This is a genomic window from Flavobacterium sp. PL02 (genome assembly GCF_035013205.1).
In the GTDB taxonomy this organism is placed as follows: domain Bacteria; phylum Bacteroidota; class Bacteroidia; order Flavobacteriales; family Flavobacteriaceae; genus Flavobacterium.
Window position 1 is genome coordinate 403,699 of record NZ_JAYGJP010000001.1, and the last position, 115,343, is coordinate 519,041.

The 115,343-nt window shown below is 32.9% G+C and carries 93 protein-coding genes and 4 tRNA genes (2 of these 97 only partly in view); 60 read left to right on the forward strand and 37 right to left on the reverse strand.

Annotated features, from left to right (window positions below; genetic code table 11):
- The 4 genes from SHI72_RS01670 to SHI72_RS01685 all read left to right on the forward strand — a co-directional run.
- A protein-coding gene (locus SHI72_RS01670; RefSeq protein WP_416348464.1) for a translocation/assembly module TamB domain-containing protein crosses the window boundary here: on the forward strand, window positions 1–3,409 show its 3' portion. Its footprint begins 1,676 nt before the window's first position; only the last 3,409 of its 5,085 coding nucleotides appear in the window; its start codon lies off the left edge, out of view; its stop codon occupies window positions 3,407–3,409.
- A gap of 4 nt (window positions 3,410–3,413) precedes the next feature.
- Complete coding sequence (locus tag SHI72_RS01675; protein WP_323488854.1) at window positions 3,414–5,708, forward strand: BamA/TamA family outer membrane protein; 2,295 nt, start codon at window positions 3,414–3,416, stop codon at window positions 5,706–5,708.
- A 449-nt stretch (window positions 5,709–6,157) separates the two neighbouring features.
- A complete protein-coding gene (locus SHI72_RS01680; protein WP_039111431.1) occupies window positions 6,158–7,165 on the forward strand; it encodes an LLM class flavin-dependent oxidoreductase in 1,008 nt (335 codons plus the stop codon).
- Window positions 7,166–7,225: 60 nt separating this feature from the next.
- A complete protein-coding gene (locus SHI72_RS01685) occupies window positions 7,226–7,846 on the forward strand; it encodes a DUF4230 domain-containing protein (protein ID WP_039111430.1) in 621 nt (206 codons plus the stop codon).
- A 185-nt stretch (window positions 7,847–8,031) separates the two neighbouring features.
- Here the strand turns inward: SHI72_RS01685 and SHI72_RS01690 are convergent, their stop codons facing one another.
- From SHI72_RS01690 to SHI72_RS01715, 6 genes are all read right to left on the reverse strand, one after another.
- Window positions 8,032–9,789, reverse strand: coding sequence for an aromatic amino acid hydroxylase (locus SHI72_RS01690; RefSeq protein WP_323488855.1), 1,758 nt, complete (start codon window positions 9,787–9,789; stop codon window positions 8,032–8,034).
- A gap of 223 nt (window positions 9,790–10,012) precedes the next feature.
- A complete protein-coding gene (locus tag SHI72_RS01695; protein ID WP_086894156.1) occupies window positions 10,013–10,399 on the reverse strand; it encodes a group III truncated hemoglobin in 387 nt (128 codons plus the stop codon).
- A gap of 175 nt (window positions 10,400–10,574) precedes the next feature.
- Window positions 10,575–11,819, reverse strand: a complete 1,245-nt coding sequence (gene ilvA, locus SHI72_RS01700; protein ID WP_323488856.1) for a threonine ammonia-lyase IlvA — start codon at window positions 11,817–11,819, stop codon at window positions 10,575–10,577.
- 211 nt (window positions 11,820–12,030) lie between these two features.
- Entirely contained in the window at window positions 12,031–12,576 is a 546-nt protein-coding gene (locus SHI72_RS01705) for a DUF4136 domain-containing protein (protein WP_039111423.1), read from the reverse strand.
- 36 nt (window positions 12,577–12,612) lie between these two features.
- The gene (locus SHI72_RS01710) at window positions 12,613–14,589 is read right to left on the reverse strand and encodes a urocanate hydratase (protein WP_323488857.1); all 1,977 of its coding nucleotides are present in this window, start codon (window positions 14,587–14,589) and stop codon (window positions 12,613–12,615) included.
- Window positions 14,590–15,206: 617 nt separating this feature from the next.
- Window positions 15,207–15,383: a DUF5522 domain-containing protein gene (locus SHI72_RS01715; protein ID WP_165571403.1), complete on the reverse strand. Its 177-nt coding sequence runs from the start codon at window positions 15,381–15,383 to the stop codon at window positions 15,207–15,209.
- A 116-nt stretch (window positions 15,384–15,499) separates the two neighbouring features.
- Here SHI72_RS01715 and SHI72_RS01720 point away from each other — a divergent pair, with 116 nt between their 5' ends.
- The 4 genes from SHI72_RS01720 (at window position 15,500) to hemL (ending at window position 19,035) form a co-directional block, all read left to right on the forward strand.
- Window positions 15,500–15,835: a hypothetical protein gene (locus SHI72_RS01720; protein WP_323488858.1), complete on the forward strand. Its 336-nt coding sequence runs from the start codon at window positions 15,500–15,502 to the stop codon at window positions 15,833–15,835.
- Between the two features lie 9 nt (window positions 15,836–15,844).
- Window positions 15,845–16,741 (forward strand): 1-aminocyclopropane-1-carboxylate deaminase/D-cysteine desulfhydrase, encoded by an 897-nt coding sequence (locus SHI72_RS01725; RefSeq protein ID WP_323488859.1) that lies wholly within the window; start codon window positions 15,845–15,847, stop codon window positions 16,739–16,741.
- Window positions 16,734–17,630 carry a glucosaminidase domain-containing protein gene (locus tag SHI72_RS01730; protein WP_323488860.1) on the forward strand — a complete coding sequence of 299 codons (897 nt, stop codon included), beginning with the start codon at window positions 16,734–16,736 and terminating at the stop codon, window positions 17,628–17,630. Before SHI72_RS01725 ends, SHI72_RS01730 begins: the two co-directional genes overlap by 8 nt.
- Window positions 17,631–17,748: 118 nt before the next feature.
- A complete protein-coding gene (hemL, locus tag SHI72_RS01735; RefSeq protein ID WP_039111417.1) occupies window positions 17,749–19,035 on the forward strand; it encodes a glutamate-1-semialdehyde 2,1-aminomutase in 1,287 nt (428 codons plus the stop codon).
- A gap of 170 nt (window positions 19,036–19,205) precedes the next feature.
- Here hemL and SHI72_RS01740 read toward each other — a convergent pair whose 3' ends face one another.
- Entirely contained in the window at window positions 19,206–19,640 is a 435-nt protein-coding gene (locus SHI72_RS01740; protein WP_323488861.1) for a hypothetical protein, read from the reverse strand.
- A gap of 133 nt (window positions 19,641–19,773) precedes the next feature.
- Between SHI72_RS01740 and SHI72_RS01745 the strand changes: the two genes are divergently transcribed.
- The 9 genes from SHI72_RS01745 to SHI72_RS01785 all read left to right on the forward strand — a co-directional run bounded on the left by SHI72_RS01745 (window position 19,774) and on the right by SHI72_RS01785 (window position 28,411).
- Window positions 19,774–20,139, forward strand: coding sequence for a hypothetical protein (locus tag SHI72_RS01745; RefSeq protein WP_323488862.1), 366 nt, complete (start codon window positions 19,774–19,776; stop codon window positions 20,137–20,139).
- Window positions 20,140–20,249: 110 nt separating this feature from the next.
- Window positions 20,250–21,053 carry an MbnP family protein gene (locus SHI72_RS01750; protein ID WP_323488863.1) on the forward strand — a complete coding sequence of 268 codons (804 nt, stop codon included), beginning with the start codon at window positions 20,250–20,252 and terminating at the stop codon, window positions 21,051–21,053.
- Between the two features lie 153 nt (window positions 21,054–21,206).
- Window positions 21,207–22,244, forward strand: a complete 1,038-nt coding sequence (locus tag SHI72_RS01755; RefSeq protein ID WP_323488864.1) for a cytochrome-c peroxidase — start codon at window positions 21,207–21,209, stop codon at window positions 22,242–22,244.
- 324 nt (window positions 22,245–22,568) lie between these two features.
- Window positions 22,569–23,528, forward strand: a complete 960-nt coding sequence (locus tag SHI72_RS01760) for a transporter (RefSeq protein ID WP_323488865.1) — start codon at window positions 22,569–22,571, stop codon at window positions 23,526–23,528.
- A 303-nt stretch (window positions 23,529–23,831) separates the two neighbouring features.
- The gene (locus tag SHI72_RS01765; RefSeq protein WP_323488866.1) at window positions 23,832–24,224 is read left to right on the forward strand and encodes a hypothetical protein; all 393 of its coding nucleotides are present in this window, start codon (window positions 23,832–23,834) and stop codon (window positions 24,222–24,224) included.
- A gap of 158 nt (window positions 24,225–24,382) precedes the next feature.
- Window positions 24,383–25,300 carry a DUF4274 domain-containing protein gene (locus SHI72_RS01770; RefSeq protein WP_323488867.1) on the forward strand — a complete coding sequence of 306 codons (918 nt, stop codon included), beginning with the start codon at window positions 24,383–24,385 and terminating at the stop codon, window positions 25,298–25,300.
- Between the two features lie 202 nt (window positions 25,301–25,502).
- Window positions 25,503–26,435 (forward strand): glycerophosphodiester phosphodiesterase family protein, encoded by a 933-nt coding sequence (locus SHI72_RS01775; protein ID WP_323488868.1) that lies wholly within the window; start codon window positions 25,503–25,505, stop codon window positions 26,433–26,435.
- A 229-nt stretch (window positions 26,436–26,664) separates the two neighbouring features.
- A complete protein-coding gene (locus SHI72_RS01780; protein WP_242667431.1) occupies window positions 26,665–27,690 on the forward strand; it encodes a 2-hydroxyacid dehydrogenase in 1,026 nt (341 codons plus the stop codon).
- A 103-nt stretch (window positions 27,691–27,793) separates the two neighbouring features.
- Entirely contained in the window at window positions 27,794–28,411 is a 618-nt protein-coding gene (locus SHI72_RS01785) for a hypothetical protein (protein WP_323488869.1), read from the forward strand.
- 61 nt (window positions 28,412–28,472) lie between these two features.
- On the opposite strand, the gene SHI72_RS01790 is transcribed toward SHI72_RS01785, so the two are convergent.
- The 3 genes from SHI72_RS01790 to lysS form a co-directional block, all read right to left on the reverse strand.
- The gene (locus SHI72_RS01790; RefSeq protein ID WP_323488870.1) at window positions 28,473–28,967 is read right to left on the reverse strand and encodes a hypothetical protein; all 495 of its coding nucleotides are present in this window, start codon (window positions 28,965–28,967) and stop codon (window positions 28,473–28,475) included.
- The gene (locus SHI72_RS01795; protein WP_323488871.1) at window positions 28,964–30,217 is read right to left on the reverse strand and encodes an AAA family ATPase; all 1,254 of its coding nucleotides are present in this window, start codon (window positions 30,215–30,217) and stop codon (window positions 28,964–28,966) included. Before SHI72_RS01795 ends, SHI72_RS01790 begins: the two co-directional genes overlap by 4 nt.
- A gap of 85 nt (window positions 30,218–30,302) precedes the next feature.
- Complete coding sequence (lysS, locus tag SHI72_RS01800) at window positions 30,303–32,006, reverse strand: lysine--tRNA ligase (RefSeq protein ID WP_039111405.1); 1,704 nt, start codon at window positions 32,004–32,006, stop codon at window positions 30,303–30,305.
- 418 nt (window positions 32,007–32,424) lie between these two features.
- On the opposite strand from lysS, the gene SHI72_RS01805 reads away from it, so the two are divergent.
- The 3 genes from SHI72_RS01805 to lipB all read left to right on the forward strand — a co-directional run bounded on the left by SHI72_RS01805 (window position 32,425) and on the right by lipB (window position 34,702).
- The gene (locus SHI72_RS01805; protein WP_323488872.1) at window positions 32,425–33,153 is read left to right on the forward strand and encodes a hypothetical protein; all 729 of its coding nucleotides are present in this window, start codon (window positions 32,425–32,427) and stop codon (window positions 33,151–33,153) included.
- A gap of 93 nt (window positions 33,154–33,246) precedes the next feature.
- Window positions 33,247–33,999, forward strand: a complete 753-nt coding sequence (locus tag SHI72_RS01810; protein WP_323488873.1) for a hypothetical protein — start codon at window positions 33,247–33,249, stop codon at window positions 33,997–33,999.
- 4 nt (window positions 34,000–34,003) lie between these two features.
- Complete coding sequence (lipB, locus tag SHI72_RS01815) at window positions 34,004–34,702, forward strand: lipoyl(octanoyl) transferase LipB (protein ID WP_039117561.1); 699 nt, start codon at window positions 34,004–34,006, stop codon at window positions 34,700–34,702.
- 88 nt (window positions 34,703–34,790) lie between these two features.
- Here the strand turns inward: lipB and SHI72_RS01820 are convergent, their stop codons facing one another.
- The 5 genes from SHI72_RS01820 to SHI72_RS01840 form a co-directional block, all read right to left on the reverse strand.
- The gene (locus tag SHI72_RS01820) at window positions 34,791–35,585 is read right to left on the reverse strand and encodes a helix-turn-helix domain-containing protein (RefSeq protein WP_039117562.1); all 795 of its coding nucleotides are present in this window, start codon (window positions 35,583–35,585) and stop codon (window positions 34,791–34,793) included.
- A 22-nt stretch (window positions 35,586–35,607) separates the two neighbouring features.
- Entirely contained in the window at window positions 35,608–36,738 is a 1,131-nt protein-coding gene (locus SHI72_RS01825) for an MBL fold metallo-hydrolase (RefSeq protein WP_039111400.1), read from the reverse strand.
- A gap of 248 nt (window positions 36,739–36,986) precedes the next feature.
- The gene (locus SHI72_RS01830) at window positions 36,987–37,772 is read right to left on the reverse strand and encodes a hypothetical protein (protein WP_323488874.1); all 786 of its coding nucleotides are present in this window, start codon (window positions 37,770–37,772) and stop codon (window positions 36,987–36,989) included.
- 48 nt (window positions 37,773–37,820) lie between these two features.
- Window positions 37,821–38,114: a DUF3861 domain-containing protein gene (locus SHI72_RS01835; RefSeq protein WP_039111398.1), complete on the reverse strand. Its 294-nt coding sequence runs from the start codon at window positions 38,112–38,114 to the stop codon at window positions 37,821–37,823.
- Between the two features lie 149 nt (window positions 38,115–38,263).
- Window positions 38,264–38,929: a ribonuclease HII gene (locus tag SHI72_RS01840; protein ID WP_039111397.1), complete on the reverse strand. Its 666-nt coding sequence runs from the start codon at window positions 38,927–38,929 to the stop codon at window positions 38,264–38,266.
- Between the two features lie 334 nt (window positions 38,930–39,263).
- Between SHI72_RS01840 and SHI72_RS01845 the strand changes: the two genes are divergently transcribed.
- The 9 genes from SHI72_RS01845 to SHI72_RS01885 all read left to right on the forward strand — a co-directional run bounded on the left by SHI72_RS01845 (window position 39,264) and on the right by SHI72_RS01885 (window position 55,022).
- On the forward strand, window positions 39,264–42,431 hold the full coding sequence (locus SHI72_RS01845; RefSeq protein WP_323488875.1) for a TonB-dependent receptor: 3,168 nt from the start codon (window positions 39,264–39,266) through the stop codon (window positions 42,429–42,431).
- A 4-nt stretch (window positions 42,432–42,435) separates the two neighbouring features.
- Window positions 42,436–43,911 (forward strand): RagB/SusD family nutrient uptake outer membrane protein, encoded by a 1,476-nt coding sequence (locus SHI72_RS01850; RefSeq protein ID WP_323488876.1) that lies wholly within the window; start codon window positions 42,436–42,438, stop codon window positions 43,909–43,911.
- A 515-nt stretch (window positions 43,912–44,426) separates the two neighbouring features.
- On the forward strand, window positions 44,427–47,714 hold the full coding sequence (locus tag SHI72_RS01855; RefSeq protein WP_323488877.1) for a SusC/RagA family TonB-linked outer membrane protein: 3,288 nt from the start codon (window positions 44,427–44,429) through the stop codon (window positions 47,712–47,714).
- Window positions 47,715–47,717: 3 nt separating this feature from the next.
- The gene (locus SHI72_RS01860) at window positions 47,718–49,229 is read left to right on the forward strand and encodes a SusD/RagB family nutrient-binding outer membrane lipoprotein (protein WP_323488878.1); all 1,512 of its coding nucleotides are present in this window, start codon (window positions 47,718–47,720) and stop codon (window positions 49,227–49,229) included.
- A gap of 221 nt (window positions 49,230–49,450) precedes the next feature.
- Entirely contained in the window at window positions 49,451–51,400 is a 1,950-nt protein-coding gene (locus SHI72_RS01865) for a putative porin (protein ID WP_039111392.1), read from the forward strand.
- 52 nt (window positions 51,401–51,452) lie between these two features.
- Window positions 51,453–52,814: a pyridoxal-phosphate dependent enzyme gene (locus SHI72_RS01870; protein ID WP_039111390.1), complete on the forward strand. Its 1,362-nt coding sequence runs from the start codon at window positions 51,453–51,455 to the stop codon at window positions 52,812–52,814.
- 88 nt (window positions 52,815–52,902) lie between these two features.
- A complete protein-coding gene (locus SHI72_RS01875; protein ID WP_323488879.1) occupies window positions 52,903–53,385 on the forward strand; it encodes a 3'-5' exonuclease in 483 nt (160 codons plus the stop codon).
- A 60-nt stretch (window positions 53,386–53,445) separates the two neighbouring features.
- Window positions 53,446–54,717 carry a DUF2851 family protein gene (locus SHI72_RS01880; RefSeq protein WP_323488880.1) on the forward strand — a complete coding sequence of 424 codons (1,272 nt, stop codon included), beginning with the start codon at window positions 53,446–53,448 and terminating at the stop codon, window positions 54,715–54,717.
- Between the two features lie 77 nt (window positions 54,718–54,794).
- Window positions 54,795–55,022, forward strand: a complete 228-nt coding sequence (locus tag SHI72_RS01885; protein WP_035619202.1) for a hypothetical protein — start codon at window positions 54,795–54,797, stop codon at window positions 55,020–55,022.
- Window positions 55,023–55,099: 77 nt separating this feature from the next.
- Here SHI72_RS01885 and SHI72_RS01890 read toward each other — a convergent pair whose 3' ends face one another.
- Window positions 55,100–56,551: an amino acid permease gene (locus SHI72_RS01890; protein ID WP_323488881.1), complete on the reverse strand. Its 1,452-nt coding sequence runs from the start codon at window positions 56,549–56,551 to the stop codon at window positions 55,100–55,102.
- 247 nt (window positions 56,552–56,798) lie between these two features.
- Between SHI72_RS01890 and SHI72_RS01895 the strand changes: the two genes are divergently transcribed.
- From SHI72_RS01895 to SHI72_RS01985, 19 genes are all read left to right on the forward strand, one after another.
- Window positions 56,799–57,686 carry a helix-hairpin-helix domain-containing protein gene (locus SHI72_RS01895; protein WP_323488882.1) on the forward strand — a complete coding sequence of 296 codons (888 nt, stop codon included), beginning with the start codon at window positions 56,799–56,801 and terminating at the stop codon, window positions 57,684–57,686.
- A gap of 10 nt (window positions 57,687–57,696) precedes the next feature.
- The gene (locus tag SHI72_RS01900) at window positions 57,697–58,839 is read left to right on the forward strand and encodes an acyl-CoA dehydrogenase family protein (protein ID WP_323488883.1); all 1,143 of its coding nucleotides are present in this window, start codon (window positions 57,697–57,699) and stop codon (window positions 58,837–58,839) included.
- Window positions 58,840–59,299: 460 nt separating this feature from the next.
- Complete coding sequence (rpsU, locus tag SHI72_RS01905) at window positions 59,300–59,494, forward strand: 30S ribosomal protein S21 (protein ID WP_039111382.1); 195 nt, start codon at window positions 59,300–59,302, stop codon at window positions 59,492–59,494.
- Window positions 59,495–59,570: 76 nt separating this feature from the next.
- The gene (locus tag SHI72_RS01910; RefSeq protein ID WP_323488884.1) at window positions 59,571–60,464 is read left to right on the forward strand and encodes a tyrosine-type recombinase/integrase; all 894 of its coding nucleotides are present in this window, start codon (window positions 59,571–59,573) and stop codon (window positions 60,462–60,464) included.
- A 34-nt stretch (window positions 60,465–60,498) separates the two neighbouring features.
- A complete protein-coding gene (hpf, locus tag SHI72_RS01915) occupies window positions 60,499–60,801 on the forward strand; it encodes a ribosome hibernation-promoting factor, HPF/YfiA family (protein ID WP_035619362.1) in 303 nt (100 codons plus the stop codon).
- Between the two features lie 90 nt (window positions 60,802–60,891).
- A tRNA-Thr gene (locus SHI72_RS01920) sits at window positions 60,892–60,965 on the forward strand.
- A 54-nt stretch (window positions 60,966–61,019) separates the two neighbouring features.
- Window positions 61,020–61,100, forward strand: a tRNA-Tyr gene (locus tag SHI72_RS01925).
- Window positions 61,101–61,218: 118 nt separating this feature from the next.
- A tRNA-Thr gene (locus tag SHI72_RS01930) sits at window positions 61,219–61,290 on the forward strand.
- A gap of 55 nt (window positions 61,291–61,345) precedes the next feature.
- Window positions 61,346–62,533, forward strand: coding sequence for an elongation factor Tu (gene tuf / locus SHI72_RS01935; protein ID WP_039111379.1), 1,188 nt, complete (start codon window positions 61,346–61,348; stop codon window positions 62,531–62,533).
- A gap of 59 nt (window positions 62,534–62,592) precedes the next feature.
- A tRNA-Trp gene (locus tag SHI72_RS01940) sits at window positions 62,593–62,663 on the forward strand.
- Between the two features lie 16 nt (window positions 62,664–62,679).
- A complete protein-coding gene (gene secE, locus SHI72_RS01945) occupies window positions 62,680–62,877 on the forward strand; it encodes a preprotein translocase subunit SecE (protein WP_035619188.1) in 198 nt (65 codons plus the stop codon).
- Between the two features lie 10 nt (window positions 62,878–62,887).
- Window positions 62,888–63,439 (forward strand): transcription termination/antitermination protein NusG, encoded by a 552-nt coding sequence (gene nusG, locus SHI72_RS01950; RefSeq protein ID WP_039111377.1) that lies wholly within the window; start codon window positions 62,888–62,890, stop codon window positions 63,437–63,439.
- 67 nt (window positions 63,440–63,506) lie between these two features.
- Complete coding sequence (gene rplK / locus SHI72_RS01955; protein ID WP_035619182.1) at window positions 63,507–63,944, forward strand: 50S ribosomal protein L11; 438 nt, start codon at window positions 63,507–63,509, stop codon at window positions 63,942–63,944.
- A 13-nt stretch (window positions 63,945–63,957) separates the two neighbouring features.
- The gene (gene rplA, locus SHI72_RS01960) at window positions 63,958–64,647 is read left to right on the forward strand and encodes a 50S ribosomal protein L1 (protein ID WP_039111376.1); all 690 of its coding nucleotides are present in this window, start codon (window positions 63,958–63,960) and stop codon (window positions 64,645–64,647) included.
- Window positions 64,648–64,669: 22 nt separating this feature from the next.
- The gene (gene rplJ, locus SHI72_RS01965) at window positions 64,670–65,170 is read left to right on the forward strand and encodes a 50S ribosomal protein L10 (RefSeq protein WP_039111374.1); all 501 of its coding nucleotides are present in this window, start codon (window positions 64,670–64,672) and stop codon (window positions 65,168–65,170) included.
- Window positions 65,171–65,263: 93 nt separating this feature from the next.
- On the forward strand, window positions 65,264–65,632 hold the full coding sequence (rplL, locus tag SHI72_RS01970) for a 50S ribosomal protein L7/L12 (protein ID WP_039111372.1): 369 nt from the start codon (window positions 65,264–65,266) through the stop codon (window positions 65,630–65,632).
- A 263-nt stretch (window positions 65,633–65,895) separates the two neighbouring features.
- Window positions 65,896–69,708 carry a DNA-directed RNA polymerase subunit beta gene (gene rpoB / locus SHI72_RS01975; protein ID WP_039111370.1) on the forward strand — a complete coding sequence of 1,271 codons (3,813 nt, stop codon included), beginning with the start codon at window positions 65,896–65,898 and terminating at the stop codon, window positions 69,706–69,708.
- Between the two features lie 289 nt (window positions 69,709–69,997).
- Entirely contained in the window at window positions 69,998–74,308 is a 4,311-nt protein-coding gene (gene rpoC / locus SHI72_RS01980) for a DNA-directed RNA polymerase subunit beta' (protein WP_039111369.1), read from the forward strand.
- Between the two features lie 11 nt (window positions 74,309–74,319).
- Complete coding sequence (locus SHI72_RS01985; RefSeq protein ID WP_039111368.1) at window positions 74,320–74,631, forward strand: DUF3467 domain-containing protein; 312 nt, start codon at window positions 74,320–74,322, stop codon at window positions 74,629–74,631.
- Window positions 74,632–74,902: 271 nt separating this feature from the next.
- Here SHI72_RS01985 and SHI72_RS01990 read toward each other — a convergent pair whose 3' ends face one another.
- On the reverse strand, window positions 74,903–76,492 hold the full coding sequence (locus SHI72_RS01990; protein ID WP_323488885.1) for a peptide chain release factor 3: 1,590 nt from the start codon (window positions 76,490–76,492) through the stop codon (window positions 74,903–74,905).
- Between the two features lie 174 nt (window positions 76,493–76,666).
- Window positions 76,667–78,100: an alpha-amylase gene (locus SHI72_RS01995; protein WP_323488886.1), complete on the reverse strand. Its 1,434-nt coding sequence runs from the start codon at window positions 78,098–78,100 to the stop codon at window positions 76,667–76,669.
- Between the two features lie 567 nt (window positions 78,101–78,667).
- Here SHI72_RS01995 and SHI72_RS02000 point away from each other — a divergent pair.
- From SHI72_RS02000 to SHI72_RS02015, 4 genes are all read left to right on the forward strand, one after another.
- Window positions 78,668–80,098: a peptidylprolyl isomerase gene (locus SHI72_RS02000; protein WP_323488887.1), complete on the forward strand. Its 1,431-nt coding sequence runs from the start codon at window positions 78,668–78,670 to the stop codon at window positions 80,096–80,098.
- A gap of 78 nt (window positions 80,099–80,176) precedes the next feature.
- Complete coding sequence (locus SHI72_RS02005; protein ID WP_039120387.1) at window positions 80,177–81,130, forward strand: AAA family ATPase; 954 nt, start codon at window positions 80,177–80,179, stop codon at window positions 81,128–81,130.
- 285 nt (window positions 81,131–81,415) lie between these two features.
- Window positions 81,416–84,187: a bifunctional aconitate hydratase 2/2-methylisocitrate dehydratase gene (locus tag SHI72_RS02010; protein WP_323488888.1), complete on the forward strand. Its 2,772-nt coding sequence runs from the start codon at window positions 81,416–81,418 to the stop codon at window positions 84,185–84,187.
- 133 nt (window positions 84,188–84,320) lie between these two features.
- Window positions 84,321–86,585 carry an aconitate hydratase gene (locus SHI72_RS02015; protein WP_323488889.1) on the forward strand — a complete coding sequence of 755 codons (2,265 nt, stop codon included), beginning with the start codon at window positions 84,321–84,323 and terminating at the stop codon, window positions 86,583–86,585.
- A gap of 222 nt (window positions 86,586–86,807) precedes the next feature.
- Here the strand turns inward: SHI72_RS02015 and SHI72_RS02020 are convergent, their stop codons facing one another.
- Window positions 86,808–88,187, reverse strand: coding sequence for a carboxypeptidase-like regulatory domain-containing protein (locus tag SHI72_RS02020; RefSeq protein ID WP_323488890.1), 1,380 nt, complete (start codon window positions 88,185–88,187; stop codon window positions 86,808–86,810).
- Window positions 88,188–88,430: 243 nt separating this feature from the next.
- Here SHI72_RS02020 and SHI72_RS02025 point away from each other — a divergent pair, with 243 nt between their 5' ends.
- On the forward strand, window positions 88,431–89,639 hold the full coding sequence (locus SHI72_RS02025) for an NlpC/P60 family protein (protein ID WP_323488891.1): 1,209 nt from the start codon (window positions 88,431–88,433) through the stop codon (window positions 89,637–89,639).
- 64 nt (window positions 89,640–89,703) lie between these two features.
- Here SHI72_RS02025 and SHI72_RS02030 read toward each other — a convergent pair whose 3' ends face one another.
- The 3 genes from SHI72_RS02030 to SHI72_RS02040 form a co-directional block, all read right to left on the reverse strand.
- Window positions 89,704–90,069 carry an iron chaperone gene (locus SHI72_RS02030; RefSeq protein WP_039111359.1) on the reverse strand — a complete coding sequence of 122 codons (366 nt, stop codon included), beginning with the start codon at window positions 90,067–90,069 and terminating at the stop codon, window positions 89,704–89,706.
- A gap of 74 nt (window positions 90,070–90,143) precedes the next feature.
- Entirely contained in the window at window positions 90,144–91,634 is a 1,491-nt protein-coding gene (locus SHI72_RS02035; RefSeq protein ID WP_323488892.1) for a serine hydrolase, read from the reverse strand.
- Window positions 91,635–91,726: 92 nt separating this feature from the next.
- Window positions 91,727–92,827: a glycosyltransferase family 9 protein gene (locus tag SHI72_RS02040; RefSeq protein ID WP_323488893.1), complete on the reverse strand. Its 1,101-nt coding sequence runs from the start codon at window positions 92,825–92,827 to the stop codon at window positions 91,727–91,729.
- A 433-nt stretch (window positions 92,828–93,260) separates the two neighbouring features.
- Here SHI72_RS02040 and SHI72_RS02045 point away from each other — a divergent pair, with 433 nt between their 5' ends.
- Window positions 93,261–94,670, forward strand: coding sequence for an APC family permease (locus tag SHI72_RS02045; RefSeq protein ID WP_039111357.1), 1,410 nt, complete (start codon window positions 93,261–93,263; stop codon window positions 94,668–94,670).
- 201 nt (window positions 94,671–94,871) lie between these two features.
- Here the strand turns inward: SHI72_RS02045 and ald are convergent, their stop codons facing one another.
- Window positions 94,872–95,987: an alanine dehydrogenase gene (gene ald, locus SHI72_RS02050; RefSeq protein WP_039111355.1), complete on the reverse strand. Its 1,116-nt coding sequence runs from the start codon at window positions 95,985–95,987 to the stop codon at window positions 94,872–94,874.
- 201 nt (window positions 95,988–96,188) lie between these two features.
- Between ald and SHI72_RS02055 the strand changes: the two genes are divergently transcribed.
- Window positions 96,189–96,650: an Lrp/AsnC family transcriptional regulator gene (locus SHI72_RS02055; protein ID WP_039111354.1), complete on the forward strand. Its 462-nt coding sequence runs from the start codon at window positions 96,189–96,191 to the stop codon at window positions 96,648–96,650.
- 68 nt (window positions 96,651–96,718) lie between these two features.
- Here the strand turns inward: SHI72_RS02055 and SHI72_RS02060 are convergent, their stop codons facing one another.
- Both SHI72_RS02060 and SHI72_RS02065 read right to left on the reverse strand, forming a co-directional pair.
- On the reverse strand, window positions 96,719–98,167 hold the full coding sequence (locus SHI72_RS02060) for a glyceraldehyde-3-phosphate dehydrogenase (RefSeq protein ID WP_039120378.1): 1,449 nt from the start codon (window positions 98,165–98,167) through the stop codon (window positions 96,719–96,721).
- A gap of 239 nt (window positions 98,168–98,406) precedes the next feature.
- Window positions 98,407–99,807, reverse strand: coding sequence for a trypsin-like peptidase domain-containing protein (locus SHI72_RS02065; RefSeq protein ID WP_323488894.1), 1,401 nt, complete (start codon window positions 99,805–99,807; stop codon window positions 98,407–98,409).
- Window positions 99,808–99,944: 137 nt separating this feature from the next.
- Here SHI72_RS02065 and dapF point away from each other — a divergent pair, with 137 nt between their 5' ends.
- The 4 genes from dapF (at window position 99,945) to SHI72_RS02085 (ending at window position 103,570) form a co-directional block, all read left to right on the forward strand.
- Window positions 99,945–100,727 (forward strand): diaminopimelate epimerase, encoded by a 783-nt coding sequence (dapF, locus tag SHI72_RS02070; RefSeq protein WP_039111344.1) that lies wholly within the window; start codon window positions 99,945–99,947, stop codon window positions 100,725–100,727.
- Between the two features lie 67 nt (window positions 100,728–100,794).
- Window positions 100,795–101,328 (forward strand): GNAT family N-acetyltransferase, encoded by a 534-nt coding sequence (locus SHI72_RS02075; RefSeq protein ID WP_039111342.1) that lies wholly within the window; start codon window positions 100,795–100,797, stop codon window positions 101,326–101,328.
- A gap of 60 nt (window positions 101,329–101,388) precedes the next feature.
- Window positions 101,389–102,429 carry an endolytic transglycosylase MltG gene (mltG, locus tag SHI72_RS02080; protein WP_039111583.1) on the forward strand — a complete coding sequence of 347 codons (1,041 nt, stop codon included), beginning with the start codon at window positions 101,389–101,391 and terminating at the stop codon, window positions 102,427–102,429.
- Window positions 102,430–102,925: 496 nt separating this feature from the next.
- Window positions 102,926–103,570 carry a peptidoglycan-binding protein LysM gene (locus tag SHI72_RS02085; protein WP_086895416.1) on the forward strand — a complete coding sequence of 215 codons (645 nt, stop codon included), beginning with the start codon at window positions 102,926–102,928 and terminating at the stop codon, window positions 103,568–103,570.
- Between the two features lie 57 nt (window positions 103,571–103,627).
- Here the strand turns inward: SHI72_RS02085 and scpA are convergent, their stop codons facing one another.
- The 10 genes from scpA to dnaA all read right to left on the reverse strand — a co-directional run bounded on the left by scpA (window position 103,628) and on the right by dnaA (window position 113,921).
- A complete protein-coding gene (gene scpA / locus SHI72_RS02090; RefSeq protein ID WP_323488895.1) occupies window positions 103,628–105,769 on the reverse strand; it encodes a methylmalonyl-CoA mutase in 2,142 nt (713 codons plus the stop codon).
- Window positions 105,770–105,811: 42 nt separating this feature from the next.
- Window positions 105,812–107,182, reverse strand: coding sequence for a methylmalonyl-CoA mutase subunit beta (locus tag SHI72_RS02095; RefSeq protein ID WP_323488896.1), 1,371 nt, complete (start codon window positions 107,180–107,182; stop codon window positions 105,812–105,814).
- A 24-nt stretch (window positions 107,183–107,206) separates the two neighbouring features.
- The gene (locus tag SHI72_RS02100; RefSeq protein ID WP_039111330.1) at window positions 107,207–107,530 is read right to left on the reverse strand and encodes an FtsB family cell division protein; all 324 of its coding nucleotides are present in this window, start codon (window positions 107,528–107,530) and stop codon (window positions 107,207–107,209) included.
- Window positions 107,531–107,641: 111 nt separating this feature from the next.
- Window positions 107,642–108,250, reverse strand: coding sequence for a uridine kinase (udk, locus tag SHI72_RS02105; RefSeq protein ID WP_039111328.1), 609 nt, complete (start codon window positions 108,248–108,250; stop codon window positions 107,642–107,644).
- Window positions 108,251–108,590: 340 nt separating this feature from the next.
- Window positions 108,591–109,472, reverse strand: a complete 882-nt coding sequence (locus SHI72_RS02110; RefSeq protein WP_323488897.1) for an SDR family oxidoreductase — start codon at window positions 109,470–109,472, stop codon at window positions 108,591–108,593.
- Window positions 109,473–109,549: 77 nt separating this feature from the next.
- A complete protein-coding gene (locus tag SHI72_RS02115) occupies window positions 109,550–110,677 on the reverse strand; it encodes a methionine aminotransferase (protein WP_323488898.1) in 1,128 nt (375 codons plus the stop codon).
- A gap of 99 nt (window positions 110,678–110,776) precedes the next feature.
- Window positions 110,777–111,235, reverse strand: coding sequence for an energy transducer TonB (locus SHI72_RS02120; RefSeq protein ID WP_082001747.1), 459 nt, complete (start codon window positions 111,233–111,235; stop codon window positions 110,777–110,779).
- A 22-nt stretch (window positions 111,236–111,257) separates the two neighbouring features.
- Window positions 111,258–111,980 (reverse strand): SAM-dependent methyltransferase, encoded by a 723-nt coding sequence (locus SHI72_RS02125; RefSeq protein ID WP_039111320.1) that lies wholly within the window; start codon window positions 111,978–111,980, stop codon window positions 111,258–111,260.
- A 36-nt stretch (window positions 111,981–112,016) separates the two neighbouring features.
- On the reverse strand, window positions 112,017–112,484 hold the full coding sequence (locus SHI72_RS02130) for a low molecular weight protein-tyrosine-phosphatase (RefSeq protein ID WP_323488899.1): 468 nt from the start codon (window positions 112,482–112,484) through the stop codon (window positions 112,017–112,019).
- 9 nt (window positions 112,485–112,493) lie between these two features.
- Window positions 112,494–113,921, reverse strand: a complete 1,428-nt coding sequence (gene dnaA / locus SHI72_RS02135; protein ID WP_039111581.1) for a chromosomal replication initiator protein DnaA — start codon at window positions 113,919–113,921, stop codon at window positions 112,494–112,496.
- Window positions 113,922–114,106: 185 nt separating this feature from the next.
- Between dnaA and SHI72_RS02140 the strand changes: the two genes are divergently transcribed.
- Entirely contained in the window at window positions 114,107–114,511 is a 405-nt protein-coding gene (locus SHI72_RS02140; RefSeq protein ID WP_039111317.1) for an acyl-CoA thioesterase, read from the forward strand.
- Window positions 114,512–114,542: 31 nt separating this feature from the next.
- On the opposite strand, the gene SHI72_RS02145 is transcribed toward SHI72_RS02140, so the two are convergent.
- Together SHI72_RS02145 and SHI72_RS02150 are read right to left on the reverse strand one after the other, a co-directional pair.
- Entirely contained in the window at window positions 114,543–115,175 is a 633-nt protein-coding gene (locus tag SHI72_RS02145) for an IMPACT family protein (RefSeq protein ID WP_039111310.1), read from the reverse strand.
- Window positions 115,176–115,184: 9 nt separating this feature from the next.
- Window positions 115,185–115,343, reverse strand: partial view of an HAD family hydrolase gene (locus tag SHI72_RS02150; RefSeq protein WP_039120445.1) — the final stretch only. Its footprint extends 444 nt past the window's final position; only the last 159 of its 603 coding nucleotides appear in the window; its start codon lies beyond the right edge, outside the window; the stop codon is at window positions 115,185–115,187.

Below are 115,343 nucleotides of genomic sequence, written 5' to 3' on the forward strand. Positions count from 1 at the left end.
AAAATTTAAAGGTTCAGTCAATAATTTTAAAACTAATTTGGCGCTAAATAGTAGTTTCGGAAATGCCAAAGTGGATGCTTTGTTTGATCAACGAATTAAAAAATCTGAGAAATATGATGCTACGATTTCTTTTTCAGAATTTGATTTAGGTAAACTAATAAAAAACGATTCATTAGGAAAAATTACGCTTAAAGCAAAAGTAAAAGGGAAAGGACTAGACCCTAAAACGGCACAAGCGCATTTGGACGGAATTGTACAAAAAGCAGTATTTAATAAATATACCTACCGAGATTTAACTTTAAAAGGAGAGATTGCCAAAGGAGCTTTTGCAATAAATTCAGGAATTAAAGACCCAAATTTAAATTTTGGTTTAGTTGCCAACGGAAGATTTGATGATAAATATCCCGCAGTAAAATTAAAATTAAACCTTGATATTGCCGATTTAGAGAAACTAAATCTTCATGCAGGTCCGATGAAAATTAGAGGAAATGTTGATGCTGATATTGCCAATAGTAATCCTGATTTTTTAAACGGAAAGGTTTTCTTGTCGAATATTCAGGTTTTAAAAGATGCACAACCAATTGTATTAGATTCCATTAAAATTTTGGCTTATGCCGATAAAGAAAAAAATAATATCAAGGTAATATCTCAATTCCTGAAAGCAGAAGTTGATGGAAAATATAAACTGACAACATTATCGGCAGCATTAAAAAAATCGCTATCAAAATACATGGATTTGCAAGTTCCTAAAACCAAAGGAGATTCAGATGAGCAGCGATTAACATTTAATTTATCTGTAGATAGTGATCCATTACTTTTTCAATTAGTTCCAAAGCTTAAAGGTTTAGAACCTATCAAAATCACAGGAAAATATAATAACGTAGTAGATTCTCTAGAGGTTAAAGGAACTATCCCTAAAATTATTTATGATACAAATACAATTTCTGATGGTAAGATAAATATAGAAACAAAAGAGAACGCGCTAGAATATCAGGTTTCTGTAGCTCCAGTAGAAAGCGGAGAATTTAAAATCCCTTTTGTTAGTTTATCAGGTAAAATCGAGAATAACATCTTAGGGTATGCATTACAAATAAAAGACAAAGAAGATAAAGAACAGTATTTTATTAAAGGAGAATTGCTTCATGAAAATGCCAAAAACACTATAAAATTTGATTCAGATAATTTTGTATTGAATTATGATAAATGGAATTTAGATCAGGAAAATTCTATTGAATTTGGAGATAAGAGACTTTACATTAATAAGTTCTTTTTGAGCAATTCGGGTAATGAACTAAAAATTCAATCACAAAACGACGGAAAGAACGCGCCTTTACAAGTCGATTTTGTTAATTTTAAAATTGAGACCATTTTAAATATGGTTAAAAAAGATGAATTATTAATGCAAGGATTAATAGATGGTTCAGTTTTGGTCGAAAATGTGATGACAAAACCAACTTTTACTTCCGATCTAAAAATAGTTGATTTTGCTTTTAAAGGTGAACCAGTTGGTAATATTGGTATAAAAGTAGATAATAAAACCGATAATTTATTAGGAGCAAATGTTACTTTAACAGAGAATGGAAATGACGTAAACCTAACAGGTAATTATAAAATCGATGATAGTACTTTTGATTTTGATATAGCCATCAATCATTTAAATATTAAGAGTATTCAAGGTTTTAGCATGGGTAATGTTACCGATGGTTCTGGTTATTTATCAGGAAAATTTAAAATTACTGGTAATGCCGATTTACCTAAAGTAAATGGAGAATTAGATTTTAATGACGCTGCTTTTAAAGTGACGAAGTTTAATTCTATTTATAAAATAGCCAATGAGAAAATCAGGTTTGAAAACGAAGCGATTGTCTTTGATAATTTCTCTGTTTATGATGAAAACAAGAATGAATTATTTGTAAATGGAAATATCAACTCCAAAGATTTTAGAAATTATGATTTTGCTTTAACCATAAAAGCAGATCAGTTTAGAGCCATTCATTCTACAGAAGCTGATAATGATTTGTTTTATGGGGATTTATCATTAGATGCAAATCTAAATATAAAAGGAACATTAGATAATCCAGTTGTTGGAGGAAATATAAAAATTAATGAGGATACAAAATTCACAGTTGTTATGCCTCAATCAGATCCTTCGATTGCCGATAGAGAAGGAATTGTAGAGTTTGTAAATGAAGATAATTTACTACTGAAACAAACTGCTGCGATGGAAAGCAAACTCAATCAATCGAAACTGATTGGCATGGATGTGAGCGTTGCCATCTCTATAGATAAAAAAGCAGAACTTACATTGGTAATAGATAAAGGTAACGGAGATTACCTGAGATTGCTTGGAGAAGCAGATCTTATTGGCGGGATTGATCCATCTGGAAAAACTACACTAACAGGAAAATATGAGTTTAGTGAAGGTGCTTATGAGATGAGTTTTAATATGATAAGACGAAAATTTGATATCCAGAAAGGAAGTTATATTTTATGGACTGGAGAGCCTACAATGGCAAATTTAAATTTAACAGCTATATATAAAGTAAATACTGCGCCGATAGACTTATTAGGGAATCAGCTAGGAACTGTATCAGCAGCAGAAAAAAACACATACAAACAAAAAATTCCGTTTCAAACTTTATTAAAGATGAACGGAGAATTGATGAAACCTGAAATCTCGTTTGATATTGTTCTTCCAGACGGTAACTACGATGTTTCATCGGATATTGTAACAAAGTCTCAGGCAAGATTGCAACAATTACGTCAAGAACCATCCGAATTAAATAAACAGGTTTTTGCACTTTTACTCTTGAACAGATTTGTTGGTGAAAATCCTTTTGCAAGCGAAAGTGGTGGTACAAGTGCCGAATCTATGGCGAGACAAAGTGTGAGTAAAATACTTTCGGATCAATTAAATAATCTGGCAGGAGATTTAATAAGTGGTGTTCAATTGGAATTTGATTTGGAATCTACAGATGATTATACTTCGGGAACCAAGCAAAACAAGACAGATTTGAATGTAGGAGTTTCTAAAAAACTATTAAATGATAGATTAAAAGTAACCATAGGAAGCAGTTTTGGACTAGAAGGACAAGATAACAATGAGCAGGATACTAATATTGCTGGAGATGTTGCTATAGATTACCAACTTACTAAAGACGGACGATACATGGTTAGAGCATATCGTAAAAACCAATATCAGGTTGCTGTAGAGGGGCAGGTTGTAGAAACTGGAGTTGCATTTATTATTACGATGAATTATAATAAGTTCAGAGAATTATTTCATCGTAGTGAGAAAGAAAAAGAACTGATTAAAAAAGAAAAAATACGCAAAGAAAAGGATAAGCAAAAAGAGAAAGAAGAGAAAAAGAAAGAAGAATTAGATAATGAACAAGAGCAAAAAACGTAGTAATATGGAAACTAAATATCTAAAATATTTTATACTACTTTCTTTGTTTTTTGCTTTAGGATGTAGCAATACCAAATATTTGCCAAAAGGGAAATTGTTATATACAGGAGCTTCGGTAAAAGTAGAAGACACCATTCTTACAAAGAAAGAAAAAAAAGAACTACAGACTGAGCTAGAAGGTTTACTACGTCCTTTACCTAACAAACAGTTTCTGGGATTGCGTCCTAAATTATGGATATACAATGTGGCTGGGGAACCTAAGAAAAAGAAAGGAACAAGATATTGGTTAAGAAATAAAGTTGGAGAAGCACCTGTACTTTACAGCAAAGTCGATTTAGATTATAACTCGGCAGTGTTGCGAAATTTTATTGAGAATAAAGGTTTCTTTAAAGTGAGGGTTAGTGCCGATTCTACAGCAAAAGATAAAAGAGCAACAGCAGAATATACCGTTTTTCCTAAACGACAGTATAAAATTAAAAGTGTTACGTTTCCTAATGATTCTTCGGCTATAGCCAAAGAAATAGGAAAAACTAGTCGCAGATCATTATTAAAAGTTGGTAAGCCATATGATTTAGATGTTATAAAATCTGAGAGAGAACGTATTGATTCCCGATTAAAAGAAAAGGGATATTATTATTTTAATCCAGATTATATCTTGGCACAAGTAGATAGTACCAAAGGAGATTATGAGGTAAATATAAAATTAAAAATAAAAGGCGAAACACCTGCAAAAGCCAAAATTGCTTATAAAATTAATGATATAGTAGTGTATCCTAATTTTTCGATTTTAAAAGATAGTGTAGCTTATAAAAAAGAAGACATCTTAAAATACAAAGATTTCACGATTATAGATTCTACAAATACATTTAGACCAAGAGTATTTGACAGAGCTTTGTATTTTAAAAAAGGAGATTTTTATAATCGATCAGATCATAATCTTTCCCTTAATCGATTTGTAAACTTAGGAACATTTAATTTTGTTAAAAATGAATTTAAAGAATCCGATAGTATAAAAAATGCTCTCGATGCATATTACTATTTAACCTTATTGCCAAAGAAATTCATTCGAGTTGAGGTTTTAGGAAAAACCAATTCGGCTAGCTATACAGGTTCAGAAATTAATGTAAACTGGAATAATAGAAATTTACTAAGAGGAGCCGAATTGTTTACCGTATCCATATTTGGAGGAGCCGATTTTCAGATTTCAGGACAAAATAAAGGAAATAATATCTACAAAGTAGGAGGAGAAGCCAGTTTAACCTGGCCAAGATTAATTACGCCTTTCAATTTCCAAGGCTCTAGCGAGTTTGTTCCTAAAACAAAAGCGACTTTAGGATATGAATATCAAAACCGAATAAATCTTTATGCCTTAAATTCTTTTAGAGGATCATTTGGTTACTTATGGAAAGAAAATATTCGTAAAGAACACCAACTGGATATTATAGAAGTTAATTATGTAAGTCCAAATCATGTAACGCCTTATTATTTACAGCAAGTTGCAGAAGATGAATCATTATCTAAAGTACTCGAAAAACAATTAATCTTTGGACCTACGTATTCGTATACTTATACCAATACCATGCGAAAAAGAAAAAAGAATACATTCTATTTTAATGGAGAAATTGATCTTGCAGGTAATATTACAGGCTTGGTAACAGGGGCTAATGTCAAGAAAAACGATACTATAAAAATATTTGATGTTCCTTTTAGTCAATATGTTAAAGTAAGAGCCGATTTTAGACATTACTTAAAACTAGGAAAAGAGAGCCAATTAGCAAGTAGGATTATTGTAGGAGCTGGTTTGCCTTATGGAAATTCCTCTTCTTTACCATCGATCAAGCAATTTGTAGTAGGAGGAACTAATAGTATTCGCGCCTTTAGAGCACGCTCAATAGGACCAGGTAGTTTTAAAAGTCCAGATACAACAACTACATTTTTGCCAGATCAATCAGGAGATTTAAAACTAGAGTTTAGTACAGAATATAGAGCAAAACTTTTTAGTATAGTAAGAGGAGCCGTTTTTCTAGATGCTGGAAATGTTTGGTTGGTTAATAATGACCCAAATAAACCCGGAGCAAAAATCAGTAAGAACTTTATGAAAGAACTTGCAATTGGTGCTGGAGCAGGATTACGCTTTGACTTATCATTCTTGATATTAAGAACCGATATTGCATTTCCGTTGCGAATACCTTATTTACCCGAAGGACAACGCTGGGTAATAGATGATATTAACTTTGGAAGTGGCTCTTGGAGAAAAGACAATTTAATACTCAACATCGCGATTGGGTATCCTTTTTAAGGATATCCCAACATCAATTTAGTAGTTAAAAATGTAGTTTTGTTAACATAAAGAGTTAAAAAAGCACCGTACTATTAACATCTATACCTTTAAGTAATTGGACGTTTGTTTTTAATAAATTAGATAAAAGCAATTTTTTAGATTTATCCTTATTACCGCTTATATCTCTGATAATTCTGTAAATATATCTTTTGGTGATATATTTAATTTTTCTGCTAGTTTTCATAATTAAGAGGTTTATGATTTGTTATCTAAAGTTACAAAAAATAACTTTTGGATTCATCAAGTTATCCTAAGAAATTTTGTGACTTCGAACTATTATGTAACTATTCAAAATAAGAGATTTTTTTCTATCGACGTTATATTTATTTAACGGTGTTAGAATTTTACAATTCAATTAACAATTAAAAGGTTATTAATGTCTAATTTTGTAAAAAGATTAATTAAACATGAACAATAATATACCTATATCCTTATTAGAATTAGCATTTATTACTGAAGGTAGTAATGCAGCAGAAACTTTTCAGAAAACCAAAGAACTTGCACAACTAGCTGATAGTTTAGATTATAACCGATTCTGGCTGGCCGAACATCATAATATGGCACACGTGGCAAGTACTGCAACAGTAGTTTTAATTGGTTACATAGCAAGCCAGACTAAAAACATTCGTGTAGGTTCGGGCGGAATAATGCTTCCTAATCATTCACCACTTATTATCGCGGAACAATTTGGAACGCTAGAAACACTTTACCCAAACCGAATAGATTTAGGGCTAGGCAGAGCACCAGGAACAGACTCGTTAACAGCACAAGCAATCCGAGAGGATTTTTATGAGCAATCACAGAAATTTCCAAAAAATGTACAAGCAATTCATGATTATTTTTCACCAGATAATGCTTCCGCAAAAGTACGTGCATTTCCTGCAGAAGGGGCAAATGTACCTGTTTGGATATTAGGATCTAGTATGGATAGTGCTGCTCTTGCTGCTGCAAAAGGATTACCGTATGCATTTGCAGGACATTTTGCGCCAAAGATGATGTTGCAGGCATTTGAGTTTTATCGCAAAAACTTTATTCCTTCAAAATATTTGAGCAGTCCTAAAACAATGGCTTGTGTAAATGCGATTGGAGCAGATACAAATGAAGAAGCAGAAATTCTCTCGACTACATTATATCAAATGTTCTTAGGATTGGTTCGTAATAATAGAAAACCAATGCAACCACCACTTGAGTCATTAGATGGATTGATGAGCGAAGAAGAAAAATTTCATGTAGATCAAATGACAGCTTGTACCTTTAAGGGAAGCAAAGAGAAATTAGAAAAAGATCTAAAGCATTTTATAGACTATTCAGGTATAGATGAATTGATGATTACAAGCCCAATTTTTGACCATCAGGATAAAATGAAAAGTATAAAAATTCTTAAAGAGGTTATCGATAACATCAATAAAGCATAGTGATGCTTTCTGAAAAAATCACTAAATTGGCTTCATAATAGCCATCATTAAAACATAATTATGTTGAGAAGAATTTTAGTCGGAATCGTAATCATAGTCGGAATTGTCCTTGCATTCAAGTATTGTGAATTCAAAAAAGATGATTCGACAAGTTTGGATTATAATACCAATTTAATACAACAACAAATTGTAAACGTTGGGAAACTGGTAGTTACCGAAGGGCATTTCTCTGAAGTAGTAACCTATAAAAACTCAAACAAGTATTTATTAGATATGATATCTTTCGAGAAGAAAGCATTGATTATTGTAAATGCAAACGTTACTGTTGCCTACGATTTGCATAAGATGAAATATGAAATCGACGAAAAAAACAAAGTAATAAAGATTGTATCGATTCCAAAAGAAGAAATTACAATCAATCCAGATATTCAGTATTATAATGTAGAGCAAAGTCAGTTAAACGAGTTTACAGGAGATGATTATAATAAAATAAATAAATCTGTAAAAGCGAGTTTAGCTAAGAAAATTGAGAAGTCTTCGCTTAAAGCAAATGCACAAAACCGATTAATCAGTGAGTTGTCTAAAATTTTAATCCTGACAAATACAATGGGTTGGAAACTACAATACGACGGCAAAACAATCCAAAACGAAACTGATCTTAGTAATGACTTGAAGTTGTAGGTTTTGCTAAGGTTCAAAGTTGCAAAGGCTTAAAGATACAAAGGCACAAAGTTTTCTCTCAAACTTGTCTTTCCGAGGAACGAGGAATCTCCACGAGTAGCTCCACAAACGTAAGACACTTTGTGTTAGTTTCTAGCGGAGATTCCTCGTTCCTCGGAAAGACAAGTTTATGGATGAAAATGTTTCTAACACTTCTCTTTATCAAAAATCAGATCTAAACCTCCAGAAATTAAATGAGCGACTTCTGGTCTTCTTGTTTTTAAATTTTCAAGATGAGCCAATACTTCCTGTAATAATTGAGGTTGATTACTATTCTTTAAAAGTTCAGCTATTTCTACAGATAGTAACCAATCATTAGGATGATTTGCTTTGATCTTTTCGAATATAGAAGTTAATAGTGTTTCATGAGAATTAGTTTCTCTTATAGTTCTAACTTGTTGGTATAATTCTTCTAGTTCATCACGCTCTTTAGAATGCTTGGCTTTGATGGTTTTTGTTTTTGGAATAGAATCGACTAAATCAAAACTATTTACATCGGCAGGTCCAGAAAAAGCAGAAACTACTTTTTTACCAATTGCCATATCATAATTACCCCACTCAGGTTTAAATAAAATAGTATCTCCGTGAGTTACGGTACAATTTTTAAAACTGATTAAAATAATCTCACCGTGTAAGTTTCTAGAGCCAGTAATGATATCTCCTTCTACAATAATCCCGCCTTCAAATTCTAGTTTTATAGTTTCATTCTCGACTATTTTATAAGCATTTAAATCCATCGGACTCATATCTTCAATAGCCAGATTAAAGCCTTTTAGTTTTCCGATAGGACTGCCAAAACCTTCAGGATGCGTTAAAATTCCGTGTCCAACTAATTCTTTTTCACGGTAAGATAATGCTGTTTTTCCTGTTGTTTGTACGTAAACGGGTTTCCCTTCTGCTTCAATAACATTAGTAAAAACTCCAGAAATTTGTAAACCTGTACTTAGTTCTATTGTTCCTAAAGCATTCGAGTTTATTAATTTTTGAATGCTGGAAATTCCTCCCGTACGCAAAGCCATTTTATTAGCAAATTCTTCAAGAACAAGATTTAAATGAGCAAAAGTAGGCGTAACATATAGTTGAGGCTGCAATTTTGTAATATCAAAACTTTGGTTTGCTGCCGAGATATCGTAAGGAATTTTAGTTACGTTATCGGTCATACACCAAGCGCTTTCTCCAATTGAAGATAATAAACCAGCGCCGTAAATCTTAGGGTTTTCGACTGTACCAATTAAACCATATTCAACTGTCCACCAGTGTAAGTTTCTTATTTGTGCCATTTCAGACAATTCGCCCATATTGTTTTGCAAATCTTCAACTGCTTTTTCAGCTTGATCGATATCGGCTTGTGGAGTACCTTCGGCTTCTTTTAAAATCGAAAGCAATCGAATCGCTTCATACATTTGGTAATCTTTATGCGAAGAAATGGCTTTGCAACCAATTTCGCCAAAACGACGCAAGTATTCAGCATATTCAGGATTAGCAATAATAGGAGCGTGGCCAGCACCTTCGTGAATAATATCGGGTGCAGGAGTATATTCAATATGTTCTAGCTGACGAATATCCGAAGCAATTACCAAGACATTATATGCCTGGAATTCCATAAAAGCATTTGGCGGAATAAAACCGTCAACGGCTACAGCAGCCCAACCAATTTCGGTTAAGATTCGGTTCATGCCATACATACTCGGAATATTATTGATTTCGATTCCAGTTTTCTTTAATCCGTCTAGATACGAATGGTGAGCAACTTTAGATAAATAGTCAACATTCTTACGCATTACATATCTCCAAACCGCTTGATTAATTGGCGTATAATCGCTGTAATCTTGAGGTTTAATAAATTGCTTTAAGTGTTTAGGCAATCTGTCCAATAACGGATTTGTTTCAATAGTTGGGTTCATTTCGAAATCGTTGTAGTTCTTCTGCGAAATTACGAATTTATGAAGCTATTTTTAGCTTTATTAGTAATTTTTTGTGTTATCATTTAGACAGAAAATTTGGAGCCTATTTTAGGTTCTTAATTTCTTTATCAAAATCAGACATGATTCTTTTGAGTTTTACAAGGTTTTCTATATTTCGGCAGTTAGTTCTATTTTGGAACTAGCTAATTTATATTAGAGCTATTTATGAATTTTTTCCAGCATTCCTAAAATATTCAATTTTGTAATTGAACATATATGCCATATTAGCTGCTCGTACTTTTGCTTCTTCAGCAACAATTCCTATGAAAAGACCATCTACAGTTTTTGTAAAAATTTCCATCCATCTATTAAAATGGGATTGGTCAACAGGTAAATGTTTGTGTGGAGGAAACGGACTTCCAGAATAAGTATGTTCTTCTAGCAAAATTGTTTGCCAGAATCTATACATCTTCTCTAAATGTTCTGGCCATCTTCCTTGAATCTTTTCATTAAAAATCGAACCAATGAGTTCGTCTTTTTGAACTTTAGCATAAAAAGTATTCACTAATAGTTTTATGTCTTCGATTGTTGTAATGTCTAAAATAACCATGGCTTTATGTGGAAAAAAATTAAATGCAAAAATAACACAAAACAGAGGATTTATCTTATATATTTAGTTAAATGAATCTAAAATGGTTCTTAAATAATAGATCATTTATAAATCATAAAATGAAAAATAATGGTATTGAAAAGGATTACTAGGTTTTTAAGTAGTCCTTTATTTTTTATCCAATTAACTGCGTATATAAATCTTGATTTTCATTGAGATATTGAAACTCGAATCCCTTGGCAACCATATTGGTTTTAATATTTACGATGTCTTTTTTGTTTTTAAGTTCCAAGCCAACTACCACCGAACCAACTTCTCGGCTGTTTTTCTTGGCAAACTGAAAATAAGTGATGTCATCATTTGGGCCTAAAATATCATTTACAAATTCCTTAAGCGCGCCAGGACGTTGAGGGAACTGAATCATAAAATAATGCATCAATCCTTCGTAAAGTAACGAACGTTCTTTTATTTCGGCAGTGCGCTCTATATCGTTATTACTTCCGCTTACAACACAAACTACTGTTTTGCCTTTTATTTTGTCTTTATAAAAATCTAATGCTGCAATTGTTAATGCTCCGGCTGGTTCTACAACCATAGCTTCTTCATTGTATAAGCGTAAAATCGTTGTACAAACTTTGCCTTCGGGAACGAGAATAATATCATCTAAGTTTTTGCGACAAATACCAAAAGTCATATCGCCAACTTGCTTTACTGCTGCACCATCTACAAATTTATCAATGGTTTTTAAAGGTGTGTTTTTGCCATCAATAATAGATGTCTTCATCGATGGAGCACCTTTTGGCTCTACCCCAATAATTTTGGTTTCAGGACTTAGATGTTTAAAAACTTCAGAAAGTCCTGATGCAAGTCCGCCGCCACCGATGGGAACAAATACATAATCTATAGGTTCTTTGTATGATTCCAGAATTTCTAATCCTACAGTGCCTTGTCCTGCAATAACTTTTAAATCATCAAATGGATGGATAAAGATTCTATTGCTTTTTTCAGCATCTTCTGTTGCAGAGGCATAAGCATCATCAAAAGTATCGCCAATAAGAACAATTTCAACAAAAGATTTTCCGAATAATTGTACTTGCTTTACTTTTTGTTTTGGAGTTGTTTTCGGCATATAAATCTTGCCTTTTATTTGTAGTAAATTACAAGAATAAGCTACGCCTTGAGCGTGATTTCCTGCACTAGCACAAACAACACCTTTTGCTTTTTCGGTATCATTTAAGGATGAAATTTTATTATAAGCACCTCTAATTTTATACGAACGTACAATTTGTAAATCTTCTCTTTTTAATAAAATAGTCGATTTAAATTCGTCCGAAAGATTAAGGTTTTGAGTTAGTGGGGTAGCGGCAACTACTTTGCTTAGTTGTTCTTTGGCTGTAATTACTTCATTAAATAAATTCATGGTGTTTTTTTGGTTGTTTTTTAAAATAAAAAACCTCCCGATTTGGGAGGTTCTAATAAATTGTATTTTGTTTACTTATTTATATAACACCTCGCCATTATTGCATAATTACAATAATGTTAATAGCGATAATAATGTTATTTAAGTTTTTCATTGTTTATTATTTGAAAAAACAAATGTATTAATTATTTAATAAGAACAACAAAAAAGATTATTTTTTTGCAATTGTAGGTGGATATTGTGCTAATATTTTAGTCACAAAATTGGTTACTATTTTATCTTTTTGCTCTCCACCTTGTTGAGTTAAATAACCTACACCTTCACCTTGCCAGATCATTTCTTTTTTCTTAGCATCGATAAAATCAATGTATAAAGTTCCTTGGGTAGATGTTGTTACAGAAGTTTGATTTCCCATCATTAAGTAAGGATTCCATCCATATCCCCATCCGTAACCCCATCCAGCGCTAAACTGGTTTACATTCACTTCTTCTCTGGCTTTTGTAAAAATGTTTATTAATAAATCTGGATTATCACTTTTAGTAAAACCTTTTGCTGCCATTTGCTCATCGATAGCGCGTAAAATTCTTCTTTTATCTAAATCAGAAATCTCTACTTTATCAATACCGGCTTTAAAATAGGCATATGTTTTATAATTAGTAAAATCCACATTTTTATCATAATCTGAATAGACTGAAACAGAACTACAAGAGCTTAGAATAAAAAGGAATAGAATCGGTAAAATAAATAATTTTTTCATGTTTAAATAATTTAAAAGTTTAATATCGACTTTAATTTAGAATAACTTTTCGTCTACTATATTAGGGATGGTCACTTTTAATAAAGGTTGCGTGTCCATGGCTCTTTTTATTGCAAAAATTGCTTCGTCATTACGAGCCCAGCTTCTTCTTGAAATACCATTGTTAACATCCCAGAAAAGCATTGATGTTAAGCGTTTTGACGCCTCTTTAGACCCATCAAGAACCATACCAAAACCACCATTTATAACCTCTCCCCAGCCTACGCCACCACCATTATGTATAGAAACCCAAGTTGCTCCTCTGAAGCTGTCACCAATGACATTTTGTATTGCCATATCGGCTGTATATCTTGATCCGTCATAAATGTTAGATGTTTCTCTGTAAGGAGAATCTGTTCCCGAAACATCATGATGATCACGACCTAAAACGACTAGTCCGATTTCGCCTTTGGCAATAGCCTGGTTAAAAGCTTCAGCAATTTTTATACGACCTTCGGCATCGGCATATAAAATACGTGCTTGTGATCCTACAACTAGTTTATTTTCCTGAGCACCTTTTATCCATTTAATATTATCCTGCATTTGTTGCTGAATTTCATCGGGTGCAGTTTTTGCCATTTCTTCTAAAACCTGAGAAGCTATAGCGTCTGTTTTTTGTAAATCTTCGGGTTTTCCAGAAGTACAAACCCATCTAAACGGACCAAATCCGTAATCAAAACACATTGGCCCCATAATATCCTGAACGTAACTAGGATATTTAAAATCGATATTATTTTCGGCCATTACCTGAGCACCTGCACGAGAAGCTTCCAATAGAAAAGCATTTCCATAATCAAAGAAATAAGTTCCTTTGGCAGTATGCTTATTTATAGCGTCGGCATGGCGACGAAGTGTTTCTTGTACTTTTTCTTTGAATAACTCAGGGTTATTAGCCATCATTTCATTGGCAGCTTCAAAGGTAATTCCAACAGGATAATACCCACCAGCCCAAGGATTATGTAGCGAAGTTTGATCAGATCCCAAGTCAATCTTAATATTTTCCTGGTCAAATTTCTCCCAAACATCTACTACGTTTCCTAAATAAGCAATAGAAACTACTTCTTTATTAGCTTTTGCTAAAGAAACTCTTTTTACCAATTCGTCAAGGTCTTCTACAATTTCATTAATCCAACCTTGTTCATGACGGATTTTAGTAATCTTAGGGTTTACTTCGGCACAAACGGTGATACAACCAGCAATATTTCCTGCTTTAGGTTGTGCGCCACTCATTCCGCCTAATCCAGAAGTTACGAATAAGTTTCCTTCGGGATTTAGTTTTATTTTTCTGAAACCATTCAAAACCGTAATTGTGGTTCCGTGTACGATTCCTTGTGGCCCAATGTACATATAACTTCCTGCAGTCATTTGTCCGTATTGAGAAACCCCAAGTGCATTCATTTTCTCCCAATCATCCGGTTTAGAATAATTTGGTATAACCATTCCATTAGTAACAACTACACGTGGAGCTTCGGCATGTGAAGGGAATAATCCCATTGGGTGTCCAGAGTACATAGTTAGTGTTTGCTCATTTGTCATTTCCGACAAATATTGCATAGTAAGCAAGTATTGAGCCCAGTTCTGGAAAACAGCACCATTACCACCATAAGTAATTAATTCATGCGGATGTTGTGCCACAGCATAATCCAGATTGTTCTGAATCATTAACATAATAGCTTTTGCTTGTTCTGATTTTCCAGGATATTCGCTAATTGGTCTGGCGTACATTCTGTAATCAGGACGAAAGCGGTACATATAAATACGTCCGTATTTTTCTAATTCTTCAGAGAATTCAGTTATTAATTCCGCATGATGTTGCGGTTCAAAATAACGTAATGCATTTTTTAAGGCAAGTTTTTTTTCTTCTGCTGAAAGGATTGCTTTACGCTTTGGTGCATGATTTATAGCTAAATCGTATACTGCTTTTGGAGGTAATATAGATGGAATTCCTTGTTGTATTTGTTCTTGGAAAGTCATTTTTTTTAAAGTTGCTTAGTTGCTAAGATTCTAAGTTGCTAAGGTATTTTAGCTAGATTAACAACAGATTAATTTTTTGTTTTTTAGATTATTGTTGACCCGCTGGGGTTCAAATACTAATCGATAAATTCTATTTCTATAAAAATAATATAATTCCAACGAATTTATTTTTTCAGCCTTTTAAAGGCGTGATATTTATAGAAAACAATACGATCAGTTGGTAAAAGCTCCATAGGAGTGAAATACCTATCAATGAAAATTCGATTTCAAATAATTATCTAATTTTCAAATTGGCACATTGACATGTTTTCTAATTAACAACTAGGGATACCGAATATCCGACCTATGATAGGATTTGTGGATTGTAATCCTATATTTTTGAGAGCAGATATCCATATTTCGTATTTAAAGATTTAAGTATTTAAAGATTGAAAAATCCATTGAAGTAGAATTTTTTAATCTTCAAATTGATACATTTTCTAATTATCGTTTTTTAAAGATTTGGAAATTTAAAGATTATATAATTTGTTTCAAAGGAATTTAAGATTTCTTAGGGTTTTCAGGTTTTGGAGCAGTCGAATAATCCAAAAAACCAAAAGTCTAAGAAGTCTAATAATCTATTTCCTAATTTCTCCCGTTTTTTTATCATATCCATAAGGACAATGGCGACAACCACTTTTGCAACAATACCCTCTTTTTAAATGGTGTTTTTCGGTAAAACATTTATATCCTTCGGGGGTATAATAAAAATCTTCGCCCTCAATTAATTTATTTTCCTTATTTTGTTCATTCATAATTCTGAATTTGGCAAAATGCTATTTTTATGTTTAATTTTAAGTAAATTCAATTGATTATGATTTTCTTTGTATAGAAGTAATTTACTACTACAAATTTATAAATTTTACAGCGAATGTTTTTGATTATTGCTAAATATTTAATTCCGAAAGGATATCGAGGAATGGCTGTATTTCCGTTTGTATTGGTAAAATACCCTTCGGACAAAAACAATCAGGTTTTTGTTAATCATGAAAAAATACATTTACGCCAACAATTAGAGTTATTGATATTGCCATTTTTTATTTGGTATGTAATAGAATATGTGGTGCGTTTATTTCAATATAAAAATGCAAGTTTAGCATATCAGAATATAAGTTTTGAGAGAGAAGCTTATAGGAATGAGGCTAATATGAACTATTTAAAGAGCAGACCTTTTTTTCGGTTTGTGCAGTATTTAAATCAAAAATAAAATTAGATTTTGAATCAAAAAATCCATACCGTTTTCCCGAACAATATTTCACTTACAATTAAAAGAGAAGATTTGATTCATCCTTTTATTTCTGGAAATAAGTACCGAAAACTCAAATATAATTTACTTCAGGCGAAAGCCGAAAACCAAGAAACGTTGCTCACATTTGGCGGAGCATTCTCTAATCATATTGCTGCTGTTGCTTATGCAGGAAAAGAAAGCGGATTTAAAACCATCGGGATTATTCGTGGGGATGAACTTATTGATAAAATCGAAGGGAATCCAACTTTAAAATTTGCTCAGGAAAACGGAATGCAATTTGAGTTTGTTTCGCGAGAAGACTATCGTCTTAAAAGTGAACAAAGCTTTTTAGATAATCTAAAATCAAAATTTGGTGCCTTTTATCTTGTACCCGAAGGAGGAACAAATGAACTCGCTGTTCGAGGTTGTGAAGAGATTTTAACACCCGAAGATGCCGAGTTTAATTATGTATGTTGTGCAGTAGGAACGGGAGGAACAATCTCGGGAATTAGCAATAGTGCGTTACCAAATCAAAAAGTTTTAGGGTTTCCAGCGTTAAAAGGGGATTTTTTAAAAGATGAAATTCGTATTTTTGCAAAGAATCAAAATTGGGAATTGATTACAGACTACCATTTTGGCGGTTATGGTAAAGTAAATTTAGAGCTTATTGCCTTTATTAATCAGTTTTTTGATGAAAATCAAATCCCTTTGGATCCAATTTATACAGGAAAGATGGTTTTTGGCGTTATAGATTTAATTAGGAAAAATTATTTCCCCGAAAACTCAAAAATCCTACTGATTCATACTGGCGGATTACAAGGAATACAAGGAATGAATATGAAGCTGATGAATAAAAATTTACCAATAATTAAAAGCAATGTTTAAAAAAACACTCGTACTATTAATAACGATAACACTAATAGGTTGTAACGCAAGCAAACCTGCTATTGCAACAACCAAAAAGGCTGCTACTACCCAACAAAAACAAAGAGTAGCGATTCAAACTAAGAAAAAGCCGGTTTATACCAAGACAGATACTAAAAAAACTACATCAAATAATACGACTGAAGTTATCGAGTCGACTTCAAAAACGGTTGTTACCAATACTTCTATAAGTGATTATATTGCTCAATACAAAGATATTGCGATGGGTAATATGAAAAATTACGGAATTCCTGCAAGTATTATTCTGGCACAAGGTATTTTAGAATCGGGTGCAGGAAAAGGAGATTTAGCCCTTTCATCTAATAACCATTTTGGTATAAAATGCCATAAAGACTGGGTTGGAGAAAGTGTTCGTCATGATGATGATTCGGCTCAGGAATGTTTTAGAAAATACAAAGATCCATCAGAATCGTTTCGTGATCATGCTTTATTTCTGACAGGAAAAAGCCGATATGCGACCTTATTTACTTACGAAAAAGGAGATTATAAAGCATGGGCAAAAGGATTAAGAGCAGCAGGTTATGCAACAGATCCTAGATATCCAGAAAAATTAATTAGTTATATTGAGCGTTACGAATTACACCAATACGATAATATAGCTATGGGCAAAGACTATGTAGTAGTAGAGAAAACTACAACTGTTATTGCTACAAAACCTAATACACAAAATAATAATAATTCGGGTAACCTTTCTTTGTATGAAGTACAGAAAGGAGATACATTATATTCTATTTCAAAAAAATTCAACGTACTTGTTGATGATTTAAAGCAAAAAAACAATCTTGTAGATAATACCCTTTCTATCGGACAGAAGTTAATTGTGAAGTAAGATTTAATTCTAAAGAAACCAGATACATAAAAATATTTTTAATGAGCTTATAATTGATTTTTAGATTTAAACTTATCGTGTAAATCTAAAATCAGAACTCTAAAATCTAAAGTTAATAATGATATATCAAAGAAGCAGTCAGCTTTTTGCTGAAGCAGAAAAAGTAATTCCGGGTGGTGTAAATTCGCCTGTAAGAGCATTTAAAGCAGTAGGAGGAACTCCAATTTTTGTAAAAAGCGCCAAAGGAGCTTATTTATATGATGAAGACGGAAACAAATTGATAGATTACATCAATTCATGGGGACCAATGGTTTTAGGTCATGCATATGCTCCAGTTGTTGATGCAGTAATTGAGAAAGCTAAATTAGGAACATCTTTTGGGATGCCAACAGAGTTGGAAACACAAATTGCAGCTTTGGCTGTTTCGATGGTTCCAAATATCGATAAAATTCGTTTTGTAAATTCTGGAACAGAGGCTTGTATGAGTGCAATACGTTTGGCAAGAGGATTTACAAAGAGAGATAAAATTATAAAATTTGCAGGTTGTTACCACGGACATTCAGATTCATTCCTGATTCAGGCTGGTAGTGGAGCTGTTACTTTCGGAAGTCCAAATAGTCCAGGAGTTACAGAGGGAACGGCTAAAGACACTTTGCTGGCAAAATACAATGATTTAGAAAATGTAGCGACATTAATTAACGCTAACAAAAACGAAATCGCAGCCATTATCATAGAACCTGTTGCAGGAAATATGGGTTGTATTCCGCCAAATAAAGGCTTCTTAGAAGGTTTACGTGAATTATGTACTGAAAACGGAATATTATTAATCTTTGATGAGGTTATGACCGGTTTTAGACTTGCTCGTGGAGGTGTTCAGGAATTATTTAATATTAAGGCCGATATCGTAACATTTGGTAAAGTAATAGGTGGTGGTTTGCCAGTAGGAGCATTTGCTGCTCGTGAGGAAATTATGAATTATCTGGCGCCAATAGGACCAGTTTATCAAGCAGGAACATTATCTGGTAATCCGCTGGCAATGGCAGCAGGATTAGCAATGTTACAAGCGTTAGATAATGATCGTGCTATTTTTACTCGTTTAGACGAGAAAACAGCTTATCTAGAAGCTGGAATTGATAGAGTTCTTAAAGCTAATAATGTAGTTTTTACAATAAATAGAGTAGGATCGATGATTTCGGTACATTTTGATGCTGCTCCAGTTACTGATTTTAAAAGTGCTGCCAATGGGGATAACGAAACATTTAAGAAATTCTTCCACGGATTGTTAAATGAAGGAGTTTACATTGCACCTTCGGCATACGAAACTTGGTTTATTACTGATGCATTAACATATGAAGATTTAGACTTTACAATTCAGGCGATTGATAAAGTTTCTAAAACTTTTTAAATATTTTTTTCACCATTAAGAAATTAAGTTTCATTAAGGGAATTCAAAGGTTGCAATCCTGCAAGGTTTTTAAATCCTGGATATACTAAAGCTTAATTTTCTTAATCTCTTAATGGTAAAAACAAAAAAACTTCCAGTTTACGCTGGAAGTTTTTTTTGTGAATTCTGGATTATTGTTTGTTTGCTCTGTCTTTCATTTTTTCTTTCATCTTCTCTTTATTTTCTTCTCTCATTGCAGTCCATTTTTTGTACTGGTCGGCATTTAAGATAGATTTCATTTGAGTTTCTGTTGCTGTTTTCTCATCCATCATTTCTTTTTTAAGAGCAGCTTTTTCTTCGGCAGTTGGTTTTGCATTGCTGTCTTTTCTAGCTTTTCGAGTTTCCATGTATTTTTGTGATTTGGCACTTTTCTCGGCAAGTAATTTTCCAACTTGAGCTTGTTGGTTGGCATCTAGATTTAATTCTGTAGTCAGTTTCTTTAAATGTTTTTCATTTCGTTGTTCAGGAGTCAATCTTTCTTTTTGGGGTTTAGAAGTCGTTGTAGCATCTTGAGCAAAGCTTACCATTCCAACGAACAATAAAGCAGCGATAAATAATTTTTTCATGATTTGTTTGTTTTAAAGGTTATAGTCGTTAGACATTGATGAAATCAATAGGTTTAATTGATTTTTTTTAATTATAATTTATTTAACAGATGATAAAATAAAATTTGTTTCTTAAATTCGCATGGTGAAAAAAATGGTCTTCATATTGATTCTAGCTATTTTTCTAAAACCTGTATTCCCGGTTATAGAATATATTGTCAATTATGATTACATTTCGACCGTACTTTGCGAGAACAAGGCACAACCTGTTATGCAGTGTAACGGAAAGTGTCACTTGATGAAAGAATTAGCAAAAGCAGCCGATGCCGAAAAGCCATCTTCATCTGATAAAAAAAATACCCTTCTGGATAAAGTCGATTTAATGTTTGAATCAACTAAATTGTTTACCCTACAATTTTATCCTCGTAATACCAAATCACAAATTAATGCGGCTTACGCTAATTTGTATTCGCATCTTAATGCGGATTTGTTTTTTCATCCACCAGCACGTATTTCTTAAATTTTAATTAAAACACTTTTGTGTCTTGCTATTTCATTTGATTATTTTCATTTGAAGTAAGCCTATGCACATACTATTTTAAAGACTTATTAAAGATATACAACTCAAAAATGAAAAAAATATTATATAAAGCAATAGCTATTTTGGCTATAACTGCTACTATTTCAGCATGTTCAAGTGATGATAATAATGAATCAGTTTCTGGAACTGGAAAAATCGGATTAAAATTTGACAACTCTTTTGGATCAAACGATTTAATTCTTGAAACTCAGCCAAACACAACTACAAATAAGGAAGTTTTAAAAATTACAACGGTAAAATACATCGTAAGTAATATTGTTTTAACAAAAACTGACGGAACAACATTCACATACCCAAAAGCAAAAAGCTATTTTATTGCTGACGAAGCAAGTGCGGCTGGTTACAAATTTGTCTTATCAGATGTTCCTGCGGGAGATTACATAAAAGTAAAATTCGGAATAGGAGTAGATAAAGAGCAATGGCAATTGGGAGCATCAGGACAAGGAGATTTCCTGGCACAAGCTCAAGCTGCCAAAATGTTATGGAACTGGACTGCAGGATATAAATTCCTTGCTTTCGAAGGTAATTTTACTTCAGAAACCGTTACAACTGCACTTCCTTTTATGATCCATACAGGACAAACAGGAACTGATTATAACTATACCGAAGTAACGCTGGATTTCCCAACCAAAGCCTTGGTAAGAACTAATATTTCGCCAGATGTACATATTATAGCCGATTTGTCTAAAATTCTTGACGGACCTAATAAAATCAAACTTTCAGATTACAACATGGGCGGAACAGGCGCTATGATTATGGGTGGAGCTGCTTTGCCTTTAATTACTGCCAATGTAGCAACAATGTTTAGAGTAGATCACGTACACAACGATTAATTTCATTTCTAGGAGCACAAAAGTTGTTTTTCATTAGGAACTCTTGTCCCGCTTTTTGCTATATCTTTTTTATTTTAAAGAAAAATAAAAAAGGATATCGCGGCAATCGGGGCTAGAATCGAGCTTTTGTGTTTCTTTTTAAATTTAGAAACCATGAGAATAAAATATTTTCTTTGGGTTATGATTCCGTTATTATATAGTTGTAGTGATCAGGATGATGAATATATAAATGTGCCTTTAGACTTTAAGGTGCCATCAAATTTTCCAGCTTTAGTTTATGATATTACCACAAATCCACCAACAGAAAAAGGATTTGAACTGGGTAAAAAACTATTCTATGATGGGCGTTTGGCCTCTGATGGAATTGTTTCCTGTGGGTTTTGTCATATTCAGGAAAACGCTTTTACGCACCACGGTCATACTGTAAGTCATGGTGTTGGAGATGCTTTAGGAACCCGAAATGCACCACCAATCCAGAACTTGGCTTATCAGAGAACTTTTATGTACGATGGCGTAACCAATCATCTGGACTTACAGCCCATAATTCCGCTAACGAGCGATATCGAAATGAATGGCGATTTAAATGCTATTCTCGAAATGATGCGAGGCGATAAAACGTATCGAACTTTGTTTGGGCAAACTTTTACCGATGGCGCAATTACTACGGAGAATATGCTAAAAGCACTTTCGCAATTTATGGTAATGGCAACATCATCTAATTCTCGTTTTGATAAATACCGTCGTAATGAATCTGGAGGAACTCTTACTGCCGATGAATTAGCTGGATATGCTTTGTTTAATTCTAAATGTGCTTCGTGTCACGCAACCGATTTAATGACGGACGATTCATTCCGTAATAATGGTCTTGCGGTAAATCCTAAAGTAAACGATGTGGGACGTTACAAAGTGACTGAGTTAGCAAGCGATTATTATAAGTTTAAAGTACAAAGTTTGCGAAATGTTGAGGTTTCGGCTCCTTATATGCACGACGGACGTTTTGGAACGCTAGAAGCGGTTCTTAATCATTATGCCAGCGGCATTGAAGCTTCGGCAACATTAGACCCAATCCTGAGACAAAATGGGAAACTAGGAATCGAACTTTCGGAAATGGATAAGAAACAAATTATCGCTTTTCTGAAAACCTTGACCGATAATCAATTCTTGACAGATAAACGATTCTCGGAGTTTTAGTTTTCCTGCAAGGTTTTCGAAACCTTGTAGGTATGATAATTAATGTGAAGATATTTAAACAATTTTAATGACTAGAAGGTTTAAATCTTGTAATCCTACAAGGTTGAAAAAAAACCTTGCAGGATTAAATAATATAATGAAAATTGGAGTTTTAGCCCCGATTGTAGTGAAAAGCCTTTTTGAGAAAAACCCTTATTTTTTCTTGGGTTTACAAAGTGACCAGCGGAAACTTTGTAAACATATAGAAAAATGGGATTTTAAGAAAAGCTTGCAACGGAAAGCGGGTCCCGAAGCTATCGGGAGCTCCTAAAAAAATAAAATACAATGAAAAAAATAATAGTTTTAAGTTTGGTTCTAGTTTGTAATCTAACTTTTGCTGCAACGGTAAAAGATAGTATTTCGAGCTTTACATTTCAGCGTTTGGCAATGATGGAAGACTTTGATTGTGATGCTTGTGGTTGTTCGGCAAGTGGTGGAAGTATGGGTTTTAGCTCGATGTTAAACACAAATTTTGTTGGAATACGTTATTTCAATCAGAGTTATACGAGTCGTGATGGTATTTTTGCTAATTCTCCCTGGATTGATGAGAACTTTAATACGGTTCAGGCTTGGGCGCGTATTCCTGTTACAAAGAGAATCCAGATTTCGGCATTGGTTCCGTATCATTTTCATAATCGCGAATTAACGACTGGAACCGAGAGTATTTCGGGATTGGGAGATATTTCGGTAATGGCACTTTATACGGTGTTTGAAACGCAAAAAGACAGCACAGTTTTTACACATAAAATAGAACTTGGTGGTGGAGTAAAAATGCCAACAGGAAAGTTTAATGAAGCTAATAATGTAGGGAGCGTAAACAAGAGTTTCCAACTAGGAACGGGAAGTTGGGATTATTTACTGGTTTCGGAATATGTAATTAAGAGAAAGAATTTAGGTTTAAATACAATGCTTAATTATGTTATAAAAACCGAAAATGAACAAAAATACCAATACGGAAACCAGTTTAATTACTCAGGAACGTTCTTTTATTTGTTCGATTTACCATCAGTACAATTAGTTCCTCAACTAGGTTTTGCTGGCGAAGTTTATGCTACAAACAAACAACACGGTCTAGACTTGCCAAATACGGCTGGAGATATCTTGTTTGGAAAATTTGGTATTGAGGTTGGGAAAGATAAATTTTCTGTTGGTGTAAATGGAATGCTTCCTATAAACCAGAATTTATCGAATGGCGCAATGGAGGCTAATTACCGCTGGAGCGTAAACCTGAATTATAGTTTGTAACAGGTTTTAGAATAATATAGAAAAACTTCTATATTAGTGAGCTAATAGCTTATTGATATAGAAGTTTTTTTTATGTGTGCTGGTTATGGTGAATTTATTTTAACACATAGAAACATAGAATTTGTACTCTTAAATAAAGGCGTTTCACTTATCTAAAAAGCACAGAGCTAGCTATGTGAAAGAAATGTATTTCTTTTTTGTATTCTTTTTTAGACATAGAATCTATGTTTCTATGTGTTAAATGAAATTTTAATAGATTTAAAGTAATAGATGTTTAGTTTTACTAAGGTTTAATTTAGACACATGAAATTAAGAAAAATAACTGTCGAGGATAATGTTTATCTCTATATAATGACTGGTAAGGTCGATTTGCCTGCAAAGGTAGGAACATTGACAATAAAAATATTTTTAAAGGATTATAAGCTAACTCCATTATTAGTTGATTTCCTGACATGGGATGACCCAATAATTGGTCTTCCTTTAAATTTTGGTTTTCCACTTGTTAAGTCATTAATTGACGAAAAAGAAGTTGTGAACCTGAATAGGCCTAAATATGTTAGAGAATGTATCTTATTTGGCTTGCAAAAAGGATGGACAGGTAAAAATAAGTTGGAACCTCTTGATGGATTAGAGGTGTTACGTAATCTAGGTTATGATGTTTCTGTCTTATCGGTTAAGAAGGGCGATAGTAAATAAAAAGACTTTTAATAATTTAAAGACTTCTATAACAATGAGTTTAATGACTTGTTGTTATAGGAGTTTTTTTATGTGTTGTCTTGCTACTTTTGTAAGGATAGGTTTTTAAATTTGTAAAGAGATTAAAATAATTAAAATAGCTATTACTAAGAGGAAAAATGGAGTTTAATAAGAAAAGTAAAAATCGAGTTCTTAAAGCTGTAAATGGTGAGATGTCTTACAAGAAATTAACTGCTGCGGAGTTGCATCAGTTTGTGCAACATTGGAATTATGATGACGGAATTGAGCCTTTTGATTGGATTATTAAACAAAAACATTGTGATAAAGGGACTGCATTGTGTTTGTATTGGTTTCTTCAGCCAGATTATTTTTGCAAGTTTGCAAATGAGGATGAAGCAAAAGAGGATATTAACTATGAGAGTTATAAACTGATAAAAGAAATTGAGCAGCGATATTGTACGGGTTTTTATGAAGATGAAAATTTCTCTTTTGACCCAAAGGATGAATTTCTTGATGAATATTGTGACACGAAATGTATTCCGTCAGAAATGCTTGAAAAATCTAATGGAGCTTTTTTTGAACGACAAGATATTGAGTTTGCTTTTTTAAGAAAGCCAAACGAAAAGGAATTAAAAACGATTGCTGCTAAGATAAAAGATGCTATAAAGATTATTCAGATTTCGAATTCTGGTTTTATTTATGACGGAACAGATTCCGCTATACAAGCTATAATAGAAAGTGTTGAATACTGGAAAGGAAAGGAATTAGGAAAGATAAAAATTAAAAATCTGTCATATTTATGGATGGATTGTGTACATAAACAACATAGCTGGGATTGGATAATTTGGGATTGGGAAACGGGTAATAATATAGGTGTAACCAACTCGACAAAAGAACTGACTTGTCTTGCCGATACTATTATAAACCATACAATAGATGGTTTCCAGCCTAGTACAATAATTGCTAGTTTATATAAAGATTTAGAAGGAGTAACTAATTTTTACGATTTAAAAAAAGATCCTTATAGTGGTATCGGATTGCTGTTTAGTTCTGACCATTTAAAATTTAGGGAATAAAATAATTGAGGTTGCATAGATTTAAGATTGTAATAAAAAAAGGTAACCATATAAGTAATGTAAGTCCATTTAAGTTTTAGGCTGATTAAGTCACGCTTATATTTACTTAAATTACTTATATGGTTAAAATAATTTCACTTTTTATAGGGCTTTACATAGTAGGAATTGCTTAATTTTGCAATCCAATTTTAATAAATATAATATGTTTCAGAATAAAAGTTTGTGGCTTGCAGTTTTAGTTTCTTTCATTTTTAGCTTTGGTTTTGCCCAGGAAAATGAATATTTATTAAAATTTAAAACTTCTAAAGAATTACAGAAGTTTTTAAATTATTCTAAGAAAACAATTCCGTTGGTAAGTGCACATCGAGGTGGTCCAACAGTTGGATTTCCAGAAAACTGTACGCCAACATTTGCCAATGCAATAAAATATAATCCTACGATTGTAGAAACTGATATTGCTTTGAGTAAGGATTCGGTTTTGGTAATGATGCATGATAATACACTAGACAGAACTACAACTGGAACGGGTGTTATCGAAGGATATACGTATAAAGAATTGCAAGAGCTTTTCTTAAAAGATACTGAAGGAAAAGTAACTCCATATAAAATCGAAACTTTGGATCAAATCCTACAATGGGGTAAAGGCAAAGTAATTTATAACCTGGATATTAAGAAAGGCGTTCCGATGCAAATGATTATCGATGCAGTAAGAAGAAATAAAGCCGAGGCTTATTCGGTAATTATTACTTATACAGCGACACAAGCTGCTGAGGCTGCTAAACTTGCACCAGACTTAATGATTTCGGTTTCGGCAAGAGGAAAAGAAGATGTGGAACGTATGGAGAAATTAGGTGTAAAGGCTAATAAAATGATTGCATTTGTAGGTACTTCAGAACCAAAACCAGAAGTATATGAATATTTACACAGCCGAAAAATTTCTTGTATTCTAGGAACTATGGGGAATCTTGATAAAAGTGCTGCTGCAAAAGGAGATGAGTTATATTACAAACTTATTACCAATGGTGCAGATGTTTTATCATCTGATCGTAATGTAGAAGCTGGTAAACAATTACTAAAATATGCAACCGATAAAAAACTAAAATCGAAACATATTGTAATTAAGAAAATAAAATAACAAACACGAATTTCACGAATTTGCACAAATCTTAATGAGTAGTTTAGTTTGTGAAATTAATTTGACAAACGGATTAGTGACAATTCGTGAAATTCGTGTTTAAGATTGATTTATAATTTTGTGTCAGACGAGCTTCAATTGAAGCTCTTTTTTTTTGCCTGGAAATTTACTTTGCGATTATTTGATTAATTTTAATGAATAAACAATTATAATTTTAAAGAAAGCATATATGGATTTAGATAGAGTAGCAGGCATGAATAAAATAACGTTTTTCTCGGCTCAGCCTTATGATAAGACTTTCTTTAATAAACATAATTGCGAGTTTGGTTTTGACTTAGAATTTTTTGAAACACAGCTTAATAAACATACAGTAAGTTTAATTCAGGGTTCGAATATTATTTGTGTTTTTGTAAATGATATTGTCGATGAAGCGGTGATAAAACAATTGGCAGAAAAGGGTGTGAAGATTATTGCTTTACGTTGTGCTGGTTTTAATAATGTAAATCTGGAAGCAGCAAAGAAACACGGAATTCATGTATGTCGCGTTCCTGCTTATTCACCCGAAGCTGTTGCCGAACACGCTATGGCAATGATTCTTACACTTAATCGCAAAACACATAAAGCGTATAATAGAGTTCGTGAACAAAATTTCTCGCTAAATGGGTTATTAGGATTTGATTTGCATGGTAAAACAATTGGTATAATAGGAACAGGGAATATAGGGAAAGCTTTCTCTAAAATAGGAAAAGGCTTTGGTTGCCGAATTCTTGCTTATGATATTGTGAGTAATCCCGAAATGGAAAAAGAGGGAGTTGTATTTACAGATTTAGAGACAGTTTTTAAAGAAAGTGATATTATCTCGTTGCATTGCCCATTAAACGAAAAAACAAAGCATATCATAAATAAAGATTCGCTTACGCAAATGAAAAACAGTGTTATGATAATTAATACTAGCCGTGGCGGACTTATAGAAACAGCTAGTGTTATAGAAGCGCTAAAAGATGGTAAAGTAGGATATTTGGGAATTGATGTATATGAGCAGGAGGAAAAATTGTTTTTTAGAGACCTTTCAGAAGATATTATAAAAGATGATGCAATCCAGCGGTTAATGAGTTTTCCGAATGTGTTGGTAACTGCACATCAGGCTTTTTTTACGAGCGAAGCATTAACTCAAATTGCGCTTGTAACGTATAATAATATCAAAGAATTGCTGATAAGAAAAGATCTCGAAAATAAATCGGCTTTATTGGTTTAAAGTACGTTTATTGTCAATGAATGACTTTAAGAAACCCTCTAAAACAAACATATTTATTTAATTTTTTTGTAAATTTAACGGTAATAAAAAAAATAATAAAATCATGAAAAAGACATTTTTAATAGGCTTAGCAATGCTTAGTTTATATTCTTGCCAGAAAAAAGAAACGGCTACGGATACAGCAAAAGGAGTGGACTCAACAGCCATTGACTTATCAGCAACAACGGAAACCGATAATGACTCAGCGGCAGTAAATAATAAAACAGCTCCAATAGATTCTAAAGTAGTCGATATGATTCGTAAGCAATTAACCACAGTTTTGTTAACCAAGGATTTGCCAGCAATGACAAAAGAAGACCGATTTTTTTACTATGATGCTTTCGATTTAAATAATGATAAAAAAGACGAGTACTTTGTAGGTTTCTCTAATCCCTATTTTTGTGGTACAGGCGGATGTTCTGGTTTTATCTTGAACAATGACGGAAGCTTATTGAATAAATTTACAGTAACCGATTTTCCTATTTTTGTTGGAACAACAGCTTCCGAAAAATTCCAGGATCTTATAGTGAGTAGTAAAGGAATTCTTTATAGTGTAAAAATGAAAAATGGTAAGTATCCTTCTAATCCATCAGTTCAGGAAAAATGGAAAGGCGCAGTTCCTGATCAATCTCAAGCAATCCTAGATATAGATAATAAAAAACTAGAGAAAATTTCTTTTTAAAGAGAAAATATTCTTAGAGAAATAGATAAAAAAAGAGCTTCAATTGAAGCTCTTTTTTGTTTTAGTCAAACGAAATGTAATTTCCTTCTTGGAGATTTATTTTATAAGAATCTTTGAATTCTTTTCTTTTCGTTGAAGCACTTGCTTTTACGATTCTTCTTTTGCTTGGAAAGCAAACAACAGCATTTAAGCTATAAGGTTCAAAATCGATCAAATTTGAATAATGTTTAAATGTGTTTTCTAACTGAGAATAAGCATCTTTTCTATGATTTGCCTGATTTCCTTTCGCAACTTTTATTTCAGTAAAAAAGACCTCTTGATTATTACAGATAACATAATCACATTGACCACCTTTTACTGTTTTCATAACGCAGTCATCATTTTGAATAAAATAGAATTCAGTATTTAATTTGTTTTCAATATGTAAATGCCAAGATTCTTTTGATGAGACAAATAAAACGGTTTCAGCTTCAAAAATAAATGTATGTTTGTCAGCAATCGTTTTTAAGCAATTTGTTTCAATTTGAGGAAATACTTCTCTAAGATGTTGAATCATAAATCAAGTAATTTATCAAATTCATTTGCAAAAGCATCAGAAACACCATCAATCATATTTTCCGAAATCTGGCCTAATTTATCATTCATTATTTTTTTTGCTTTACCATTTTTCAATTCGTAAGCAATGAAGTTTTTAGGATTTAACCAAGATTCTTTCTTTATGATTTTATTTACTTCTTTTGGATGTTTTTGTCCTTTATCATAAGCCAATAATAAATTATTTATAGATGCCAAAATAAAAGGACTATGAGTAGTAAGAATTAAATTCTTTCTATCTAGCAAACAATTTTTAACAAGGTATTTAATTAATTCATGTTGTGCTTTTGGATATAAATTTAATTCAGGCTCTTCAACAACAAAATTGAAATTATATTCTTCTTTTAATGATTTTGAATATTCAACTAAAAGTAAAATAGGAATTACTGATTGTAAACCTGAAGCAGACTCTAATAAATCTACTTTTTCATTTTCATTGTGATATATATAAGATGTTTTTCCTTCTCTTTTATATTTGAATTTTTTATTAATAATAGTTAATGATAATTCTTTTATTGTATGAATTGCTTTCTCGTATTCTTGTCCAATCTCTAAAAGATGTTTTGGAATTTGAATATTATTATTAATCAATCCTAAGGTATTTTCAATAATCAAGTGAAGGAAGTTTCTTTCAGAAGGAATATATAATGAATCAAATTTAATGTTTATTCCATATTCTGTTAATATATTTTCATAATGGAGAAAAAAATCTACTATAGAAATCTCATATGGTTTAGTACCATTATTGAAATAAGCATTTAATTTTTTAAAAATATCGTTAACTATTTGTGGAGTAAATTGATTTTCCCAATTAGATATTAAATCATGTTTCAGAAGATTTTTGAATTCGTCATTTTTCTCTTCATTAGACTTACTATTTTTTAAAAAATCTACAAATTGTTCTTTAATTAACTCTCTAGGATTTGTCTTTGAATATTTGTGATTTTTAAATGTAAAATTATAATCCCCTTTGGAATAAGTGATAATAGTTCCATCATTGGGAAATGATTTCATATTATACTTGTTCAGCTCTTCTTCAAATGTAATTTTACTATTTCTTCTAAAATTTTCATCTTCTAATATAGAAATTAACTTAGCCAAAGTACTTTTGCCAGAAGCCTGCGCTCCAATAAAAGTAACCATTTCTCTAACTTCGATATCAATATCTTTTAGAGGTCCGAAATTTTTAACAATAAGTTTTGCTCTTTCCATATTTTCAAAATTAAGGAAAATTTTTATATAAGGAAAAGGAGCTTCGATAAAAGCTCCTTTTTAATTTAATATGAGTTAAATAAAACTACCCTACCAATTCTACAGTTTTAAACTCACCTTCAACAGCAACTTTAGTTAAACCGTGTTTAGATAAGTTTTTCATAGAAGCATCCCATTTTTTACCGCTTAAATTAGCAGTAATTTTTAATTGCTGAAGATCCATTTTATTTTCATTTCCTTTCAATAAATCTACGATGAATTTTTCTTCATCAGAAAGTTCAATCTGAGCTAATTTTTTCTCAGGACGCATTTGTGGGAACAATAATACTTCTTGTATAGATGCATTATTTGTTAAGTACATAATCAAACGATCCATACCAATACCCATTCCAGATGTTGGAGGCATACCGTATTCAAGCGCTCTTAAGAAATCTTCGTCGATGATACCATTAGCCTCATCATCACCTTTTGCAGCCAAACGCATTTGATCTTCAAAACGCTCACGTTGGTCAATTGGGTCATTTAATTCAGAATAAGCATTTGCTATTTCTTTACCACAAACCATTAACTCAAAACGCTCTGTAAGTTCAGGATTATCGCGGTGCTCTTTACAAAGAGGCGACATTTCTTTAGGATAATCAGTGATGAAAGTTGGCTGAATGTAATTTCCTTCGCACTTAGCTCCAAAAATCTCATCAATTAGTTTTCCTTTCCCCATTGTATTATCCACTTCAATTCCCATTCCTCTTGCAGCTTCAAATAACTCTTCTTCTGTTTTTCCAGAAATATCAAAACCAGTAAAATGTTTGATAGAATCAGTCATTGTAACGCGAGCGTAAGGTGCTTTAAAGTTTATTTTATGCTCACCAAAAGTAACTTCACTAGTTCCGTTTACAGCGATGGCACAATGCTCAAGCAAACCTTCAGCAAATTCCATCATCCAGTTGTAGTCTTTGTAGGCTACATATATTTCCATTGCGGTAAATTCAGGATTATGCGTTCTGTCCATCCCTTCATTTCTAAAGTTTTTAGAGAACTCATAAACACCTTCAAAACCACCAACAATTAATCTTTTTAAATACAATTCGTTTGCAATACGCATATAAAGCGGAATGTCAAGCGAATTATGATGCGTGATAAAAGGTCTTGCCGAAGCTCCACCAGGAATTGATTGTAAAACCGGAGTTTCAACCTCAAGATAACCTGCATCGTTAAAATAGCCACGCATTGCAGTATATAACTTTGTACGTTTAATAAAAGTTTCTTTAACGTGTTGATTCACTGTTAAATCTACATAACGCATTCTGTAACGTAACTCAGCATCATTAAATGCATCGTGTACATTTCCGTCTTCATCAACTTTCGGTAAAGGTAGCGGACGCAATGTTTTACTCAAGAAAGTAAATCCATCTACACGTACACATTGTGCACCAACTTTAGTAGTAAACAATTCTCCTTCGATACCAATGAAATCACCTAAATCGGTTAATTTTTTAAATACCGTATTATATAAAGTTTTATCATCACCTTCACACAAAACATCGCGATTAACGTATAATTGTAAACGTCCTTCGCTATCCTGCAATTCAGCAAAACAAGCTTTTCCTTGGTCACGAACACTCATCAAACGTCCTGCAACAATAACCTTCTTACCTTCTTCAAAAGACTCCTTAATTTGCTTAGAAGTATGATTTACAGGAAAAAGATTAGCTGGATAAGGATTGATTCCTAAGTTGCGTAAGTTTTGAAGTTTTTCTCTTCGGATAATTTCTTGTTCTGATAATGCCATTTTGCGCTTTTTTTATAAGAGTGCAAAGATAAAGAAAAGAATGTAGATTTTAGAATGCAGATTTTAGATTTTTTGTAGCAGCAATTTATTGTATTTCAATTCTCTTGGGAGTAAAGGTGCAAAGGTTCAAAGGTTCAGAGATGCAAAGGTACAGAGGTACAGAGGCGCAAAGATTCCGGTTGTGTGTAAAACACAGATTATTTTTACGAGTAATTGGTTTTATAACGCGCAATCCTTCGACTCCGCTCAAGAGGATAATGTTTGTGTGATAAAATCAGCTAAAATCTCTAAAATCTGCGTGAAATAAAACTTTGCGACTCTCTGTATTTTTTCTTTGTGAAGCTTTGCGAAACTTCGCGAAATAGTTTTTTCTTACAAAACTTGTTTACATTAGCATTTTAAATTCTAAGCTTTTTAAATGAAAAATTATTTCTTCTCTTTTTTGCTCGCAATACTTTTTACAAGTTGTCAAGTTACCGAAACAATAAATCTAAACGAAGATGGAAGTGGAACTATCGAAGCAATACAACTTAGAGATGAACATAGTTATATGCTTTTGATGGGAGAAAAGTATTCTAAAGAAGATAAATTTCAAGATACAACCTATATTTTTCGAGATTATATTACAAAATATAACGAAACATTTTTAAAATATACCCAACGAGAACAGCAGTTGTTCCAAAAATATGCAAATGCAAAAGTGCATGCAAAGAAGAGTTCTTTCGATAAGGAATTTAAAACTTCTATTACATTTCCTTTTACCAAAATAGATGCTGTTCCTAATTTATACAATACTGAAGATTATGCAAATGATCTTGAAAACAATTATGCACTTACAGCAGAAAGTCATTTTTTTGATTTAAAATATAGCTTTGACGGAACAACATTTAAACGTATTGTTAAGGTTATTAATGAGGCTGAAATTGAGAAGAATAAAAAGCAAATAAATAATTTTAAATCTAAATTCAATATCTTAAGTTTTACCCAAACCTATGCACTTAAGTACAATTTTCCTCGTAAAATAAAGTCGGTTTCTAATTCAGCGGCAATTCTTAGTTCAGACAAAAAAATAGTAACACTTACATTCCAGCTTTCCGATTGTTTAGAGAATCCTGAAAGTACAAATCTGGAAGTTGTTTTAGAGTAAAATCTAGAAGTATTAAGGTCTTTATATCTTAGAATCTTTGCCGTTATTTTTTTAAATAGACTTCGTATCTTTGAGAAAAAATATAATCTACTCATGAAATTAATAAAATTCCTCAGTCTTTCCCTTTTATTAGCGACGTTAACAAGTTGTACTTTTACCGAGAACATTGATATTACAGATAATGGGTCAGGTAAATTTTCGCTAGATATGGATGGTTCTGCACTTATGGCAATGGCAGGACAGCAACTAGGAAATGAAGTTGGTGATGCAACAAAAAGTATAGATTCTACTTTTTCATTTAAAGAAATGTTTAAGAACAAGAAAGACAGTATAGCAAAACTTTCTCCCGAAGAACAAAAAGAGCTTAAAAAACTAGAGAATTTCGTCGTTCATATGAAAATGAATACAGAACAGAAACAGTTTATGTTAGATTTAAAAACTGATTTCAAAAATGTAAATGAATTACAGGATATGATGAAAACTATGAGTGCGCTTCAGAATATTGAGAAAAATAAAGCTTCAGATAATAAAATGCCTTTTAGCGGAGATTTCAGTAACAATAGTACCGTAAGTTTTAGCTATGACGGGAAAAAGTTTAATCGTAAAGTCATTTTGAACCCAAAAGAAACTAATAAACCAGTAGAGGATTCATTAGGAATGTATAAAATGATTTTTGCATCTTCGAACTATGTTATAAAATATCGTTTCCCTAAAAAAGTAAAAAAAGTATCTAATGCAAATGCTTTGTTTAGTGAAGACAGAAAAACAATAACTATCCAATATCCGTTTACAGATTATATGGAAAATCCAACTAAACTGGGACTTGAGGTAGAGTTTGAAAAATAATACAATGAACAAAAAAATCCAACTACAAGATTTAGGTCAAAAAGATTATAAATCGACTTGGGAATATCAAGAACAATTATTTAAGGATGTTGTTGACTTAAAAATTAAAAATAGGAGAGAAGAACTTGATTTACCAACTCCTAATTATTTCATTTTTGTAGAACATCCGCATGTATATACTTTGGGTAAAAGTGGCGATTTGAGCAACTTACTTTTATCCGAAAAACAGCTAGAAGCCAAAGGAGCTACTTTTTATAAAATAAATCGTGGTGGTGATATTACGTATCACGGCCCAGGACAAATTGTAGGATATCCTATTCTGGATTTAGAAAATTTCTTTACCGATATTCATAAATACTTGCGTTTCCTCGAGGAATCTATTATTCTTACGCTAAAAGAATACGGATTAGAATGTGGCCGAAGCGAAGGAGAAACGGGTGTTTGGTTAGGAGTAGGAACGCCGTTTGCCCGTAAGATTTGTGCACTTGGTGTACGTGCTTCACGCTGGGTAACAATGCATGGATTTGCCTTAAATGTAAATGCCGACTTAGGTTATTTTGATAATATAATTCCGTGTGGAATACGCGGTAAAGCCGTTACTTCACTTCAGGTAGAACTTGGTGTAGAAAAAGTAGATGAAGCCGAAGTAAAAGCTAAAATCCTAAAGCATCTGACAGAATTATTCGAAGCAGAATTTGTTTAAAATAATATGATTTTCGTAATGCGTTCCAAAATAGACATTGTCTAAGAATGGAACGCGTTTGAATAATTTTACTCTGAAGACTCAAGAATTATGTATGTTCTTTTATAAGACTTGTTGGGTTGTATCCAAATTGTTTTTTGAAAGCAAATGAAAAATGAGAAATGTTTTCGAAGCCTAAATCAAGATAAATATCAGATGGTTTTTTTCTTTCTCTTTGAATTTGAAAATGTGCTTCCTGCAATCTTTTCTGCATCAACCAGCGATTAGGAGTGTCATTAAAAATCTTTTTAAAATCCCTTTTAAAAGAAGACAAACTTCTGCCAGTTAAAAAAGCTAATCTTTCCAGACTTACATTAAACTTATAATTTCGATATACAAATGCTTCTAGATCTAGTTTTTCGGGAATACTTTGGTCAAATAAAACACTCGAAATTTCAGGATTAGTCTGTAATAATATCAATAAAAGTTCTTCCCTTTTTACTTTAGAGAACGTTTCGTCTATAACTCCACCTTCGTTGTAATAAGGCATTAATGAACGTATGAAATTGGGAATTAAAACATCTTTTTTAAGAATGATAAATGCATTTTTAGAGTTTGATTTTACATTCGCAATAGCGTGATTTTTTTTAAATTCTGTCAAAAATGCTTCATCAAAAATGATTACTACTTTTTCAAATTGTCCGTTATCTTTTTGTTTTTTGTATTTAGCCAGATGATTTTTCCTTACAATACAATAATCTCCCGATTTAATAGTATGCATTTCATGTCCGTCATAACCTTCAATTTCTCCCGCTGCCAGATATAAAAAGATATGCTCTGGAACAAATTGTTCAGGTGAAATTTCAGGGCCAATATGACACGATTTTATTTCGGTAATTTTCATCTTGATTCATCTTAAGTTAGTGCTAATTTACACCTTTCCACCATTCTTTAAAAACTTGTGTACTATCATTTAAATTTACAACTTCACCAATCATAGGTGTTACTAGTGGTAAATGAGCAGTTTTGCTAAGTGTCGATAATTTACTCAATGGTTCATCCCAAGAATGCATTGCTAGTTTAAACTTTGAAGAATGCACAGGGAAAAGTCTTTTTGCTTTTAAATCTTGAGCTGCTTTAAGTACTTGTTCAGGAAGCATATGTATGGCTTCCCAAGCCAGATTATATTGTCCGTTTTCCAGAATTGCAAAATCTATTGAGCCGAATTGTTCACCAATTTTGGCAAAATGTGTATCGTAGCCGCTATCGCCACCAATGTATATTTTAATACTTGGCGTTTGCAAAACATAAGACAGCCATAAGGTATTATTTTTAGAAAAACCTCTTCCCGAAAAATGTCTTGCAGGAGTTGTATGTACTTTAAAACCATCTTCTAAGACAATTGTTTCATTCCAATCTTTTTCGATTATTTTATCTGTAGGATATCCCCAACGTTCAAAATGTCCTCCAACTCCAAGACCACAAATAACCTTTTTTACTTTAGATTTTAAAGCAACTATAGTTTCATAATCAAGATGGTCGTAATGATCGTGGCTAATAAACAAATAATCAATTGTAGGTAAATCTGCCACGGTGTAACCATTTGATCCTTTAAATGCAGTTACAGTTCCTGGTAATGGCGAAGCATTTCCGCTAAATACAGGATCAACCAGAAAACGTTTTCCATCTATTTGCATAAAATAAGATGAATGCCCAAACCAAACCAATACATCGGCATCTGGAGAAAGATTATGTAAATCGGTTTTTATAGATGGGATAGAATCAACAGGTTCGCGTCTTGGATGATTTCCAAATAATTGATCATAAAGAATACCTCCAAAACTGTAGCCGTTTGTTAGATTAGGTGTGTCATGCGTGTTTTGAAATTTTCCATCGCTATAATTGCTAGATTTTTTTATTAATTCCAAACGATTACCTTCTGGTGCTTTACCAAATTTTGGATGCATCATATATAAAAAAGTAACCAGGGTTAAAAGAGCCAAAATGCTTATTACTATAATCATAATTCTTTTTGTGATTTTTAGAAATCGTTTCATTCGATTTATTTTATTTTTGATTTGTTTTATGGAATCAAATTCAAGTAAACTATTTGTGGTTGCAACACTTTTTAATTAAATTTCCCATAAGTATCTGAATTGATGGTACAAAATTGCATCAAAATAAATTGTGTCACTTTGTTTAAAAGTCCAATTTTACTTTGTTGAAAAGTTCACTTTAGATCTTTGGCATAAAAAAAGCTAACATTTTTTAAAGTTAGCTTTGTTATAGAAAATTATGAATTGTTTTAGTTTTTAATTTTATTAAATCCTGTTACATAATCATATCCAAGTTTCCCTTTTACCATACATAATTCAATTTTGCCACCTTCGGTTAGTTCTTCATGAAGTGCTTTTTTTATCGAAAAGCGTTCTTCCGTATTATTTTCAGTGATAATATGAATGAAGTGTTCTTTGTTACGCGATCCGCTGGTTCCTTTTCTTATAATTGTATAGTTTTTACATGATTTATCGGTAGCCGCATAGAAATGATTTATAAAACTAGTTGAAGCAGCTGTAAGTAAAAACATCCCGACAAATAGCCCAAAGTGGACTGTGTACCTTCTTTTGCTTTCAAAATATACAGAAGGATTTGTAATCTTTAAAATTATTGTAAGCAATATGGCTAAAGCAATTCCTGCGAAACCTGCTCTCCAAAATAGTTGAGTACCGTTTATAGTGTTGTCAATTTTTCTTATTTCAAAAAGCAGAAATACTAAACTTGCAAAAAACAAGGCTGAAGAAAAATAATATATAAACTTATCAAAGGGTTTGGCAACTTTTTCAAAGGTAACTTTAGGAGGAAAGAAGTCATAAATTATAAATGGCGATAAGCTTATTATTAAGAGTAAATTGTACATTCCGATTAAAAAAAATGGCAGAGGAACTAATCTAAAAGTTCCTTTCTCATCTCCAAATAAAACAATAGGAATTATACAGAGCCCAATATAAAGAAGTCGTTTGTAGAACTCTTTTCTCATTCCAAAGGACTCAAATTTCTTCTTTTTTAAAGGGGTATATTTACGTTTAAACATTTTAGATTTATGGATTTATTTGAGGTTATAATCTACGTTTATAGTTTATTATTGACTTTTTAGTTTTTTCATGAATTCTCCAAATGCAGGAAAAAAATCTTCAAAAAGAGGATGCTTTCTGTTTTTAAGCATTACTTCACTGAACATTTTTAAACCAATGGCAAATTCTGTAGATTGATTCTCATCTTCAAATAGTTTCTTTTCTTTAATTTTCTCGATAATTGTAAAAACTTCATCGTGATTTTCAAATTCCAATGATAAAGGTTCAGCTAAAATCGTTTCTTCATTCGTCAAAGAAACTTGTTCTAGGGTTAGTTTATATTTATTTGCTCGCTTTGTCATAATTACTGTTTTTTTGTTGGTTTTTGTCTAGAATAATCAAAGAGGTTTTTATAAATGTTACACTTAGCTAGATTCGATAAACGGGATTTGAATTATTGTAGTATTTAGAAAACTAAAATATAAATTAAAGCTGTAATTCTATACAAAGACTAATCTTCAAACAGTAGCTCCAATTGATCTGGCAATAACCTAAAAGACATTCTATGATACTTAGTAGGTCCATATTTCTTAATTGCTTCGCGATGTTCCTTGGTAGGATATCCTTTGTTTTGTTTCCAATTGTACATCGGGAACTCTTCATGAATTTTATCCATATACTCGTCTCGATAGGTTTTGGCAAGTACAGATGCAGCAGCAATGCTCATAAATTTGGCATCGCCTTTTATAATGCTTTGATTTGGAATCGATTTTAATAACTCAATTTCCTTTTCAGAAAATTGCTTCCCAACGGTATTTTTCAAACCTAGTTTTGCATTTAGCATTCTATTTCCATCAACAATAATGAATTCTGGAATTTGATTAAGTTTTAGGATGCATTCCTGCATTCCTTTCATTGAAGCATTTAGGATATTTATTTCATCAATTTCATCGGGATGTAAATGAGTAATAGCAAACGAAATGGCTTGTTCTTCAATTATAGGTTTTAATTTTTCTCTAGTTTTTTCGGATAATTGCTTACTGTCGTTTAGTGTTTTATTCTCAAAAGTTAGGGGCAAAATTACGGCTGCTGCGGTTACTGGTCCGGCAAGGCAGCCACGACCAGCTTCGTCGGTTCCGGTTTCTAAATCATATCCTGAAAAATTGAGTTGTAGCATGTTCTTTTTTTAGAATTACAAAGATTAAATTTTTTATGGGAAATAGATTAATGAAAGTACCGAAACTTATAACATGAGGACAAATTAATCTTCTAGCATTTTTACCTGTAAATGTTAAAATTTAACATTTTTTTTATTGTTAATATGGCTTATTAAAGGTTTGTTATTTATCACAATAATTATCAAAAAATCTAAATCACTGTTATTTTTGTAAATTTTTTCTTTTTTGTTAACATTTTTAAGTAGGAAAAATAATAATTAACATGTTGTTAAAATTGTTATTGTAAGAAAAATTTATCATTTTTGACAAATTATTAACCAAAAACAATTTAAAATGAGGGTGAAATTTAAATGGATTTTAACATTATTAGCAGCATTAACCATGCAGTTTTCTTTTTCACAGGAAAGGAATATTTCTGGAATTGTTTCAGATGCAACAGGCCCTATACCAGGCGTGAATGTTATCGTTAAAGGAACAAAAAATGGAGTACAGACGGATTTTGATGGTAAATATTCTATCAAGGCAAAAACAGGAGATGTGCTAGAGTTTTCTTATATGGGATTACAGGATAAGAGTGTTGTAGTTGGAGCTTCTTCGGTGATTAATACAAAGATGCAAGAAGGTGGGAATGAATTGGATGAAGTGGTTGTTGTGGCGTATGGGAAGGCAAAAAAATCTTCATATACAGGATCTGCAACTCAAATTAAATCTGAACAACTAGAAAATAGACCTTTGACTAATGCCCTTTCAGTTTTGGAAGGAAGTACTTCAGGAGTTCAGATTCAGAGTTCAGCTGGACAACCAGGATCAGCACCAGAAATAAGAATAAGAGGTTTTAGTTCTGTTAATGGCTCAAATACACCATTGTATATTGTGGATGGGGTTCCTTTTGCAGGTGATATTAGTAACATAAATTCAAATGATATTGAGAGTTTAACAGTTTTAAAAGACGCTTCTTCAACATCACTTTATGGTTCAAAAGCCGCAAACGGAGTAATTATAATTACCACAAAAACAGGAAAATCTAATAAGGATAAATTTTCATTAAATGTAAGTCAGGGAATGACTTCAAGATCAATAAAAGATTATAAAAGAGTAGATGCATATGATTATTATCCTTTAGAATGGGAAGCAATAAGAAATAGCCGCCCTATGGCTAATCAGGCACAAATTGATGCAGCAAATACTTATGCATCAGCTAGAGTTCCTGTAGTATTGGTAACAAATCCTTTTAATGTTCCAAATGCCAGTATTGTTGGAACAGATGGGAAATTAAATCCAAATGCACAACTGTTATATCCTCAAGATTTAGATTGGGAAAAACAATTAGAGAGAGCAGGGGTTCGTCAGAATGTAGATTTTTCTTATCAAGGTAAATCAGAAAAATCAAATTATTTTGCATCTCTTGGGCACCTGAATGAAGAAGGGTATATACGAAATTCAGGTTTTGAAAGAACAACTGGGCGTTTGAATTTAAATACGAGTTTAAATGATTGGTTTAAAACTGGAGTAAACATTTCAGGGACTTTAACTAATTCTAAATTAGGAACCGATGGGGTAGCTAGCACAAATTCTTTCAACAATCCTTTTAGAACGATAAGATATATGGGGCCAATTTATCCTGTTTTTGATCATACAGAAAATGGCGATTATGTTTTAGATAATAATGGTAATAAAGTATATTCTACTCTTCGTGGCTCGGGAGCGTCTAACGGTCGAAACGTGGTATATGAAACATTAAATAATACAGATGTTAAAAAGGGACTAGCTCTTTCAGGAAGAACTTTTTTTGAAATAAGTTTTCTAAAAGATTTTAAATTCACTACTAACGCTTCTATTGATAAGACTTATTCTAATAGAACATATTCCTATAATACTCTTATAGGGGATGGATCGCCTACAGGATTAATGGCTAAAGAAGATCGAATATTTACAGGTATTACTTATAACCAATTATTAAATTATTCCAAAAAAATAGGTAGCCATTCTATTACTGCATTGTTAGGTCATGAGAGTTTTGATTATGAAAGAAATTGGACTACAGGAGTGAAGACAGGTCAGGTTTCTCCGGATAATATAGAATTTATCAATTATGCTACAACTACTACTTTAGAGAGTAAAACAAGAAATTATTCAACAGAATCTTATTTTTCGAGAGTTGGATATGATTATATGGATAAATATATTTTTTCAGGGTCATTACGTAGGGATTCATCGTCAAAATTTGCAAAGGATAACCAGTGGGGTAATTTTTGGTCTTTTAGTGGAGCTTGGGTAGTTTCTAAAGAAAACTTTCTTAAAGATGTTTCTTGGGTAAATGATTTAAAATTAAGAACTTCAATTGGGCAGGTAGGTAATGATTCTCATATAGCTTCAGACAGAGATGAAGATGGTACAGTTACAAATGGTTTAAATTATTATATAGGCCAATCTACTTATAGTTTAGGTTATGATAACGGTAGTGAAGGTGGGGTGATAACATATGCTTCGGCAGCACCAGATTTAAAATGGGAGGTTAATACTCAAAAAGACATTGCAGTAGAGTTTGGATTGTTTAAGAATAGGCTTAAAGGGAGTGTTGAGTATTATAACAGAAATACAGATGGGCTTATTTTTGAAGTGCCAAATGCATTATCATCAGGTCTAGATTATAGAGTAGAAAATATTGGATCAATGGTAAATAAAGGTTTTGAGATTACTTTAGATGGTGTGATTCTTAAAACAAAAGATTTTTCATGGAGTTTAAATGTAAACGCATCAACTATTAGTAATAAAATTACAAAGTTACCACAAGGAGAAATTATTGATGGAACTAAGAAACTTACTGTAGGTAGTTCGATTTATGATTACTGGTTAAGAGATTGGTATGGTGTAGATCCTGCTGACGGATATGCATTATATGTTGCAGATCCTGAAAAAATGGTTGCCAATGATGCTACTGGAAGAGTTGTAAATGGAGTAAATGTGACAACAGACCAGAATAAAGCTTTATATCATTATGCAGGTTCAGCAATCCCAGATTTATTTGGAAGCTTCGGAAATACATTCAAATATCAAGGAATTCAACTTGATGTTATGTTCTCTTACCAAATAGGCGGTAAAATGTATGATTCAAATTATGCTGCTTTAATGCATACGGGTAATAATTATGGGTCTGCTTTAAGTACAGATATTCTTGATAGATGGCAGAAACCTGGCGATATTACGGATATCCCTAGATTAGATATTAACAGAAATACACAGTCTACTGCTGCCTCAGATAGATGGTTAATTGGGTCAGATTATTTAGCATTGAAACAAATCAATCTATCATATAAATTGCCTTCGGATTTAATATCAAAATTAGCTATTGATAATGCAACTGTATATGTAAATGGAGAAAATTTATTGCTGTTTACTAAGCGCCAGGGATTGGATCCTACTCAAACTTTTAACGGAACAACTCAAAACAGATATATTCCGTCAAGAGTAATAACGTTAGGTTTTAATTTAAATTTTTAATAATATGAAATCAAATTTTATAAAACAAATACTTTTTATAATTGTAATTGTAGTTCTGGGGTCTTGTTCAGAAGATTTTTCAGAAAAAAAACCTACAGAATTTGTAGACTACGATGGAGCAACCAAAACGACAGAAAATCTTATGACTTTCTTAAATGGTATTCACAGATCTTTATACATTACTTATGAAAGTAATCAAAACGAAGCTGGTTTGGGAGGACTAATGCAGCAAACTGATATTGTAGGGGATGATGTAGTGTTTCCTATAACAAACAGTTGGTTTTTACAAGTATATAATTGGAATGCATTAAGTAATGAAAATTCTCAGGATATTCGTTTCCCTTATAGAACATATTATAGAATAATAAGAAATGCAAATTCTATTATTAACGCAACAGATACGGCTACTGGATCTATTGCCGATAAAAATATTGTAAAGGGGCAAGCATTATTATATCGTGCTTTTTGTCACTTTCAATTAGTACAATTATATGGTAAGAGATATGTAAATGGTGAAACTAACAATCAATTAGGAGTTCCGATTATTTTAACTGTTGGGAATGAAAATTTTCCGCGTTCTACAGTTGAAGAAGTATATACTCAAATAAATAAAGATTTAGATCAAGCTAATATTTTGTTAGTAGGATATACACGACTAAATAATTCTCATTTGAATTTAAAGGTAGCACAAGGATTAAAAGCACGTGTAGCCTTGACTCAAGGAGAGTGGGCTATTGCTGCTGATTATGCTAGTAAAGCCAGATTAGGAATGAATCTAATGTCTGTTGCAGATTATGGAGCAGGTTTTAACGATTTTAATAATAAAGAATGGATGTGGGGTAGCCATATTAATGAAGTTCAAACTCAGTATTTTGGGAATTTTGGGGCTTACATGTCTAGAAACTTTAGCTCAACCGTTATACGTTCTTGCCCTAAAGCAATTAATAGTAAATTATATAATTTGATTCCATCAACTGATGTGCGTTCTACTATCTTTAGTAAAGATGGTAATCATCCTAATCTTTCGCTTGCAAGCAATTTTGCAAAGTTTCCATATACAAGTCAAAAATTCTTATCAATAAGTGCCGGTGATAGTAGATGTGATGTACCTTATATGCGTGCAGCCGAAATGTATCTTATAGAAGCTGAGGCAAAAGCAAGATTAGGACAGCCTGATGCAGCTACAATTCTTTTTGATTTTGAAAAAGCTAGAAATCCAGAATATGCTTTGTCTACTAATACAGGACAAGCTTTAGTTGATGAAGTGTTATTACAAAGGCGAATAGAGTTATGGGGGGAAGGTTTTAGATTCTTCGATTTAAAAAGAACAAATAGTGCTTTAGATAGAACAGGTGCTAATCACGATTCTGCTCTTACAAATGGAGTTATGACTGTTCTTCCAACAGATAAAAGATGGCAATGGTTAATTCCAAGAGCTGAAATTAATGCAAATCCATTGGTAAAACAAAACGAACTTTAAGTACGTTTTAATTAAACTATTAAAAACTGTCCAAAATATTTTGGGCAGTTTTTTTTTGGATAAAAATTAGTACAAATTCAAATAGTAATATTTAGAATATATTTTAAGGAAGATATTATGACTTAGAAAATTGATCCACAAATTTAGTAATCAGATTCAGGATAAAGTTGAGATGTAATTTTAAAAGCAGTTATATTAAAAACATTTTCAGTTTATAATGTTTTAATTTTGTTATTTTATTGTAGGTTAAAAACTACTTACGTGTTAAAATATTTAATTTACGACTAGGAATTAACCTACTTTATTTGTTAATTATTTGTTAAAATAAATATTAAATAAAGCTTAGTATTTTAAAGATAAAATTAGGGATAATGCTATTTATCTACTAATTTACTGAGTTGATACGTGGTAGTGTTAAAGAAATATTAAAAAAAAAGTTTTCAAGAGCTTGGTTTCACTTGTTATTTTAAGAAATTATTATGATGTTTGCGGCATACTAATTCAAAATTTAAAAAATGAAACTAAAGTTTAACGGATTCTTAGTGCTACTGGTAGTACTTATGACGCAACTCACCATTGCGCAAGAAAGAACTGTTTCTGGAATTGTTTCCGATAATGCAGGAATGCCTTTGCCAGGTGTAAGTGTATTAGTTAAAGGAACACAATCGGGAACTCAAACTGATTTTGATGGAAAATATTCTATCAAAGCAACTCCAAGCCAAGTCTTGGTATTTAGTTATATTGGGATGAAATCTCAAGAAATTACAGCTAGTTCAGCTACAGTAAATGCTAAGTTAGCAAGTTCATCAGTTGAACTTGAGGGCGTTGTAGTAACTGCATTAGGGATTAAAAGAGAGAAAAAATCTTTAGGTTATGCTTCACAAGAGATTAAAGGTGCTGATTTAAATTCAGGTGCTGCAAGTGGAAACTTTCTTAATGAACTTTCTGGTAAGGCAGCTGGTGTAAACATCAGAAAAAATACCAACTTTGGAGGTTCTACAAATGTAGTATCCAGAGGGGTTAAAAACCTTACAGGAGATAATCAAATGCTTATCGTTATTGATGGTATGCCAATTAATAATGCTAACACTAACTCAAGTGTAGGTAAACAAACAGAAGGTGCTCGTAATACATATGATTACGGAAATGCAGCGATGGATATTAACCCAGATGATATTGAGACTTTAAATATCCTGAAAGGTGCTGCAGCTGCTGCATTATACGGATGGCAAGCTGGAAATGGGGTAATCATGATTACGACCAAAAAAGGAAAAGCAAAAAAAGGAATGGGAGTAACCATTTCAAGTGAATTCACCGTAGGTACAGTTGATAAAAAAACTTTCCCTGTTTACCAAAATAAATACGGACAAGGTTATGGACCAACCTACGATGCTGCAGGAAATCCTAAAGGAATTCCAGTAGGGCCAACAGGAGCATTTTTTACTATAGATAGTAATGGAAATCAAGTTGCTACTACAACTGATGATGCTTCTTACGGTGTTGCTTTTGACCCAAATCTTTCTGTTTATCAGTGGGATGCTTATTCTATATACTCTCCAAATTATGGAAAGAAAACAACATGGAAAGCTGCTGATAATGGACCAATTACATTTTTTCAATCAGCTACAACATTCAATAATTCTATCTCTATAGAGGATGGTACGGAGAAAACTAATTATGTTTTAAACTACAATAACTATAAAGAAAATGGGATTTTACCAAATAGTGAATTGAAGAAAAACAATGTAAGTATTAAAATTAACCATAAGTTCACAGATAGATTATCTGCTAATGTATTTGCTAATTATATGGCACAAACTACAGTTGGTAGAAATACAACTGGATATGGAGGAGATAACATTATGGGATCATTCCGTCAGTGGTGGGCTACCAATGTTGATATAAAAGCTCAAAAGGAAGTTTATGAAAATTCAGGAGGACAAAATATATCTTGGAATATGGCTGATCCTGCTAACGGTAACACTAGTGCTAAGTATGCAGATAATCCTTATTTTACAAGATATAAAAATTACCAATCTGATGAGAGAAATCGCTTCTTAGGATATGTTCAATTAGATTACAAAATAGCCGATTGGTTATCAGCAACAGGAAAAGTGAGTACAGATAGCTATTCTGAATTACGTGAAGAAAGAAAAGCAGTTGGTTCTCTAAATGCTACATTTGGAATAAACAGATTAGCTGTAGGTTCAGGATATCAAAAATATGCAGGTATGTTTTCTGAGCAAAATTACCAACTTACTTTAAATTTTAATAAAAAACTTACAGAAGACATTTCATTAAATGGTTTAGCAGGACTTAACTCTTTAAGAACAAGACGTACTTCTACACTTGCTTCTACAGATGGAGGTCTTATTATTCCGGGAATTTATGCCTTATCAAACTCAGTAAATCCTTCTCCATATCCAGTAGAAGCAGAAGACAATTCAGGAGTTAATAGTGCTTATGCTTCTGTTTCTTTAGGTTATAAAGACTTTTTATTCTTAGATGGAACGGTACGTAATGATGTATTCTCTACATTACCAAAAGGAAGTAACTCAGTAAATACATTCTCTACTTCTGCTAGTTATGTGTTTACTAAACATCTTAATGTACCATGGGTAAATTTTGGTAAATTAAGAGCTAGTTATGCTGAAAACCCTCAAGGAAATATCGATTTGTATTCTTTACAGAATATTTTTAGTAAAACGAACAATTTCGGTTCAAACCCATTATATTCTAGACCAAATATAAGTGCTAATCCAGATTTACATACTGTAAAAACCAAATCGGAAGAGATTGGTTTAGAGATGCAATTCTTTGATAGAAGAGCTGGATTTGAGGTGAGTGTTTATAAAAGTTTAAGTTCAGATCAAATCTTCCCTGTAGATTATTCTACTTCAACAGGATATTCTTCAAGATATGCAAATGCTGGATCTGTTGAGAATAAAGGTATTGAGGTACAGTTTAATTTAACTCCTGTAAAATTAAAAGATTTTCAATGGGATGTTTTTGTAAACTGGTCTAAAAATGAGAATACAGTTAAAGATTTAGCTCCAGGAATTGAAACATTAACATTAGGAACTTTTCAAGGTGGAGTTAGTATAATTGCAAAACCAGGTAACGCTTATGGTGATATCATTGGTAAAGATTATGTATATGCTGCCGATGGACAAAAAGTTACTAAAGGAGGTACTTATTTAATGACAGAGTCAGTTACTAATGTTATCGGAAATGTTACTCCAGACTGGATTGGTGGAATTCGTAATAAATTTACTTACAAGCAAGTTTCATTAGGTTTCTTAATTGACATGCAAAAAGGAGGAGATATTTTCTCTCTAGATCAATACTACGGACAAAACTCTGGTTTATATGAATCAACTGCAGGATTTAATGAGTTAGGAAATCCAGTAAGAAATACATTAGCTAATGGAGGTGGAGTTATACTTCCAGGAGTAAATGTAGATGGTACTCCTAATACAACTAGAACACCAGCTCCAGAAGTTGCAGGTGGTATTTATGGATATACTAAAAATCCACAGAAAGCTTTTGTATATGATGCTAGTTATATTAAATTAAGAGAAGTAACTCTTACATATAGTTTCCCATCAACATTGGTTTCTAAATTGAATTTAACTGATTTAAGACTTTCTTTAATAGGTTCTAACTTATGGATAATTCATAAAAATCTTCCAGATGCAGATCCAGAAAGTGGTCTTAGTTCAGGTAACTTATCTTCAGGTTACTCAGGAGGTTCACTACCTACAACAAGAAATATTGGTTGTAACCTAACATTAAAATTCTAAATCATGAAAAAAATACTTCTATTAATATCTTTTGTTAGTATCACTATCTCATGTAGTACTGATATTACAGATATGAACGTTGATCCTAAAAGACCAACTAACACTAAACCAGAATATATGTTTACTAATGCTCAAAAGGGATTAGTAGATCAAATGTCGAGTACGAGTGTAAATTTAAACGTTTTTAGATTGTTTTCTCAGCAATGGGCTGAAACTACTTACCCTAACGAAAGTCAATATGATCTTTCGGCTAGAAAAATTCCAGATAATCATTTTCGTGTTTTGTACAGAGATGTATTAGCTGATTTTTATGATGCTAAAGGGATGATTAAAGGGCAGATTACTGAAACAGAAGAAGCTGCTATTATTAAACAAAATAAATTAGCACTTATTGATATTTTAGAAGCTTATACATATAGTATTTTGGTAGATACTTTTGGTAATGTTCCTTACTCTCAAGTTGGAGATATCGTAACGTATCCTTTACCAGCTTATGATGATGCAAAAACAATTTACAAAGACCTTGTAGCAAGATTGACTGCAGATGTACTAGTGTTGAAAAAGAATGCTGCAACTCCTAATTTTGGTAGTGCCGATATTATTTATGCAGGAGATGCAGCTAGTAATGGGAAATGGGTGAAATTTGCAAATTCATTAATTGTAAAATTAGCAGTGAATATTTCAGATGTAGAACCAGCTTATGCTACTACTCAGATTCAGGCAGCTCTTGTTTCAGGTGTAATGACTGAAAATAAGGATAATACTAAATTAGTGTATTTGTCTACGTCAGGTAATCAAAACCCTTTATATGCAGATTTAGTTGTAAGTAAAAGAGATGATTTTATTCCAGCTGAAACTTTTGTAGCAGCAATGGATGCTGTAGTTCCTGGTGGAGATCCAAGGATGACGAAATATTTTGTTAATGCTACAAAACCAGTTCCGGTTATTCCTCCGGGAAGAACATTTGTAGGAGGTACTTATGGTGAGGCTAACGTTTTTGCAACGTATTCGCACATAACTGCTACATTAAATAATCCAGCATATCCAGGTACTATATTTGATTATTCTGAATTACAATTCTTATTAGCAGAAGCAGCTGAGAAAAACTTAATTCCAGGTGGTTCGGCTCAAGCCAAAGTTCACTATGAGGCAGGAATAACGGCTTCAATGACAGATTGGGGAGTACCAGCAGCTAGTATTACAACTTATTTAAGTCAACCTAAAGTAAGTTATACAAATCCATTAAGTGGAGCAACTTGGCAAGAGAAAATTGGGATGCAAGCTTGGTTTGCTCTTTATAACAGAGGTTTTGAAGCATGGACTTCATACAGAAGGTTAGATTTTCCAAAATTAAAATCACCTACTACTGCTATAAATAAAAATATATTGACTGTTCCAGTAAGATATACATATCCAGGAGTTGAGCAATCAGTAAATGGTACAAATTATACTAAAGCTGCCAGTGATATTGGTGGTGATTTAATGAATACTAAAATATTCTGGGATAAATTCTAGTCTTGATTATAATAGATCAAGGATAGATTTAGTAGAATAAACAATAAATATTTTGAGTTTTTAGAGCCCCGATTGCAATTTTGTAATCGGGGTTCTTGCATAAAATAGGATTCATTGCGTTTTTATATTAATCTATTGTGTTTTTTTATTTATACGTTTTTATAATTTACCTTTGCCACACTAAAATAGTCAAAAATAATATCTATATATAACCCTTTCAAATGAGAATTCTCTTTTTAATTTATCTTTTAGTACTACCCACACTATTGTTTTCTCAGGTAAAACCATTAGACATGAATGGAGAACATCGTGGTCTTAATGATACTATAAAAGCCAAAAAGAAAGTTGCAAGAATAGATCAATACCGGTATATAACACTGGAACGTGATACAACTTACGTAGATACATCGCTTACAATTCAAAATGAATACAATCATAATTATTTACGAAAGGATAATTTTGGACTTTTGCCATTTTCTAATATCGGGCAAACATACAATACATTACAATATAGCTTAACCAGCTTTACTCCTTATCCAGAAATGGGGTTCAAAGCCAAACATTTTAACTTTCTAGAAGCGAATGATGTTAAGTACTACTCGGTTGCAACGCCATTAACCGAATTGTATTTTAAATCTACGATTAATAAAGGGCAGACATTAGATTCTTTTATAACCTTGAATCTATCAGAACGATTTAATGTGTCCGCAGAATATAAGGGATTAAGGTCTGAGGGTAATTATATCAATCAACTGTCGAGTACAGGGAATTTTAAATTTACAACAAGTTATAGCACAAAAAAAGGACAGTATCATATTAATGCGCATTATACCTACCAAGATGTTTCGAATGAAGAAAATGGAGGGATAACAACGCCTGAGGATTTTGAAAGTGGTGATCCAGATTTTAAAAACCGACAAAGGCTGGAAGTCTATTTAACAGATGCAAAATCGTTTTTAAAAGGTAAGCGACTGTTTTTTGATCACGCATACAGAATAAATGAAACAGAAGGAAATAATAATTTGTATGTAACGCACCAGTTTAATTATGAAAATAAATTTTTCGAATACTATCAGCCAACAGTTTTATCAAGAGTAGGTAATGAAAATGTACTTCGATTTGGAAATTCGTATGTAACAAGTAATATCAATGATCAATCTCATTATAATAAAATGTATAATAAGGTAGGAGTTGCTTATGAAAATGTATTATTAGGGAAATTTCATTTTTTTGTAGATGATTTTAGAAGTAATTCATATTATGGAAGAGTTTTGCTTTTTGATGATGGAACAATTATCCCTAGTTCATTAAGTCAGGATATTAATAGTTTTGGAGGACAATATGAATATCAAAAAAATAAATGGAACGGAAGATTTTTATATTCAAGATCAATAACAAGTCAGTCGCTTTCGGATTTAGAAGCAAAGCTTAAATATGATTTTAGCGATAAGATTAAATTTTTATTTGAATATCAAAACATAAACAAACTACCTAATAATAACTATAATTTATACCAAAGTAGTTATGTAGAGTATAACTGGTCGAAAAATTTTAAAAACGAAAAAATTAATTCATTAAGTGCTAGCGCTATTACACCATGGGTTAATATGTCATTTCAATATTCAGTTTTGAATGACCATTTGTATTTTGAGGATCAATCAACAGCTGCCGAAGCTGCTTTAAAAACACAAATTATAAGACCAGCACAATATAGTAATACAATTAATTATCTAGAGGTAAAGGCAAGTAAAGAATTTAAATTTGGGCGATTTGCATTAGATAATACCGTTTTATACCAAAAAGTAGATCAAACAGATGCTATTTTGAATGTGCCAGAAATTGTTACAAGAAATACATTGTACTACACTAATTATTTCTTTAAGAAAGCACTTTACTTACAAACAGGAATTGTGTTTAATTATTTCACCAGCTATTATGGTAATGATTATAATCCTGTAATTGGTGAATTTTTTGTTCAAAATAAGAAAGAAATCGGAAATTATCCGAACTTTGACTTTTTTATAAACGCCAGAATTAGACAAACTCGAATCTTTTTAAAAGCAGAGCATTTTAATTCATCGTTTTCGAGTAGTAATTACTATTCCGCACCTAATAATCCATATCGTGATTTTGTTATCCGATTTGGTTTAGTTTGGAATTTCTTTCAATAAAATTAATTAATAATAATGGGAATCAGATCGTATAATTTCCAAACTTAATATAATGAATTACTCAAAAAATATTTTAGAAACAATTGGCAACACACCGTTAGTCAAACTAAATAAAACCGTAGCAGGAATTGATGCATTGGTTTTAGCAAAAGTAGAAACTTTTAACCCAGGAAATTCTGTTAAGGATAGAATGGCTGTAAAAATGGTTGAAGATGCCGAAGCAGATGGGCGCTTAAAGCCAGGAGGAACTATTATCGAAGGAACCTCAGGAAATACAGGAATGGGACTGGCTTTGGTTGCAATTATAAAAGGATACAAACTTATTTGTGTAATCTCGGATAAGCAATCAAAAGAAAAAATGGACATCTTGCGTGCAGTAGGCGCAAAAGTAGTAGTTTGTCCAACAGATGTAGAGCCAACAGATCCGCGTTCTTATTATTCTGTTTCAAAAAGATTAGCAGAAGAAACCCCAAATTCATGGTATGTAAATCAATATGATAACCCATCAAATGCATTGGCACATTATGAGCAAACAGGACCAGAAATTTGGGAACAAACTGATGGAAAAATAACTCATTTTGTGGTTGGAGTAGGAACAGGAGGAACAATTTCTGGAGTAGCAAAATACTTAAAAGAAAAGAACCCAAATATCAAAATTTGGGGGATAGATACTTATGGTTCAGTTTTTAAAAAATACCATGAAACAGGTATTTTTGATGAAAACGAAATTTATTCATACATCACCGAAGGAATTGGAGAAGATATTTTACCTAAAAATGTTGACTTCTCATTGATAGATGGATTTACAAAAGTAACCGATAAAGATGCAGCTGTTTACACAAGAAAAATTGCACTCGAAGAAGGAATTTTTGTAGGGAATTCAGCAGGAGCTTGTATAAAAGGATTGTTGCAGCTAAAAGAACATTTTACAAAAGACGATGTCGTTGTAGTGCTTTTTCATGACTCAGGAAGCCGTTATGTAGGTAAAATGTTTAATGATGATTGGATGCGTGAGCGTGGTTTTCTAGAAGAGAATGTTACAAAAGCTGAAGATGTTATAAAAGATCATTTAGACAAGCAATTAATAGTTGTACGTACCGAAGAATTGGTTTCGCACGCTATTGAAAGAATGCGTAAATATAAAATTTCGCAAATTCCTGTAGTAGATATTACTGGATTTGTAGGTTCGGTAGATGAGACAGACTTATTTAGAAGCTATGTAGCTGATAAAAATGTAGCCGAAAAACCGATTAAAGAAGTAATGGGAAAACCATTCCCTATTGTAAAACTAGGAACGCCGATAGAAGAAGTTTCGAAATTGTTTACAAAAGAAAATGATGCAGTTTTAGTAGATTTAGAAAACGGAAACCATCATATTATAACAAAATACGATATTATAGGTTCTATAAAATAGAACATAATTCAAAACAAATTAAAATGCCACAAATCTAGCGAGAAAGCTCGTTGAGTTTGTGGCATTTTTAGCTTATAAATTTAGTATAATGACTTTTACCGCCATAGATTTTGAAACAGCTACAGGGTATCATCCTTGTTCAGTAGGTATAGTTACTGTAGAGAATGGAGTTATTGTAGACGAGTTTGTTACTTTAATCAAGCCGCCTAATAACGAATATTCACCATTTACAATTAGAGTGCATGGTATTTATCCTAGAGATACAGTAAATGCAAAATCATTTGCTCAAGTATATCCGGAAATCAAGAAACGTTTAGAAAATAGAATCGTGGTTGCCCATAATGAAAGCTTTGATCGCAATGTTTTAGCAAAGTCTATGGAATTGTGCGGATTAAACTATGAAGATTTAAATATCGCTTCACGATGGGAATGCACAGTTAAAATATATAAAGCCAAAGGGCTAAAACCTGCTAAATTGAGCGATTGCTGTCGCGAAATGAAAATTCAGCTCAACCATCACGAAGCATTGTCAGATGCTCGGGCATGTGCTAAATTATATTTATTGAAGTAATTTTCTTTCATTTTTAGCTTTTTTTGAATTACATTAGTCAATCTTTAAATGGCTAAAAAAATGAAAGAAGATTTTTTGCATTATCTATGGAAGTATAAAAAGTTTGATACTTTAAATCTAAGAACGTATAATAATGAAGAACTTACCATTATTAATGTAGGACAGTATTTAGAATTGTCTGGCCCTGATTTTTTTAATGCTCAAGTCGTAATAGGAAATCAAAAATGGGCAGGAAATATCGAGATACACCTAAAATCCTCCGATTGGTATTTACATCATCATGAAAAAGATAAAGCATACGAAAATGTAATTCTTCATGTTGTTTGGGAGCATGACAGCGAAATTTTTAATAGAAACAATTCAGAAATACCAGTTTTGATTTTGAAAAATTATGTTTCAGATGAAATTATTAAAAATTATAAAACCCTAATCGCTCCTAAATCATGGATTTTTTGTGAAAAAGAAATCAAAGATATTGATGGTTTTTCATTTGTAAATTGGCAAGAACGTTTGTTTTTTGAAAGATTAGAGCGTAAATCACAGCCTATTTATGATCTGTTAGAATTAACAAATAATGATTGGGAAGCAGTAATGTTTTGCTTTTTAGCTAAAAACTTTGGCTTAAATATCAACGGAAATTCCTTTTTAGAGATAGCCCTATCTATTCCCTTTACAATAATCAGAAAAGAAAGCTTTGAAGTTGAAAATTTAGAAGCTTTGCTTTTTGGAAATGCAGGCTTATTAGATATTGAAAAAGAAGATAATTATTTTAAAGATTTAAAATTCAGATATTTTTATCTGTTACATAAATACCAACTGGAGAAAAATTACATAGAGCCTGTGCGGTTTTTTAAACTCAGACCAGATAATTTTCCAACGATTCGCCTTTCGCAATTAGCTAATTTATATCATAAACATCAGAATTTATTTTCTAAGATTATTACTTTAAAATCGGTTAAAGAAATTTATGATTTACTATTAGTTTCCGTTGCACCATATTGGCAAAACCACTATCAGTTTGATAAAATAAGTCCTGTAAAGACGAAGAAAACGGCACAAACATTTGTCGATTTACTTATCGTAAATACAATTATTCCGATGCAATTTGCTTATGCTAAAAAGCAAGGAGAGGCTGTTTCAGAAGACTTAATTGCACTTTTAAACGAAATCAAACCAGAAAAAAACACTGTTATAGATAAGTTTAAATTGTTTAAAATTAATGCTCAAAATGCTTTTGAAACTCAATCATTATTACAACTAAAAAATGAATACTGTAATAAAAGCAGATGTCTTGATTGTGTAGTAGGTATGGAGTTGCTAAAGGGGAATTAGAAAGTTAAGGAATGAGATAATTGTAAAAGTAGGTAATTGTTTTTATTTTGTACTTTTGCAAATCAATTATCAAATATATGTCAGCAATTATTAAGCTTAAATTCTTTTTTGAAAAATATGGCTTTCATGTTTCTTCCAGGCTAGCCGATAAATTAGGAATGCGAGTTACAAGTGTTCGTTTATTTTTTATATACATATCCTTTGTTACTGCTGGATTGTGGTTTGGAGTATATTTAACACTAGCATTCTGGATTAGATTAAAAGATTTAGTTCGTGCTAAAAGAACTTCTGTTTTTGATTTGTAAATTCATTTTATTCCATAAAAAAAGGGATTATAAAGTAATAACTACTTTATAATCCCTTTTTTGTATTGAGAGATATATTATTTATCAGGATTGTTTAATTTACTGTTTTTCTTACCGTAAGTAAAGTAAATAACAACACCTAGAGCCATCCAAATTACAAGTCTTACCCAGCTTTCGTTTGGTAAAGAATACATTAATGCCAAACAAATTACAATACCCGCAATCGGTACAAAAGGAACCAATGGAGTTCTGAAAGATCTTGGAGCATCAGGCATTTTTTTACGCATAACCATAACACCGATACATACTAATACAAAAGCTAATAAAGTACCAATACTCACCATATGACCTAAATCACTTACAGGAACGAAACCAGCAAATAAACTTACAAATACTAAAAAGAAAAGATTAGTTTTCCAAGGAGTACGGAATTTAGAGTGAATTTCGCTAAAGAACTTAGGTAATAAACCATCTTTACTCATAGTATAAAACACACGGCTTTGTCCCATTAACATTACCAATATTACCGAAGTATATCCAGCTAAAATCGCGATAATTAAACCAGTTTGTAAAAAGGTATAACCTGTTTTTGCAAATGCAGTTGCAGCAGGTTTAGCATCACCAGCAAACTCATAATAAGGTACAAGACCAGTCATTACGTGAGCAAATAAAACATATAATACGGTACAGATTACCAAAGATCCTAAAATACCAATAGGCATTCCTTTCTGAGGATTTTTAGCTTCTTGAGCAGCAGTAGATACAGCATCAAAACCAATAAAAGCAAAAAATACAGTTCCAGCTCCAGCAGCAATACCAGACCATCCAAACTCACCAAAAACACCAGTATTTTTAGGAATATAAGGAGTGTAGTTTGCAGTATCAATATAGCTCCATCCTAATACGATGAAAACAATTACCACAGCAACTTTTAAAATAACTAAGAAATTGTTTATAGAAGCAGATTCTTTAGTACCTCTTATTAATAATAATGAAAGTAATGAAACTATAATAACGGCAGGAAGGTTAATTATTCCGCCTTCTATAACAGTTCCGTCACTTAGTTTTAATGTTTCCCAGGGTGAACAAATGAAATTATGTGGAAGATGAATATTATATTTATTAAGTAATTCGAGTAAATAACGCGACCAACTTACACCGACCGTTGCGGCTCCTAATGCATATTCTAAAACTAAATCCCAACCTATAATCCATGCCATAAATTCACCCATAGTTGCATAAGAGTAAGTATAAGCGCTACCTGCAACAGGTATCATCGAAGCAAATTCTGCGTAACAAAGACCTGCAAAAGCACAACCTATAGCGGCTAGAATAAAGGATAATGTAACTGCTGGTCCAGCGTGTTCAGCTGCAGCAATTCCAGTTAATGAAAATAATCCGGCTCCAATAATTGCACCTACTCCTAGCGCCACTAATGACCCTGAAGATAAGGTTCTTTTTAAGCCTTTTTCAGATTCGGAAGCTTCATTAAGCAATACCGAAAGTGGTTTAGTTTTCCAAATTGACATATATTATTTTGGTTAATTGTTATTAAGCTCCAAATGTATTCTTTTTTATAAAAAATAAAAACAATTAGTGCATTTTAAGTTATAAAATAATTAAAACTCTGCGAAATTGTTTGTTAATCGGATATTTTGCTTTGCAAGATATTTAAATTGTTTTGTATTTGGTGATAAAATTTTAAATATTTTCCTACGAAAATAAAGTTTTTTGATATAACTTACAGCCTCAAGTTAAATTAAGCTTTAATCAAAAATGAATTCTAGAAAAATTGCTCCTTACTTTAAGTTTAGTCGAGAACAACGAATCGGTATTTTTTTTCTATTTGCAATCATCATCATTTTGCAGTTAGTTTACTTTTTTGCAGATTTTAGCTCCCCATCACAGTTTTTTCCCGAAAAAGAAAAATGGATGTCTTTACAAAGCCAAATTGATTCAATCAAAACTGCAGATAATAATAGAGAAGAAAAAGTTTATTTATTCAATCCTAATTTTATTACAGATTACAAAGGATATAAACTAGGTATGTCAGTAGAAGAAATAGATAGATTATTAGCTTTTCGTAAAGAGAATAAATATGTTAATTCTCCCAAGGAGTTTCAGGATGTAACAAAAATTTCAGATTCATTATTAAATGTAATGACTCCGTATTTTAAATTTCCAGATTGGGTAAACAATAAGAAAGAAACAAAAGAATATAAAAATTACCCAAATCAGAAGATATTCCCTAAAAAAGAAAAAATTATTCAGGTAGATATTAATAGTGCTACTCAAGAAGATTTGACTAAAGTTTCAGGAATTGGAGAAGTTCTTTCTTTGCGAATTTTAAAACAGAAAGAAAGTTATGGTTATTTTGTCTCTATGGAACAGCTTGATGATATTTGGGGACTTTCGCCAGAAGTTATTTCAAATTTAAATAGTCATTTTAAAATTTCAGAACTCACTAATTTCAAGAAAATAGCCATAAATGATGCGTCTTTAAAAGAGCTGGCGCTCTTTCCTTATTTCCGATATGCGCTGGCAAAACAAATCGTCACCTATCGAAGTATGAACGGAAATATAAAGAATATTGAGGATTTGATAAAAATTAAGGGCTTTCCTGTTGAAAAAGCAAAAATAATTGGTTTATATTTGGAGTTCTAAAAATATACTAATGAATTTTGATTATAACGAAACGCAGTCTATGATTGCTCAGTCCATAAAAGAATTTGCTGAAAAAAACATCCGTCCATATATAATGGAGTGGGATGAAGCGCAAACATTTCCAATCTCCCTATTCAAAAAATTAGGAGCAATGGGTTTTATGGGAGTTCTGGTTCCAGAAGAATATGGAGGGTCAGGATTAGGTTATCATGAATATATAACCATTATTGAAGAAATTTCAAAAGTTGATCCATCTATAGGATTATCGGTTGCTGCTCATAATTCATTATGTACAAATCATATCTTGACATTTGGTAATGAAGAACAAAAGAAAAAATGGCTTCCTAAATTAGCCACAGCAGAACATATTGGTGCTTGGGGGTTAACAGAGCACAATACAGGTTCAGATGCTGGAGGAATGAACACGACAGCGGTAAAAGATGGAGATCATTGGGTAGTAAATGGAGCGAAGAACTTCATTACCCATGGTAAATCAGGAGATATTGCAGTAGTAATTGTACGTACAGGTGAAAAAGGAGATTCTCGCGGAATGACAGCTTTTGTATTCGAGAAAGGAATGCCAGGATTTACATCAGGAAAAAAAGAAAATAAATTAGGAATGCGTGCTAGTGAAACGGCAGAATTGGTTTTTGATAATTGCCGAATTCCAGACGCAAACCGTTTAGGAAATGTTGGAGAAGGATTTATACAATCTATGAAAATCCTTGACGGAGGACGAATCTCAATAGGAGCATTATCCCTAGGAATTGCAAAAGGGGCATATGAAGCAGCTTTAAAATATTCAAAAGAAAGATACCAGTTTGGGCAACCGATTAGCAGTTTTCAGGGAATTTCGTTTAAGTTGGCAGATATGGTAACCGAAATCGAAGCTTCAGAATTGTTATTGCACAAAGCAGCATTTTTAAAGCAACAACATAGACCAGTAACCACAATGGGAGCAATGGCTAAAATGTATGCTTCAGAGGTATGTGTGAAAGTGGCTAATGAAGCGGTTCAAATTCATGGAGGTTACGGATATACAAAAGATTTTCCAGTAGAGAAATTCTACAGAGATTCAAAGTTGTGTACTATCGGAGAAGGAACTACCGAAATTCAGAAATTAGTTATTTCAAGAAATATTCTAAAAGACTAATTATATAATATGGGCGTGCCCACAAAAAAAGAAGCCATTCACTTTACGTTGAGTGGCTTCTTTTTTTGAGGTCGGGCTTTCCGCTATAATCTTTTTTGTTCTAAAAGAAAGAACAAAAAAGGATTTCCGCTGCAATCCCTCACGCAACTCTCCATTGCGATTAAGATACGTAAAAAGAGATACGTAAAAAGAGATACGTAAAAAGAGATACGTAAAAAGAGATACGTGAAAAGAGATATGTGAAAAGAGATATGTGAAAAGGGATTCGTAAAATGTGAAAAGATTAAATTAAAGAATTGTATTGATGTTGTTACTCACGTCTTAATATGTTTCACGTTTTAGATTTTACATCTCGCTTCTCTCAATAAACATATTGTAAAAAAAATAATTCGTAATTTATAACTCGTAATTGGAAATAATGTTTACTTTTGCACACTTAACGAAAGGGGGTGTCAATATTATGTTAATTATACCAATTAAAGACGGAGAAAATATCGATAGAGCATTAAAGCGCTATAAAAGAAAATTTGATAAAACAGGAACTGTTCGTCAGTTAAGAGCACGTACTGCTTTTATTAAGCCATCTGTAAAAAATAGAATCAAAATTCAAAAAGCTGCTTACATTCAAAACATGAAAGACAACTTGGAGAGTTAGATAAAATCTGTATTCAAATAAATGCCGTTAGTCATCAAAATTTTATAACTTTGATGCTAACGGTTTTTTTTATTTTATGAAAACAAATAAACAAGCATTTCAGGAATATCTTCAGTTGGAGAAAAAATACTCTCCGCATACCCTGAATGCTTATATGAACGATATCGTTTCTTTTGAGTCGTTTAATAAGCTTCATTTTGAACAGGAAAATATTGATCAGGTAAATTATAGTCAGATTAGGTCTTGGATTGTTTCGCTTGTAGATAGTAATGTGTCTAATATTTCTGTTAATCGCAAAATGGCTTCTTTAAAAGCGTTTTATAAATTTCTTTTAAAAATCAAACAAATAGAAGTTAATCCAATGCTGAAACATAAAGCGTTGAAAACTCCTAAAACAATACAGATTCCTTTTTCTGAAAAAGAATTGATTGATTTGATGAGTCAAATGGGGAATTCTGTAGGTTTTGAAGAAGTGAGGAATAAATTGATAGTCGATTTGTTTTATACTACAGGTATACGTAGGGCAGAATTAATCGGGTTGCAGGTAAATAATGTCGATTCGTCGGCTTGTACTATTAAAGTGTTGGGTAAGCGTAATAAAGAGCGTGTTATTCCTGTTTTGCCTGTAATTACCGAACAGTTTTTGTTGTATGTAAAAGAGCGCGAAAGTGTTGAAAATATTATTGATAAAGATTATTTTTTTATTACTAAAAAAGGGTTAAAATTAAATGAAACCTTTGTGTATCGATTAATAAATTCATACTTTAGTAAAGTCTCCGAAAAAGTGAAAAAAAGTCCTCATGTTCTCCGCCATACATTTGCGACTCACTTATTAAATAACGGGGCCGATTTAAATTCAGTCAAGGAATTGTTAGGACATTCAAGTTTGGCATCTACACAAGTGTATACTCATAGCAGTTTAACTGCTCTTAAAAAAGTATATACCGATGCACATCCTAGGAATAAATAAGAATTCTGAAATGTTTAATTCTAAAATAATTATTATGAAGGTAGATGTTCATGCGGTTAACTTTACTGTTGACAGAAAATTAGTAGATTTCGTTCAAGAGAGAATGGATAAGTTAGAAAAGTATTACGACAGGGTAGTGTCGGCAGATGTTTTTTTAAAAGTTGAAAAAACCAGTGATAAAGAGAATAAAATTGCTGAGATAAAAATCAATGTTCCTGGTGATGATTTTTTGGTAAAAAAACAGTGTAAAACTTTTGAAGAGGCTGTTGAGCTTTCGGCGGAATCACTTGAACGATTGTTAGTAAAAAGGAAAGAAAAGGTAAGAACACATATTTAATGTAAATTTTTTTCAAAAAAAGTTTTGATACAAAGATAAAATAGCTACATTTGCAGTCCGTTAGAAATAGCGGACTTTTTTATTGAAATTGCCAGCGTAGCTCAGTTGGCTAGAGCAGCTGATTTGTAATCAGCAGGTCGTGGGTTCGAGTCCCTCCGCCGGCTCAAAATGTTTCAAATGCGATTTGAAATAGGTCATGCAAATATTGATAAAAAAATGGGGAGATACTCAAGCGGCCAACGAGGGCAGACTGTAAATCTGCTGTGTGAACTTCGCAGGTTCGAATCCTGCTCTCCCCACAATTTTGATTTCAGATTAATGATTTCAGAATTTAGATTTCTGAAAGAGAAAATGAATTTGATTCAGTTTTTGTTTTTAATCTAAAATCAAGAGTCTAAAATTAAAAATTGAAACTCTGCCGGTGTAGCTCAGGGGTAGAGTGCTTCCTTGGTAAGGAAGAGGTCTCGGGTTCAATTCCCGACATTGGCTCAAGTAAGTAGGAAATTGAAAATTAATATATAACTAAGATTAAAAATTAAGTAAAATGGCAAAGGAGAATTTTAATCGTTCCAAACCGCACTTAAACATAGGTACAATTGGACACGTGGATCACGGAAAAACTACATTAACTGCAGCAATCACTAAAGTATTGTCTGATGCAGGTTACTGTCAAGCAAAATCGTTTGATCAAATCGACAACGCTCCAGAGGAGAAAGAAAGAGGTATTACAATTAATACATCACACGTTGAGTACGAAACTGCTAACCGTCACTACGCTCACGTTGACTGTCCTGGTCACGCGGATTACGTAAAGAACATGGTTACTGGAGCTGCTCAAATGGATGGTGCTATTCTTGTTGTTGCTGCTACAGATGGTCCAATGCCACAAACTCGTGAGCATATCTTATTAGGTCGTCAGGTTGGTATTCCAAGAATCGTTGTTTTCATGAACAAAGTGGATATGGTTGATGATGCTGAGTTGTTAGAGCTAGTTGAAATGGAAATTAGAGATTTATTATCTTTCTACGAGTATGATGGAGATAATGGTCCTGTTGTTCAAGGTTCTGCTTTAGGAGGATTGAATAATGATCCTGCTTGGGTTCCTAAAATTCTTGAATTGATGGAAGCTGTTGATGCTTGGATCGAAGAGCCAATCAGAGACGTTGCAAAACCTTTCTTGATGCCAGTTGAAGATGTATTCTCTATTACAGGTCGTGGAACTGTTGCTACAGGTCGTATCGAAACTGGAGTTGCTAATACAGGAGATCCTGTTGAAATCATTGGTATGGGAGCTGAAAAATTAACTTCTACTATTACAGGAGTTGAGATGTTCCGTAAAATCCTTGATAGAGGTGAAGCTGGAGATAACGTAGGTATTCTTTTAAGAGGTATTCAAAAAGAAGACATCAAAAGAGGAATGGTTATTTGTAAGCCAGGTTCAGTTAAACCACACGCTAAATTTAAAGCTGAGGTTTATATCTTGAAAAAAGAAGAAGGTGGTCGTCACACACCATTCCACAATAACTACCGTCCACAATTTTATGTTCGTACAACAGATGTAACTGGAGTTATTATGTTGCCAACGGGTGTAGAGATGGTTATGCCAGGAGACAACTTAACTATTGATGTTACTTTGTTAAGCCCAATCGCATTAAACGTAGGTTTACGTTTTGCTATCCGTGAAGGTGGTAGAACTGTAGGTGCAGGTCAGGTAACTGAGATTGTAGAGTAATTCTATAAAACAAATATAAAACCAGTAGCGGCTTCGCTGCTACTGGTTTTTTTTAATAAACGGGCGTAGTTCAAGGGTAGAATAGCGGTCTCCAAAACCGTTGATGGGGGTTCGAATCCCTCCGCCCGTGCAATAATAAATATATCATGACAAAAGTTGTTAATTACATATCAGAAGCATTCGAGGAATTGAAGTCAAATGTGACTTGGCCAGCTTGGGCAGAAGTACAACGATTGACAATTGTAGTAGCTGTATTTTCAGTTTTATTCGCTTTGGCAACTTGGGGAGTAGATGAATTTTTTGCAAAAGCATTGGCTGGATTTTTTAACTGGATAAAAGCGTAATTTTTTTGTAATGGCAGATAATAATGTGAAAAAGTGGTATGTCGTTCGAGCAGTAAGCGGACAAGAGAATAAAGTCAAAGCTTACATCGAAACAGAAATTGCCAGATTAGGTATGGGTGATTATGTCTCTCAGGTTTTAGTTCCTACTGAAAAAGTTGTAACTGTAAAAGAGGGAAAAAAAATAGCTAAGGATAAAGTATATTTTCCTGGATATGTTATGATCGAAGCCAATTTAGTTGGTGAAATACCTCATATTATTAAATCAATAACTAGTGTAATTGGTTTTTTAGGCGAAATTAAAGGTGGTGAGCCTGTTCCGCTTAGATTATCAGAGGTAAATAGAATGCTAGGTAAGGTAGATGAGCTGGCTGTTAATACAGATACACGTTCAATTCCTTTTAACCTAGGAGAAACAATTAAGGTAATTGATGGACCTTTCAACGGTTTCAATGGAACAGTTGAAAAAATCAATGAAGAAAAGCGTAAACTAGAAGTAATGGTTAAGATTTTCGGAAGAAAAACTCCATTAGAGTTAAGTTTTATGCAAGTAGAAAAAGTATAATTTTTGTTACATCTATAATAACCACTACAATTGCTTCCAATAATTGCAGTGTTAAATTTTTTAAAAAATGGCTAAAGAAATTAGTAAGGTAGTTAAACTACAAGTTAAGGGAGGTGCTGCGAATCCGTCGCCACCGGTTGGACCTGCTTTAGGAGCTGCTGGGGTTAATATCATGGAGTTCTGTAAGCAATTTAATGCTAGAACACAAGATAAACCTGGCAAAATATGCCCAGTACAAATTACTGTGTATAAAGACAAATCATTTGATTTTGTTGTAAAAACTCCTCCAGCAGCAGTTCAGTTAATGGAAGCTGCAAAGCTAAAATCTGGTTCAGGAGAGCCTAATCGTAAAAAAGTAGCTAGTGTTACTTGGGAACAAATTAGAGCTATTGCTGAAGACAAGATGCCAGACTTAAATGCATTCACTATGGAGTCTGCAATGAGTATGGTCGCTGGAACAGCTAGATCTATGGGTATAACTGTATCAGGAGATTCTCCTTTTTAATTAAGAGAAAGACATGGCAAAATTGACAAAAAAGCAAAAAGAGGCTGCTTCAAAAATTGAAAAGAACAAACTATACTCTTTGAAAGATGCAGCTGCATTAATTAAAGTTATAGCTTCCGCAAAATTTGATGAGTCTGTTGATATCGCAGTGCGTTTGGGTGTAGATCCAAGAAAAGCGAATCAAATGGTTAGAGGTGTAGTAACATTACCTCACGGAACTGGTAAAGATGTAAAAGTATTAGCATTAGTTACTCCAGACAAAGAAGCGGAAGCTTTAGCAGCAGGAGCAGACTATGTAGGTCTTGATGATTATTTACAAAAAATAAAAGATGGTTGGACAGATGTTGATGTTATCATCACTATGCCAGCTGTAATGGGTAAATTAGGTCCATTAGGTCGTATTTTAGGACCTAGAGGTTTAATGCCAAACCCTAAAACAGGTACTGTAACTATGGATGTTGCAAAAGCTGTTCAAGAGGTTAAAGCTGGTAAAATTGACTTTAAAGTTGATAAAACTGGTATCGTGCACGCAGGAATTGGTAAAGTTTCTTTTGGAGCTGAACAAATTTATGACAACGCACACGAAATTATTCAAACATTAATCAAACTTAAACCAACTGCTGCTAAAGGTACCTACATTAAAGGTATTCACCTTACAAGCACTATGAGTCCTGCAATTGCATTGGACCCTAAAGCAGTATAATTGGTAGTTAATAATTTTTAGTATGACTAGAGAAGAAAAATCAATCGCGATTGAAGATTTAACTGCACAGTTAGCTGGTACAAATATTATTTATGTATCTGATATTTCTGGATTAAACGCAGAAACAACTTCAAACTTGAGAAGAGCTTGTTTTAAAGCAGGTATTAAATTAGAGGTTGTTAAAAATACTTTGCTTGCAAAAGCAATGGAAGCTTCTGCGAATGACTATGGTGATTTACCTTCAGTATTGACAGGAAATAGCGCTATATTTATTTCAGATGTTGCAAATGCACCTGGAAAAATTATCAAAGATTTCCGTAAGAAATCTGATAAACCAGTTTTAAAAGGAGCGTATATTAATTCAGAAGTTTACATTGGAGATGATCAATTAGATGCGTTAGCAACTATCAAATCTAAAGAAGAACTTCTTGGAGAACTTATTGGATTACTTCAATCTCCAGCTCAAAGAGTTATCTCTGCTTTACAAAACCAATTCGCAAACAGCGAAGAGGCAGAAGCATAATAACTATAAATGCGAGGGAGCTTATTTCCTTGCTGCTTAAATAGCGCACAATAAATAATTATATTTTACAAATCATTTTAAACGATAGAAAAAATGGCAGATTTGAAACAATTCGCAGAACAATTAGTTAACCTAACAGTTAAAGAAGTTAACGAATTAGCAACAATATTAAAAGACGAGTATGGTATTGAGCCTGCTGCTGCAGCTGTTGTAGTTGCTGCTGGTGGTGATGTAGCTGCTGAAGAAGCACAAACTGAATTTACAGTTGTATTAAAAGAAGCTGGTGCTTCTAAATTAGCTGTAGTTAAATTGGTAAAAGAACTTACAGGTTTAGGTCTTAAAGAAGCTAAAGATGTAGTTGATAGTGCTCCAAGTAACGTTAAAGAAGGTGTTTCTAAAGAAGAGGCTGAAGGTCTTAAAAAATCATTAGAAGAAGCTGGAGCTGTAGTTGAGCTTAAATAATTCAACTCAGTTTTAAGAACTAGGTTTAGGTCTTGAGTTATCTCAATGGCCTAAACCATTTTTCGTATAATAAAATATAACAAGTTTTATTATCAAATAGTTTAAAATACGAAAAAGTTTTTGATCAATACGAAGAAAAAAAATTAAACAGAATTGTGTCAGTTTATTTTTAAAGATGTATTGATTATAATAAGAAAGTATAGATTAAACAGTGTGTTTTTACACAAAAAATTACTTTTTTTTAATCAAAATTTTGTCCATTGATGATAACAAATCAGACTGAAAGATTGAATTTTGCCTCTACAAAAAATATTCCTGTATATCCAGATTTCCTAGATGTTCAGGTTAAATCTTTTAAAGATTTTTTTCAATTAGAAACTAAATCTGACGAAAGAGGCAACGAAGGGTTGTACAACACCTTCATGGAAAACTTTCCAATCACAGATACAAGAAATAACTTTGTATTGGAGTTCCTAGATTATTTTGTTGATCCACCACGTTATACAATTCAAGAATGTATAGAGAGAGGTCTTACTTATAGTGTGCCCTTAAAAGCTAGGTTAAAACTATATTGTACTGATCCAGAACACGAAGATTTTGAAACTATTGTACAAGATGTTTATCTTGGAACAATACCTTATATGACTCCAAGCGGTACTTTTGTTATCAATGGTGCTGAGCGTGTAGTAGTATCTCAATTACACCGTTCTCCAGGGGTTTTCTTTGGTCAATCATTCCACGCAAATGGAACAAAACTTTATTCTGCCAGAGTAATTCCTTTTAAAGGTTCTTGGATAGAATTTTCTACAGATATTAATAGCGTAATGTACGCTTATATCGATAGAAAGAAAAAATTACCTGTTACAACTTTATTCCGTGCAATTGGATTCGAAAGAGATAAGGATATCCTTGAAATTTTCGACCTTGCTGAAGAAATTAAAGTTTCTAAAACAGGAATTAAAAAATATATTGGAAGAAGACTTGCTGCACGTGTATTAAACACTTGGCACGAGGATTTCGTAGATGAAGATACTGGTGAGGTAGTTTCTATCGAACGTAACGAAATCATCCTTGATAGAGATACTATTATCGACAAAGATAATGTTGAAGAAATCATCGATTCTAACGTTAAATCTATTTTGTTACATAAAGAGGATAATAATCAAGCAGATTATGCTATTATCCACAATACATTACAAAAAGATCCAACAAACTCTGAAAAAGAAGCTGTTGAGCACATTTACCGTCAGTTGCGTAACGCTGAACCGCCTGATGAGGAAACTGCTCGTGGTATTATAGATAAATTGTTCTTCTCTGATCAACGTTATAACTTAGGTGAAGTTGGTCGTTATAGAATGAACAAAAAACTTGGTTTAGATATCCCAATGGAAAAGCAAGTGCTTACCAAAGAAGATATCATTACCATTGTAAAATATTTGATCGAGTTAATCAACTCTAAAGCAGAGATTGATGATATTGATCACTTATCAAACCGTCGTGTTAGAACAGTTGGAGAACAATTGTCTCAACAATTCGGTGTTGGTTTAGCGCGTATGGCTAGAACTATTCGTGAGAGAATGAACGTTAGAGATAACGAGGTGTTTACACCAATTGATTTGATTAATGCTAAAACATTATCATCAGTTATCAACTCTTTCTTTGGTACTAACCAGTTATCTCAATTTATGGATCAAACGAATCCACTAGCTGAGATTACGCACAAGAGAAGATTATCTGCACTTGGACCTGGTGGACTTTCTAGAGAAAGAGCTGGTTTCGAGGTACGTGACGTTCACTATACGCATTACGGACGTTTATGTCCAATTGAAACTCCAGAGGGACCAAACATTGGTTTGATTTCATCTCTTGGTGTTTATGCTAAAGTTAACGGAATGGGATTCATCGAAACACCTTACCGTAAAGTAACTAACGGTGTTGTGGATCTTGAAACTACTCCAGTATATTTAAGTGCTGAAGAAGAAGAAGGAATGATGATTGCACAAGCAAACATCGAAATGGATGCAACAGGAAAAATTATTGCTGATAACGTAATTGCGCGTCAGGAAGGTGATTTCCCAGTAATCGAACCAACTCAGGTAGATTATACAGACGTTGCTCCAAATCAAATTGCTTCTATTTCTGCATCTTTGATTCCTTTCTTAGAGCATGATGATGCGAATAGAGCCTTGATGGGATCAAACATGATGCGTCAGGCAGTACCTTTAATTCGCCCTGAAGCTCCTATTGTAGGAACAGGTTTAGAGCGTCAGGTTGCGTCTGATTCTAGAGTATTGATCAATGCTGAAGGTGATGGAACAGTAGAATATGTTGATGCAAACATCATTACTATTAAATACGATCGTTCTGAAGAAGAAAGAATGGTTAGTTTTGAGTCTGATGAAAAAACATATAATCTAATTAAATTTAGAAAAACCAATCAAGGAACAAGTATTAACTTGAAACCAATCGTTAAGAAAGGTGATAGAGTTGCACTTGGTCAAGTATTGTCAGAAGGATATGCTACACAAAATGGAGAATTAGCTTTAGGTCGTAACCTAAAAGTTGCGTTCATGCCATGGAAAGGATATAACTTTGAGGATGCGATTGTAATTTCTGAAAAAGTAGTTCGTGATGATATCTTTACGTCAATTCACGTAGATGATTATTCATTAGAAGTTAGAGATACAAAATTAGGTAACGAAGAGTTAACTAATGATATTCCTAACGTTTCTGAAGAAGCTACTAAAGATTTAGATGAAAACGGTATGATTAGAATTGGAGCAGAGGTTAAGCCTGGCGACATTCTTATCGGAAAAATTACTCCAAAAGGAGAATCAGATCCTACTCCTGAAGAGAAATTGCTTCGTGCAATCTTCGGTGATAAAGCAGGTGATGTTAAAGATGCTTCATTAAAAGCTTCTCCTTCTTTACATGGTGTAGTTCTTGACAAAAAATTATTTGCAAGAGCCGTAAAAGATAAACGTAAACGTACACAAGATAAAGATGCTTTAGGCGCTTTAGAAATGGAATTTGAAACTAAATTTGTTGAATTAAAAGACAGATTGGTTGAAAAATTATTCTTGATCGTTAACGGTAAAACATCTCAAGGTGTAATGAATGATTTGGGTGAAGAAGTTTTACCAAAAGGTAAAAAATATACTCAAAAAATGCTTTATGCTGTAGAAGATTTTGCTCACTTAAGTAAAGGTCAATGGGTTGCTGATGATGCTACTAATAAAATGGTTAATGATTTAATTCATAACTATAAAATTAAGCTGAATGACTTACAAGGATCTTTAAGAAGAGAGAAATTCACTATTACTGTTGGAGATGAATTACCAGCTGGAATCTTGAAATTAGCAAAAATTTATATTGCTAAAAAACGTAAGTTGAAAGTAGGGGATAAAATGGCAGGACGTCACGGTAACAAAGGTATTGTTGCAAGAATCGTTCGTCATGAAGATATGCCTTTCCTTGAAGACGGAACACCTGTAGATATCGTATTGAACCCACTTGGGGTACCATCTCGTATGAACATTGGTCAGATTTATGAAACGGTTTTAGGTTGGGCTGGACAAAATTTAGGTAGAAAATTTGCTACTCCAATTTTTGATGGTGCTACTTTAGATCAAATCAATGAATTGACTGACGAAGCAGGAATACCAAGATTCGGTCATACATATTTATATGATGGAGGAACTGGAGAACGTTTCCACCAAAGAGCAACTGTAGGTGTAATTTACATGTTGAAATTAGGGCACATGGTAGATGATAAGATGCACGCACGTTCTATCGGACCATACTCGTTGATTACTCAACAACCACTTGGAGGTAAAGCTCAATTTGGAGGTCAGCGTTTTGGAGAGATGGAGGTTTGGGCACTTGAGGCTTATGGAGCATCAAGTACACTACGTGAAATCTTAACTGTTAAGTCGGATGACGTTATTGGTAGAGCTAAAACTTACGAAGCAATCGTTAAGGGAGAGTCTATGCCAGAACCAGGTTTACCAGAATCATTCAATGTATTGATGCACGAATTGAAAGGTCTAGGACTTGATATTCGTCTAGAAGAATAAATATAAGTTATCAGTCACAGTCTCAGTATTCAGTTCAACGCTGAAAACTGGGACTGAAACTGTTTACCAGAATTAAAGTTTTTAAGATTTATACCCGTAACCCGTTCCGATTTTTTATAACAATGCAAGGCATTTTATAACTAGCGCTTCAAAAATTGAGTTTGAAGTTTAGAGAAGTAACCCGAGGTAGCAGCGTAATGATTTAACTCTTTTATAAGGTAACTTTTAAAAGATGTAGATTATAATCTAAAATCAATTTTTAATAGCAAATAAATCAATAGTAAAAACTATGATGAATAATAGAAATAATAATAAAGATAAAAATCCAGTTAAAAGATTTAATAAAATCTCTATTGGATTGGCTTCACCAGAATCTATCTTGAAAGAATCAAGAGGAGAGGTTTTAAAGCCAGAAACAATAAACTACAGAACTCACAAACCAGAACGTGACGGACTTTTTTGCGAAAGAATCTTCGGACCTGTTAAGGATTTTGAATGTGCTTGTGGTAAATACAAAAGAATTCGTTACAAAGGTATTATATGTGACCGTTGTGGTGTTGAAGTTACTGAGAAAAAAGTACGTCGTGATAGAGTAGGACATATCAACCTTGTTGTGCCTATTGCTCATATCTGGTACTTCCGTTCTCTTCCTAATAAAATTGGTTATATCCTTGGACTTCCTTCTAAGAAATTAGATATGATTATTTACTACGAAAGATACGTAGTAATTCAAGCAGGTATTGCTAAAAATGCAGATGGCGAATCTTTACAAAGATTAGACTTTTTAACTGAAGAAGAATATTTAAATATTTTAGATTCTCTTCCTCAGGACAATCAATATTTAGATGATTTTGATCCTAATAAATTTGTTGCCAAAATGGGAGCAGAGTGTATTATGGATTTATTAGCACGTATCGACTTAGATGAGTTATCTTACCAACTAAGACACAGTGCTAACAATGAAACATCTAAACAACGTAAAACAGAAGCATTAAAAAGATTACAAGTAGTTGAGTCTTTCCGTGAGTCTAACTTAAACCGCGAAAACCGTCCAGAATGGATGATTATGAAAGTGGTTCCAGTTATTCCACCAGAATTACGTCCGCTTGTGCCACTTGATGGAGGTCGTTTTGCAACTTCAGATTTAAATGATTTATACCGTCGTGTAATTATACGTAACAACCGTTTGAAAAGATTAATGGAGATTAAAGCTCCAGAAGTTATCTTAAGAAACGAAAAACGTATGTTACAAGAATCTGTAGATTCATTATTTGATAACACTCGTAAAGCTTCTGCAGTTAAAACAGAATCAAACAGACCATTAAAATCATTATCAGATTCATTAAAAGGTAAACAAGGACGTTTCCGTCAAAACCTTTTAGGAAAACGTGTGGATTATTCTGCTCGTTCGGTAATTGTTGTTGGACCAGAATTAAAATTGTTCGAATGTGGTATCCCTAAAGATATGGCATCTGAGCTTTACAAGCCTTTCGTTATCCGTAAATTGATAGAAAGAGGTATTGTTAAAACGGTAAAATCTGCTAAGAAAATTATAGACAAAAAAGAGCCTGTAGTTTGGGATATCCTTGAAAATGTAATTAAAGGTCACCCAATATTACTGAATCGTGCTCCTACGTTACACAGATTAGGTATCCAGGCATTCCAACCAAAATTAATTGAAGGAAAAGCAATCCAATTGCACCCGTTAGTTTGTACGGCATTTAATGCCGATTTTGATGGGGATCAAATGGCGGTACACTTACCATTAGGACCAGAGGCTATTTTGGAAGCTCAATTGTTAATGTTGGCTTCTCACAATATCTTGAACCCTGCTAACGGTGCGCCAATTACTGTACCTTCTCAGGATATGGTCTTGGGTCTATACTATATGACCAAAGAGCGTCTTTCTACTCCAGATCATAAAATTTTAGGTGAAGGCTTAACTTTTTACTCTGCAGAAGAAGTGAATATTGCATTAAATGAAGGAAGATTAGAATTGAATGCTTCAGTGAGAATTAGAGCAAAAGATTTTAATGAAGCTGGAGAATTAGTGTATCAGATTATTAAAACTACCGCTGGTCGTGTATTGTTTAATGAAGTGGTACCAGAAGCTGCAGGATACATAAATGATGTATTGACTAAGAAAAACCTTAGAGATATTATTGGACACGTTTTAAGCGCTACCAATGTACCTATGACGGCTGCCTTCTTGGACAATATGAAAGATATGGGGTATAAATTCGCATTTAGAGGAGGTTTATCATTCTCTCTTGGTGATATTAGAATTCCAGAACAAAAAACAAAATTAATTGCAGATGCCAGAGAGCAAGTTGAAGGTATTTCTGTGAATTATAACATGGGTCTTATTACTAATAACGAACGTTACAACCAAGTTATTGACGTATGGACTTCTGCAAATGCTCAATTAACTGAGTTAGCAATGAAAAATATTAGAGAAGACCAACAAGGTTTCAACTCGGTATATATGATGCTTGACTCTGGGGCGAGGGGTTCTAAGGAACAGATTCGTCAGTTAACTGGTATGCGTGGTTTGATGGCTAAGCCTAAAAAATCTACTGCTGGTGGTGGTGAGATTATTGAAAACCCGATTCTTTCTAACTTTAAGGAAGGTCTTTCTATCCTTGAGTACTTTATCTCTACTCACGGTGCTCGTAAAGGTCTTGCGGATACGGCTCTTAAAACTGCCGATGCTGGTTACTTAACTAGAAGATTACATGACGTTTCTCAAGATGTTATTGTTAACATTGAGGATTGTGGTACTCTTAGAGGTGTTGAAGTTTCTGCATTGAAAAAGAATGAGGAGATTGTAGAATCATTAGGAGAAAGAATTTTAGGACGTGTTGCATTGCAAGATGTAATTAATCCTTTAACAAGTGACTATTTAGTTAGATCTGGTGAGCAAATCACAGAAGCTATAATGAAAGCGATTGAAGCTTCTCCAGTAGAGAAAGTTGAAGTTCGTTCTCCATTAACTTGTGAAGCGCTTAAAGGTATTTGTGCTAAATGTTACGGTAGAAACTTAGCTACTGGTAAAATGACTCAAAGAGGAGAAGCAGTTGGAGTAATTGCAGCTCAATCTATTGGAGAGCCAGGTACACAGTTAACATTACGTACTTTCCACGTTGGAGGGGTTGCGGGTGGTATTTCTGAGGAGTCTAGCATCGTTACAAGATTTAACGGTAAACTAGAAATCGAAGATTTAAAAACTGTTAAAGGTGAGGATAACGAAGGTAACTCAGTTGATATTGTAGTTTCTCGTTCTACCGAATTAAAATTAATTGATGAAAGAACAGGTATCTTATTAAGTACAAACAACATTCCTTACGGTTCAAGTATCTTTGTTAAAGATGGTCAATCGGTTGTTAAAGGTGATGTAATTTGTAAATGGGATCCATATAATGGAGTTATCGTTTCTGAGTTTACTGGTAAAATAGCTTACGAAGATTTAGAGCAAGGACAATCGTTCATGGTTGAAATTGATGAGCAAACAGGATTCCAGGAAAAAGTAATTTCTGAATCTAGAGCTAAAAAATTAATCCCAACTTTATTGGTTTACGGTAAAGAAGGTGAATTGATTCGTTCTTATAACTTACCTGTTGGAGCCCACTTGATGGTTGAAAATGGTGAGAAAATTAAAGCTGGTAAAGTATTGGTAAAAATTCCACGTCGTTCTTCTAAATCAGGAGATATTACCGGAGGTTTACCAAGAATTACAGAGTTGTTAGAGGCTCGTAATCCTTCAAACCCAGCTGTAGTTTCTGAAATTGATGGAGTTGTTTCTTTTGGAAAAATCAAAAGAGGTAACCGTGAGATTGTTATCGAATCTAAATTTGGTGACATTAGAAAATACTTGGTTAAATTATCAAGCCAAATTCTAGTTCAGGAGAATGACTTCGTTAGAGCAGGTGTACCATTGTCAGACGGTGCTATTACTCCAGACGATATTTTAAGAATTCAAGGTCCAGCTGCTGTTCAACAGTACTTGGTAAATGAAATTCAAGAGGTATACCGTTTACAAGGGGTAAAAATCAATGACAAACACTTCGAGGTTGTTATTCGTCAGATGATGCGTAAAGTAAGAGTACAAGATCCAGGTGATACTTTATTCTTAGAAGATCAACTAATTCATACTAAAGATTTCATCGTTCAAAACGATAAATTATACGGAATGAAAGTTGTTGAAGATGCTGGAGATTCTAGCGTATTAAAAGCGGGTCAGATTATTTCTCCTCGTGATTTACGTGATGAAAATTCATTATTAAAACGTACAGATAAAAATCTAGTTGTAGCTAGAGATGTAATTACTGCAACTGCAACGCCAGTTTTACAAGGTATTACAAGAGCTTCGCTACAAACTAAATCATTTATTTCTGCTGCTTCTTTCCAAGAAACAACTAAAGTACTTAACGAAGCTGCAGTAGCAGGTAAGGTAGATTACTTAGAAGGATTGAAAGAAAATGTAATTGTTGGACATAGAATTCCTGCAGGAACAGGTATGAGAGAATACGATCATACAATTGTAGGTTCTAAAGATGATTACAATGAAATGATGGCTAATAAAGAAGAATATATTTATTAATTTAGGAAACTATGAGTAATCCGAATCAACAACAAGAGCAAATTAATATTGAGTTAGATGAAAAAATCGCTGAAGGAATTTATTCTAATTTAGCAATTATCAATCATTCTTCTTCAGAATTTGTTTTAGATTTTGTAAGCATTATGCCAGGTATTCCTAAAGCCAAGGTAAAGTCAAGAATTGTCTTGACACCACAACATGCTAAACGATTGTTAAGAGCAATTGGTGAAAATATTCATCGCTTTGAAGCCGCTCATGGCGAAATCAAAGAAACTGAACAAGCACCAATACCGCTTAACTTCGGTCCAGCAGGACAAGCATAATTTAAATAAAAAAGCTCCAGAAATGGAGCTTTTTTTATATAAGAGAATTTGAAATTTATGTTTTAATCAAAAAAGGTTTCTTGAATTTATTCTAATAAGTACTTTATCCGATTTTAATTCGCTTTATCGATTAAATTTCGCCTTGAGCGCACATTTTTTTAACTTGCAAGTTCCTAAAATTGAATACTCGAGGTTATTTTATTAATTCAGATTCAAAAAAAGCGCTACTTTTAAAAGTAGCGCTTTTTTTATATAACGTTGAATCAGATAATTATTCAAATTCAGAAGTGAAAAATAATTTTACACTTGGATATTTATTTTGAGTCATTTGTATTGTAAAGTCAGAATCTGCTAAAAATACTAATTGACCGTATTTGTCTTTTGCTAAGAATTTTTGCTTGATACGTTTGAACTCTTTGAATTCATCATTTTTAGCATCATCAGGTTTTACCCAACAAGCTTTGTGAACAGGGAAGTTTTCATACGTACATTTTGCACCATATTCATGTTCCAAACGGTATTGGATTACTTCATATTGTAGTGCTCCAACAGTTCCGATTACTTTACGGTTGTTCATTTCAAGAGTAAATAACTGTGCAACACCTTCATCCATTAATTGGTCAACACCTTTATCTAATTGCTTAGCTTTCATTGGGTCGGCATTATTAATGTATCTAAAATGTTCTGGAGAGAAACTTGGAATTCCTTTGAAACTCATTATTTCACCCTCAGTTAAGGTATCACCAATTTTAAAATTTCCTGTATCGTGTAAACCAACAATATCACCAGGATACGAAATATCTACAATTTCTTTCTTCTCTGCAAAGAATGCATTCGGACTAGAAAATTTTAAGTTCTTTTTCTGGCGAACGTGGTAATACGGTTTGTTTCTTTCGAAAGTACCCGAAACAATTTTTATAAATGCTAAACGGTCTCTGTGTTTAGGATCCATATTGGCGTGTATTTTAAATACAAAACCAGTCATTTTTTCTTCAGTTGGATCAACTAAACGAGTTTCAGAATCTTTAGGTCTTGGTGAAGGAGCGATAGTAACAAAACAATCTAGTAATTCACGTACTCCAAAGTTATTTAATGCAGAACCAAAAAAGACTGGTTGTAATTTTCCGTCTAAATAATCCTGACGATCAAATTTAGGATAAACTTCATCAATTAATTCTAATTCTTCACGTAGTCTATCAGCAGGTTTTTGACCAATGATTTTTTCTAGTTCAGGGTTTTGAACATCAGAGAAAGCTATAGTTTCTTCAATGTTTTTACGGCTATCTCCACTGAATAAGTTGATATTTTGCTCCCATAAGTTATAGATTCCCTGAAAATCATATCCCATACCAATAGGGAAACTTAATGGAGTTACAGTTAAGCCTAATTTTTGTTCAACTTCATCCATCAAATCAAATGCATCTTTACCTTCACGATCTAATTTGTTTATAAAAACAATAATCGGAATTTTACGCATTCTACATACAGCAACTAATTTCTCCGTTTGTTCCTCAACCCCTTTTGCAACGTCTATTACAACAATTACACTATCTACAGCGGTTAAAGTTCTAAAAGTATCTTCTGCAAAATCCTTGTGTCCAGGTGTATCAAGGATGTTAATTTTTTTATCTTTATAATTAAAGGCTAATACAGATGTAGAAACCGAAATTCCTCTCTGACGCTCGATTTCCATGAAATCACTCGTAGCTCCTTTTTTTATTTTATTGTTTTTTACAGCACCTGCTTCTTGGATAGCACCCCCAAATAACAATAGTTTTTCGGTTAATGTTGTTTTTCCAGCATCGGGATGCGAAATAATTCCAAATGTTCTTCTACGTTGTATTTCTTTTAAAAAGCTCATATTTAATATCAATAGTTTGCAAAAGTACTATTAATTACGGCTTAATAAAAATATTAGCTTCTTATTTAAGTCCGTTTAGTTTATAAAATTCGTTGCTATTATTTGATTATTTGAATAAAAAAGAGGCTGATTTAAATAATCAGCCTCAAAATTAAATATATTTTTAGGTAATAATTAATTATTAATCGACCAAACAGTGTATCCTTTTGGAGGACATTGAATTTTTATCCATTGATCAGCTTGAGTTGTAGGAAGCCAACTAGAACTTCCTGTAAAGTCTTTTATCTGAGTGTTTGCCCAGTTTGTTTGAATCCATCTTTCTTGCCATGATGACGAATTATTGATGTATACCACTAATCCAGGGTTTCCGTTATATCCGTTTCTGCGGGCGATATATTCGTCATTATCAGCGTATAAAATTGAAGTTGTTCCAGTCGCTTTATTGTTGTGAATCCAGATAAGGTTATTTAATTTGTTTTTATCAAGCCATTCTTCATAATCTCTATAAAAAATAGTTGGATATCCTTCGTGAGTTAAAATATAAGAATAGGCTAGTAATTTATTAGAAATTTCATCAGTATCATGATTCGTAACAAAAGTAACTGCTTTGTATGGGTTTCTTTTCCACATCATATCATCATTTAATACGGCAAGATTATTTCCATCAAAGGCATCATTCATTTTATAATAACAAGCAAAATCAAATACAGAACTATTGGCATTATTAGCCCAATCATTTAATACGTTTACATTCGAATCCCATAATTCGCCAACCGAAAATCCGCCTACATTAGCATTCCAGGAATTTACAACCCAAGCACCAAATCCTTTTACATAATCAAATCTCCATCCATCAAATTTCATGGTGTTTTTATAATACTTACCAACTCCATCAGCTCTTAGCCATAACCAATCTTGTACATGAGGATTTGCGTGGCATAAATCAGGGAAACCGCCAAAAGCACCTTCGTCATTATTACCGTAACTGTTTTTATAAAAATCATTATAATTACGAGTGAATTTTCCTGAAGCAACTCCGCTAAAGTTGGTCCAGGTATTAGTTCCTGTAAACGGATTCGCTTCTGATTGCCCGCCACTATTATGATTAATTACAATATCGGCATATACTTGCATATTTTCAGCATGTACTTTGCTGATTAAGCTTACAAGTTCTGTTTTTGATCCAAATCTGGTTTCTGTAGAACCATTTTGATTGTAATCTCCAAAATCAAAATAATCTGTAGGATCATAACCCATAGAAAAAGCACCATTTTGAGCTTTTGATGCAGGAGGTAACCAAATAGAGCCAATTCCGGCATTAGACCAATCGGTAATTTTGGTATTTAATGTATTCCACCAGTTACCGCCAGCAGGAACATCCCAATAAAATGCTTGCATCATTACGCCACCGCCAGGATTGGCAACATATTTTCCTGTAGTAGGAGTTCCTGTGCTAAATGGGCGCCCATCATGCTTTGTCACATTTATTACTTTGAACTGAGAATTTGCTGCTGCAATTTCAGATTCTGTATTTTCATTAGAGCTACAGGAGTAAAAAAATGCTGTTAAAGCAGTAATTAAATAAAGTTTTACAATTTGTTTTTTCATAATTAAATGATTTTTAGGTTAATTAAGGATTTGGGTAATCAAATTGTGATTAATTAAATAATTAGCCAATTAATTGTTTAATTACTGTTTTTAAATGCTAAATTTTAATAATCACATATCGAATGTATGTAAAACTTATGTAGCTAATTACTTTGAGATTTTATTTAATAAGCGAAAACGTTGTAGTGTTGAAAACTTTTGTTTATTTGGTTAGAAATGAACTGTTTGTACTTGCCTTTTTTGAGTTTTTTAGGATAGGGTTTAATCAAATATAGGCTAGTTGGGTTTTCTAAATAGTTTCAAAAATAAGATGTGATTAATTCTTGAATAAGAGAATTTTTTTAGTTGCATATAATTTTTTGTTAATAGTAATAAGTAAACTTGTATTATGTGATTGAATTGTTATTTTTGTTCGTTATAAGATAATTAAGCAATGTTTGTTAGATTTGTAAAGATTTTTATTTTCTGAACATTTAAAATATATATTGAAATATACGGTTTACTATATTTGTAAGCCATTAATGCTAAATAATAAAGCTTCTTTACATCAAATTAAATTTTTAACTAATGCTATTAAAAAAATTACGAATAAAAACTATCAATTGTCAATTTGTATTTACAATAAGTTTTTTGCTTCTTTTCAATTCGCTAACCAGTGCGCAAGAAATTATTAAGGATACGGTTATTGCAAAGCCAGTTGTAGTTAAAAGTAATCAGAAACAAAAAATTGATGGTATTATCGCTACTGTAGGTGATTACATTATTTTAGATTCAGATATCGATAAAGGATACTTAGAAATTAGTAGTCAAGGAGGGTCTATAAAAGATGTTTCAAGATGTCAGATGCTAGGAAAACTTCTAGAAGATAAATTATATGCACATCAGGCTATTCAGGATAGTATCATTGTAAGTGATGCTGAAGTAAAAGGGATGATGGATGAACGATTAAATTATATGGTTCAGCAAATTGGAGATATAAACAAAGTTGTTCAGTATTACAAAAAGAATTCAGTTGAAGAATTCAAAACTTATTTTGCTGATATCTTAAAAGAGCAAAAGTTAGCATCTGAGATGCAAAAGAAGATCATCGATGGAGTAGAAATTACTCCTGAGGAAGTTCGTAATTTCTTCAAGAAAATACCAGAAAGTGAGTTGCCAACATTTGGAGCAGAGATGGAAGTAGCACAAATTGTGGTGAATCCTAAAATTTCGGATGTAGAAAAGAAAAAGGTAATCGACCGTTTAAATGGTATTAAAAAAGATGTGGAAGACGGTGCTAGTTTTGCAACTAAGGCAGTTTTATACTCTCAGGATCCAGGTTCGAGTTCGAATGGAGGATATTATAAGATGACGAGAAAAACACCTTTTGTAAAAGAATTTAAGGATATCGCTTTTAGTCTTCAGGAAGGAGAGATTTCAGCTCCTTTTGAAACTACCTTCGGATTTCATATCATAAAAGTAGATAAAATTAAAGGGCAAGAAGTTGAGTTGCGTCATATCTTGATTGCTCCTGTAGTTTCTGAAGATGCTTTGAAAGAAGCAAAAGAAAGAATTACTGGAATTAGAGAGAAAATAATAGATAAGAAAGTAACTTTTGCAGAAGCAGCCAGAGCAGATTCTGATGAAAAAGAGACACGTGCAAACGGTGGAGCCTTGATTAATCCGAATACACAAGACACACGTTTTGAATTAACAAAAATGGATCCTACGTTATATGCTCAGGTTTCTAATTTAAAAGATAACGAAGTTTCGCAACCAGTTTTAGATACAGATCCACAAGGGAAAAAAAGTTACAAACTAATTACTGTAACTAAAAGAATTGAATCGCATACTGCTGATTACGCTAAAGATTATATCAAGATTAAAGATTTAGCTTTAAAAGAAAAACAAATTAAAGCTATTGCAAAATGGTTTGATGAAAAAATAAAAGAAACTTATATCAAGATTCTTGGAGAGTACAGAGATTGTACTTTTACAAATAATTGGTTGAAAAAATAATTTTTATAAAATAAATAAAAAGAGTTAGTTTTATGAATTCATAGAACTAACTCTTTTTAATTTTAAATACATTCATAGATGTCAGATGTAACCGCAATTCATAATTTAGTTCAAAAACGTAATGAATTAAAAGCTGAAATCGCAAAAATTATTGTAGGTCAGGATGCAGTTGTAGATCAAATTTTGATTTGCATTTTTTCTGGCGGACACGCTCTTTTAATAGGTGTGCCAGGATTGGCAAAAACATTATTGATAAATACACTTTCACAGGCTTTAGGGCTTGATTTTAAGAGAATTCAATTTACTCCGGATTTAATGCCATCTGATATTTTGGGAAGCGAAATCTTAGATGAAAACAGACGGTTTAAATTTATAAAAGGACCGGTTTTTTCTAATATCATTTTGGCAGATGAGATTAATAGAACGCCACCAAAAACACAAGCAGCTTTGCTAGAGGCAATGCAGGAACGTTCGGTGACGATTGCTGGTGAAAACCATAAATTAGACTTGCCTTACTTTGTGTTAGCTACACAAAACCCTATTGAGCAAGAAGGAACTTATCCTTTGCCAGAAGCGCAATTGGATCGTTTTATGTTTGCCATAAAATTAGAATATCCAAGTTTTGAAGAAGAAGTACAAGTTGTTAAACGTACAACTTCAGACAATACAAGTACAATCAACCCTTTGTTTACGGCTCAGGAAATTATAGATTTTCAGCATTTAATTCGCCGAATTCCTGTTGCTGATAATGTAATAGAGTATGCAGTAACTTTGGTTAGTAAAACACGACCAGATAATAGCCTGACGAATGATTTTGTTAAAAATTATTTAGATTGGGGAGCAGGGCCAAGAGCTTCGCAAAATTTAATTTTAGCTGCTAAAGCTCATGCAGCATTCAATGGTAAATTTTCGCCAGACATTGAAGATGTAAAAGCTGTAGCAACGGGTATTTTAAGACATCGAATCATTAAAAATTATAAAGCCGATGCCGAAGGAATTACAGAAGAAATTATAATTCAGAAGCTACTATAACGATATAAAAAAGCTTATTTAGAAAGGTTCTTTGCTTAAAACATAGCAAAGAACCTTTTTCTTTATAACAAAGAATTTCGACTTTGTCAAAGAAAGGATTTTATATTATTAATAATTTAATATTTTGACGTTAAAATGCAATTTTGCTAATTTTACGCAATGTAAATCGTTATTTTTTAATAATAACTTTTGAAAAGGCGACTTCTGTTATATTTTTTTTAATTCTCGGCTTTAATTTTTAAATTTGCGTACAAAAAAATAAGATACCTAGAAAAGACTTCAATTATGAATATTTATAACGATTACATTAAAGAGATTGCAGAACGAAAAGACCAAGGACTTCATCCGAAGCCAATTGATGGTGCTGAGTTGTTAAGCGTGATTATTGCACAGATTAAAGATCTGGATAACGAGTATCGAGAAGAATCGATTAAACACTTTATTTATAACACTATACCAGGAACTACAAGTGCTGCGGGTGTAAAAGCTAAGTTTTTAAAAGAGATTATTCTTGGAGAATCTGCTGTAAAAGAAATAACACCAGCTTTTGCATTTGAGTTATTATCACATATGAAGGGTGGACCTTCTATTGAGGTATTGTTAGATTTAGCTTTGGGTGATGATGCTGCTATTGCAAAAGAAGCAGGAAATGTACTTAAGACACAAGTTTACCTTTATGAGGCAGACACAGATCGTTTAAAAGAAGCGTTTAAAAAAGGTAATCCAATTGCTATAGATATTATTAGAAGCTATGCGCAGGCAGAGTTTTTTACAAAATTACCAGAAGTAGTTGAAGAAATTAAAGTAGTTACTTTTATTGCTGGTGAGGGTGACATTTCTACAGATTTGTTGTCTCCAGGTAATCAGGCTCACTCACGTTCAGACCGTGAACTTCATGGTCAATGTATGATTACGCCTAAAGCACAAGAAGAAATTAAGGCGTTACAAGCACAACATCCAGACAAAAGTGTGATGTTGATTGCAGAGAAAGGTACAATGGGAGTTGGTTCGTCAAGAATGTCAGGTGTAAACAACGTGGCACTTTGGACAGGAAAACAAGCAAGTCCATATATTCCATTCGTTAATATCGCTCCAATTGTTGGAGGAACAAATGGTATTTCTCCAATTTTCCTAACAACAGTTGATGTTACTGGTGGTATTGGTTTAGATCTTAAAAACTGGGTTAAAAAGCTTGATGCAGATGGTAATATTATTCGCAATGAGAATAATGAGCCAATTCTGGAAGAAGCATACTCTGTTGCTACAGGAACTGTGCTTACAATAAACACAAAGACGAAAAAATTATATAATGGAGACAAAGAGCTAATTGATATTTCTAAGGCTTTTACTCCTCAAAAAATGGAATTTATCAAAGCTGGAGGATCATATGCAATTGTATTTGGTAAAAAACTTCAGACATTAGCAGCGAAAATTCTAGAAATCGAAGCTCCTCTTGTATTTGCTCCATCAAAAGAGATTTCTCTTGAAGGACAAGGACTTACAGCGGTAGAGAAAATTTTCAACAAAAACGCTGTTGGTATAGCTCCAGGTAAAGTACTACATGCTGGTTCAGATGTTCGTGTAGAAGTTAATATCGTAGGTTCTCAAGATACGACAGGTCTTATGACTGCTCAGGAATTAGAGTCTATGGCTGCTACAGTAATTTCGCCAATCGTTGATGGTGCATACCAATCTGGTTGTCACACAGCTTCAGTATGGGATAAAAAAGCTCAGGCAAATATTCCAAAATTGATGAAATTCATGAACGATTTCGGTTTAATCACAGCTCGTGACCCGAAAGGAGTTTATCATGCAATGACAGATGTAATTCATAAAGTTCTTAATGATATTACAATAGATGAGTGGGCTATCATTATTGGTGGTGACTCTCATACAAGAATGTCTAAAGGTGTAGCATTTGGTGCTGACTCAGGAACAGTTGCTCTTGCACTTGCTACAGGTGAGGCTTCAATGCCAATTCCTGAATCTGTTAAGGTAACATTTAAAGGTGAGATGAAAGACTATATGGACTTCCGTGATGTAGTTCATTCAACACAAGCTCAAATGCTTAAGAAATTTGGTGGTGAAAATGTTTTCCAAGGGAGAATTATCGAGGTTCATCTTGGGACTCTTACTGCTGACCAGGCATTTACATTTACAGACTGGACTGCAGAGATGAAAGCAAAAGCTTCTATCTGTATTTCTGAAGATGATACCTTAATCGAATCATTGGAGATTGCAAAAAGCAGAATCCAGATCATGATCGATAAAGGAATGGATAATGAAAAACAAGTTCTTCAGGGATTGATTAACAAAGCAGATAAGAGAATTGCAGAGATTAAATCAGCAGAGAAACCTGCTTTAACTCCAGATGCAAATGCTAAGTATTATGCAGAAGTTGTTGTAGATCTTGATCAGATTATCGAGCCAATGATTGCGGATCCAGACGTTAATAACGCGGATGTTTCTAAGAGATATACTCACGATACAATCCGACCATTATCTTTTTACGGAGGAGATAAAAAAGTAGATTTAGGATTTATCGGGTCTTGTATGGTTCACAAAGGAGATATGAAGATTCTAGCTCAAATGCTTAAAAATATAGAACAACAATACGGTAAGGTTGAGTTTAAGGCTCCGCTAGTAGTAGCGCCACCTACTTATAATATCGTAGATGAACTTAAGGCTGAAGGAGATTGGGAAGTTTTACAAAAATACTCTGGTTTCGAATTTAACGATAGCGCTCCTAAAGGTGCTGCACGTACAGAATACGAGAACATGTTGTATTTAGAGCGTCCAGGATGTAACCTTTGTATGGGTAACCAGGAAAAAGCAGCAAAAGGAGATACTGTAATGGCAACTTCTACGCGTCTTTTCCAAGGAAGAGTTGTAGAAGATACAGAAGGTAAAAAAGGAGAGTCATTACTTTCTTCTACGCCAGTTGTAGTCTTGTCTACAATTCTAGGTAGAACACCTACATTAGATGAATATATAGCAGCAGTAGATGGTATTAGCCTAACTAGGTTTGCACCTTCTCATAAACTGTTAGTAATGTAATCGTACGATTAGTTATAATCATTATATATAAAAAGCCTGAGTTGATAAACTCAGGCTTTTTCTTTTCTGGCTCTTCTATTTTTTGTAACTTGTGATGTTCAAAAAACAAAAACAAACAAAAACAATTATACTTATGGCTTTTGATATTGAAATGATTAAAAAAGTGTATGAGAACATGCCAGGTCGTGTTGATAAAGCACGCGAGATTGTTGGTCGTCCACTTACTTTAACGGAGAAAATTTTGTACAATCACCTTTGGGATGGAAATCCAACTAAGGCGTTTGGTAGAGGAGTCGATTATGTTGATTTTGCACCCGATCGTGTAGCATGTCAGGATGCAACTGCACAAATGGCATTATTGCAATTTATGCACGCAGGTAAGGCTAAAGTGGCTGTGCCTACAACAGTTCATTGCGATCACTTAATTCAAGCTAAAGTAGATGCTGTAACCGATTTGGCTAGAGCAAAAACTCAAAGTAATGAAGTTTTCGACTTCTTGTCGTCAGTTTCTAATAAATACGGAATAGGTTTCTGGAAGCCAGGAGCAGGTATTATTCACCAAGTAGTACTAGAAAATTATGCTTTCCCAGGAGGAATGATGATTGGTACAGATTCACATACCGTAAATGCAGGAGGTTTAGGAATGGTAGCTATTGGTGTTGGTGGAGCCGATGCTGTAGATGTTATGTCAGGAATGGCATGGGAATTAAAATTTCCTAAATTAATTGGAGTAAAATTAACTGGTAAATTATCAGGATGGACTGCTCCTAAAGATGTTATCCTTAAAGTTGCTGGTATTCTTACTGTAAAAGGTGGAACAGGAGCAATTGTAGAATATTTTGGAGAAGGTGCAACTTCTATGTCATGTACAGGTAAAGGTACTATTTGTAATATGGGTGCAGAGATTGGAGCGACAACTTCAACTTTTGGATATGATGATTCTATGAGTCGTTACCTGCGTTCTACAAATAGAGCCGATGTTGCAGATGCGGCAGATAAAGTAGCTTCTTACTTAACTGGAGATCCAGAAGTTTACGCTAACCCAGAACAATATTTTGACCAGGTTATCGAAATTAACTTAACGGAATTAGAGCCACACTTAAACGGACCTTTTACGCCAGATTTAGCTACTCCAATTTCTAAAATGAAAGAAGCAGCAATCAAAAATAACTGGCCATTACAAATTCAGGTTGGTTTAATTGGTTCATGTACCAACTCATCTTACGAAGATATTGCGCGTGCAGCATCTTTGGCAAGACAAGTTTCTGCCAAAAAATTAAAAACAAAATCACAGTTTACAATTACTCCAGGTTCAGAGGTAGTTCGTTATACAATCGAGCGTGATGGTTTTATCGATACATTCCATAAAATTGGAGCAACAGTTTTTGCTAACGCTTGCGGACCATGTATTGGTATGTGGGATAGAGAAGGAGCAGAGAAAGAAGAAAGAAATACAATCGTTCACTCTTTTAACCGTAACTTTTCTAAACGTGCCGATGGTAACCCAAATACACTAGCTTTCGTAGGTTCACCTGAATTAGTGACAGCTATGGCTATCGCAGGAGATTTAAGTTTCAATCCATTAACAGATACTTTAATCAATGAAGATGGAGAAGAAGTAATGTTAGATGAACCTACAGGAGACGAATTGCCTCCAAAAGGATTTGATGTTAAAGATCCAGGATTCCAAGTTCCGGCAGAAGACGGTTCAGGAGTTCAGGTAGCTGTAAGCCCAACATCAGAGCGTTTACAATTATTAGCTCCGTTTGATGCTTGGGATGGTAAGAATATTACAGGTGCAAAATTATTAATCAAAGCATTTGGAAAATGTACGACAGATCACATCTCTATGGCAGGACCATGGTTACGTTTCCGTGGACATTTAGATAATATTTCTAATAATATGTTGATTGGTGCAGTAAATGCATATAACCAAAAAACAAATTCAGTTAAAAATCAATTAACAGGAACGTATGATGCAGTTCCTGCAGTTGCACGTGCGTACAAAGCAGCTGGAGTTCCATCTATTGTTGTGGGGGATCATAACTATGGCGAAGGATCTTCTCGTGAGCACGCAGCAATGGAGCCACGTTTCTTAGGAGTTAAAGCGGTATTGGTGAAATCTTTTGCTCGTATCCACGAAACAAACCTTAAAAAACAAGGGCTTTTAGGATTAACATTTGCTAACGAAGCAGATTATGATAAAATCCAAGAAGATGATACAATCAATTTCCTTGATTTAGTAGAATTTGCTCCAGGAAAACCATTAACGCTAGAATTCGTTCACGAAGATGGAACTAAAGACATAATCTTAGCAAATCATACTTATAATGCAGGACAGATTGGCTGGTTTGTAGCTGGTTCAGCATTAAACTTAATTGCTGCTGGAAAAGCATAATTAAAGTTTTAAATCATATTAAAAACTCTCAAGGCAACTTGGGAGTTTTTTTATTTGAAGCTATTTCCAGCTATCCGCTATATCTTTTCTTTTTTTAAGGAAAAAAGAAAAGGATGCCGCTTTTATCTGGGCTAGGAAATCTATTTAAAAAAGAAATTTAGTATAAAGATTTTTACCTGTTAAATATTATAATTTCGCAGATAATAACTCTGATATTAAAAACTAACCCTGTGTTTTTGCTAGAGTCGTTTCTTGAGATAAGTTTTTAATCTTATTCGGATTTGTTAATTTAAATTCATCTAAATCTATGCTGAAAATTTTTGCAGAAGGTATTTTAGAATAACTATTGTCAATACGTCCGCCCAAAATGTATAATTTATTATTGTTATAATACATAGCTGAATACTTCAGGGGGAGGTTGATTTCGTATTCTTTTAATACTTTTAATTTAAAATTGTATGTGTACATTTTTTCATCCTCAAAAAAATAAATAATATCGTCATTGTAAGCAATAGCAGGTCTTTCTAATCCCAAAAATAGTTCGCCTTCAGTTTGCCATTTTTCTGTTACTAAATCAAAGGTTTCTATTTTAGATATTGGTTTTCCGTTGTTTCCGCCAATAAGATAAATTTTATCGTCTATCAGTATTCCGGTAGTTTCTTCTGCCATTGGCATACTCGTAAGTTCATACCAATATCCGGAAGTAATATTATACAAATGCACTTTATCTGTGAAATCTTTTACACCACTTTCAGTTGCTTTTATAGAACCTCCCATTACAATAATATTATCTTTATAAGTAAAAGAAGCAAAATCAGCAGCCTGATGTGGATTTGTTTTGTCGACTTTAACAGTGAGTTTTTCAATATCTAAAACTTCAATTTGATCTTGTAAATATTCCCAACTACTTATTTTATTTACGAACATTTTTTTTCCGCCCAAAATATAAATTAAATTGTTATAGAAATGAATGTTATGATACGCTCTAACCTGTAGTTTTAAATCTGGAAATTCCCAAGAGTTGGTTTTGATATCGTAAATAGAAAGATACTTTTTATAATGTCGTTTTGTTGCACCTGTTCCTTCATTAAAAAAATCCTGCAAGTTAGGGTCAGCTATTTTTGCCCGCACTTTAGCCATGTGATCGATTTCAGGATAAGCGTCACCACCACTAATATAAATTTTGTCGTCTTTTAAAAAAGATCCAAATGAAAAAACAGGATGTTTTAAAGAAGTTATTTCTGTAAAAGCAAGTTTAGTTTTCAATTTAGAATTGGTAACAATTGTAACACCTGATAAATTTTGTGCCTCTTCTTCAAGAAAAACTTTGTAGTTATTTTTTGCCAGATAGCTTAAGGAAACATTTTTAGTGATGTAACCAATGTGAGAAAATTGTAATGTCTCATTCTCTTTAAATTCAGGAAGAACTTTTAAATAAAATTCACCCTTTTCATCGGTTATAGTCCCAACTTTACTAGACAATGCAAATACATTGGTGTTTTCAACCGGAAGATTGTCTTTCTGAGAAATTACATTACCTTTTATATTTTGAGCAATTAATAATGTAGGAAAAAATACAAAAATCAGAATTAGTTTTTTCAAGGGTATTTTTTTTGTCAGTTATTCTTTGTTTAAAAGTAGTATTATTTTTTCAAGAAAAATAATTGAATTAATATAGAATGATTATTTTTTATGCGGAATTTGTTAATTTGAATATAAAGAGTTGTTAAAAAATAGCGATTTTTAGTTTAATAAGTTAAATTAGCTTTTTAAGTAATTGGATTGTTGTTTTTTGATTTTTTTTAAATGAATTAAATGTAATCTGCGAATGTAATTTGAATAAGAATGAAAAGTTTTGGACTGATATTAGCGTTGTTTTTTTTTAGTTTTAATGTTTTTTCACAGGAAAAATATATTAAGCATAAAATTTCTAAAGGGGAGAATGTTAGTGTTATAGCCAAAAAATATCATGTAAAAGTAAAGGAGATTCTTGATTTAAATCCTAATGCTGGTAAATTATTAAAACTAAATTCAATTTTACTAATTCCAAGTTCAGAGAAAAATGTTGCCAATAAAGATAAAGCAACAAAAACGAAGACAAAAGAAAAAGAAGTAATTGCAAGTAATAAAAGCAATTCAGACAATTCGAATACTACAACGAGTAATCAAGAAACTACTACTCATGAAATTCTAGCAAAAGAAACATTGTACGGAATTTCAAAACAATACCAACTTACTGTCGAGGAATTAAAAAAAGCCAATCCAAAATTAGAAAGTGAAGGGCTTAAAATAGGACAACAAATTATAATTCCGGGTAACGCTAAACCAATTATAAAAGAAACTACAATAGCTGCGACTACGATTGTTGCAACTCCTGAACCTGAGATAATAGAAAAACCTGTAGAAACCGAAATTGTTCGTGAAGTTTTACCTAAAGAAACTAAATATGCAATTGCTAAAGAATACGGACTTACGGTTAAAGAATTAGAAAGACAAAACCCATTTATAAAAGGAAAATTACCAGTAGGTTACGTCCTTAAAATAAATCCTTCAAAATCATATGTAAAGAAAGAAGGAGTACAAGAGGGAGCGGATACTGCAACAGCAGTAGCGACAACAGCAATTAAAGATACTGCAACGACAAATAATGTAAAGTTTACCCATGACTCAGATTTGTTAAATCAATTGGTATTAAACGCTACAGAGAATATAGGAGTCCGGTATCGTTCAGGAGGAACCTCGAGAGCAGGTTTTGATTGTTCAGGATTAATGGTAACTACATTTGGAAGTTTTGATATTAAGTTACCTAGAAGTTCTATCGAGCAATCCCGTATTGGAGTTAAAATTGCATCGGAAGATGCGCAAAAAGGAGATTTAATTTTCTTTAAAACTAATGGAAGACGTCAGATAAACCATGTGGGAATGGTAGTTGAGGTATTAGATGGCGAAATTAAATTTGTTCACTCATCTGTTCATGGTGGTGTAATTGTTTCTTCAACAAAAGAGGCATACTACGGAAGAAACTTCACTCAAGTTAATCGTGTTTTAGAATAAATTTCTTTAATTCTAAAAACGTAATATAAGTTTAAGCTTTTAGACTTACTCAGTTAAATAATTTTTACTTCTTTATTTTTTCTAAATTTTCTTTTACTCGAAAATTTACAATCTTCGTTATTAAATCCAAAGGCATAGGTTTGTCTAATGGAAACTGAATAGAGCCCTTTCCTGATTTATAAGCAGAAAGTTCTTCTTGAAAAGCTTCGTTTCCCGAAGGCAACGCATAAAAGCCAATATGGTTTTTGAAAGCTGCAAAATGCACTAAGTTACCATTAAGCGTAAAAGTAGGGATAGCGTAACTTATTTTCTCTTCGGCATTTGGAGCAGCCTTTTTAATTGTTTGGCGCACTTGTTCTAATACTGCCTGAATAGTTTCAGGAAAACCAGCAATATATTCATCAATAGTTTTAGGTTTTGAAGTTATCATAGCTTTTAATTTTATAAAACCAAAACCGCAATTTTGTCAAATTGCGGCAGTTTTAATTGAGTTTATCAAAGTTGTTATTTAGAGATTTCTTCCAATACTTTCTTTGCATTTTCATTTTTTGGGTCAAACTGTAATGATTTTTTGTAGTTTACAATAGCAAGTTTTTTATCTCCATCTTTTAAATAAGCCTCGCCTAAACTATCATATGCATTTCCTGATTTAGGAAAGGTATCAACATTTATTTTAAAAATGGCTATGGATTCTTTTGTTTTTCCTGATTGTAGTAATTGATAACCAACATCGTTTATTTCACTTTCCTTAATAGCGTATTCATCAGATTTTTTGAACTCTTCAAATTTCTTCAATCCAGTTTCTAATCCTTGAGATTTAATAATACCAAATAGAGTATAAGCGGTAGATCTTTTGGCAATATCATATGGCATATCGTATAAAATTGCTCGTATCGCTTCAGACATTTGATTAAGACCAGTTCCTCCGGTATTATTTAATAATACAATTAAATCGTTGGATGATGGAATACGTGAGATTAGAGTATTGAAACCATTTATTCCACCACCATGTTCAATAATTTGTACTTTCTTATCTGTTTTGTCAATGTTGGCTTCTTCAATAAACCACCCGTATCCATAATAGGATGTTGCAGAGAACCTTGTATTTATGTATTTGTTAAATAATAATTCTTTGTATTTAGCCGATAATAATTTTTCAGTATAAAGAGCCTGATCCCATAAGTATAAATCCTCTACGGTAGAATATAGAGATCCTGCAGCATAAGGAAGAGACATATCAATGTAACTTGAATTTACATAGTCAGAACTGCCTTTCTCTTTTTTTTCGTATCCAGTGGCTCTATTAGCTAAAATCACATCGTGATGGTCATAGCCAGAATTATTCATGTTAAGTGGGGTAAAAATCTTTTCTTGTAAACACTGCTCATACGTTTTTTCTGTAATTTTCTCTATGATATAACCCAATAGAAAATAGCCAGAGTTGCTATAGGCAAATTTTTCTCCAGGCTTGAATTGAAGAGGTAAATCGGCAAATGTTTTTACAAAAGCTTCTGGTGTATAGGGATTACGACTAATATCTGAGAAAAAATTAGGGAATGAAGTATAATTAGGTAATCCTGATGTATGAGTGAGTAATTGATGAATGGTAATTTTATCACCATTGGTTTTGGAATAATCAGGAAGATAGGTAGAAATTGGAACATCTAATTTAAGCTTTCCTTGCTCCACCAATTGAAGAATTAATAATGCTGTGAATTGTTTGGTAATAGAGCCTAATCTAAATTTTGTGTTGGGTTCATTAGGGATTTTCCATTCCATATTGGCTAATCCAAAGCCTTTTTTATAGATAACCTTTCCGTTTTCAGTTACAAGAGCAGTTCCGTTAAACTGGTTGTATTTAGAATATAAGCTTAGCAATTCATTAATTTTATCGGCCTTGGAAGTTTGGCCAATACATACATTAACTAAAATTAATTGAAAAGCAAGACTAAAAATGAGCACTTTTAATAAAGAGCTATTTGATTTTTTTTCCATGATGGTTGATGATTTTTGGTTATTATATTTTAAGCGTTCATTAATAATAGACGACTAAAATTTAATAAAGTTACTAAAAATCATCACTTTGTTTAGTATAATGCTATAATTGTTGAAGTAGTTGTAACTCGAAGTGATAAGTTATGACTAATCATGTATGCTATGATTTTTGTAGATTTAAGAATAGAAGTTTTATTAGTATCTATAGCTATGCTATGATTATAATATGGCTCATATTTTTTTTGCTCAGTAATCGAGAATAAACCAACTGTAGGAGTTTGTACAGAGCTTGCTAAATGCATGATTCCAGAATCGGCTCCAATGAAAGCTTCCGTGTTTGCGATTAATGCGCCAATTTCACGTATGTCTTTACTGTAAAAATGTGTAGCTTTAAAGCCAATTTGCGAGACATTTTCAATAGGTAAAATTTCAATAATATTATGATTAGGATATTGAGTTTTTAGCCTTTTATAAAACTTCCCCCACCATGATTCTGAATAACATTTGTCGCCAGTTGCATAAGTATAAATGCAAATCGTTTTTTTATCGTTATTGACTAATTTGTCTAGTATTTTTTTTCCTTCAATGATTTCAGAATTACTCAATTTAAGATTTAATGCAGCAATTGATTTGTTATTGGGAGTAAAGCCTAGTTCGCTTAAATAACTTCTGAAATTGTATACAGGATATTTTGCGATATGTTCGTAATCAAGATATTTTGATTGAATATCTTCGACTGTAGAATCTCCGAAGAATTTGAATTTTGAATTTGAAAATTTAACTGAAAGTCTTCCAGATGAAGAATTTTTATCAACATTAATTGCAATATCATATTGTTGTTTTCTAAGCGATATCCATACCTTAATATATTGAAGTAAGTTCTTAAAAGGTTTTTTAGGTAGCTCAATAATCTTATCGACATTGTCGTAGTTTTCGAATAATATAGGCGCTAGATTACCTTTTACAAATAAGTCTATTTTGCATCCCGGAAACGTAGTAATGACTTCTTCTAATAAAGGTGTAATTAATAATAAGTTGCCTAATCGGGCATTTGGACGTGAAATTAAAACTCTTTTAATCTCAGGTTGAATGGTTAAATGTTTTTTATTCGCATTTGTAGAATGCCCAATATTTTTAGTTAAGCTATGCATTAACTTTCGTCTTACTACGTTTATGTTTTTTAAGATTTTCATAGTGTAAATATTATTTATTAAACTTACTTCAGTTAAAAAAGAATAAATGGCAACTCAAAAAAACAGAAAGAATTAAAAGCAAATTATTAAAACTTATTATGAGTCTTGTTGTAATAATAACTAAATGAGGTTGTTATGTTTTCTGCTTTAAGTAAAGTTAGCAAAATCATTTATAAGCTGATTACATAATTTTCTGTTTTTTTTATATGATGAATCAAAATTGGTTTTTTTAAAATGATTGATGGTTAAGTCTTAGTTAACTTATAATTAGGTTTTTAGGTCTTATGACATAGTGAGAAGAGTTGTGACTCCGTTTCGTTTGATAACACGACTGAAAGTAAAAATGACAACTGCTATATAATCTAAAATCAGCCATCTAAAAACCAAAATTTATAAAAAAAGTATATCTTTAACCAACCAAAAACCAAAAAAAATGCAAGAAAACAAACCAGAAGATTTTAAAAGAGAACTCGGATTGCTAGACGGAACCATGCTTGTGGTAGGGTCTATGATTGGTTCAGGAATATTTATTGTAAGTGCCGATATTGCCCGACAAGTAGGTTCTGCGGGTTGGCTAATCTTAATATGGCTAATCTCAGGATTAATTACAGTTATTGCAGCAGTAAGTTATGGAGAATTAAGTGCCATGTTTCCAAAAGCTGGTGGGCAGTATGTTTACTTAAAAGAAGCTTACAATAAGTTGATAGCTTTTTTGTACGGATGGAGCTTTTTTGCAGTAATCCAAACGGGTACAATTGCTGCTGTAGGTGTCGCTTTTGCCAAATTTGCAGCTTATCTCTATGAGCCTTTAAGTGATGAAAATATTCTTTTTGAGATAGGTTCTTTCGACTTAAATGCAGCTCAACTGGTTTCTATTGTTACGATTATTTTATTAACGTATATAAATAGCCGTGGGGTTAAAAACAGTAAAATTCTACAAACGGTTTTAACTATTATCAAAATTTTATCACTTTTAGGATTAATCGTTTTCGGGTTAACACTTGGAGCAAAAGCTTCTATTTGGGATGCTAATTGGGTTGATGGTTGGTCTACACGTGCTTTTGATGCAGATACTAAATCTTGGTTTCCAATAGGAGGTACAGCATTGCTTACAGGTATTTCGGCAGCTATGGTTGGTTCTTTATTTTCTAGTGATGCTTGGAATGGAGTAACTTTTATTGCGGGCGAAATTAAAAATCCCAAACGTAATGTTGGGTTTAGTCTATTCTTGGGGACTTTTATAGTTACGATTATTTATGTTTTAACAAACCTGATGTACTTGGCAGTAGTACCTTTTGATGAAATTGCTACAGCAAAATCAGACAGGGTAGCGGTAGTGGCATCACAATATATTTTTGGTAATATCGGAACGTTAATCATTGCAATTATGATTATGATTTCGACTTTTGCTTGTAATAATGGGCTAATAATGGCTGGAGCAAGGGTATATTATACAATGGCAAAAGATGGTTTGTTTTTTAAGAAAGCAGCTATATTAAATGAGTCTAGTGTTCCGGCTTGGGCATTATGGGCACAATGTGTTTGGGCTTCGGCTTTATGTTTGACAGGGAAATATGGGGATTTATTGGACTTTGTTATTATCATTGTTCTGATTTTTTACATTTTGACTATTTATGGTATTTTTATTCTGCGTAAGAAAATGCCAGATGCCGAGAGACCTTATAAAGCTTTTGGATATCCATTTCTGCCATTCTTATATATTGTAGTAGCATCGGCAATTTGTATTTGTTTATTGCTTACTAAATTTTCTACTTGTGGTTGGGGCGTTTTAATTATGCTAACAGGAATTCCTGTTTACTATTTGACTAAACCGAAAGAATAAGCGAGATAATTTAAAGGTATCTATTTAATCAGTGGCTAAAAATAGGCACATAGATTGAGTAGAAAAGAGAATAGCCACAGATTAAAAGGATTAAAAAATCTGTGAGAATCAGTGGCAAGAATAATGAACTATATAAAAACAGAAAACCCGTCCTAAAGACGGGTTTTTCTAGTGTAGTAAGCACTTATATAATGCTAGCAATTATTTTGCTAACACTAATTCTTCGTTGAAAGGAAGATTCCAAGCTTCTGCAACTCCTTTGTAAAGGATTTTTCCATTAGCAATATTCAATCCTTTTTTTAATTCTTCGTTTTCAGCACAAGCTTTTTCCCATCCTTTGTTTGCTAATTGTAAAGCGTAAGGTAAAGTAGCGTTTGTTAAAGCAAGTGTAGATGTGTAAGGTACAGCTCCAGGCATATTAGCCACACAGTAGTGTACAATATCATCGATAATGAAAGTTGGGTTTTCGTGAGTTGTTGGTGTACATGTTTCGATACATCCACCTTGATCAACAGCAACGTCTACAACAACAGTTCCTGGACGCATTAGTTTAAGCATATCACGAGTAACTAAGTGAGGTGCTTTTGCTCCTGGAATTAATACTGCTCCAACTACTAAATCTGCATCAGCGATTGCTTTAGTAATGTTATAGTGGTTTGACATTTGAGTGTTTACGTTTGCAGGCATAATATCATCTAAATGACGAAGACGTGCTAAACTTACATCCATAATAGTAACTTGAGCTCCTAAACCAGCAGCCATTTTTGCAGCTTGAGTACCAACGATTCCACCACCAAGTACTAATACTTTAGCAGGAGGAACACCTGGAACACCACCTAAAAGAATTCCTCTTCCTTTTAATGGTTTCTCAAGATATTTAGCTCCTTGTTGAATAGACATACGTCCAGCAACTTCAGACATTGGAACTAATAATGGTAAACTACGGTCAGCTTTTTCAACAGTTTCGTAAGCTAAACATACAGCTCCTTTTTCGATCATTGCGTGTGTTAATGGCTCTGATGAAGCAAAGTGAAAGTATGTAAATAATAATTGATCTTTTTTGATTAAATCATATTCAGATGCAATAGGTTCTTTAACTTTAATAATCATTTCAGCTATAGCATATACCTCTTCAATAGTTGCTAATACCTGAGCACCAGCATTAGTATACTCCTCATCGCTAAATCCACTTCCTAAACCGGCAGTTGCTTGAACGTAAACAACATGTCCGTGTTTTTTCATTTCCGAAACTCCAGCTGGTGTAACAGCTACACGGTTTTCGTTATTCTTGATTTCTTTTGGAACACCTATTATCATTTTTTATATTTTTTTTGTTTTTGTTAATTTTGTTTTACAAAGCTACATATAGAGAATATATTATCGATATTATGGGTATAATAAAGAAAATATTGTTTTTATTTAATATTTTTACCAAAAAATATTCTTTTTAATGAGCTTTTATCGTCTATAAAAAGAAAAAATGACTGATTTGTAATAATTTTTAAAACACTTTTTACCATGATTTTAGACGAAACTGACAAAAAAATCCTACGCCTTTTACAAGAAGATGCGCATTATACCTTAAAAGACATTGCAAACAAAATAAATTTGTCACTTACACCTGTCCATGATAGAGTCAAACGACTTGAGAGAGAGGGAGTTATTGAGAAATATGTGTCTATTTTGAACAAGAAAAAATTAGGGAATAATCTTACGGTTTATTGCCAGGTAACGCTCACAAAACAGACATATGATACGTCGGAAGGGTTTAATCAATCTATTTTGAATTTACCTGAAGTTGTAGAGTGTAATTATGTATCAGGAAATTTTGATTATATGCTTAAAATTATCATTCCAGATATGGAAACGTATCATCATTTTCATCAAAAAAAGTTATCAATTTTGCCCGAAGTTTCTTTAATCAATACTGTCTTTGTAATGTCCGAAGTAAAGAGTACAACAGTTTTGCCTATAATATAATCCAAAACAAAAAACCATCAAGAAATCTTGATGGTTTTGAGAAAAAGTTGGTTTGGTTGGTGTATATGCTAGTAGTAAGTAAAACGTCTTACTTTCGCAATATATTTTGCTAATCGAATAACCTGGTGACTATAGCCATATTCATTATCGTACCAAATATATAATACAATGCTTTTTCCGTCTTTGGAAACTATTGTAGCATTACTATCATAAATTGATGGTGCCGAAGTACCGATTATGTCAGAAGAAACCAATTCTGTATTCAAAGAATATTTTATCTGTTCTACTAATTCGCCTTCAAGGGCATATTTTTTCATTATTTTGTTAATTCCAGCAATCGAAGTTGCTTTTTTAACATCAAGATTCAATACAACAAGAGAACCGTTAGGAACAGGAACACGTATTGCATTTGATGTTAATTTCCCTTCAAGCGATGGTAATGCTTTTGCAACAGCACTTCCTGCACCAGTTTCAGTAATTACCATATTTAATGCAGCAGCTCTGCCACGACGGTATTTTTTGTGCATATTATCAACCAGATTTTGGTCATTAGTATATGCGTGTATAGTTTCTAAGTGTCCTTTTACAACACCTAGTGTATCTTCAATTGCTTTTAAAACAGGCGTTATAGCATTTGTGGTACAAGAAGCAGCCGAGAAAATATCATTTTCATCGGGATTGTATTCGTTATGATTTACTCCGTGTACAATATTAGGAACTCCTTTTCCAGGTGCAGTAAGTAAAACTTTGCTAACCCCTTTAGAAACTAAGTGCCTGCTTAATGCTTCCTGAGTTGTAAAAGCACCAGTATTATCTATAACTAGAGCATCATTAATGCCATATAGCGTATAATCTATTTCTTCAGGAGAATTTGCCGAAATAATATGTACCGTAGTTCCATTTATCAAAAGTGCATTATTCTTTGGGTCAGCAACTACAGAACCTTGAAAATCTCCATGAATAGAGTCATATCTTAATAAAGAAGCTCTTTTTTCAAGATTTGCCAGTTCGCTTTTATCACGAATAACAATTGCTCTTAATCTCAGTTGATTTCCTTTTCCTGTTTTAGACATTAATTCTCTGGCCAATAAGCGACCAATTCGGCCAAAGCCATAAAGGACAACATCTTTAGGTTGAATTTCTTCAGATGATTTAGCTTCTTTTAGTTTTTCGATTACAAAATGACGAGCATCTGGATATTTTTCATCCTCTAAACGATATTCATAAGTTAGTTTTCCAATGTCTATTTTAGAAGGAGGTAATTTTAAAGATAAAACAACTCTCGCAATTTCAACAGAGTCAAAAATAGTAATTGGTTTACCTACAAATTCTCCAGCGTATTGATGTAAATTAATAATGTCGCTTACATTCTTATCTAGTAATTGATTTTTGAATAAAACCATTTCGATAGATTTATCATACCATAAATCGCTTATGATTTTAATCAATTCTACTCCGGCTTTTCGTCTGTCGACTTGAAATGATACTTCTTTTTGGTACAAAGATTTTTTGCTCATAGTTGAAAATTTGTAAAAATAAAACAGCTTGTTTTTTAAATTTGGCGCAAAAGTACCCATTTCAATCGATTTCGTAAACTATTTTATGATTTATTTTGGAAACGGGTGAAAATAAATTTTCTTCCAATAAAATGAAAATTGGCTTCTCCTAAAACAAAAAAATAAATTCTATATCAGAAGGAAATAAAAAAGCCATCCTGATTTTGCAGGATGGCTTTGAATTTGGGAAATAAAATGATTTAGATGATAACTCGAATAACTTCTCCGTTTCTGTTAATCATTTCAATTCGTATACTTTGGTTTTCGTCTTTTTGATTTAAAAGTTTCGAAACCGTTTCAATGTCTGTTGCTTTTATATTGTCAATACTTAAAATAATGTTGCCTTGTAATTCATTATTATACTGTTTAAGATTTTCGTTTGTAAGTGCTTTAATTTTTACACCATAGTTTATACCGAATCTCTTTTTATCGGTTGCATCGATATTTTCTAATTCGATTCCTTTATATTCAGTACTAAAAAATTCATTTTTACTTAAAGTAACAGGAACTACTTTATTTTTTCCGTCACGTATATAAGTTACCTGAACTACATCATTAGGTCTTTTGGTATTAATATATCCAGAAAAATCAGCATAAGTAGCTATATCTCGATTATCTAATTTTACAATGATATCACCTTTTTGAAGACCAGATTTTTCAGCACCTGATTTTTGAGTTACTTTATTGATGTAAAAACCTTGAGTTTGAGAAATACCCAGCTCTTTAGAAGCGGCATTATTAAGTTCACCCCCTTCTACACCTAATATAGCTCTTTGTACATTACCAAACTCCATAATATCTTCTATTATTTTTCTGGCAATATTAGACGGAACTGCAAATGAGTATCCAACATAAGAACCGGTTGTAGAGGATATCATGGTATTAATACCAATTAAATCTCCTCTGGTGTTTACCAATGCGCCACCACTATTACCAGGGTTTACTGCGGCATCAGTCTGGATAAACGATTGAATTCCGTTTGTATCTAAGTTTCTGGCTTTCGCCGAAACAATCCCCGCAGTTACTGTCGAAGTTAGATTATATGGATTTCCAACTGCCAGAACCCATTCACCCACTTTTACAGCATCAGAATCTGCAAAAGGAGTATAAGGTAATTTTTCGTCGGCATCGATTTTTAATAAAGCAATATCCATTTTAGAATCAGTTCCAATGAGTTTTGCCGTATAAGATTTTTTATTGTTTAAAGTAATTTCAATTTCAGTGGCGTTTTTTATCACGTGATTATTAGTTACGATATATCCATCAGCAGAAATAATTACACCAGAACCACTACCAACTTGTTCTTGTGTTTGCTGACCTCCATAACCGTAAAAATATTCTAACATAGGGTTAGTAACAGTTCTGCGAGATACATTTTTTACGTGTACCACAGTATGAATAGTTTTATCTGCTGCAGCTGTAAAATCAACAGTTTCGGCACCTAAACCTACTGTTTTAGAGTATGAATTTGGAGCAAGAGTTACTATCGATTTCTTTTCGCCAAAAAGAGAACCGTTATTATCAAATAATAACTTGTATGCACCAAGCGTAGTAGCACCGCTTAATAAGGATACTAAAAATAAGGTTGAAAATCGTTTCATAGTTTTGATTAGTGTTTAAGTTATCTATGTATAAAATTATATCAAAAAAAAACTGAAGTAAAGTGGTTTAACGCTCTTTAACAATGATTAACATTTCATTAATAGTTCGTACTTTTGTATTTCTCAATTCAATAACAATGCAAGTAGAATTTTATAAATATCAGGGTACAGGAAATGATTTTGTAATGATTGATAATCGTTCTGATTTTTTTCCAAAGAAAGATACAAAATTAATTGAACGTTTGTGCGACAGGCGATTCGGAATTGGTGCTGATGGACTGATTTTGTTAGAAAATGATTCTGAAACCGATTTTAGAATGGTTTACTATAATGCCGACGGAAACCAAAGTTCGATGTGCGGAAACGGTGGTAGATGTTTGGTGGCATTTGCTAAAAAACTAGATGTAATAGAAAATGAAACTACCTTTATAGCTACAGATGGTTTGCATCATGCTACAATCGCACCAGACTCTATTGTTTCTTTACAAATGATAGATGTTGATGCTATAAATAAATATGATAATTATACGTTCTTAAATACAGGATCTCCACATCATGTACAAATAGTAGATGATTTAGAACATTATAATGTAAAAGAAAACGGAGCAGCTATACGTTACGGAGAATTGTATGGAAAACCAGGGAGTAATATCAACTTTGTAAAAAAAGTAGATGATAAAACATTTTCACTACGCACTTATGAAAGAGGTGTAGAAGATGAAACTCTTGCTTGCGGAACAGGCGCTACAGCGGTTGCAATAGCTATGAATGCAATAGGAGAAACTAATGAAACAGATATTAACTTAAATGTTGAAGGAGGTAAACTAGTTGTTTCTTTTGATAAAGTAGGGGAGCACTTTACAAATGTGTTCTTAAAAGGACCAGCAGAATTTGTATTTAAAGGAACAATCGAGATTTAATGTTTTCAGTCTGAAATCTATCTCATCCCGACGTTTTTGGGATCGGGGCTAAATTCTAAAATTAAAAATGATCACATTAAAAGGCGATACTATATATATACGAGCATTAGAACCCAATGATCTGGAGTTTATCTATGCAGTCGAAAATGACCTTAGTATTTGGGAAGTAAGCAATACTCAAACACCTTACAGCCGATTCTTAATAAAACAATATCTGGAAAATGCCCATCAGGACATTTATGAAGCCAAACAATTGCGACTTGCTATTTGCCAAGATCAGGATTTTCCTGCCATTGGTCTAGTTGATTTATTCGATTTTGACCCTAAAAATAATAGGGCAGGTATTGGGATTGTAATTCAGGATAATGAAAGAAGGAATCAAAATATTGGTTCTGAAGCTTTAACATTATTAATTAAATATTCTTTTTATCATCTTAATTTACATCAATTATATGCAAATATTGGTGTTAAAAACGAAGCAAGTAATGCACTTTTTACTAAATTTGGCTTTGAAAAAATTGGAACAAAAAAAGATTGGCTTTTAGTTAATGGAGTTTATCAGGACGAAGCCCTTTTTCAATTAATTAATAAGGAGTTTTAAAAGTTTAGTTTTTAAATTGTTATAATTAAAAAAAAATACTAGCAAGTAATGCAACCACATATGAATATAAAGAAAATTATAACAATAAGTGCCGTAATAGTAATTTCGGTTTTGATGGTTTATGGGTTTATTTTGATAAGCCAAATTTTTAGTGCTAATACTAAATTTTCTGAGAAAGAGGTTTACGTTTATGTACCTACGGGATCTAATTATGAAGATGTAAAAAAGATATTAGAACCCTTTGTAAAAGATTTAAAGAACTTTGAGATGGTTGCTAGTAAAAGAGGTTATCCTGATAATGTAAAACCAGGACGCTTTTTATTAACCAAGGATATGAATAATATGGATTTGGTTAGAGCAATGCGATCTAATGTTCCAGTAAAATTGGCTTTTAACAATCAAGAGCGTCTAGAGGATTTTGCAGGACGTGTTGCTTCCCAAATAGAAGCTGATAGCACATCATTGCTAAAAGTATTTAAAGATTCTATTTTCATGAAAGAAAATGGTTTTAACGAAGATAATGTGTTTGCAATGTTTATCCCGAATACGTATGAAGTGTATTGGAATACTTCGGCTCTTAAGTTTCGTGATAAAATGATTAAAGAATATCATAATTTCTGGACTAAAGAGAGAATAGACCAAGCTGCTGCACAAGGTTTAACTCCAGTAGAAGCTACAATTTTGGCTTCAATCGTACATAAAGAATCTGTAAAAAAAGATGAGCGACCTAGAATTGCAGGAGTTTATTTAAACAGATTGCGTCTGGAAATGCCATTACAAGCTGATCCAACAGTTATTTACGCAATTAAAAAGAAATCAAATGACTTTGAGCAAGTAATAAAAAGAGTTTTCTATAAAGACTTAACAATGTCGTCTCCATATAATACCTATATGAATACGGGACTTCCTCCAGGACCAATTGCAATGCCAGATATTACAGCATTAGAAGCGGTTTTAAAGCCTGAAAAAAATGATTACATCTATTTCTGTGCAAGTATAGATCGTTTTGGATATCATGAGTTTGCATCGACATTAGCACAGCATAATGTAAATGCAAAAAAATACTCAGACTGGATTAATAGTCAAGGAGTGGTAAGATAGTCCTGAAAGTAAAATATAATCTATAAAAAGATGCCGAAGTTATTATTGACTTCGGCATCTTTTTTTTATAAATATTGATTTTATAAATAGATTTTTGAGAAGTATGATTTGTTTAATTATTGCTATTTGAAATTACTCCAATAATTGAATTTATTTTTCGACAAAAGAGAGAATTATTTTTATTGAAAATATCTAAAAAAACGACCCTAATTTAACGATTTAGAATTTTAAAATAGATTGGTAGTCTTATCCCGTCTCGACGTTTTTCTTACAAAAATTGACAAAAAAGCAGTTTTTTTGAAAACGTTTTCATTGGGATTCCGCGTTATTGAGAGATAAAATTGATTTTTGGAACGCTCTCCTAACTAGGCGGTTACGGGGCGTATTTTGGGTTTTTTGAAAAGTTTAACTGGTTGATTTATAGCTTTGTAAATTTTGTTGTATCTTTGTGGGCAGAAATTTTTGAATGGGACAGCGTTCAAAAGAAAAACAATCTATGATAAAGAAATGGTATTTTTACACAACATTAACCGTTATTATTGGGTTTTTAAGCTCAGGTTTTAAGTCCTTTAATTTAGACACCACTCCTTGGTTTCTTACAGAAAAAACAGATGGAACCGACTACTTACTTCCATCTAAAGAAAAGAAAGATTATCCTGTTTCAGACAGTATTCCTTTCACCGGAAACCACCTAATTGGTTTCAAAGAAGCAATCGCTTTAAGAGAATCTCAAGGCAAATACAGAAAAGTAAATACACTTGGTTACATGGGAAAATATCAATTCGGAACCCAGGCTTTAAGAGCAATTGGAGTACGAAATGATGAAGCATTCCTAAGAAACCCTGCGTTACAAGAAAAAGCATTTATTGCTTTGTTGTCTAAAAATAAATGGATTTTAAGGAAGGAAATCGAGAAGTATGAAGGGAAGCTTATCAGCGGAATTTATATTACCGAATCAGGAATATTAGCAGCGGCTCATTTAGGAGGTGCTGGGTCTGTTAAAAACTTTTTTAAGAATAATGGACAAAAATATTTCAGAGATGCTTATGGAACGTCTATTAGAAGTTACATGAAGGCTTTTGGAGGTTACAATGTCTCTTCAATCGAAGCAGATAATGATGCCACAGTTCACTCGATATAATTCATTACGAATTAAGAATATAAAAAAACCTGCAAGAGATTGCAGGTTTTTTACTTTTTAGTCAATTAAGATTTCCAGAATTGTAATTGCGGCTTCACTAATTTTTGTTCCAGGTCCAAAAACGGCTACAGCACCAGCATCAAATAAATACTGATAATCTTGAGCAGGTATTACACCACCGACAATAACCATGATATCTTCACGACCATGTTTTTTTAGTTCTTCTATAACTTGAGGTACAAGTGTTTTATGTCCCGCAGCAAGTGAGGAAACACCTAGAATATGAACGTCATTTTCTACAGCTTGTTTGGCAGCTTCTGCCGGAGTCTGGAAAAGTGGACCTATATCTACATCAAAACCCACATCGGCATAACCAGTGGCAACTACTTTTGCGCCTCTGTCATGACCGTCTTGCCCCATTTTGGCAATCATAATTCTTGGGCGACGACCTTCCTGTTTGGCAAAGGTATCGGCCAATTGTTTTGCTTTCTCAAAGCTCTTGTCGTCTTTTATCGCTGCACTGTACACACCACTAAAGGATTTAATTTGCGCTTTGTATCTTCCGAAAACAGTTTCTAAAGCATCGCTTATTTCGCCTAGAGTAGCACGATTTCTAGCTGCATCAATAGCTATTTCCAGTAAATTACCGTCGCCGGTTTTAGCACAATGAATTAATTTTTCGAGTATTGCTTTTACTTTTTCAGAATCTCTGGTTGCTTTTATATGTTTTAGTTGAGCAACTTGTTGTTTACGCACCATTTGGTTATCAACATCAAGAATCTGTAAAGGATCTTCTTTTTCTAGTCGGTATTTATTAACACCCACAATAATATCTTGTCCGCTGTCTATTCGGGCTTGTTTTCTTGCCGCAGCTTCTTCTATTCGTAATTTAGGAATTCCAGCTTCAATAGCTTTAGTCATTCCGCCTAGTTCTTCAACTTCTTCAATAAGTTTCCAAGCATTGGCAACAATTTCATTTGTTAAGCTCTCTACATAATAACTACCAGCCCAAGGGTCAACGGTTTTTGTTATTTTGGTTTCTTCCTGCAAGAAGATTTGAGTGTTACGAGCAATTCTTGCCGAAAAATCTGTTGGCAATGCAATGGCTTCATCCAGAGCATTTGTATGTAACGATTGTGTTCCGCCAAAAGCAGCTGCTGTAGCCTCGATACAAGTACGTGCCACATTATTAAATGGGTCTTGCTCGGTTAAACTCCAGCCACTTGTCTGGCAATGCGTTCTTAATGCAAGAGATTTATCGCTTTTAGGATTAAATTGCTGAACTAGTTTAGCCCAAATCATTCTTCCTGCACGCATTTTGGCAATTTCCATAAAATGATTCATTCCTATTGCCCAGAAAAAAGACAATCGTGGAGCAAATTCATCTATAGGCATTCCTGTTGCCAATCCTGTTCGTATATATTCTAATCCATCGGCTAGAGTATAAGCCAATTCTATATCGGCAGTGGCACCTGCTTCTTGCATATGATATCCAGAAATGGAGATAGAATTGAATTTCGGCATTTTTTTGCTCGTAAATTCAAAAATATCAGCAATAATCTTCATCGAAGGAGTTGGCGGATAAATATAAGTGTTACGCACCATGAACTCTTTTAGGATATCATTTTGTATAGTTCCCGAAAGTTTTACAGGAGGAACACCTTGTTCTTCGGCAGCAACGATATAAAAAGCCATAATTGGTAAAACCGCACCATTCATTGTCATGGAAACTGACATCTCTTCAAGCGGGATTTGATCAAATAAAACCTTCATGTCTTCGACAGAGTCAATAGCAACTCCAGCTTTCCCGACATCACCAACAACACGCTCGTGATCAGAGTCGTATCCGCGATGCGTAGGTAAATCAAATGCAATTGATAAACCCTTTTGTCCTGCAGCTAGATTACGTCTGTAAAAAGCATTGCTTTCTTCGGCAGTCGAAAATCCTGCATATTGCCTGATTGTCCAAGGGCGTCTTACATGCATAGTTGCATAAGGACCTCTTAAATTTGGAGCAAATCCTGCTCCAAAATCAAGATGTTCTATATTCTCAATATCTTGTTTTGTATAGGCTGCTTTTAGGTCAATTCCTTCGGCTGTTTCAAAGTTACTGCTTGTTGATTGTTGGTCTTTAGGAGCAACTTCTAGCTTCTCACTTTTAACATCTAACTTGATATGGTTGAGGTCTTTTCGTATCATTGAAACACTTTTTGTATGGGTTGTTATTACTTTAAAATCAGATTATTCAAGAGCTAAACGTTCTTGTTCTAATTTTTCGGCCAACCGTTTTTCTATTATTGGTGTAATTAATGTCTTTCTTGGTTTTATTTTTACAAAAGGAAAGAGTTCTAAATCATGCTTCATTTTGTCGTCTTTGTTCGGGTACTTATTAGTTCCGAGTAAAACTTCTTTCTTTGTATCAAATAATTCTTGTTCCTTATCGGCGCTTTCCTGAATTTTTCTTTTGATAATTCCTTCGTTTAATAATTTTAAGAAACCTCCATTGGCTTCGATGTCTTTAAACAAGGTCAATGATTTCTCAGCAAGTTGGTTGGTCAGACTTTCTATATAATAACTTCCGTCAGCTGGATTATTGACTTTGTCAAAATAGCTTTCGTTTTTAAGAATCAATAATTGATTGCGTGCAATTCTGTCCCCAAATTCATTGTCTTTATGATATAAAGCATCGTATGGTAAATTAGCAATGGCATCTGCACCACCAATTATTGCCGACATGCATTCGGTTGTGGTACGTAGCATGTTTACATTGTAATCATACAAGGTTTTATTTCGCTTTGTGGGCGAAGCAAGTATATGACATTTTAGGTTTGGATTGTATTCGGTTGCTATTAAATTAAAAAGCAATCGTAAGGCACGAAGTTTAGCAATTTCAAAAAAGTAATTGGTTCCTACTGATACTTGTAATACGATGGTTCCGTTTATTGAGGGAATTCGATTAAAATATTCGTTTGCATGTGCTACTGTATATGCAATTTGCTGTACCATATTGGCGCCAGCATTTTGATATAAACTTGCATTAATACTTATTAAGGATGCATTTGGAATTTCCTTTGAAAGGATTTCAAGTGTTTCGAAATTGTTTTTTTCTTTGGTTGTAAAGGAAAACCAATTGCCTTCTTTTGCCAATTGCCCAAGGGGATCAATATTATAGCAAAAATTCGCTTTTTTCTGAATTGAAATTGCGTTTAGTTTTTTTACGAAATCGATTGAAATAAAATTCAAATTAAAGTAAACATTTCTGTTTTCTAAAGGTAATTTTTCGAATAATTTATCAACGGCAATGGTGTCATTTTCGATTGTAAAATACAAACTTTCAGCACCCCTTTTTAGGGAATCTAAAGCCCTTTCAACTGATTTTGAAACGTCATGGACAAAAATGTTCTGACATATTTTAAAATCAGTTGCTTTGGTTGTTACTTCAACGGGCTTGATATTTTCATCACTATGATAAAATGGTTTTACCTGAATGTCTTCTGGCGAATTCCAAATCAGGGTTTCGTTATAATCGGCACCATCCAATTCAAATTGAATTTTTTGTTTCCATTGTTTGGATGATACTGGACTAAAATTATCGAAAAGGGGAGTAGCCATTTTTATCTTTTTATGATTCTGAATTTATTTTTTTTCGATAGTGTCACCTTCAAACTCGATGATGTAAATATCTTCACTATCTTTTTTCATAAAATACTTTTCCCGTGCATATTTCTCAATTTGCTCTGGGTTTTTAAGTTCTTTTATTTGTTCCTGGTCTTTTTTTATCTCTTCTTGATAATAGGTTTTATTGTCTTTTAACTCATTTATTTGGTTATCTAGAAAGCGATGGTCAAAATAGGAGTAATTATCAAGAAAAACCATCCAGATTATAAAAAACAACAATACCCAAACATACTTGTTGCTCAGGAATTTAAACCAGGATTTATCTTTATATGGATTTGTCATTTTTTATTTTTTAGCCCTGATAAAGCCGATATCCTTTGAGAGGAACGAACAAAGATAAAGGCGAAAGCGGGAATAGCTCCTAATTTTTAATGCAATAAATTTACAATAAATTTATAGAATACGTTGATTAATTACTGCACGAACTACATCTATTGCTACGGTATTGTATTTGTCGTTTGGTATGATAATATCAGCAAAAGCCTTTGTTGGTTCGATAAACTGCTCATGCATAGGTTTTAGAGTGTTTTGGTACCGTGTTAAAACCTCGTCTAAGTCACGACCACGTTCGGCGATATCACGCTTTAAACGTCTGATAAGTCTTTCATCAGAATCGGCGTGAACGTATACTTTAATGTCAAAAAGATCTCTTAGTTCTGGATTTGTCAGGATTAATATCCCCTCTACAATCATTACTTTTCTAGGATGTGTGCTAATTGTATCGTCGGTTCTGTTATGTGTGATAAAAGAATAAACAGGTTGATCGATAGTTTTTCCTTCTTTAAGTTCTTTTAAGTGGGTAACCAATAAATCAAAATCAATCGCACGTGGATGGTCAAAATTTATTAAGGCTCTTTCATCAAAAGATAGATTTTTATTTTCTCTGTAGTATGAATCCTGAGAAATCACGCCCACTTCGGCATGGGGTAATTCATTCATGATTTGATGTACTACGGTTGTTTTCCCGCTTCCTGTTCCGCCTGCAATTCCAATGATGAGCATAAAAATATTGTTATAATTTGAAGCCGCAAAAATAACAATTAATACGGATTTGTCATTAGATAAAATTCCTAAAATTCCTTGTAGCTTTTATCTTGTTTTAATTTTTTTATTGATTCGGTTTTTAATTCAATAATTAATCCTTACTAGAGGAAAGGTTTAATGCTGATTTCGCAAATTTACTCTAATCAGTACGTTAAACTAGTTTGCAAAATATTGATAAAAAAATGTATTTGTATATAAGGTGGAACCTATATAAAAGAAAAGACCTCGATTACTTAGTAATCGAGGTCTTTGGTGCAATCAGTGATTTTTTTGAATACCTGACTTTAGTAAGCACTTATTATTTGTTTTTCTTTGCTTTTATCATCATTTCAAGCTGATCCCAAAGTTCTTCTGGAATTGCTTCTAATAAATTAAATTGTCCAGCTCCTTTTAACCATTCGCCACCATCGATAACAATTACTTCACCATTAACATAGGCTGAGAAATCAGAAACTAAATAAGCAGCTAAATTGGCTAATTCCTGGTGATCACCTACACGTTTTAATGGTACTTTTTTGGCCATGTCAAATTTCTCTGCAAGATCACCCGGAAGTAATCTGTCCCAAGCACCTTTTGTAGGGAATGGACCTGGAGCGATAGCATTAGTACGGATTCCGTATTTTGCCCATTCTACAGCAAGACTTCTTGTCATCGCTAGAACTCCAGCTTTTGCAGTAGCACTTGGTACAACATAAGCTGATCCTGTCCAAGCATAAGTAGTTACAATATTTAATACCGTAGCCGATGTTTGTTTGGTATCAATCCAGTGCTTTCCGAAAGCAAGTGTGCAGTTTTTAGAACCTTTTAATACAATATCGATAACAGTGTCAAAAGCATTAGCTGATAATCTTTCGGTTGGCGAAATAAAATTCCCAGCAGCATTGTTTAGTAATACATCTACTTTACCAAAAGCTTTTAAAACTTCTTGTAGCATGTTTTCTACTTCTTCGTAATGACGAACATCACATTGCAGTGGTAAACAAGTTCCTCCTGTTAGGTCCTCAAGTTCTGTAGCTGTGTTTTTTAGTTTTTCTAAATCTCTCGACGTTATTGCAACTTTAGCACCTAACTCTAGAAAGTATTTAGTCATGGCTTTTCCTAGTCCGCTTCCTCCGCCGGTTACCACTATTACTTTGCCTTTTAAAGCATCGTCTCTTAACATTTTATCTGTATAACTCATGTTTTTTTAAATTTAAAAGGTAAATATAAGAATTAAATAGTATGCATGCATAATAAATGTGTTAATTTTAGTTTATGCTAAATGCTGCATAATCTTTCGGCAGCTGCCTCGAGTGTAGCATTATCTTTTGCAAAACAAAAACGGATTAGTTTTAAATCTTTTCCGTTGGCATAGAAAGTCGAAATGGGTATTGCAGCAACTCCGTATTCGGTTATTAGTCTTTTGCAGAAAGTCACATCATCTTCGTCGGAGATTGATTTATAGGATGCAACCTGAAAATAAGTTCCTTCGCATGGTTTTAATTCGAATCGACTTTTTTCTAGTAATTTTTTAAAGTAATCTCTTTTTTCCTGATAGAATTTGCCAAGTTTAGTAACGTCAACAATATCTAGATATTCGCTTATTGCAACTTGAGAAATACTGTTTACACTAAAAACCAAAAACTGATGTACTTTCTTGATTTCTATCATTAAATGTTCTGGGGCTACGACGTAGCCAATTTTCCATCCTGTAATATGAAATGATTTCCCGAAAGATGAAATCATAATGCAACGGTCTAAAAGTTGCTGACGGGTGTGTGCTGAGATATGTTTTTCTTCAAAAGTGATGTATTCATAAACTTCGTCATATAATACTAATAGGTCTGGGTATTTATCAAGAATCTTCTCTAATCGTACAAAATCTGCTTCCGCTAAAATTTTCCCTGTTGGGTTATACGGATTGTTAATGATTATCATTCTTGTTTTGGCAGAACAAGCTTTTTCTATGATTTCCCAATTTGGCGTGTAATCATCGTTTAAAGGAACTCGAACTGAATGTGCATTGCATAATAAAACTGGTGCTTCGTAGCAATCATAACTTGGGTCGAGAATAATTACTTCGTCGTTTGCTTTAATTAACGCTTGTATGGTGGTAAAAATACCTTGAGTTGCTCCGGCAGTTACAAGAATTTCGGTTTCTGGTACAACTACTCGTTTATAGGAGTCCAGAACTAGTTTTGCAATTTTGGTCAATAACGGCGGATAACCTGTCATTGGAGTGTATTGGTGTACATTCTCGGTTGCAAGTCGTGCTACAATACTAGTTAAGCGTTCGTCAACAGGAAAGTTAGGGAATCCTTGCGATAGGTTAATGGCATTGTATTCGTTTGCCATTTTAGACATAACTGTAAAAATACTCGTGCCAATGTGGGGGAGTTTGCTCATAAAAATCTATAATTACTTTTATAAAGATAGCTTTTTTATGATAATTTTAAATTCTTTTTCTGAAACGAATAATTTTCTAAAAAGAGAATCTATAGCTTATTAGTTAACAATTATAGGAAGAGAATAAAGAACTCTAACTTGCTTGTTGTTTTGTATTCCTGGAGTCCATTTAGGAGATGTTTTTAAAACGCGAATAGCTTCAGCACCGGTTCCATAACCAATATCTCTTAAAATTTTGATATCACTCAATGAACCATCTTTTTCTATTATAAACGTCACGTATATTTTGCCCTTCAGATTATCTGTTGGGTTTTTGTAATTTTGTTTTATAAAACTGTCAAAACCAATTAAGCCTCCGGGAAATTCAGGTTTTACTTCTATGCCAGCGGTGTTATAAATTAGATAATCATCGTTAGGAATAGTTCCTTGTGGGGGAATTGTATCATCGATACTTATAGTAAGTGATGCGTCTACGGTAAGTTTATCACCTTCTTTTATTGTTTGAGAAAATGTATTTTGCACAAAGCAAATCAAAATCAGTAATAGAAACTTCTTCATAGATGATGGTTTTAAGGTTTGATTACATTTTATGGATAATGAAAATGGTAGGTCGATTGTGTAAATCTACTTTAATTTTTTTCCAATCAGAAATGCGCATTGTTTTTATAAACTCAGTTGGTAAAGTAATATCTGTAGCAATACAAAGATGTGTTGCGGGATTTAAGATTTGTAAAATATCTTCGACTAGTTTATTATTTCTGTACGGAGTTTCGATAAAAATTTGAGATTGATTTTTATCCTGAGATAATTTCTCAAAATGTTTCAATGCCGATTTTTTTTCGTCTTTGTCTATTGGTAAATACCCATTAAAAGTAAAACTTTGACCGTTCATTCCAGAAGCCATCATGGCTAGTAAAATAGAAGAAGGTCCAACAAGTGGTACTACCTGAATTCCTTTTTCGTGTGCTAATTTTACAATTGCAGCGCCAGGATCAGCAACACCAGGACAACCTGCTTCGCTCATTAAACCCACATTTTTCCCTTCTAATAAAGGTTTTATGAATTCTAAATGCTCGCTATTTTCAGTACGCTTATTTAGTGTGAAAAGAATAAGTTCAGATTGTTTTTTTTCGGGAGAAACGGCTTTGATAGATTTTCTTGCTGTTTTCTCGTTTTCGACTATATAATGGTCTATAAAATCAATGCTTCTCTTTATTGTTTGTGGTAAAACATCCATTGGGTCACTTTCGCCTAAGGTTGTCGGAATCAAATAAAGTTTTCCTAATAAAGAAGTTGATTTCATGTGTTTGATTTTTTAATTTATTAAGACAGATTTCGGTTATTGATGTTTGGCTATTAGTTTTTTAGCGATCACTTCGGCAGCTTCGTCCAGCATTTGATAAACTGAATTAAAGCCGTTTGGTAAGCCATAATAGGGATCGGGAACATCAACATTTTCTGCGGGAAATAATTCGTTTAGAATAAGTTGTACTTTATCTTTTTGCTGTTGATTTTTTGTCAATGCAATAACGTCATTATAGTTGGAATTGTCCATGACGTAGATATAATCGAAGGTATCAAAATCGGAAGTTTTGAATTGTCTTCCTTTTTGATTTGAAATGTTTAAGCCGTTTTTTTGTGCTACCGCGATTGAGCGTTGGTCAGGGTTTCGACCAACATACCAACCGCCCGTTCCTGCCGAATCAACTAAAAAAATGTCTTTAGGTAATTTTGAAGCTAAAATGCCTTCGGCTAATGGTGATCTGCAAATGTTACCCAAGCAGACCATTAAAATTTTTACGGGCATGGTTCGCGTTTATAGCGTTAATTTTTTATTGATGTCTTCGACAAATTTCTTGAATTGTTTGTCTGTAGAGACTAAATTGTCAACTGTTTTACAAGCGTGTAATACGGTTGCGTGATCACGATCACCAATTTGTGAGCCAATATTTGCTAAAGATGCTTTAGTGAATTTCTTTGCAAAAAACATCGCCAATTGTCTTGCCTGAACAACGTGCCTCTTTCTAGTTTTAGATTGAAGTGTTTCGATATCCAGTTGGAAATAATCGGATACAATTTTTTGGATGTAATCGATAGAAATTTCTCTTTTTACATTTTTAACGAATTTTTCGACTACGCTTTTAGCCAATTCAATCGTTACTTCTTTTTTGTTGAAAGAAGATTGTGCAATCAACGAAATAATTGCTCCTTCTAGTTCACGTACATTCGATTTAATGTTGCGTGCTACATATTCGATAATATCTTCTGGAATTTCAACTCCGTCACGATATAAAATATTTTTTAAGATAGAAATTCTAGTTTCGTAATCTGGCTGATGTAACTCGGCAGATAATCCCCATTTAAAACGTGATAATAAACGTTGTTCAATGTCTTGCATGTCAACAGGAGCTTTGTCAGAAGTCAAAATTACCTGTTTTCCGTTTTGATGTAAATAATTAAAAATATGGAAGAAAACGTCTTGCGTACCTGATTTTCCAGATAGGAACTGAACGTCGTCAATAATTAAAACATCGATTAACTGGTAAAAGTGAATGAAATCATTACGATTATTCTTTTTTACCGAGTCGATATATTGTTGTGTGAAAATTTCGGCAGAAATATATAAAACCGTTTTTTCTGGGTATTTGTCTTTTACTTCAACTCCAATTGCGTGAGCTAAGTGTGTTTTTCCTAAACCAACTCCACCAAAAATCAATAACGGATTAAATGATGTTCCTCCAGGTTTATTGGCAACAGCCATACCTGCAGAACGAGCTAAACGATTTGAGTCTCCTTCAAGGAAATTATCAAAACTATAGTTCGGGTTTAATTGAGACTCGATTTTTAAATTACGTATTCCTGGAATTACAAATGGGTTTTTTAATTCAGGATTTAAGTTTTTAAACGGAGCGTCAACATCTTGAGGTTTCATAGGTCCTCTATTGGCACTTGGCAATTGTTCCGTAAACGGTTGTTTGTTGCCATAAGTGTTTTCCATTTTGATTTTATAGAGTAACTTTGCATTTTTTCCGAGTTCCTTGGTAAGAGCAACTTTTAGTAATTTTACATAGTGCTCTTCTAACCATTCGTAGAAAAATTTACTTGGAACTTGAATGTATAATGCGTTGTCGGTTAGCTCAACTGATTTGATTGGCTCAAACCAAGTTTTGTACGCTTGATCTTGAATGTTGTCTTTTATAAAAGACAAACAGTTTTCCCATACCGATTGTGCAGTTTTAGTCATAGATTCAAATAAATTATGTGTATTGATAATATTACTCTTATAAAAACGAGGTTGAATAATTGTCATTTTTCAAGATAACAAATATGTGAACAAATTTCGTTAAAAAAAAATATTTCGGGTGGTAATTATCTAAAATATTGTTGTAAGGCGAGGTTTAAAAATTAATTTTTTTTAATAAATAAATAATGAAAAATCATCAAACTCAAGTGCGTGTTCGTTACTCAGAAACGGATCAAATGGGAGTCGTTTATCATGGGAATTATATTCCTTATTTTGAAATTGGACGAGTGGAATGGCTTAGAAACAAAGGGGTTTCGTATAAAAGCATGGAAGAAAGCGGGATCGCTTTGCCAATTGTTTCAATGAATATTAATTATAAAAAATCGGCACGATATGATGAGTTATTAACGGTGCATACAACATTTAAAAGTCAGTCATCTGTCAAGATAGAATTTGATTGCGAGATTTATAACGAGTCAAATGAGTTATTAACAACTGCTGTCTTTATTTTGGTTTTTGTGTCCTTAAAAACGGGTCGTCCAACAGCTCCTCCAAGCTATATTTTGGAGCTTCTTAAAAAGATTGAATAATTGCTAAAATTTACCATAAATGAAAATGATTTTAGCATAATTTTATTCCTATTTCAAACATTGAATCAAAAATGTCGAATATCATTTCGGCATTTTTTTTGCGAATTTGGATCGTTATTTTGCCAATTGGGAGTCCAGAATCTTCGTCGATTTCCATTTCTTGTGAGACAATCTCCAATCTTTTTTCTTTGATAACTCGCATTACTTTATTCATGTTTTTATAATCAAAAGAGATTAAAAACTGTACATCAATGGTTTTTTCGACGATTTCGCAAACTTCTAATGCCATTTGTGCAGTTGTTCTGTAAGCGGCTATTAATCCTCCTACGCCTAATTTAATTCCTCCATATATACGTACAACAACAATAAGAACGTTTGTCACGCTAAAAGATTGTATTTGCCCGTAAATAGGCATTCCTGCAGTATTGCTCGGTTCTCCATCATCGTTGGCTCTGTAGCTTACGGTAGGTTCGATGCCTAATTGATAGGCGTAGCAATAATGTACAGCACTTGGGTGTTGCTTTTTTAGGGCTTCGATTATAGGTTTTACTTCTTCTTCGGATGTAATAGGATAGGCATAGCCAAAAAATTTGCTGCTTTTTTCTTTATACAGTACTTCTTCCGATGGGAATGCTATCGTTTGATAGGTATCTTTAATTTCCAAGATTGTTTTCTAAATTATTTTTTTATCAAATAAATCTACGACATCTTCTTTTCCTACTTGTAAGTTCCATACCTGAAGACCAAGTTCGGCAGCAGCATTGGTATTTTCGATTTTGTCGTCTACAAACAAAGTTCGTTTTGGGGATAACTCGTGTTTGTTTATTATATA

Bases quoted from the DNA above. Each gene is read 5' to 3' on its own strand.
- SHI72_RS01675 (WP_323488854.1), top strand. From the start codon at position 3,414: ATGGAAACTAAATATCTAAAATATTTTATACTACTTTCTTTGTTTTTT.
- SHI72_RS01680 (WP_039111431.1), top strand. From the start codon at position 6,158: ATGAACAATAATATACCTATATCCTTATTAGAATTAGCATTTATTACT.
- SHI72_RS01685 (WP_039111430.1), top strand. From the start codon at position 7,226: ATGTTGAGAAGAATTTTAGTCGGAATCGTAATCATAGTCGGAATTGTC.
- SHI72_RS01690 (WP_323488855.1), bottom strand. From the start codon at position 9,789: ATGAACCCAACTATTGAAACAAATCCGTTATTGGACAGATTGCCTAAA.
- SHI72_RS01695 (WP_086894156.1), bottom strand. From the start codon at position 10,399: ATGGTTATTTTAGACATTACAACAATCGAAGACATAAAACTATTAGTG.
- ilvA (WP_323488856.1), bottom strand. From the start codon at position 11,819: ATGAATTTATTTAATGAAGTAATTACAGCCAAAGAACAACTAAGCAAA.
- SHI72_RS01705 (WP_039111423.1), bottom strand. From the start codon at position 12,576: ATGAAAAAATTATTTATTTTACCGATTCTATTCCTTTTTATTCTAAGC.
- SHI72_RS01710 (WP_323488857.1), bottom strand. From the start codon at position 14,589: ATGACTTTCCAAGAACAAATACAACAAGGAATTCCATCTATATTACCT.
- SHI72_RS01715 (WP_165571403.1), bottom strand. From the start codon at position 15,383: ATGAATGAACAAAATAAGGAAAATAAATTAATTGAGGGCGAAGATTTT.
- SHI72_RS01720 (WP_323488858.1), top strand. From the start codon at position 15,500: ATGTTTTTGATTATTGCTAAATATTTAATTCCGAAAGGATATCGAGGA.
- SHI72_RS01730 (WP_323488860.1), top strand. From the start codon at position 16,734: ATGTTTAAAAAAACACTCGTACTATTAATAACGATAACACTAATAGGT.
- hemL (WP_039111417.1), top strand. From the start codon at position 17,749: ATGATATATCAAAGAAGCAGTCAGCTTTTTGCTGAAGCAGAAAAAGTA.
- SHI72_RS01740 (WP_323488861.1), bottom strand. From the start codon at position 19,640: ATGAAAAAATTATTTATCGCTGCTTTATTGTTCGTTGGAATGGTAAGC.
- SHI72_RS01745 (WP_323488862.1), top strand. From the start codon at position 19,774: ATGGTCTTCATATTGATTCTAGCTATTTTTCTAAAACCTGTATTCCCG.
- SHI72_RS01750 (WP_323488863.1), top strand. From the start codon at position 20,250: ATGAAAAAAATATTATATAAAGCAATAGCTATTTTGGCTATAACTGCT.
- SHI72_RS01755 (WP_323488864.1), top strand. From the start codon at position 21,207: ATGAGAATAAAATATTTTCTTTGGGTTATGATTCCGTTATTATATAGT.
- SHI72_RS01760 (WP_323488865.1), top strand. From the start codon at position 22,569: ATGAAAAAAATAATAGTTTTAAGTTTGGTTCTAGTTTGTAATCTAACT.
- SHI72_RS01765 (WP_323488866.1), top strand. From the start codon at position 23,832: ATGAAATTAAGAAAAATAACTGTCGAGGATAATGTTTATCTCTATATA.
- SHI72_RS01770 (WP_323488867.1), top strand. From the start codon at position 24,383: ATGGAGTTTAATAAGAAAAGTAAAAATCGAGTTCTTAAAGCTGTAAAT.
- SHI72_RS01775 (WP_323488868.1), top strand. From the start codon at position 25,503: ATGTTTCAGAATAAAAGTTTGTGGCTTGCAGTTTTAGTTTCTTTCATT.
- SHI72_RS01780 (WP_242667431.1), top strand. From the start codon at position 26,665: ATGGATTTAGATAGAGTAGCAGGCATGAATAAAATAACGTTTTTCTCG.
- SHI72_RS01785 (WP_323488869.1), top strand. From the start codon at position 27,794: ATGAAAAAGACATTTTTAATAGGCTTAGCAATGCTTAGTTTATATTCT.
- SHI72_RS01790 (WP_323488870.1), bottom strand. From the start codon at position 28,967: ATGATTCAACATCTTAGAGAAGTATTTCCTCAAATTGAAACAAATTGC.
- SHI72_RS01795 (WP_323488871.1), bottom strand. From the start codon at position 30,217: ATGGAAAGAGCAAAACTTATTGTTAAAAATTTCGGACCTCTAAAAGAT.
- lysS (WP_039111405.1), bottom strand. From the start codon at position 32,006: ATGGCATTATCAGAACAAGAAATTATCCGAAGAGAAAAACTTCAAAAC.
- SHI72_RS01805 (WP_323488872.1), top strand. From the start codon at position 32,425: ATGAAAAATTATTTCTTCTCTTTTTTGCTCGCAATACTTTTTACAAGT.
- SHI72_RS01810 (WP_323488873.1), top strand. From the start codon at position 33,247: ATGAAATTAATAAAATTCCTCAGTCTTTCCCTTTTATTAGCGACGTTA.
- lipB (WP_039117561.1), top strand. From the start codon at position 34,004: ATGAACAAAAAAATCCAACTACAAGATTTAGGTCAAAAAGATTATAAA.
- SHI72_RS01820 (WP_039117562.1), bottom strand. From the start codon at position 35,585: ATGAAAATTACCGAAATAAAATCGTGTCATATTGGCCCTGAAATTTCA.
- SHI72_RS01825 (WP_039111400.1), bottom strand. From the start codon at position 36,738: ATGAAACGATTTCTAAAAATCACAAAAAGAATTATGATTATAGTAATA.
- SHI72_RS01830 (WP_323488874.1), bottom strand. From the start codon at position 37,772: ATGTTTAAACGTAAATATACCCCTTTAAAAAAGAAGAAATTTGAGTCC.
- SHI72_RS01835 (WP_039111398.1), bottom strand. From the start codon at position 38,114: ATGACAAAGCGAGCAAATAAATATAAACTAACCCTAGAACAAGTTTCT.
- SHI72_RS01840 (WP_039111397.1), bottom strand. From the start codon at position 38,929: ATGCTACAACTCAATTTTTCAGGATATGATTTAGAAACCGGAACCGAC.
- SHI72_RS01845 (WP_323488875.1), top strand. From the start codon at position 39,264: ATGAGGGTGAAATTTAAATGGATTTTAACATTATTAGCAGCATTAACC.
- SHI72_RS01850 (WP_323488876.1), top strand. From the start codon at position 42,436: ATGAAATCAAATTTTATAAAACAAATACTTTTTATAATTGTAATTGTA.
- SHI72_RS01855 (WP_323488877.1), top strand. From the start codon at position 44,427: ATGAAACTAAAGTTTAACGGATTCTTAGTGCTACTGGTAGTACTTATG.
- SHI72_RS01860 (WP_323488878.1), top strand. From the start codon at position 47,718: ATGAAAAAAATACTTCTATTAATATCTTTTGTTAGTATCACTATCTCA.
- SHI72_RS01865 (WP_039111392.1), top strand. From the start codon at position 49,451: ATGAGAATTCTCTTTTTAATTTATCTTTTAGTACTACCCACACTATTG.
- SHI72_RS01870 (WP_039111390.1), top strand. From the start codon at position 51,453: ATGAATTACTCAAAAAATATTTTAGAAACAATTGGCAACACACCGTTA.
- SHI72_RS01875 (WP_323488879.1), top strand. From the start codon at position 52,903: ATGACTTTTACCGCCATAGATTTTGAAACAGCTACAGGGTATCATCCT.
- SHI72_RS01880 (WP_323488880.1), top strand. From the start codon at position 53,446: ATGAAAGAAGATTTTTTGCATTATCTATGGAAGTATAAAAAGTTTGAT.
- SHI72_RS01885 (WP_035619202.1), top strand. From the start codon at position 54,795: ATGTCAGCAATTATTAAGCTTAAATTCTTTTTTGAAAAATATGGCTTT.
- SHI72_RS01890 (WP_323488881.1), bottom strand. From the start codon at position 56,551: ATGTCAATTTGGAAAACTAAACCACTTTCGGTATTGCTTAATGAAGCT.
- SHI72_RS01895 (WP_323488882.1), top strand. From the start codon at position 56,799: ATGAATTCTAGAAAAATTGCTCCTTACTTTAAGTTTAGTCGAGAACAA.
- SHI72_RS01900 (WP_323488883.1), top strand. From the start codon at position 57,697: ATGAATTTTGATTATAACGAAACGCAGTCTATGATTGCTCAGTCCATA.
- rpsU (WP_039111382.1), top strand. From the start codon at position 59,300: ATGTTAATTATACCAATTAAAGACGGAGAAAATATCGATAGAGCATTA.
- SHI72_RS01910 (WP_323488884.1), top strand. From the start codon at position 59,571: ATGAAAACAAATAAACAAGCATTTCAGGAATATCTTCAGTTGGAGAAA.
- hpf (WP_035619362.1), top strand. From the start codon at position 60,499: ATGAAGGTAGATGTTCATGCGGTTAACTTTACTGTTGACAGAAAATTA.
- tuf (WP_039111379.1), top strand. From the start codon at position 61,346: ATGGCAAAGGAGAATTTTAATCGTTCCAAACCGCACTTAAACATAGGT.
- secE (WP_035619188.1), top strand. From the start codon at position 62,680: ATGACAAAAGTTGTTAATTACATATCAGAAGCATTCGAGGAATTGAAG.
- nusG (WP_039111377.1), top strand. From the start codon at position 62,888: ATGGCAGATAATAATGTGAAAAAGTGGTATGTCGTTCGAGCAGTAAGC.
- rplK (WP_035619182.1), top strand. From the start codon at position 63,507: ATGGCTAAAGAAATTAGTAAGGTAGTTAAACTACAAGTTAAGGGAGGT.
- rplA (WP_039111376.1), top strand. From the start codon at position 63,958: ATGGCAAAATTGACAAAAAAGCAAAAAGAGGCTGCTTCAAAAATTGAA.
- rplJ (WP_039111374.1), top strand. From the start codon at position 64,670: ATGACTAGAGAAGAAAAATCAATCGCGATTGAAGATTTAACTGCACAG.
- rplL (WP_039111372.1), top strand. From the start codon at position 65,264: ATGGCAGATTTGAAACAATTCGCAGAACAATTAGTTAACCTAACAGTT.
- rpoB (WP_039111370.1), top strand. From the start codon at position 65,896: ATGATAACAAATCAGACTGAAAGATTGAATTTTGCCTCTACAAAAAAT.
- rpoC (WP_039111369.1), top strand. From the start codon at position 69,998: ATGATGAATAATAGAAATAATAATAAAGATAAAAATCCAGTTAAAAGA.
- SHI72_RS01985 (WP_039111368.1), top strand. From the start codon at position 74,320: ATGAGTAATCCGAATCAACAACAAGAGCAAATTAATATTGAGTTAGAT.
- SHI72_RS01990 (WP_323488885.1), bottom strand. From the start codon at position 76,492: ATGAGCTTTTTAAAAGAAATACAACGTAGAAGAACATTTGGAATTATT.
- SHI72_RS01995 (WP_323488886.1), bottom strand. From the start codon at position 78,100: ATGAAAAAACAAATTGTAAAACTTTATTTAATTACTGCTTTAACAGCA.
- SHI72_RS02000 (WP_323488887.1), top strand. From the start codon at position 78,668: ATGCTATTAAAAAAATTACGAATAAAAACTATCAATTGTCAATTTGTA.
- SHI72_RS02005 (WP_039120387.1), top strand. From the start codon at position 80,177: ATGTCAGATGTAACCGCAATTCATAATTTAGTTCAAAAACGTAATGAA.
- SHI72_RS02010 (WP_323488888.1), top strand. From the start codon at position 81,416: ATGAATATTTATAACGATTACATTAAAGAGATTGCAGAACGAAAAGAC.
- SHI72_RS02015 (WP_323488889.1), top strand. From the start codon at position 84,321: ATGGCTTTTGATATTGAAATGATTAAAAAAGTGTATGAGAACATGCCA.
- SHI72_RS02025 (WP_323488891.1), top strand. From the start codon at position 88,431: ATGAAAAGTTTTGGACTGATATTAGCGTTGTTTTTTTTTAGTTTTAAT.
- SHI72_RS02030 (WP_039111359.1), bottom strand. From the start codon at position 90,069: ATGATAACTTCAAAACCTAAAACTATTGATGAATATATTGCTGGTTTT.
- SHI72_RS02035 (WP_323488892.1), bottom strand. From the start codon at position 91,634: ATGGAAAAAAAATCAAATAGCTCTTTATTAAAAGTGCTCATTTTTAGT.
- SHI72_RS02040 (WP_323488893.1), bottom strand. From the start codon at position 92,827: ATGAAAATCTTAAAAAACATAAACGTAGTAAGACGAAAGTTAATGCAT.
- SHI72_RS02045 (WP_039111357.1), top strand. From the start codon at position 93,261: ATGCAAGAAAACAAACCAGAAGATTTTAAAAGAGAACTCGGATTGCTA.
- ald (WP_039111355.1), bottom strand. From the start codon at position 95,987: ATGATAATAGGTGTTCCAAAAGAAATCAAGAATAACGAAAACCGTGTA.
- SHI72_RS02055 (WP_039111354.1), top strand. From the start codon at position 96,189: ATGATTTTAGACGAAACTGACAAAAAAATCCTACGCCTTTTACAAGAA.
- SHI72_RS02060 (WP_039120378.1), bottom strand. From the start codon at position 98,167: ATGAGCAAAAAATCTTTGTACCAAAAAGAAGTATCATTTCAAGTCGAC.
- SHI72_RS02065 (WP_323488894.1), bottom strand. From the start codon at position 99,807: ATGAAACGATTTTCAACCTTATTTTTAGTATCCTTATTAAGCGGTGCT.
- dapF (WP_039111344.1), top strand. From the start codon at position 99,945: ATGCAAGTAGAATTTTATAAATATCAGGGTACAGGAAATGATTTTGTA.
- SHI72_RS02075 (WP_039111342.1), top strand. From the start codon at position 100,795: ATGATCACATTAAAAGGCGATACTATATATATACGAGCATTAGAACCC.
- mltG (WP_039111583.1), top strand. From the start codon at position 101,389: ATGAATATAAAGAAAATTATAACAATAAGTGCCGTAATAGTAATTTCG.
- SHI72_RS02085 (WP_086895416.1), top strand. From the start codon at position 102,926: ATGATAAAGAAATGGTATTTTTACACAACATTAACCGTTATTATTGGG.
- scpA (WP_323488895.1), bottom strand. From the start codon at position 105,769: ATGATACGAAAAGACCTCAACCATATCAAGTTAGATGTTAAAAGTGAG.
- SHI72_RS02095 (WP_323488896.1), bottom strand. From the start codon at position 107,182: ATGGCTACTCCCCTTTTCGATAATTTTAGTCCAGTATCATCCAAACAA.
- SHI72_RS02100 (WP_039111330.1), bottom strand. From the start codon at position 107,530: ATGACAAATCCATATAAAGATAAATCCTGGTTTAAATTCCTGAGCAAC.
- udk (WP_039111328.1), bottom strand. From the start codon at position 108,250: ATGCTCATCATTGGAATTGCAGGCGGAACAGGAAGCGGGAAAACAACC.
- SHI72_RS02110 (WP_323488897.1), bottom strand. From the start codon at position 109,472: ATGAGTTATACAGATAAAATGTTAAGAGACGATGCTTTAAAAGGCAAA.
- SHI72_RS02115 (WP_323488898.1), bottom strand. From the start codon at position 110,677: ATGAGCAAACTCCCCCACATTGGCACGAGTATTTTTACAGTTATGTCT.
- SHI72_RS02120 (WP_082001747.1), bottom strand. From the start codon at position 111,235: ATGAAGAAGTTTCTATTACTGATTTTGATTTGCTTTGTGCAAAATACA.
- SHI72_RS02125 (WP_039111320.1), bottom strand. From the start codon at position 111,980: ATGAAATCAACTTCTTTATTAGGAAAACTTTATTTGATTCCGACAACC.
- SHI72_RS02130 (WP_323488899.1), bottom strand. From the start codon at position 112,484: ATGCCCGTAAAAATTTTAATGGTCTGCTTGGGTAACATTTGCAGATCA.
- dnaA (WP_039111581.1), bottom strand. From the start codon at position 113,921: ATGACTAAAACTGCACAATCGGTATGGGAAAACTGTTTGTCTTTTATA.
- SHI72_RS02140 (WP_039111317.1), top strand. From the start codon at position 114,107: ATGAAAAATCATCAAACTCAAGTGCGTGTTCGTTACTCAGAAACGGAT.